Source organism: Pseudoalteromonas xiamenensis, from assembly GCF_030994125.1.
In the GTDB taxonomy this organism is placed as follows: domain Bacteria; phylum Pseudomonadota; class Gammaproteobacteria; order Enterobacterales; family Alteromonadaceae; genus Pseudoalteromonas; species Pseudoalteromonas xiamenensis_B.
In genome coordinates this window covers 749731-865073 of sequence record NZ_CP099918.1, presented here as the reverse complement: position 1 = coordinate 865073, position 115343 = coordinate 749731, and the positions used below count along the sequence as shown (strand labels likewise).

Genomic DNA, 115343 nt, shown 5'->3' with positions numbered 1-115343 from the left:
TTTTATTAAGCCATTTTCGACCGCTTCACATAGCGCAATTGCAATGGTTGCTGCCGACGTGTTGCCATATTTATCAATGTTCACCATGACTTTTTCATCTTCAATGTTCAATTTTTGTTGAATCGCTTGAATGATACGTAAGTTCGCTTGGTGAGGAACAAGGACATTTATATCCTCAAGACTTAATTGTGCTTGAGAAAGAACGTCATCACACGCTTGGCTCATGCCTTTCACTGCACGTTTGAATATTTCACGACCTTCAAACATTAAGTCAGATGGGCCTATTGGCTCATATTTATTTAAGTCGGTACCGCAGTTTGCAATATGTAGAATATTGCGGTCTTCCGTATCGCAGCCAATTTTACTGGCAAGTAAGCCCGATGGCTCATCAGACGCTTCTAATACAACTGCGCCTGCACCATCACCAAATAGCACAGCACTGTCGCGCTTTGCCCAGTTTACATACCATGTCATGCGTTCAGCTGCGATGACTACTGCACGCTTGATCATACCTGTACGAATTTGTGCCGTAGCAAGTTGCATTGCGTACAAGAAACCGGAACAGGCCGCATTTGTATCACAGGCAGCCGCACCTACAGCACCAATGTTTTTTTGCACTAAAGAAGCCGTATTCGCTACCATTGTTGAGGGTGTACAGGTTGCAAGTAATACGAGATCAACGTCTTTACCTTCAATACCAGCACAATCAAGTGCATTTTGAGCCGCAACCGTCGCAAGCTCTGCCGTTGAAACATGGCTTACGCGACGAGCACGGATCCCGGTGCGGGTTGAGATCCATTCGTCGTTTGTCTCAACGATTTGGCTAATTTCATCATTCGTAATGCTTGCTGGTGGAATGCATTTACCCCATCCAGTGATCTGTGCGTACTTCATTGTGTTCTCTTTATGTTGTCAGACCAGTTAAGGTATTCGCGACGTTATAACAAAGTTGCTCACGAATTTCCAGTTGAGTGTAAAACTATAGTCTTGCTTCATGAACTTCGATAGTCTAACTTATGGACAATAAAGCATAATTTTGGAAATTATCGGTGCACAGTAAAATCACTGCTCAGTTGTTAGCTCATTTGATTGACCAGGAAAGGCAATTGCTTGAGCCGGAAGTGCGCTCCGATCCGAACGCTCTAGGTGCATTGTTAGACGACGAGTTTTATGAAATATCGGCTAACGGATTAGTCTTCAACAAGCACCATGTTTTAACCCGATTACCAAAGGAAAAAGTGCCGCAATTTTACAATCAACAATTCACTGGAAGAATGTTACATGAACACATAGTCCAATTGAGTTATCGAGCGGCATATCGATCGACTGCGCGGTCTGAGTTTCACTTTTCGATGCGTATGTCACTTTGGCGTTTTAAAAACAACCGTTGGCAACTTTACTATCATCAAGGCACGCCTTGCCCCGCGTTTTCGCTAAAACTAGACGATTAATTGATGTAGGGCATCAGCAACTATCTTAGTTCGGATATAATAACCTTTTTGTAAAGCGGCCTACTTATGATTGCTTTTTCGCCTAATTCTACTATTGGCAAATTGTTACTGTTGCGGACACTTGCCATCGTTGCGCAGTTAATTGCGTTACTCGTCAGCGTGTTTTGGTTAAAGGCTGAAATCTCGCTGCTTCCTGCTTTAGTCGTCATTGCTATTGCGTCTGTGTTTCAACTCGCCAGTGTTTACGCTTACCGTAATCATACTGAAGCCAATCCCCCAGGTATGTGGATGCAACTTGCGGCAGATGTGGTCTTTCTTACGCTACTTTTGGCGTATACAGGCGGTGCAACAAATGCATTTGTGTCATTGTTGTTGTTACCCATCGTGATCGCGGCAATAACGCTTAGCTTCAAATCAGCATGTTTGATTGCATTGAGTGCGATGGCGAGTTATTCGTGGCTACTTTGGAAAATGCCAGCACAAGGGCATCAACATGACATGACAACCCACTTTCAGGCAATGTGGATTAACTTTGTATTCAGTGCAATAGTCATTGTTTGGGTTGTGTCCTCTATGGCGGATAAAATTAAAGAAAAAGAGCGTCGCTTGGCTCAGTCTCGAGAACAACAATTGTATCAAGAACAGCTTGTCGCGCTTGGTGCTAGTGCAGCTCAAGTTGCACACCAATTAGCTTCTCCCGTTGCAAACTTGCACTTGCTTCATGAGGAGTTAACGGAGGAGCATCCTGACGATTTGGTGCTTAAAGAAATGGAAAAACCGTTAGAGCAATGCCGCCAGTTACTAAACGACTTTAGGACGCAAAGTCAATATTTGCAGAAACACGACAAAGCCACGCCAATTCACACGCACCAGCTAGTACGACAGCTAAAAGAACTATTACAGCTAGAATACCCGAGTGTGCAAATTGAACATACGGACGATGGCATGCCTACTGAAGTATTAAACGATCCTATGCTTTTGCCAGCATTGCAAAATATTGCGAATAATGCGGCACGTGCATCTACGTTAAATCATATCGATAGAATAACACTTTGTTCTTTACGACAGGAACAGCACTGGCATCTTTCTATCGCTGACTTTGGTAGAGGTTTTAAACCTGAACAACTTTCGCAAATAGGGTTGAAACCTCAAACGAGTGCAGAGGGATTTGGCGTAGGCCTGCTGCTTACTCAAATCACAGTTAATCGTTTGGGTGGCCAATTTCTCGCTGAAAATTATGAACATGGTGCAAAAGTCACCGTTACTCTCCCTGTGAGGCATATATAGTGAATGTAGTGATAATTGAAGATGATGAAGCGTTGAGTATGACGCTCGCCAGACGTTTGCAAAAAAACCAATGTGAAGCGACGGTTTTTTCCGAAATTGCACATCATTTTGATGACATTGTCGCACTGAAACCTGATGCTATTTTGCTTGATATGAAACTTAAAGAACAAACGTCGATTGTTTCCATTCCTGCTCTTCGTGATAGCTTGCCTGATGCCCGTATCGTTGTTCTAACGGGGTATGGCAGTATTGCAACAGCGGTAGAGGCTATACGCAAAGGAGCGGATGATTACCTAACTAAGCCTGCGGAATTTCAATCTATTCTAGCGGCATTGCGAGGCGAAAGTGTTGATACTACGCCAATTGAAATTGAAGTGATGTCACCTGATAGACTTGAGTGGGAACATATTCAAAGAATATTGGCAGAAAACGAGGGCAACGTGTCACAAACAGCAAGACAGCTCAATATGCATAGACGAACGTTACAAAGAAAGTTACAAAAAAAGCCTGTTTTGAAATAAACCCTTTTGCAACCCGTTCTATTATTGTCTAAATTGAAATAAAAATGAATGGGCGAGATATGGGAATAGACTATTTAAATTGGTTTGCGGTATTTGTTGCTGCAGGGTCTTCGTTCCTCCTTGGTGGGATTTGGTATTCTCCATGGCTTTTCCAACGAGCGTGGATGGAAGAGTGCGGTCTGACAGAATTAGATTTAAAACAATCGGATGCAAAAAAGACTTTTGGCGGTTCGTTTTTATTAACCTTACTGGCAAGTGTCATGCTAGGTATCGTGCTTGGTCCGGAACCGCAATTAGGTAAATCGGTTTTAACAGGGCTCATTATAGGCGTTTGTTGGGTCGCATCTTCATTTGGTGTCAGTTATTTATTTGAACAGCGCTCGCGCAAGCTGTTTCTAATAAACGGTGGGTATCACGTATTCCAGTTTATTACGATGGGTTTGGTCATTGGTTTGTTTGGTTAGAAGGAGCTGCAAGGTAGAAGGAGCTGCGCTTGCTACTTGACGTTTCGATTGACGTTAACACACAGGCTAAATGAAGGACGTCATTTTCATTTTCCCTTTCACTCAGTACAATGTATGCCAACACGATTTTCTGAAGTAAAGTCAGAATTGCGCTTTATGGCCAAACAGTCTTGACTGGCTCACTATCAATATTTTATCCATGTCTAAACCAAATAAAACAGGACCGACGAGAACGGTCGACATCATCTGTTCTAAATGCAAGACCTTGTTGTTCGTATACCGTAAAGGAGGAAAGGGCGCGTTGATTAAATGCTTTATTGAACGAATCAATGCATCCTACGCAGTTGCTTATACCAAGTGTCCCAACTGTGATAATGAATTCGGTCGTATGGCGATGATTCGTGGTGTGCCAGCCGTTAAGATTATTGGCAACAAAGCTCGGATGGATTGAACTCGTTGCGTTCACTAATCTTAACGCTCAACTCTTGGGAGTTTTTTAAAGGCTTCGCAAATTAACTAAAGCGCAGATGCGGACATAAATCCTGTTACCCTCGAGTAACTTTGCTATGATCGGTCGGTTTGCTGTTTCAAAGACTGAAAATAACCCTCCCCAAGGATACGGGCCAGCGTGTTTGGGTTTAGCATAATCATTAGGACAAAAACATGATTGCGTTGTTGTTTGATATTGTAGGTATGACAGGTACTTTCCTTGTTGTTGGCGCGTTCTTCCTTCTTCAACTTGGAAAAGCAAGCCCTGAAGGCTTGTTGTATAACATGATGAACCTGAGTGGTGCCATTTTGTTGCTAATCAGCCTATGTTACAACTTCAACTTGGCAAGTTTTGTCATTGAGCTTTTCTGGATTGCGGCTTCGTTAATTGGTTTGTACAAGTACATAAAATCTAAGCGAACTTTAGCTGTAAATTAAGAGAATTCCTCGCAAAAAAATTTGCCAATGGCCAACCACGCGTTATTCTATTTAATAATAGTCGTGTTTGGCCTTTCAAGTAGGCCTCAATAAAACAAAAAGAGTAGCCTATGTCGTTTTCTCGCAAACTTTTCGGGTTCTTATCCATTGTCAGTGTCCCTTGTTTTGCGACGACTTCAACATCCCAAGAAGATCTATTTGAGCTGAGTTTTGAAGAACTGCTTGATGTCAATATCGAGCTTGCGACAAAAACGGATGAAACTCGCGCTTCGGTACCTTCCAGTATTACTGTCTTCAATAAACAACACATTAAACTGCTTGGTGTAAAAAGTGCGTATGAGCTCATGAATTTTGTACCCGGTTTTCAAAATACACGTGGAGATTGGGTTGGAGCAGTGCCAAAAGAACATACTCGGGGGATTTACCTTGATAGCGGTAATGTTCTTGTCATGATTAATGGGCAGCGACTCAACGAGTCTTCATTCGGTAAGGCCTCAGTTTATACCCCATTTATTCCCGTTGAAATTATCGAACGCGTAGAGTTTATTCGTGGGCCAGGTTCTGCTTTGTACGGCAGTAATGCGTTTCTTGGTGTGATGAACGTGGTTACGAAAAAGAAAGACAATGAGTTGACATTGAGTGTAGGCGAACATGGTTTTGCGCAAGTGGCTTTGAGTGCGATTACTGAATTGCAAAATGACATTAGTGCCTACTCCAATATCGCCCTCGTAAAACAACGTGGAGAAAACTACTTTAACGGAGAGGTCAAAGACCCACTTAGAAGCCAATTTATTGAATTAGGTCTTCGTAACAAACGGTTTGACCTAAACTTTCGCCAAAGTGTAAATGAATTAAATGAGTTTATTAATCTTGCGGGTGTAAGCCCTAATAACCGCCATAAAAGTGAAAATCGATCTGTTAGTATTGTTTATCACTGGATCACTGATGATGAATGGAATATCAGTTCACGATTATACAAAGTAACGCATGAGATCAACAGCGCAGGATTAATTGCGCCAGCCGAGGTGTTGCCTGCAGGCGATTTTTATGTCGGACCAGCATGGCAGTCGTCGGATCTTAACTTTGTTACCGATTTTGCATGGCGCTACAGTGATGCAACTAATGTAAATTTCGGCATCGAAATATCGCGCGCGAAGCAAACCGAAGCGGATATTTACACCAGTTACTTCGATTATGTACTCGGTGACACGTATATCGTGCCAGATGCCTATCTTGGCGAAATTAGAACGGTCACAAATTACGCCCGTTTTCAGCCATTGAAACAAGATTTTAATTCGAGTGCGGTGTATACGCAGATTAAACACAAATACAGTGACAATTTGACATTCTTTTTCGGCGCGCGATACGACTATGTCCAAGACATTGATAAGAAGCTGTCGCCTAGAGTGGCCGCAATTTATAACGTAAACGACGAACATACGCTGAAACTTCAATATGGGGAATCGTTTAGAACACCGGTAAGCAATGAACTGAATTCAAATGACGATGTGACAATTGGGAATTCAGAACTGAAATCGGAATCTATAAAAACCACTGAGTTAGTTTGGCACTGGCAAACTGACCAGAATCAAATCGACGTCGTTTTGTTCAACAATGACTTAAGTGATTTCATCAACTTGGTTCCGATTGATGTTGTTGGTTCGCGTTTTCGATTCGAAAACGAATTCAGCACCAGTATGCAAGGCGTTGAGCTTAACGGTAACGTGACATTGACCAATGAAAGCTGGTTTGAATTTGGTTATACGCAGCTGTTTGATGAACCTTTTAATCCAAGTTTTAAGCGTTTTGCGGTGGCAGCATGGAAACAACAAATTGGTGAATTACAGGTCAGTTTAAATGCAAACTGGCGTGATACCGTGGATGTACCAGGAATTGGTGTTCATTTTGTGCAAAAGGCTTATGTGATTTTTGGTTCAACTTTTGTGTGGCAACCATCCAGCGAGCACCAGTGGCGTTTAGAAGCGCAAAACCTGTTAGACAAGCATTACAATGTGTTTGACCCTAGAATGCCAACCGGAGAAGTGCCGGCTGCGGGTAGGCAAGTTCGTTTTAGCTACTCATGGAAGTTTTAGTTTTCACGTGCGTTGTGTAATGTCGAATTGAATTAGACATTCGTTAAAAATGCAGTGAACGAACACCTCTGTATAATGAACAAGACTGGAGAATAGCTCGTTCGACAGCTCTTACCAATTCCCCGAAGATTGATTTTGTCATACAAAGCTTCTAACCTCCGAGTTTGATTTGAAATGGAAATAAAAATAAGAGTATGGAATCAAAAAACAATTTCTATGTTCAACTACTGTGTTTGTTGCTCGGCCCTCTTAGTTTGGTTTTTACATTGGTAGCTGACGCGCCTGAAGGTATGGCTGACATAGCGTGGAGGACGACAGGTCTGGCATTGTGGATGGGCATTTGGTGGGTAAGCGAAGCAGTTCCCATTCCTGTCACTTCTCTTTTGCCGCTAGTGGTCGCGCCGATGACAGGCATTGCATCGATTTCTTCTGCATCAGCAAGTTACTCGCATCCACTGATATTCCTGTTCTTAGGCGGATTTTTGCTTTCTATTGCCATGGAAAAGTGGTTATTACATCAACGTATTGCTCTTCACACGATGGTTCGAAGTGGCAACAATCCTGCGTTTCAAATACTCGCGATGATGACCGTCAGTGCTGGGTTATCAATGTGGATTAACAACACTGCGACGACTTTAATGATGTTGCCTATTGCCTTGTCGGTCATCCATGTTCTAGAACAAAAAGGGGTCGATGTAGACAATTATGCAAAGTCTTTACTGTTGGGTATTGCTTATAGTGCCAGCATAGGTGGCGTAGCAACCATCATTGGGACGGCACCAAATGCGCTCATGGTCGCGTTTCTTGCCGATTCATATCACATAAAAATTGGCTTTGCAGAATGGATTACAATGGGACTCCCATTTGCGATTTTGCTTGTATTGATTGGTTGGTGGTGGTTGACCCGTTTAGCTTTTCCATTATCGGGCTACTCGAAAAGTTGTTTTGAAACCAACGTGTTTAAACGACAGTTAATCGATTTGGGCCCCATGCATTTTGCCGAAAAACAGGTACTGTTCGTGTTTCTATTCGCTGCAATTTCGTGGGTTCTACGGCCTTTGTTAGTCAAATGGACAGGGCTCGCGATAACGGATACGGGCATCGCTATGATGGCTTCATTGTTGTTGTTCATTCTACCATCGGACAAAACTTTTCAACAACGTGTGATGTATTGGCGCGACGCGCAATCTGTACCTTGGGGGATTTTATTGTTATTCGGCGGAGGTTTATCGCTCGCAGCACAAATTAAACAGTCAGGCCTTGCGAATTACGTAGCACAATCGTTGTCGCAACTCGATACGATGCCTGTTGTGGTCGGCATTATTCTAGTGACGACGTTGATCACTTTCTTGACCGAAATTACGAGCAATACGGCGACGGCGGCAGGCTTCTTACCGCTACTTGCGCCAGTGGCTATGGAGCTAAGTGGTAGCCCTCTCATCTGGGTAATACCTGCCGCAATGGCTGCGAGCTGTGCCTTTATGATGCCGGTCGCCACTCCACCTAATGCCATCGTGTTTGGCTCTGAAAAGCTGACCATACGAGATATGGTCAGAGCGGGTTTTGCGATGAATATTATTGCAATCACGGTCATTTCGATGCTCACTATTTTTGTTGCAAGCAACGTATTTGGCTTCGATGTATAACTTATTTAAGGAACCTGAATTTAGAAAAGCGACTACTAAATGGGTCATCGCACTTATTTGGTTGACGTTTTTGGCAATCGTCTACTGGGTGGGTATGAGCATTGATAAACAAAGGGAATTGTCGCTCGGTATTACGAATGGTGAAAAGCTGTCTAATTATTTTAATGATGAATTTCAACACTTTTCAGTGGTGCCAAAGTTAATTGCCGAAAACGAGCACGTACTGCAATTTATTGCGTCACCTAAAAAAGATACACGTGATTCCACCAACGTGTATTTGCAGGATATACAAAGAGCATCAAGCGCATCCGATGCCTATCTCTTGGATAGTAATGGCGTTGTTCTCGCCAGCAGTAATTTTAAATCGGATCACTCCTATGTTGGTAGCGAGTATAGTTTTCGACATTACTTTGTAAATAGCCGTACGCAGGGACATACATTGGAGTTTGCTGTTGGGCTTCGGTCTAATTTGCGAGGCTTTTATTTTGCCCAATCAATTACTCAAGCGGAACAATTCGCTGGAGTAGCTGTTATCAAAGTGAACGTCAATCAGTTTGAAACAGATGAAGCGCAGTTGGATACGGGAGAGAGCAGCCATTTTGCGATTGTGAGTGAAAAAAATGAAGTTTATGCTTCGGATGTTGAAAGTTGGCGACTGCAAAACAAGCCCGAGTTTCTCGAAATATGTTTGAATGAAAAAAATGCACCGCTTTGCTATTTAAACATTGAAGAACGTCGCTATCTTTCGTTTGCTTTTCCACTGCTTGGATTAAAGGCGAAACTCGTGTACATGCGGGATATAACTGATTTACCGAAAGCTCAGTGGTCAAGGCTTGGTATAGCAACGCTCATATTTATTGTCTTTGTTTGGCTCGTCCGTTCTGTCTATATACGTGTGACACAGTATCAACGTTTAATAGCAGGTCGTCGGGATTTAGAGTTAAAGGTGCAAGAACGTACGAAAAAACTCGAACAGACCCAAGCGGCATTGATAAGAGCAGCAAAGCTTGCAACGATCGGTCAGTTGAGTGCCAGTATTAATCACGAAATTAATCAGCCGTTGAGTGCGATATCAACATACTTAGCCAGTACCAAACGATTGATTATCAAAGCTCAGTACACAACAGCGTTAGAGAATGTGGAGTTGATAGAAGGGCTAATGGGTCGCGTAAGTCGTATTGTGACGCAACTAAGGCAATTCTCTCAGACGACAGAGAATAGAATGCAATATTTTGAGTTGCAGCCACTCATTCATAATGCGTTAGTCATCGCTGGCCCAGAGTTAAAACGCTGTGAAATTGATACTCAAATCAACGTAACACCAGCAATGGTGTGGGTTGACCCATTTAAATTTGAACAAGTGCTTGTAAATCTTTTTACCAACGCAGCCCAAGCAATGGAAAAAAGTACCGTTAAAACGTTGTGCATAGTCTCTGAGCAGTTTGATAGCAAAGTGAAGCTATCGATACAAGACTCTGGGCCTGGCATTGAACAACATCAACTTTCGACGATTTTCGAACCCTTTTACACAACCAAGTCCGGCATTGGATTGGGACTAGGTTTATCTATCTCGAAAGAGATTATACAGTCCTTCTCTGGCATTTTGACGGCACAAAGTAACTCAAAACAGGGGGCTGAATTTATAATAACCCTCAATGGAAAATCGGTTTCGTAAACCACAGCGCCAATCAAAAAATAACGTAGGCAAAAAGAATGAACAACATTGTGATCATTGATGATGAGCAAATTATCCGAGATTCGTTAAAGCAACTCTTTGAATTGGAAGGCTATCAGGTTGAATGTTTTGCTTCGGCGAGTGTGGCGCTTTCACGTATAAATAGACGTTTCGAAGGCGTGATTGTCTGTGATATCAATATGCCTCAAATGGACGGCCTACGTTTTTTAGCCTCAGTCAAACAGTTTGATTCCGAGTTACCCGTCGTTTTCCTAACAGGATTTGGCGACGTGGGGATCGCAGTTAAAGCGATGCAAATGGGTGCATATGATTTTTTTGAAAAACCCGTTTCTGAACCACTCCTAGATTGTTTACAGCGAGCACTAGAGAAGCGCAGATTGGTTATGGAAAATCGCGCACTGAAGAAGACTTTGGCGTCAAAGTCTGCCCCAGGGGTGAGAATTTTGGGTAATACGCATTTAATGAAGGCGATGATAGAACAGCTTGATGCGATCGTAGATACACCCGTTGATGTATTAATAGAAGGGGAAACTGGCACGGGTAAGGAATTGGTTGCTCGTTATCTTCATGACCACAGCCCGCGGAGCGAGGCACATTTCGTCGCAATTAATTGCGGTGCAGTTCCGCTTGAACTAATAGAAAGTGAGCTGTTTGGTATTAAACGCGGAGCATTTACCGATGCGAAAGAAAACCGCGTGGGCAAGTTTGAATATGCCCAGGACGGCACGCTTTTTCTGGATGAGATCGAAGCCATGCCACCGAGTATGCAAGTTAAATTGTTGCGAGTGCTGGAAGAAAGACGTGTTACACCGGTTGGAAGTAATGATGCAGTTGAGCTTGATGTTCGTATTGTTGCAGCAACGAAAGTGGATCTTCAAGGTTTAGTGAATTCAGGCGATTTCAGAGCCGATTTATACTACCGATTAAATCTCGTGAAGATCCCAATACCTGCGCTTCGCCATCGCAAGGATGACATTCCAATTTTGTTTAAACACTTCAGTTCGATTGCCGCTAATCGTTTTCATCGCACCTATGAGCCATTGAACACAGATTTAATGCATAAACTACGGGAATACAATTGGCCTGGAAACGTCAGGGAGTTACGTAATGTGGCTGAGCGTTCGGTGCTTTTAGGTCAGCAAAACGCGTTACAACAATCTTCAAACGCCAATGACGACTTTTCCATCGATCTTAGTCTGGCAGAGAAAGTAAATTTCTACGAGCAAAGCCTTATAGAAGAAGCCTTGTCGCGTACCCAAGGAAGCATAAAAGAGACCATGGACATTTTACAACTCCCTCGAAAAACACTGTATGACAAGATGACGAAGTATGGTTTATCGAGAGCTCGCTTTATCGATACACAAGAGGGTGAATAAAGTGACAAAGCCTGCAAAATGTGTGTGGAAATCCACACACTTCAACGTAATACTCGCCATATCAAAACTTTAACTGTCTGATATAACTCTGTTTTTATGGGTGGCAAAAAAGTTGCTCATGTTCTCTCAATATAATAACAATTGGGAGCAATAGGATGACAACAAATAAAATTGCCAAGGTTCACTGGATAATCGCCTCCACATTAATGGTGCCAATGGTAGGGCATGCACAAGAGTACCAATTTTATGGCAAAGCAGAAGTTCAGATAGTGCACACCGATAAAGGCTTACTTCGATATACCGAAAAGGGTACACAAATCGACGCGCCTTTTTCACGTATCGGTATTAAGGGCAAGCATCAGCTACAACCGCAATTGAATTTGGTCTATAAGTACGAAGTTCAAGTAAAAGGGTTTGAGCAAGACGACACAAATAATCCTTTCGCTGCTCGTAATACCTATTTAGGCGTACAAAGTTACTTGGGTACACTGCTGGTGGGACGCAATGATACTCGATTTAAATATAGCGAAGGGAAGTTCGATCTATTCAATGAAACACAAGGTGATATTGCGCAAGTCATTGCTGGCCAAGATCGTATAGGTGATACAATAACTTACGTTGCACCAAAGTGGTATAATACCGAAATTTCAATGACCTATGCTCCTAAAGACGATGCGGACAGCCAACAAAGTGGGTATGCTATTACGGCGATGTATGGTGATAGAAGTTTGCAAACATTACCCTACTCGGTTGCGGTATCTCATGTTGATGGATTGAATAATTTGGTTGCAACCCGAGCTATAGGTGTGATGCAAGTGCAAAAATGGCAGCTAGGGTTACTTTGGCAAAATGCTAAAAATGTTGCAGAAACTAAGTCTGGGCATGCATTTGGTATGAGTGTTTATTATCAAAATGATGCATGGCGTCCAAAGTTGCAGTGGCTACGCGATACCAGTGAATTGAGACACCAAGGCACCACGACTAATTACAGCGTGGGACTTGATTATGTGTTTGATAAGTCGACGAACGCCTACATTATGTTGAGCCGGTTATCACTCGAAAGCAATTCAGATGTTAGTACTGCTGTTGGCTTAAAGTATTTATTTTAAAGGAACAATAATGTTAAAAAACAAACCTTTAATGAGCAAAGAAAACATATTATTGTTTCTCGGTCCTCTCATCATGCTTCTTAGCTGCATCGTAGAGCCCAAATGGGGCATGAATGAAACTGCGTGGAAAACCGCAGCGCTTGCCTTTTGGTTGGCCTCTTGGTGGGTGAGTGAAGTAGTGCCCATTCCTGCGACTTCTTTATTGCCTTTGGTTATTTCACCTTTGGTGGGCATTGCGCCAGTAAACACCGTTGCATCGCCTTACGCACATCCCCTGATTTTCTTATTTCTAGGCGGATTTATTTTATCAATAGCGATGGAAAATTGGGGGTTACACAAAAGAATTGCACTAAATACAATGCTAAGGGCGGGAAAAAAGCCCAGCTTGCAAATTCTTGCCATGATGATAGTTACTGCTTTCTTATCAATGTGGATGTCGAATACCGCCACAGCGGTAATGATGTTACCTATCGCGCTCTCAGTGATAGGGTTGGTTAAAGCAAATAGCAGCAAAGGACAAGAATATTCTAAAGCGTTGCTGCTCGGTATTGCTTATGCGGCAAGTATTGGTGGAATCGCAACGCTAATAGGTACGCCACCGAATGCACTTATGGCAGCGTATCTTGCTGACAGTTATAAGATAGAAATTGGTTTTGCTACGTGGATGATTGTCGGCGTGCCTTTGTCGGTAGCGATGTTAGCTATTACGTGGGTTTGGCTTACGAAAATCGCGTACAAAGTAGATATAGATAGGACAGACTTTAACACCAAAGAGGTGTTCACTGATCAATTGGTAAAACTGGGAGGAATGACCAAAGCTGAAAAGGGTGTATTGGTGGTATTTGTATTTGCAGCGCTAAGTTGGGTATTTCGTCCTATTATTGCGTCATCTACTGGGCTTGCGATAACCGATACTGGCATCGCGATAGCGGCGGCTATTTTGCTTTTTGTTATGCCCAGCTTTGATAAAGACCAGCCAAGACTGTTAGATTGGGATCATGCGGCTAAAGTACCATGGGGTATCTTGCTACTGTTTGGTGGCGGTTTGACCCTTGCGGCACAAATTAAGTCATCAGGCCTTGCTGATTACATCGCACATATGTTGTCAGGTGCCGATCAAGTACCGCTGGTTTTGAGTGTGCTCATTGTTGCTGGGCTGATTACCTTTTTAACAGAAATAACAAGTAATACGGCTACCGCAGCAGGTTTCTTGCCTCTATTGGGGCCTGTAGCAGAATCCCTCACGGGTACTCCGCTTGTATGGGTTATCCCAGCGGCGATAGCAGCAAGTTGTGCATTCATGATGCCTGTCGCAACACCTCCGAATGCGATAGTTTTTGGTTCAGGCGAAATAAATATGAGAGATATGATAAACGCAGGCTTTGTACTAAATCTTATCGCTATCGTCTTAATTACACTGATTACAATGACGATTGCAGCGACACTTTGGGGTTTCTAATTATCAACCACTTAAATCGAATTGATGGTTATTCGGCGAGCTCGATTTAGGCACGGTTGCTTTAGCGATTACAGACAGCTATATTGACTTTTTATTCAATGGAGCTGTCCTGTGATCACTGAACCGCAATTAGAAATCGAACAAGAATTTTTGAGGTTACAATCACTATTTCAAAAAGACACTCATCCTTCTGTTGAACTACGTCTCGAAAAACTCTCACTGTTAAAGCAATCATTGATTAAGCATAAAGTCGCTTTAGTTGATGCCGCCTCTAAAGACTTTGGACAACGCAGCTCGTTTGACACCGAATTTGCAGATATTCTCCCAACCGTTACACAGTTAAATCATATTGTCAGTCGACTCTCAAAATGGATGAAACCGCAAAGACGCCCTGCTGGGCTTATGCTTTTCCCAACAAAAGTCTGTGTAGAATACAAACCGAAAGGCGTGGTGGGGGTCATTTCACCTTGGAATTATCCCATACAACTAGCGCTTTTACCTGTTGCGACCGCCATTGCGGCAGGGAATCGGGTAATGCTAAAGTTGAGCGAGTTCACGCCAGCGGTGAACCATGTGCTAAAGTGCATACTGGTTGATTTATCCGACTGGTGTGTCGCCATTGAAGGGGAAGCGGCGGTAGCGAGTCAATTTTCTGGGTTGCCGTTTGCGCATTTATTTTTTACCGGTTCAACGCCTGTTGGAAAAAAGTGATGCAAGCAGCTGCTGCCAATCTTACGCCTGTGACCCTTGAGTTGGGCGGTAAGTCGCCCGTTATTGTAACCCGACATGCATGCCTTGATACCGCCGCGACCTCGCTGGTCTTTGGTAAAACAACCAATGCTGGGCAAATCTGCGTTTCTCCAGATTACGTACTTGTCGAAAATGACGTTGCGCATGACTTACGCCAAAAGATCCTCGCGATATACAAACAACATTTCTCAAAGGGGTGCAAAGATTCCTCATTCACCAGCATTATTAATGTTCGTCAATACGAGCGCTTAACTGAACTATTAAGCGATGCAAAGAAAAGTGGTGCGGAAGTTGATTCAAGTTTTGAATCAGATTGGCAAGAAAGCGAACATAAATTGGGGTTACATTTACTTTCGGGCGTTACAGATGATATGAAAGTAATGCAAGAAGAGATATTTGGCCCCTTGCTACCAATTATAGAAGTGGAAAATATTGACCAAGCAATTTCGTATATTCGTAGTCGTCCAGATCCCTTAGCTTTGTATCTGTTTTCTGAAAATGAAAGTGAGATTACGCGTATTCGACGCGAGACGTTGAGCGGGGGGATGGGGATCAATGAATGTGTTTTACACGTTGCAGCTGAACATGCTCCATTTGGGGGCGTTGGGCACTCAGGAATGGGGCAATACCATGATTTTGACGGTTTTGAAACGTTTAGTCATAAACGCACTGTGATTGAGTCTCATAGGATGAACTGGCGCACGACGCTGTTGCTTTCTCGCAAAGTGTGGTTTCTAAAACCAATCAACTGGCTCTTTATGCGATAAAACTTACTTGGGTAAGTTTTATCGCATCGAAGTTAAATGAGTTCCATTTAATCCGCTTTATTTAATACGAGAGTCAGCAATATAGGTACCAGCTTGGATGCGCTCATAAATAGCGTCTGCCTTTTTAATGGCCTCATCTATTTCTGATGGTGACAGTTTTTGTTCATCTAACTGGCGACTCTTACGCGCATTTTCATTGCCATTGTACTCAGCAATGCGATTCCAAATATATGATTTTTCGACACTTTCTTCGACTCCCAAGCCTTGGAAATACATCAGAGCTAGATTAAATTGAGCCAAGGTATAATTATTAGCTGCCGCTTTCTCATACCAGTCCATTGCAACGGCGTAGTCTTTTACGACACCTTCGCCGTTCGTGTACATTACACCTAGGTTAAACTGTGCTGCAGGTAGGTCTTTGTGTGCGGCGCGCGTAAATAAAGAGACTGCGGTTTGTAGGTCTTTTTTAACACCTTCACCTTCTTTGTACATAACGGCAAGGTCGAACATCGCATCGGGAAGATTTAAATCTACGGCTTTTTGCAAAAGTTCAGCAGCTTTACGTTCATTTTTAGTCACGCCGTAGCCACCTTGATACATTTTTGCAAGCTCGTAAATGCCCGGCGCATATCCCATATTTGCAAGATAATTGAATTCTTTTAGCGCCTCTTCAAATCGACCTTCGTTCGCAGCTTTAATGCCTTCTTCTAATCCTGCATGGCTAAATGAGCTGCAAAGCAACGCACTTAAGAACACCACGACTTTTGCCTTTTTTTGCCACATAACGACTCTCCAAAACCGATTTCAGTACTGTCCATCCGTTATCGAATTAATAGCGGACTATTTTATCCAAAATCAGATATTTATCTAAAGCGAGGAATAGCTTGCTTACCGACAAACAGAGGTAAACCCAAGCTGCTCATAACGTCACTATCATTTTTCTGACCGCTTAAACTCGTATAAGTTTAATTCACACGAGAGTGAATACAAAATTAAAACAACGAAAAATTACTGGTTGGACATAGATATAGGGGTGAATTGAAAAACAAAAAGCCCTTTCGGGCTTTTTAACAGGATCACATCTACCGTCTAGATATGAGCAATGTAGCAAGTAAATTCAGTGCGTATCGAGAAAGGAAAGCAATACCTCTCAAGATGAGAATGATTATCAACAGTAATGGTGCGATTGTCAACCTAAATGATAATTAATGTCATTTAAATTGGTTTGGCATAGGGTAGCTGAGCAAGTCTTTGTGTATTGTGATATGAATCGAGTCCTGAAACGCACACTGTATTTGCGACCTCTAAATCTACATAACCGGTTGCTGCAACGATTTCTTCTGGCAGTTCAATGTGTAGAATTTCGCCAACGAGAAAAACCGTTTCATTTAATTTAAGCGTTTGGTGTTCACGATATTCCATTGCAATGCGGATTGAGGATTCTTGTACGAACGGAGCTATAAAGGTTCCGTGGAAAATTGGTGTTAAGTTGCATGCTTCAAATTCACTAATCGTTTTTGGGTAACGGGCAGATGTTTGGTGTGCTTTTTTAAAAATTTCGTTATTCACGTGATTTATGGTGTATACACCTGTTTCTAAGATATTTTCTAATGTGTGCCTTGGCACTGAGTGAGGTCTGAATACCATCCCTAAGAGCGGTGGGTTGCTGCCTAGGTGAATGACGGATGACACTATCGATAAATTCGTCAGACCATTATTGTCAATTGTCCCAACTAGATTCGCACTTTTAAAACCTGAAACGGAATTGACCAATTGTGCACGATATCGCGTTTCTAAATGGGCAAGTTGGTCTTTACTAATAATCATAAGTCACCATTGTATAGGGTTAAACCGCCAATCGATAAAGTCGATGTCAGTATGTTCTATTTCTGCGTCGCACAGAGCAGACAATCGCTGTGCGACAAAGTGAGGCGTAAACAGTTTTTCTTTCGGTATGTTCTTTTGAAACGGTTTAGAGAGCGCCGTGTCGGTAGTACCAGGATGGAATAGAATGACTTTTGCTCTCGACTTCGGACGATTGAGTTCCAGAGAAAAGGTTTTTGCAGCCATATTTAGTGCCGCTTTTGTCATTCGATAACTGTACCAACCACCACTTCGGTTATCTGAGATGCTTCCAATCCGTGCGCTTAGAATGATGATTTTGGCGATTGAGTTTCGACAAAGTAATCTGGGGAGTTCCGCAAACCAGCGTATGTGGGGATAGACGTTTGAGGCTGTTAAGTGATCATAGTACTCCTCGCTAAATTGAGTAACTTGTTTTTCGGGCATCATCTGGTTGTGGTGTAAGGTCCCGTTAAAAAATAGGACGTAGTCGAATACACTTTGTGATGCAATGAGCGAAGACGCAATTTCTCGAACGCTTGATATTGAGTAATCGCTCACGAAATGAACGTGCTGGGAACTCGATGTAACAATATTAGCTCTTGAAATTGAAACGAGTTTCACTTTCGGATTTTCTTGAAATATTGAGATCAAAGCCTGTGCGATCCCACTTGATGCGCCGATAAGTAGATACTGCTTCACTTTGACGACCTATCGCATTGCCTGTTGGTGCACGACGGTTTCAGGAAAATGGACGAAAGTTTCATTCGATGCTTTGCGAACATTAAATATGCTATATCGGCTATAAAGCGGACCACAGGCCAACGCAATATCCTAAGCCAAGAATGCTTACCAACAAGTGACCAAGCCATCACGCTGACATCTAAACCTAACAGCAAGCGACCTTGGTTGTCTACGCCGTGTAGTATGGACATTGCTTTTGCTTTGTCTATGCCAGGGAACGCACTCAGCGCATAGGCATCGTGCAAATCGATAAGGGTTAATGATTTATTCGAGTCATGTTCAAGTAAGGCGTTCATCTCTCTTACGCAAAGAGGGCAATTGCCGTCAAAAAAGATCACCATAGCGCACTCCCAGATTCATTAAACTGCAAAAGGTGACAGTTAGCTTTAATTGAAAAATTCTTTTAAGGTTTACTTAGGAGACACACCCAAAATAAATCAAGTGTGACTGGACAAGTCATAAACGTGCGAATAATTCGTGATACTAACTAGCACTATCATGTCTATCGCATTGCACATATCTAGTTTACGTAGGAGTTTCATGAATCGATCAACGGATGTTTAAAATCACTTTTTTGGGTAAATACAGTGTAAAAATGGCATAAAAAATAACAAATTAGTTACCAAAATGATGAAAATTCATTTGCCCCCACACTGTGCTATCGTCAGTATAGAGGACATCATCAAAGCGAAGGAGTAAATATGAGTGAACAATATGCAGCATTACGATCTAACGTAGGTATGCTTGGCCAGTTGCTTGGTAGAACAATTGAGGAAGCTCAAGGCACAGCACTCTTAGAAAAAGTAGAAGAGATCCGCCATCTATCCAAATCATCACGCAGCGGTAATGAAACGGACAGACAAGCGCTTATCGATATTCTTCATGGCTTGAAAGATGAGGAATTGTTGCCCGTAACAAGGGCATTCAATCACTTTTTAAACCTTGCCAACGTAGCAGAACAGTTTCATACCATTTCCAAAGAAAGCCAACGTGCAGTTTGCAACATCAGCCCTCTCACTCAAACTTTACGTCACCTTAAGCACAAAATTGATGAAAATGCTTTAGATATTAATCAGGTTGCGCAATCGATAGCTCAGCTTAAAATGGACATGGTACTTACGGCACACCCGACCGAAGTAACTCGTCGTACGATAATTAGCAAACACATTGAAATGAGTGATTGCCTTGGTCAACTCGAAAGAACAAGTCTGAGTGATGAAGAGCGCGCTCGCGTTCATGCTCGACTTGAACAACTAATTTGCCAAGCATGGCATACCAATGACATCCGAGACAGCCGTCCAACACCGCTCGATGAAGCGAAGTGGGGCTTTGCTGTAATTGAAAATAGCCTTTGGGAAGCGATTCCTCGTTTCGTCGATGAATTTGCAAAATCAGTAAAAGACACGTTAGCACTGACGCTGCCACAAGATTTTATGCCAGTACAATTCACCTCGTGGATGGGGGGAGATAGAGATGGAAATCCATTTGTAACGGCACTTGTGACAGAGAAAGTGCTAGACCACGGACGATGGATGGCGCTGGATCTTTATGCGAGAGACATCGATAAACTCAGTGCTGAGCTCTCCATGGTTGATGCTAGTGAGGAATTACTTGCTGAAACAGGAAAAGTAAGCGAACCGTATCGCGTTGTGTTAAAAAAACTCAAGTCGGACATTGCGCAAACCGTCGAATTTTTGGACGCCAAAATAAAAGGATTGCCAACAGGCGCTGTGGACAAAATCACGGATGTGAACCAACTTAAAGAGCCCCTGGAACTGTGCTATCGCTCGCTGATGAAATGTAACATGAAAGTAGTTGCTGACGGCCTACTGCTCGATACATTGCGTCGTATCGCGTGTTTTGGTTTGAGATTGGTTCGTCTTGATGTGAGACAGGACTCTGGTCGTCACGCACAAGTATTCTCTGAATTAACCCGATATTTGGGTATTGGAGATTATCAGCAGTGGGAAGAACAGGATAAGCAAGCATTCTTGTTAGCAGAGCTTAATTCTCGCCGTCCTTTGATGCCGAAGCACTGGAATCCATCTGCCGAAGTTCAAGAAGTACTAGATACCTTTGATGTTATTGCGAAACAAGACCCTAGTGCGTTCGGCATTTACATTATCTCAATGGCGAGAACCGTTTCAGACGTGCTCGCAGTACATTTATTGCTTAAGGAAAGCGGTTGTAGCTTTAACTTACCAGTAGCACCGTTGTTCGAAACGCTCGATGACCTAAATAACGGATATGACGTAATTAAAGATTTATTAGCGAGCACGTGGTATCGCGGTCACATAGCGAATAAGCAGTACGTTATGATTGGTTACTCAGACTCTGCAAAAGATGCGGGTATGATGGCTGCAGGTTGGGCGCAATATCGAACAATGGATGAGTTAGTCGACCTAGCAGAACAAGCGGGTATTGAACTTGTCCTGTTCCACGGTCGTGGAGGCACAATTGGGCGAGGAGGGGCGCCTGCAGCACAAGCGCTTCGGTCTCAACCACCGGGTTCTCTTAAGAGCGGTTTGCGCGTAACTGAACAAGGAGAAATGATCCGATTTAAGTTTGGTCTACCCGAAGTCGCGCTGCAAAGCTTACACATCTACGCAGGTGCTGTGCTTGAAAGCAATTTGCTGCCACCACCAAATCCGGAAGCAAAATGGAAAGACGTAATGGACGTCATCGCTGATGCTTCTTGCGCACGTTACAGAGAGATTGTGCGTGAAGATAAAGACTTTGTACCTTATTTCAGAATGGCAACACCAGAAGTTGAACTGGCTAAATTACCATTGGGTTCAAGGCCTGCGAAGCGTAATCCTCAAGGTGGAGTGGAAAGTCTAAGAGCGATACCATGGATTTTTGCTTGGAGTCAAAACCGTTTGATGCTACCTGCTTGGCTTGGTGCATGCAAAGGACTCGAAGTTGCGATAGAGAAGTTTGGTATTGATACGCTACAAGAAATGAACCAAACGTGGCCATTTTTTAGAACACGTTTAGAAATGTTAGAAATGGTCTTTTGTAAAGCCGACAGTTGGCTAAGTGAACATTACGAACAAGGCCTTGTCGAAACACAATATCGCCATTTAGGTGAAACGTTACGTAGTGAGTTAGCGGAAGCCATTAAGCTTGTCCGAGAAATTTGCAAGGAACACACCTTGCTTGCAGGTCAACCTTGGATCCGTGAATCGATCAATTTGAGAAACCCTTATACCGATCCGTTGAATCTTTTACAGGTGGAATTGTTAAAGCGCTCTCGTGAAAATCAGCAGGAGGTAAATTCTCATGTTGATAAAGCCTTAATGATCACGATGACGGGTATTGCGGCAGGTATGCGAAACACTGGCTAATAGGTCGCTAAAGACTAAATCGAGGGAGCGGAATGCTCCCTTTTTTTACACTCCTACTATCGAAACACAGCTGGATTTTGAACCAAAAAACAAGGTGCAATTAAATGTATGATTTATTGCGTATTTTGGTAAAATAGAGTTCTAAAATGGTATTTTAGTACGTTATTTGTACATAAAATCTGATTTTGATGTTTTGCTACTTTTGTTGGTAGTAGCTGAATGCCTAAAGTTCTCATTTTATTTACATTTGGATTTTGAAATTCACCACAAAAACTCATCCCTTTTTCTGTTTTATTGTCCATAAATTAGGTTTTTATTATTGCTTTATTGACTTTGGGTCCAAATCTCATAATATGCGCTGGTTATACCAGTTAATGAACAGCGAAAAGCAAAACCGAGCAAGGCAACTATGAACCAGTTTTCAACCAGTATTACTTATGATGAGACGACTAAGTTAGTCATGATGACGCTGCGAGGGAAAATTTCAGCACAGGATGTGATAAGCGTATACAAAATTGCGAATGAGTATGCAAAATCTCACGAATGCACTAAAGTGCTGATTGATGTCATTGAGCTTGAGCATCAGTTTGCTGCGATTGATATCGTGAATATCATGCCTAGTGTCGCACACTACCTAAATGGATTGGTTGTAGCAAGAGTCGTCGGATTTAAAGGCTTTATGCACGATCTATTCTTACAAAAAGCCAAGCGCTTCGATGTTGTTGCTGAAAATTTTGACTGTTTTAAACAAGCAAAACAATGGCTTGGTAGTATTTCGTCGCCAACACTTGCCAATTAAGTTTTTTGCAAATAGACTGGTCGGCCCTTTAAAACAACAAGAAACAGAAAAGAATGTTAAGTCAGGACATGCTCCAATCGCTTTATGAGCGTATTAAGGCATCTCGTGGAAAGCTACTAAATTCTGAAGTTAAACAATTATGCGAGTCACTGGGTGTGGATGTCGAAGCGTTGATGCTTGCATTACTTCCAGTTGCTGCAAAATTCGCAAAACCTCCAATTTCAAATTTCTACGTGGGTGCAATCGCACTAGACCGTAACCTTGAAGAATTCGGTGATCTCTATTTTGGTGCTAACCTCGAATTCGCTCATGAAGCGCTCAGTTTAGTTGTACACGCAGAACAATCCGCAATAAACAATGCTTGGTCCAATGGCGCTGAGAAAGTCGATTTAATCGCGATTACAGATGCGCCCTGTGGTTATTGTCGTCAATTTATGAATGAACTTCATAATGCTGATGAACTGAATGTAACGCTGCCACACAAAAAAACCACATTGAGACATCTACTGCCTGAAGACTTTGGTCCGAATGATCTTGGGAATTCGCAAAGTGTGTTTAATTCTGAGCCGGTTAGACTTCAAGCCACTGAACATGTATCCGAGTCGTTGCTCAGTGCCGCTTCTCGTTCATATGCACCTTACTCAGGTAACTACAGCGCTGTAGAGATAGAAACGGAAAACGGCAATTTTGTCGGAAGTTACATTGAAAATGCAGCGTATAGTCCTAGCTTGTCACCGTTGCAAAGTGCACTTAGCCAAATGGAACTTGCTGGTTTGTCGATAGATGATTGCCGGATCCGCAAGATTACTTTGTTAGAGATAGAAGGCAAGGAAAATCAATTGGATGTGGCTAAGGCTGTTTTAAATAGTCTGCCTTATGAGGTTGAGCTAAATCACGTTAAAGTGAGACGAGTTTAGTTGTATTCAGGTATAAAGCAAAAAAGCACCATTTGGTGCTTTTTTCATTTCCTGAATCGTAGGAAGAATACAACTATACCGACTTTTTGATTAGACTGCGTGCTGCTTCAATGACAACGCCAACGGCATTGTTCTCCACCATTCCATGATCCACATTTGGAATTTCCTGTTTAGTACGATTAACAAGTACTCCAGCTACACAGCCTGCTTTTAGGCCAATCGCGGCGCACATTGTAAATAGCGTTGCTGACTCCATTTCGTAGTTCATTACATTTAGCTTTTGCCATTCTTGACATGAACCTTGAAACGCTTTCGGTACGTAGCCCGAATGCGTGTCGTAGCGCTCTTGACCTGGATAGAATGTGTCACTAGATGCAGTAATGCCTACGTGAAAAGGCACACCAACGGATTGACAGGCGTTTACCATAGCTTGTGTACAGTAAAAGTCAGCAGCAGCAGGGTATGCAAGCGGTGCAAAATGCTGGCTTGCACCGTCAAGACGTACAGACGCAGTGCTAACTAGCACGTCACCTTCATTTATGTGTGGTTGAATTGCACCTGTAGTACCTACCCGCAAGAATGTTTCGACTCCTAGCTGCGCCAATTCTTCAACTGCAATCGATGTAGAAGGACCGCCGATGCCCGTTGAACATACCACAATCGAGTGACCTTCAAGCTCAGCAAGATAAATGTGAAATTCACGCGTTTTATTTAGACATTGAGCGGTAGAAATACGTTCAGCGATGCGTTTCGCTCGGTCTGGGCAACCCGGTACGATTGCGATTTTAGCGCCTTTTAAATCGGCCTTGGTCAGTCCAAGGTGAAATACCTTTTCCATAGTTAGCAACTCTATTTTAAGTCAAAGTGTAATGTTAAGAACCACAAGTATAAAGTACAGGACACTTGTCCTGATTGAGCTATATCACAGACTATTTGCATCTTTATTGAGTATAACCTAAACCTTTATTAATGAAGGTGTGACATCGTTTGCATTTTTGCGTTTTAAAACCAGGTTAAAAATACATCGAATGAGAGACGAATTTTTTTGGATCTATAAACTTAATGATAATGATGGAGTGTACTATGCCAACAACACGTTCGTTAGACAGGGTTGAATTTGCACGCTGTTTCGATAGTAACAAAATTTCTGCTTTTGCTCCTTTTCATTGGCTTGCTCTCGGGTTCAAAGACATGGCGCGAGCACCACTTTTGAGCCTCGTTTACGGCTTAGTATTTACACTTATACCGGTCGCTATCATGTGGTTTGTACTAAATTCGGGCTCACCACATGTTATCTTACCCGCAGCCGTTGCATTTGCACTTATCGGCCCGTCATTTTCAGCCGGGCTATATGATGTTGCATGGGAGCTTGAAAAAGGGCACCAACCTACTTTGGGCCACAGTCTAAAGTCGATGTTTAGAAACCCTGCAGGAGAATGGGGTTTTGCCGTTCTTTTGCTTGTATTGATGATTGTTTGGATGCGTTTAGCAGCGCTTATTTACGCCTTGTATCCTAATTCCCCTAACCCAAGCTTAGAAGAGCTAAGTGCGTTTTTGACTTTAGGTTCGATTGTTGGTGGCGTATTGCTAGTGGCTGTTTTCGCGATATCAGCCTTTACTCCGCAAATCATGCTTGAGCGTCGAGTTGATGTGATGACGGCGGTGGTTTCAAGCCTTCATGCTGTGCGGACTAATGTGCCTGCGATGGTAGTATGGTGCGCAACTATCAGCGTGTTAGTGTTGTTGGGATTTTTAACGGGCGCAGCTGGTTTTATTATCATCATGCCGCTCTTAAGTTACGCGAGCTGGCATGGATACATTGCAATCATCAAAACTAAAAAGCCTCGCCATTACGAATAGGTCGCTATTCAAAACTATTGAATATTCAAGCAGCTAGTGCAACTAAAACTGTGTTGTACTAGCTTGACTTATGCTCTGACCTTGTTATACCTGCGCTAATCACTATTTCTTTTGCTTGGTTCTTCTCAATAAAAATGCATGGGTCTTAATCTAACCTTATGAAATTTAAAGATTGATGTGGATTTCTTCAAACATCGAGAACGTGACAAGAAAGCCGACAAGTGTCTCGCTTTATTCGAGAACCTAGAAAGAAATGAACATTTTGTGCAATGCATGTCTATGCAACGAACATCGACAGGAGACTCGCCATGAGCAGCAATTGGCAATCATATAAAGAAAAACTGGCAAATTGTTTATGTCCACCAGGAGACGGCGTATTTACGGTAAATACAGCAAAAGAACGTAAATCGGCGCTGAGAGAAAAGCAATTTGGTCAAGCCGATGATATCCATCCTCTTTGGCTTGAGTCTCTCGAAAAGTTACCCAATGACGCTCGCAAAGCCGCCATTTTGGGGATTAGTTCAGACTGCGGTGGGGGCATTTTGCGTGGTGCAAACTGGGGACCTCTATTTTTGCGTTCAACGTTACTGGAAAACCATCCAGAATCGATGACGTTCGACCTTGGTGATGTGCGCGTTATTCCACACTTACTGCATGATAAATATCTCAATCCAGAAACGATCAGCCGCTGTCAAAACGCGCTCTATCAGCAACAAGATAGTCAATATCATGTTAGCCCGCTTTCTATCACAGAAGATGTATGTGATGGTTTTTACGCTAACTTTCCAGACAAAGGGATTTTTGGTATTGGAGGTGACCATTCAATTAGTTATCCATTAACTAAGTCTTACTTAAAGGCAAAGCGGGCTGAAGGGAAACGCACCGCCATTATTCATTTTGATGCACACACCGATTTGCTAGTGGAACGTTTAGGAATTGATCTGTGTTTTGGCTCTTGGTGTACACATATTCTCGAGTTTTTACCAGCACCGCATCATTTGATTCAGTTTGGAATTCGTTCTAGTGGTAAAAACAAAGAACACTGGGAATCAACCTTTGGTGTAAAACAACACTGGGCACACGAAATTAGAGAAAAAGGCGCTGATGCCGTAGCAGATGCGGTCATTGCGCAATTAAAACAAGATGCAGTCGACGAACTATACGTTAGTTTTGATATCGACGCATTGGATGCAGAATATGCCTCAGCGACAGGGACGCCGGAATCTGGTGGTCTTACTCCGGATGAAGCGATGGTCATTTTAACGAAATTGAATGAGCACTTCCCAATAACAGGGGCTGACATGATGGAAATTGCACCGTTTACAGATAGCTCACTCGAAGGAAAATCTAGCTCGGAAACAACCCTCAAAGAAGGGGCAAAATTATCCGCCTTTTTGCTAAATGCGATGAATAAATAAAATAAGCCCCGTAAGGGGCTTTTTTAATCTACGAAAATTCAACTATATTTTATACATCAATCTCTTTTTGTTGGACTTTCTTTGGGAATATTACGTTATCGCTTCAGTTTATTTCTGATACTCGTTTTGATTAGCCAAACGTCGTTCGCTAAGGTGCTTAACGTCGTAACAGAGGAATTTCCAGATTATCAGTATTTGAATGGTAAAGGGGAGCTAATTGGCAGCGCCGTTGATATCGTTCGGCAGGTGCTCAACTCATCACAAGTTCAATATGAGATCTCATTGGTCAATTGGGCAATTGCGTATAATGCGGTACTCAGGCGCCCTGATACTTGCCTCTTTTCGGTTGCGCGATTACCAACGCGGGAAGAACAATTTCTCTGGATGTTTCCAGTTGGAAAATTCACGACTTCATTTTATGGCCTGAAATCGGCAAAAATAAAAATAAAGAGTTTGGAAGAAGCGAAGAAATACAAGACGGCCGTAATCCGCAATAACTATAGTCATCTATATCTTTTAGAAAATGGGTTTTCTGAAGAGAAGCAACTTATCCTGATCTCTAGTTTCGACAATGTATTTAATCTCATTTCAACACGAAAGGAATCGCTAGATCTTGTGATTTTGAGTGACGCTCAATACCGATATCGTGAAGAGCATGGGGCGCTGAGCGAACCGTTGGAGAAGTTGTATACGTTACAGGATGGTTTGTCGGAACTCTATTTTGTTTGCAATAAGGAAACTGAACAGCTAACGGTTGATAAAATAGTGGGCAGTTATCGAAAGCAATTCACCAATATGGCGAAATAAACGTACCCGTTGTGCATCGAAGTAGATGTATTGCCATCGAGTAGAACATCGCTATTTTATGGCTGAATTGAAATGTTTAAATGGTCTACTATCGATAGAAGGCTTGCCTCTTTAATAACGTCGCTGCTTCGGTTTTTCGTTATACGTTGTATGCTTTGGGCTTATGTAATATGTTCAATAAACGCACGCGGTTCCTGCTTAGGAGGTGGTTTTGCGAAATTATCGTTGTTTTATGGTGGCGCTAATCTTTCTATTAACCTGCGACTGCGCAAATTCACAGGAAGTTCGTTCCGCGAGCGATATATTACGAGAAGCCGAAGACTATTTAAATGTACTTCCATCTCGCTCCTATGAATTACTCCATTCAGATGTCGACTTGTCTACTTTCAGAGCATCTCAGTTGTTTCGCTGGTATATCGCTAAATTGAGAGCGGCGGTGAGTACCAACAATCTCATTGATGTAGAACTCGATATCGAGTTGTTATTTAAGCTAAAACACGAAGACTACTTTAAAGAAAATGCGTGGGATGTGTTTCGTATTACAGGTATTGTTCTTCGGAAACTTGGATTTTGGAACGAATCAAAGCTTTCGTTTGAGTGTGCTCTCAGTCTAACTCAAACAGATAAAGAAAAATTAGGAATACTAATCAGCTTAGGCATTTTAGAGCGTCATCTAGATCAAGATGAAATGGCGAAAATTCACTATAAAAAAGCAGGGGAAATCGCGACTAAGTTAAAAAATGAGCGTGCACTTGCTTCTGTGTTCAACAATCTAGGGACGTTGGAGCTTGACCAAGGAAATATCGATAAAGCCGAGGAATATTACCGTTCGGCGTTAGTCGCATTTCAAGATATCAATAAACGATCTGGAAATATCACGGCAGGTACAAATCTGTTGCTCATCTTTGCAATTCAAAAAAACACCCTAAATTTTCAACGATTGTTCAACCCCATAAATACATTTGTAGAAAATTACCCTGATGAATCCAAAAAAGCGCTTATGTATTGGCTTTCATCCGCGGATAAACAAAATCAAGGTACCGCTATTGATGCTGAAACCAAACAACAATTGACTAAGTCATTTGAACAATTGGAAAGCATTAAGATGAAGATATTGATTAATAGGTATTTAGCACCTCGATTTGGATTGGTGTTCTTCGTTCCTCAACAGCCTGAGGTAGCGTCCAAAAAGTCGCTTGCTTGGCTAAGTGAACTGCCTGGTTGTTTCCAGTTAAAAGCAAAATAAAGCATGACTAGCTCACCGCGGTCGTTTTAAACAAAAGAGAGATTACCCCGTTTTACCCACAATATCAGTAGATAAGCCTCAGTTTTAACGCCTTGCTTACTTAACACTTATCTCATGCATTCTTCAGTAAAAGAATGCGGTAAACGTCAGTAATTGACAGATAAGGAGAGCTAAAATGACTGAGCAAGAAATGACAAAAGTATGTACTGCCGCCGCACGTGCAGTTCGCAAATTCATCACTGGTAGTAGTAATCTGAACAGTTATGGAGAAGGTATTCGGCAATTAGGGCAAAACCTTGGACTGAGATTGGATGACCTAGACAATCTGAAGAAAACCAGAGGGTCTTGGCTTGGCACAATGGTTGATTTTTTAGGTGAAGACAAAGTTACTGCAGTCTACCAACTCATCAATAACGGAGATAAGCAACCGTCGAGCTGGGGCTCGAAACCAACGAATGCCCAACAATCGGCCTTAAACATTCAAAAGCTTGCCCAAGTGTATGCCTCATTCAAAGATTTCAAAACTCTTTGGAATGCCGGAAATAAGCACCCAAAGTGGAATGAAGAAGCGCGTGTCTTAGCGAGGTCAAATAAAGAAAGTTTTGAAAATCTGGCGATACGAGCTGCGAGCAACGCAACCGCAAATTGTGGAGAAACATCACTATTAGCTTATATGTTACTCACAACATTGCCAAAAGATGGTAAATATAAAGACTTATATTCTGCAATTAGCAAGCTTACGATTGGTTGGTATCACGGTACAAACTTCGATCATGCTTATGTCATTGTCTCAAACAATGGCTATGCTGCTGACAAAAGTTCTGTTAACGACTATTGTGTTTGCGATCCATGGCTTGGTCAGTCATTTGCTGATCTACAAGGCAATCTGCACTTCGATGGGGTAAACGTTCAAAACGTTGCTCAGACCAGTTCTTGTATGCCTGAAATAAAGGTGGGCACCTACACATATGCGTCAACTTCTGACGCGTTGATCAAAATTCAGGGGGTTACACAAATTTTCCATTCCGCATTCTTAGAAGAATGGAATAAGCTTTAAGCAAACGTAGGTTTAATATTATCCATGAATTGCTAATATGAGCGAATGAAATTAAGTCAGTCAGAGCATGTAAACTACCTTGTTACATGCTCGATTTTAATTTGTTCGGACATTTACTCGTTTGGGTTTATCGATACGGTTGCCTTCGTTATCAATCTTGACCCAGATAAGATTGCCATTCTCCTCGTTCTCATGCCGACTGGCACATATAAATATCCAATCAAACTGTTTTATCAACGAGCCCTCACTGTATTCTTGCCCTTGATACCAACAAACTCGCTGCGGCATATCTACGAAGACTCTTGGTGTTTCTGCCGCATAAGTGTTTGTAGCGAATAAGAGCGTACTAAGTAACAATAAATTGATCTGTTTCATGGCGTTCTTCGTCATTGCGTCTAATCTTAATTAATACCATAGCGTACCTATAGAACAATCCAAAAAAATTTGGATAGACAGCAAGGTTCACCCCAGTGCTTCTAGTCAGCGTTTGGTATTAAGCATAGTGATAAATTAGTGAGTATCAATATAAAAATAAGAGTAGGTAAATTATGGCGTTAGACAAAAATATGTTAGATGAGTTGATTTTACTTTCTAAGTTCCCAGACTCAAGTATGTATCAAGGATTAAAACTACATAAAGACGCTGATCCTACTATGGTTGCAGCGGCTGACAGACTGTTTGAGAAAGGCATTACAGACAGTCGAGATGGTGGTTACCTAACCGATTTAGGGATAGATATTCGAGAACATCTCGACAAATTAAGCCTTGCACTAAAATAATAAAGGAGGGCTAACCCTCCTTACTACATTTACTGTGCATCAGATTGGTTTTCTGGACGTGCTGCATCAAACGCAGGAAGCTGGTTACATTGCGTATAAACTGCCAGTAGTTTAGGAAATTGTGACATATCTACTTCAAAGCGCAGTGCATTGAATATTTGAGGCACTAAGCAAATATCGGCAAGCGTGATTTTATCGCCAAAACAAAATGGGCCTTCTTGCGTCACTAGAGGTTCTAATTTTTTGAAACCTTCGATAATCCAATGACGATACCAGGTATTTTTCTGTTCATCCGTTGCACCAAATTCTGCGGCTAAATATTTCAATACACGCAAGTTGTCGATCGGGTGAATATCACATGCAATGGCATAACAAAAACTACGCACTTGAGCTTTATCCCACGCTTCAGTCGGCAACAAAGGTGTATCGCAAGAATAATCTTCTAGCCATTCAAGTATTGCCATGGATTGCGCTAATATACCGTGTTCGGTTTCCAGTGCAGGGAGCAAACCTTGCCCATTTTTTCTCAGGTATTCATCGCTGTGTTGTTCTGACTTCAAGAGATTAACAGGGATGATTTCATGTGCTAACCCTTTCAAGTTGAGGGCGATACGCACACGAAAGGCGGCTGAACTGCGGAAATAACTATATAATTTCATTGTTTGTCCTTAGTCACGACGAAAAGCACCCCGAAGAGTGCTTTGCAATTCTAAATTCAGCGCACGTGATTATGCACCTTTGTAGTATTTCTTAATTCCTTTCCAACAATCAAGGTAATTTGTTTGTCGCTCTTTGCCTTCTAACGCGTATTTCGTGGGTGAAATAACGTAGCGTGATTCAAACATGAACGCTAATGTATTCTCATAGCGTTGCGGTTGTAACTCAGCATTTGAGGCTTTTTCAAATACATCAGCTTCAGGGCCATGCGGAGACATGCAGTTGTGAAGGCTCATACCACCAGGCACAAATCCATGTTCTTTAGCATCGTATACTCCTTCAATTAATCCCATGAATTCACTCATGATATTACGATGGTAATACGGTGGACGGAACGTATTTTCTGCAACCATCCAGCGTGGAGGGAATATCACAAAATCGACGTTTGCCACTCCAGGAGTTCCCGAAGGTGATGTTAATACGGTAAAGATTGAGGGATCTGGGTGATCAAAACTTACGGTGTTCATCACGTTGAAACGAGCTAAATCGTACTTGTAAGGCGCGCTGTTACCTGTCCATGCAACAACATCGAGTGGTGAGTGGCCAATGCTACAGCGGAAGAGGTTACCGTTAAATTTAGCCACTAATTCAAAATCACCCTCGATGTCTTCAAACGCGGCAACGGGATATTGAAAATCGCGTTGGTTTGTATAACCATTAGCACCAACAGGACCACGTTCAGGCAGAACAAGAGGGTGACCGTAGTTTTCACAAATATAGCCGCGCGCCGCTTCATCGAGCAGCTCAACACTGAATTTGATACCACGAGGAATAACGGCTATTTCCCCTGGCTTTATGGCTAACTTACCACACTCCGTGTGAAGTACGATTTGGCCTTGTTGTGGGACAAACAACAATTCACCATCGGCATTGTAAAAATAACGACCTTCCATCGACGTATTGGCAACATAAACATGGATACCAATACCAGCTTGGCCATTCGCGCTACCGTTTGCTGCCATCGTTACAAGACCATCGACAAAATCTGTAGGGTTCGCGGGAATAGCAATTGGATTCCAGCGAAGCATGGTTGGTGGTGTTGGTACTTCGGTAATTGGCGCAGTACGAAGAAGTCCATTATCCATCTGTTCGTAGTCACCTTGCACAACCGATGGTCGAATACGATAAAACCAGTTGCGGCGGTTATCGGCGCGTGGGGCAGTAAAGGCTGTCGTATTATACTGTTCAGCATACAGGTCATATTTTACTTTTTGTGGCGAAAATTGACCTATCGGTAGGGCTCCTGGTAACGCTTCCGTTTCGAATTCGTTACCGAAGCCAGTTAAGTATTGGTATTCAGTTGTCATTATTCTTGCTCCACTTGGGTTTTAAATAACAATACTCTCACATGAGAGTATTTTCAAGCGTAAGCTATTTTCTAGCTGTAAAGACTTGTGTACAATAGATGTATAAATTTGCATATTTGAATCGAAGTTTTATGGAATTGAAATTAAACGAATTTTTACCCTATAGGTTGGTAAAGCTTGCTGCTAAGGTGAGTGATGAATTCGCTAAAGTATATGCAAAAGAGGCGGGGTTAAGTGTTGCTCAATGGCGAGTCTTAGCTCATTTAGCTGAACACCCTCAAAGTACGGCAAAACAATTGTGCGACTTGGCGGCTATGGATAAATCGACGGTATCTCGGGCGGTTAAACAGTTAGCAGAGCAGGGAATGTTAATAAGTGAAATTAGCGAAAAAGACAAACGCGCTACGTTACTTAAATTAACGGTGCAAGGTGAGTCACTTTACTCGCGTTTGGTGCCTTTGGCCATAGAATGGGAGAAATCGTTGTTAGAGAAACTAAGCACGAAAGATAAACACGTACTTTTTCGAATTATAGAAGAGCTAGGCTCATAATACCGTCTAGCTCTGATTTTAATATTGACTAAGAGCCAATGACATCATTGAGTGTTGCAATTACTTGAACGGAAAGTGAGGTCATACGCTCAACGTAATTTTTACGGTCTTCTGTTTCGCGGTCAACGAGCTCTTGCCATTCTTCAGGTCCGTAGTAACCGATCACCCAAGGTATATGACTGCGATACTCATTAAAATATTGAACACGATTTTCATAGCCATCAGGTGGAAGACCTGCACCTAAGTAAATGTTTTTGTGTACATCTGAAACTGTATCCATATACATCGTTTGTAACACCGACGCGTGTTTACGTGCGATATTTTTTAGATAATTCTTATCTACCGCATTTTTAAGATATAGCTCAGTTGTGATGGCCATATGCAATGTGACGGCGGCGGCATAGGTTTCGGTTAAGTAAAAACTTTCAGCATTTCTTGCTTTGTTGAAGATATAGCTATTTACAATTTTTTGGGAATCTAAGTATAACGAGTTTAAAAGAGGGAGACCGTTACTCCCCGACGATGAATTGTAATATGCAATAGAGTCATCTAGTGCATCTATCAACCCTAATACCTCGTTCACATTTTGCTGAACGAGTTCTTTTTTGATTATTTCTTCAATTCGGCGAAGCGCTTCTTCCGATAAGTCAGCAGCGTTCGCACCGCCAAAACCAAAAATTTGGTCGAGTAGAATTGATGCAATCTTTTTACGTGCACCACTTTTGATATTCTTAAGCACATCAGGCCAAAACGCACCAAGACTTTGCACCGCTTGCGTTTCTTGTATATCCGCGGATCGAATTGTGACGAAATTGTCTGAAGCTAAGGTTGGAAATGAAAAAGCAGCAGCGATTGCGCATGCTATTAATGGTTTACTCATAAATTTTCCTTTTAAGAGTGTATAAAAAAAGCGCGACATCATGTCGCGCTTTATCTTTTCAATACTTTTTAGAACGTGTAGCGAACGCCTACACGCATTTCCCACAGTGATGGGTCTTTTTGTACAGTCGGTGATGATGCGCTGAAGTTAGAGTAGATGTATTTTCCATCTTCGTATTTCACATCAACAACGCGGTTACCAACGAAGTCACCTTTCTTCATTACACCCCAATCATCATTTAACAAGTTCGTTAAATTATTGATAGTGAAGAATACTTGGCCCTTGTGACCTTCAGCAAACCCAGGGATTTCTTGAGTTACCTTTAAATCAAACTTAATGTACCAATCCGCATTTTGCGCATTACGGCCAGCGATTTGACCACGTTGTAGATTTTCGTCTTCAATGAACGCATTAAATGCAGCTAGTTCTTCGCCTGTCATGTCATAAACTACGTTTACATCGTTCTCAAGTGGTACGTACATTAACTGACGACCATCTGAGTTCCAGTTAGAATCACCAAACTGTGAATCAGATTTGTTGAACAGGAAGCTGTATGGTTGGCCTTCACTTGCTTGACCGAATAGGTTGAAGCGTGTTGCATAGCCGTCAACAAATTCTGTTTTGTAGCCCAATTGGAACGTGAAACGGTGTGGTACTTCGTAATCTGACGTTGCAAGACCAGGATTTACAGCGTTAGAAACTGCAAGGTTACCGTAGTTCGAACCAGCTGTTGAACTCGTCATTGGGTTGATGTCTTTAGAATCGGTATAAGCATACGTCAATGTAAAGTCAATACCGTTATCAAACTGCTTAGAGATTGCTGCTGAAATGACAGACGAACGTGCATCTTCACCTTTAACGTTCGTTAAGATGTACTCACCAGAGCGACCATTAATGCTTTCGATTAGTGCACGACCATCTACTGAACTTGTACCAGCTACAAACAGCGGTGCATCAATAGTTGTTGCTGAATCTTGCTTATCTGTATACAAGTAATCTAGCGTGATTACGTAGTCGTTTTCAGTCGTATACGTTGCACCTAGAGCATATTTCCACTCAGATGGAATTTCGAAGTTCGGATCGATAGCATTCGTCGAGCCGTCACCAGCACCTACAGGTAATGCGCCGATAGCATCATACATTGATTGCGGTACGTCGAAACCAGGTGTTCCGCCATCGAAGTTAGTCATAGGAACATCGAATAACGCAACATTTTTTGAAGACAGGCCAACTTGGGTTACACCGTCGTTTGAGTAGGCATTTGATACCCAAACGTTCGGGTTACCGCCAGAGTACAGACCTGCACCAGCACGCACTTCTAACGCGTCATCAACATACCATTGGAAACCAAGACGAGGTTGGATAAGATCAAGTCCATCCATGTTCTTCGTATTTGCGTAGCCGTAACGCTCTTCAAATTTAGCGTTATAGTGTGGGCGGTCATCACTTGTGTATTTGTCGTAGCGTAGGCCGAACGTTAATGTAGCATCGATGTCATCGAAGCTATATTCGTCTTGAGCGTAGAACGTATGTTGTTGATATGAAAATGAAGCTGCAACGTCATTTTGATTGTTAGTCCCAGCCGCATTATTGTAGTAGACACGAGAAGCTAGACCTGCTTCAAAATCGTCAATCGAATTGAAACGGAACTCACCTTGAGTGTGCTGCATAAATAGGTTAAATACGTTTAAGTCTTCGTATTCGTAACCTGCAGTGATGGTGTGTTTATCAAGATAATAAGTACCTGCAACTTTAACGCTGAACGTATCGTAATCTAGGTCGTTAGCTTGACGAGAATCATCAGGACCTAAATAAACTGTACCTCCAGCCGTATTGACCTGTACTTCACCAAAACCACTCGCAGCATCTAGAGAAATTTGGCGACCATCAACATCTTGCTTAGCGACACGCACTTCAGTCGAGAAATCTGAAGACCAATCTGAGTAAACAGACGCAACGATAGACTTAAGCTCTGTACCTTGCTCGTAAAAATGGCTGTCTAAAGAAACAACTTTTGAACCGCCGTCAGACTGAGAAAGTCTAAAGCCGTCATTATAGTTGTAAACTAAACTTGCACGGTGGTCTTCGTTAATGTTCCAGTCGATTTTAAGAAGAATTTTTTCATCATCTACTGGCATGCTACCAGGTGTACCACCTGCGTTATAGCCGTATTTTGCATTTGCAATGGCAATAATACGATCAACTTCAGCCTGGCTGATTTTACCAGTGTCAAAGCCTTCATAGCTAAACTGCTCTACACCTTCTAACTTTTCGTATGAGGCGAACATAAACAGGTTGTCTTTAATTAGCGGGAAACCAACATTGAAACCGTAACGTTTTTCAGTGAAATCACCAGTGTCGTAATCTTTACCGTCAGATTTGTCACCCTTCATCGAATCATTTGTGTAATCGTAGAAGACGCCACCGTGAATCTCATTAGTACCAGACTTAGTAACTGCGTTGATGTTACACGCAGTGAAGCCACCGTACTGAACGTCAAATGGTGCAAGTTCTACTGCTACTTGTTCGATTGAGTCGAATGAGAAAGGAGGGCGTACTGTAGGGTAGCCGTTTGAACCTAAGCCGAAGTTGTCGTTCATACGAACGCCATCAACCGTTAAACTGTTAAAACGTGGGTTACCACCACCACACTGAATAGCACCACGACTGTCATCTACGTAAACACGAGGATCAACACGTACGATGTCACGAAGGTCACGGTTGATTGCTGGAGCGTTTTCGAGAGTTTCTAGTGTAAATGTTGCAGCAGGACCTGTGCCACCAGACATAGTGCTGATAGGACGACCAGTAACAACGATTTGTTCAACGTCCGTTTTAGCTTGAAGTTGAACGTTTACTGGGTAATCGTTGCCAAGAGAAAGATACACGTTCTCTAACAGTTGGTCTTCAAATTTGTCAGAATCAACAATAATTTGGTATGGACCACCAACGCGCAAACCTTTAGCGCTAAAATAACCTGCTTCGTTTACTTCAACAACTTTTGTTGAACCAGAAGGAACGTGCATAATTGTAATTGTTGTGCCAGCAGCAGGGTTACCATTTGGACCAACGATTTGACCTTTAACAGCTGAAGATGTTTCGTTAGCGAATGCTGTACCACTTGCACCTACCAACGCAGCAACTGCTAGAGACAGAGCCGTTTTTCTCATTTGTAGTTTCATTTTTCTGTTGTTTCCCGTGTTTGAGAGTGAGTTTTTAAACGTGAACTCTTATCGGTTCATCATTTCGACCTATTATATTTCCATTTTATTAATAGGTCAGCCATAACTTTACCTAATTGAGTTAAAATTCTACAAAATATAGCGTAATTTTACAGGAAGTGTATTGCGGTTTTGTTTCAGTGGTAGGAAAAAGTGCAAAAAAGGCCACCGTTTGGTGGCCTTTACATTCTGGGAGGATTAAAACTTATAGTTTACGCCTACTTTAATTTGCCAAGACGATGCACCTGTCTCGATCTTAGAGTAGTTACGAACGTCAGAACCATTGAACTTACGCTCTAGAACATAACGACCTTGGTCGTCTACGTCACGTAGATCGTAAAGAACCTGATCTGAGTAAGTTAGTTTACGCTCAATACCCCAATCTTTGTTCAATAGGTTTGCAAAGTTGTCGATCATAAAGTAGATCTGGCCTTTGTGACCTGCTTTGAAACCTGGGATATCTTGCTTAATGCTTAGATCCATTGTAGTAACCCATGGTTGAGTTGCTGTGTTGCGCTCTAAGATTTTGCCACGTTCTTTAATGCCAGCGGCATTAAGTAACGTCTCTAACTCTTCCCAAGAGATTTTAGATTTTGTCCAGTTTACTGCTGGATCATCTGCACCTGTCGGGATGTACGCTAGGTAAGCATTGTGCGTGTATAGTTCTGAACCGAAGTCACCTAATAGCTCGTCTCTGTACAAGCCCATTGTGTAGCTCATTGGACGGCCAGAACGACGTTCGAAGAATAGGTTAAAGTGAGTATTGTAACCTTCAAAGAACTGGTGCTTATAACCTAAGTTGATTTTTAGGCTATGCTCAACTTCATAGAAACCACGACCCACTAAATCTACGTTGCGGCTCTTCGTTGAGCTGTGCTTGTAGTTAGAGTATGATTGTGAAGAGGAACCTGCTTGTACTTCTTCAACGTCTTGGTGTGCGTAGCTAATTGTAGCACTAACACCGTTATCCCATTCTTTAGCAAGTGCTGTTGAAAAGATAATTGAACGGCCATCATCTTCAGAGTTAGTTAACATGATGTCCCAGTTATCTTGACGGTCGCCTTCGTAAATACTTTCGTAAACGATACGCTCGCCGTCAGCAAGTGTGCCTACTGGACGAATTGACGTGTTATGCCATACAACTTCGTTTTCTTTCTTGTGGTAGCTAAGTTCAGCTTCCCATGTGTAGCCGTCACCAAAAATTTCTGAATCAAACTCATACTCGAAACCAATTTGAGCACGAATTGTTGAAGGTAATTCGAAATTCGGGTCAATATAAGCAACACTACCAGCACCTTGAACAAGTGAATCATTCAAGAATGTTGGCGCTTGACGGAAGTCTGCTTTGTTGTTTGCGAAGTATTCGTTAATTGCGCTACGTGGTGCATTTACGTACGTAATACCATCTTTTTGGAATGGATCATTGTACCAAACGTTTGGAATACCGCCTTGGAAACGACCGATACCACCTTTAACCGTTAACGCCTCAGTTGCATAGTACTTGAAGCCAACACGAGGAAGGATAATGTCAAGACCGTCAAGGTTCTCTTGGTTTGTGTAGCCGTAAGTTGACTGGAATGCTTCGTTCAATGATGGTTTGTCATCAGAAGAAAGACGCTCATAACGAACACCCGCTGTTACTTCAACATCATCAGTCACGTAGAACGTATCTTCTACGTAAAGCGCTAACGTGCTGCGGCGTGCATCATATGCTACATCATCCACATTGCCCGTGTAAGCGTTTGAGTAGTTGAAGTCGTAGTTTCCATTGAAAACAGAAAGATTACCGTTTGTAAAATCTTCAAAGTTATCGAAGATGTATGAGCCTTTAGAGTTTGGTGCGAAAATGTTGTAAAGACGCAGGTTTTCGTATTGTAGACCAAAACCAATTTCGTGTTCATCCAATAGGTATGTAGCGTCGAAATCTAATACGAAGTTTTGGTTTTCTGCGTAGTTCGCGTGACGGTTAGTATCCGTGCCGAATACGAAAGAAGAAGTACCGTAACCGTTTGTACGTACAGTAACTTGACCAAAATCAGATGAAGTTACGCTGTCACTTGAAACGTCTTTATAAGAAAGGCCAATTTCAGTTGAGAATACATCACTCCAATCAGAGTATAACTTAACGGCAAAGTTGTTAAACTTAGTTTGGAACGTGTAGCCATTTGAAGCGAACTTAACTGTGTTGCCACCAAGGCCGAATTCACGCGCGTCACGGTCATCTTGCCATTGATAAGTGACGTCTGCACGGTGCTGTGCGTTTACGTTCCAGCTTAATTTAACCAACACTTTTTCGTTTGTATCTTCGGGATCGCCGCCCAGGCCATCTTGAACGCCATAAGTGTTGTTCAGAATTGAAACAAACTCATCGTATTGCGCTTGAGTTACGTCAAATTCGTTTACTGCACCAGAGTTATCAAACCCGTAGTCTAGGTCTAATTTGCTTGACCAGTTGGTGTAATCAACGAAGAAGAAAAGTTCGTCTTTGATAAGAGGACCACCAACGTTGAAGCCATAGCGCTTTTCAGTTTGCGTTGGCTTTGCTTCAACGATCTTGTACGTACGGTGGTGATTTTCATCAACAACAGGCTTATTTTTGTCAATGATTTCATCGATACGTACTGAATCGCCAGACATACTTGGAGTTGAAATTTCAGCAAATGATGAGAATTTGAACTCATTTGAACCAGATTTGGTTACTGCGTTGATCGTACCGCCACCGAAGTTACCTTTCTTTGCCGAGAAAGGAGAAACGTCAACAGAGATCTGTTCAATAGAGTCAAGAGAAACCGGTGGTTGCTGTGTTGGGTAGCCACCAAAGTTTAGACCGAAGTCATCATTTTGACTGATACCGTCAACAGTAAGGCTGTTTGTACGTGGGTTGTTACCCGCGATAGTCATTTCGCCGTTACCGTTAATAGACGCTAGAGGGTTCAAACGAGCGATGTCTTTGATATCGCGGTTGAAGCTAGGTGTGTTATTAATAGAGTCTGCACCGAATACGCTGTTAGAGCCGCCCGCACGTTGTACGATACGGTAGCCAGCTACCTCGATTTTCTCCATTTTAAGCGCTTCTAACTGAGAGTTAAGACGCTTAGTTTCACCAAGTTCTAGGTAAATGTCTTTTAGCTCAGCATCGCTGAACGTGTCAGAGTCGATTACGATGTTGTAAGGACCGCCAACGCGAAGACCTTTAGCACTATAAAAACCTTCTGAAGTTGTTGTCACTTTACTCACAGTACCAGTAGGCACGTGAATAATTGTAATCTCAACGTTAGAAGCCGCTTCACCAGTTGGTGTTGTAATTTTACCGCGAATAGCAGATGACGTATCTGCAGCAAGCGCGCTTGTCGTTACCCCAAGTGCAAGCACCATTGCGCCTGCTACTTTCGATAAGCGTAAGTTTCTCATTGTGTTGTTTCCCGTGTGTGATGTATTTTATGATTTACGATTAATTTGCTGATTCCAAAGCAAGAGGCTTAGAAAGCGACTTAGCTTTAGCTTGCATCGATCCATCAAAAATTAGGTTCAGCAGACCCGCAAGGCGGATACCGCCTTGAACTAAACGTGTTTTGACAATGGGCATATGGTCAAAAACGTAGCGGTACTTCATTTCCGTCTGTTCCGCGTTGTAAATACTTTCTGCAATGTTGCTTGATTCAATCAGCCAGTCAGCCGGTGTGCTTGCAAGATACTCTGCAATCAGTTCTTTATTCTCTGTTTGGATAAAGCGAGTAAATTCGGTGAAAGATAAATTTTCGTTCTGGATTAATTCAGTATCCCAAACACTATGTAGGTTTGAATTCTTACCGAAGAATTCAACTTTAATTTTATTTCCGCCGTGATCGTCTGCACGTCCCGCATGGAAAGGTTGGTGGCTATCACCGACAAGGTGAACTAGGAAGCGCATTGCAAAACGCTTTTCATCAATACTTGTCTTTTCAGACTTTAGCGTGTTGATTGTGTAATAAATGCCATCAAGAATGTTTTTTACTTGTTCTTTACTATGAATATCGGTGTGGACATGTTGTTGCATGTTCTTTGGATCTGACACGTTAATATAGTGCCACTTTGTCGATTTCTTTTGCCAAAATTCATTTGGAGATGAACGCATTTCATCAGCCCAAGTCGAAACTTCAGCAAGCGAATCACCTTCTAATAAAGGAAGAATGGCTTGTTTTGTTGTTTCAGTTAAGTGAGCCTCTGCTAATTCACCAACGATGCGGTGTCCATTTTGACCCCATGCTTGAACCTGACTCGTTACAAGTCCAAGTAGCAATGTTGTAGCAAGCGTAATGCGACGCATATTGTCTCTCCAGTTACTGTCGAAAATTGGCAATAATCCCGTGTGTGTACGGTCAATTGTCCTGTTTTTTTGTTTTGCTAAACAGGCTTTGTTCATATTCATAATTTCCTGTTAATAAAGTATTTAAAACAACAAGATATATGTATTAGGTAAACTTACCTATTGCAATGAGTAAAGAAAGTTGTTCAAATGGTCTTTCTGTTCTTTCGTACAATGATACTTGCTTTGATTAATGCAATGAAAAATACGTGGTTAGGTTTTGCTCTGATTGTTGTTTGTACTGCATTAGCATGGATTTGTGGGCAAGCTTTTGTGAGTTACAAACCACTTGCGATACCTGTAGTTGAACAAAACTATATTGATTGTAAGACTGGCTTATCCCAAAACGATCAAGCACTGATTGGTTACGTCCCAGTGAAGGGCATGGCAAAGCGGTTTGCTAACCAGTTATGCCAAAATAATGTTGTTTCAAAGCAGTACGGTCGCGTTGTGGTTTATTTTGGTTCTAGCATGGCGGAACAAATTGAATTTATTGCCAAAGGCGTTGCAGATGTCATCTTGGCTAAAGACGTTGTGGTATCAGCCTTTAAAGTCAAAGAAACCTATAACTATAAGCCTTTGGTCAGTTTCAAACAGTATAGTGCATACCTTATATCTCTACGTGAAAAGCCAATTCTGTCTAAAAATTACCTTTTAGATAAGCGGATTGGGCTACTTGACTATCCAACAAGTCGCTCTGGCCATATCCTACCTATGCAACAGTTCAAAGCACTTGGGTTAGATGTTGATAATATGAATATTGTTTACGGGAATACCCATAGCGAACTCAGAGAAATGCTCATGGCTGGCAATGTCGACATTATATCGTCTTATTGGCAAGAGAAGGACAAAGCGCATTTTACTGAACAGTACATTACGCCCTTTGCACAAAATATTGATGGTACAAAATGGTATTTTAAGATGAGCGAAAACAATACTGCGTTGGCATGCGCCTTACAAAATGAAATTGTAAAGGACGCGCAAGAAAATCAGTCAGGGTATTTCAGCTCACCAAGTACCTATTGGCAATGTGATAGTGCGCCTTTTCATTTTCTAGGTGAGGATGTGCATCATGATTAAGCGATTTAAGCCACTGTTACTGCAAGTTTTGTCGATGTTGATCTGTGCAACGGTATTTTCAGTGTCATACAACATTGCACTTTCTGATGCAAAATTGCATGCGCTAGATAACATCAAGCTGCGAATCGCACTCGATTTCGATTCAATAGGCGTCGAACAACCGTTTTTTAAAAATGCAGGAAATGAATGGCAGTTAAAAAATTACATTGAAGCATTGAATGTAAAACTGAAAGAACAAAAGTCACCCGTGCTGGTAAAGCAAATTACGGCCATTTCAAAGGAAGCCGCGTTACATAGTGGTGGCTTACATGTACTTGAGAAACCTTTTGGTACAATTCAGATAGACCTTGCTAATAGAAATACCTTCCCCTGGCACGGACTACCAATCGCCATGCTTATTGGTCTCGGTGCAAGTTTAATTTGGCAACGCAAACAAGTAAAACATCGTCACCGAGTCGAAATTACAGCATTGCAATCAGCAGAGCAGCCAGAAAAGCCTTTGTTAATTATCGACCTTTATCAAAAAACAATGCAGTTATTCGATACGGGTAAAAAAGTAGCTCTGGCGAATAAACCGCTCTGTTTTTATCTCGCGCTACTGGAATACAGTACGATGAACCCAGATAAAATACTAAACGCGAATAAAGACTTGCCTCCGGAGTTTCAGGAGTTGGCAGATAAGTATTTTCATCGCTTAGTGGCGCTCGGTCACACTATCAGAAAAAGACCTAACTTTGGTAACAGCTTGGAAAAAACACTGAGTGAAATTCGTGCTGCATTGGATGAAGTGTTTGAGGAATTGCCAGATCTTAAAGCGTCATATTATCCGCCAAAAGCGCACGGTGAGGGCTCTCGTTCGAAACTGCACAGCTTTAACCTACAAACATTTGATGCGGATACGGTTCAAATTCACGGTAAGTAGTCAGCAATAGATGATAAAAGTGCCGTTCTAGAGAATATATGAAGCATCGTTTGACGAGAGAAACGATACTCGCGCTGATGTAGATAAAAGAAAAAAGCCATTGCCTGAATTGGGCAATGGCTTTTTCATTTTCTAGATAGATTAAAATCTAAAAGCAGAGGTCGCTACAGGACTATGATGTTGAAAGTATTCTTTCAATACTTCCGCGTCAGTACGTGATGTATCGACGTAAGTAGGATTGTTTGTGAGGCTAGGGTAACCGTCACCACCTGAAGCATTGTATGAATTGATACTCATACGGTATTTGCCGTCAGGCTTTATTTGCGCACCATTTACTTGAATGTTTTCAATAGTATCTTGGCCTACCGTAAACGTAATGTTGTGGTACTGCAAATATGCACCTGAATCTGGTGGGTAACGCGCGATAATGTTCAAGTAATCGGCGAGTTCTTTACCCGTCCATTCCACGTATGTGATGCGGTTTTTGAAAGGGTGTACTTTTAAAATGTCTTTGTAGCTCACTTCACCAGCTTCGATGCTTGCTCTGATTCCACCGCCACTAATAATACCGAAGTCGGCATGAGTTGCGGCCATTTGTGCAGCAATTATAAGGTCAGCAAGCGGACTTTGTTTAAAACGTACTGTGCTTCGTTCGCCATCGAAAAAATCAATGGCATGACCCACTGCGCCCTCTAATTGTTTTGCCCCTTTTTCTTGATAAGGTGTTAAAAAGGACAGCATTTCAGGGTCTGGTTTGATTTCAGGATTAACAAAGTTACCTGTTTTATCTTTCAAATTCACTGGGATCAATGCATAGCTTAGTAGCTCGACTTTACCATCTTGAATTTTAAATTCTGCTTTACCAACATACTTACCCCATTCATGGGCTTGCATGATCCACGTACCATTTTGGTTATCTGGTTTACATGCTTTTCCTGGCGCAAATGAAGTGTCTTCATCGCCTTTTTCGTCAACGCACACCGGTTCCTGTGAATGCCCACCTACAATTAAGTCTAATGTACCTTTTGGTAAGGTACGCGCAAGCGTAACATCACCCGGTGCGTTAATACCAAAGTTCGCGTTATGGTAATGACCCATGTGTGTCACGGCGATTGTGACATCTGGTTGGTATTGCGCTTTGATACTTGAAGCTAGTTTTTCGGTAATAGTCGCAGGCTCTTCAAATCTCAAACCTGCAATATAGTCAGGGTTTGCAATTTTCGCTGTATCGACAGTCGTTAAACCAATAACCGCAATCTTTAAATGGCCTTTATTAATGATTGTATAGGGCTGATAGGCGGGTTTAGCGGTTTTTTCATCAATAATATTGGCTGAAAGGACGGGAAACTCGGCCCACTCAATTTGACGTTTTAAAATGTCTTGGGTGTTGTCAAATTCGTGGTTACCGATGGCCATGGCGTCATAACCAAGCATTTTCATGCCCTTAAAATCCGGTTCTGCAAATTGTAAATCAGATTCTGGAATCCCGGTGTTTATGTCTCCGCCTGATAGCAGAATGACTTCTTGGCCTTTGCTTTTTGCTTCTGCTCGTAGATTGTCTATCAATGTTTTTCTTGCAGCCATGCCATATTCGCCGTGTTCGTTTTGCCAAAAGCGACCATGGTTATCATTGGTATGAAGTACAGTTAGGTATTGAGCTTCGCTCGATGTGTTCAGCTGAGCGCATGATGCCAGCGAAAGAGAAATAAGTAGTGTGCTAATTCGGCGCATACTGATCCCACTATTGCGTAAAAGTAACCACCAAGTTTAAAGTAAATGTCTCGCTTGAAAAGTAAAAAATTAGCTAATTTGTGGATTTGTATGGTTGCTCGCTTCAACCGCTTCTAAACGACGGTTTAGTTCTTGCGAAGCATAGTCAGCGAAAGGGTGAGAGGACGCTATCATCCAATTTAAAAAGCTACTAGGTAGGCTTGTATAGGGTTCACCTTTATAAAGGCCAAAGTCACAGATTTTTGAGCTATCCATAATTTGCTTCCGACTGTTCGAAATTAATTTCGAGCGACATCCTATCAAAGTAAGAAGCAAATTAAAGATTAATATGTTGTAAAAATGTTGTTCTTATTGTTTTTGGGAATATATGGCTGTCTATATGCCTACAAAAACGGTGAAGAGTAAACAAAGCCACTGTAAGAGGTTCATCAAGCAACTGATAAGAAAAAGGCGGTATCGGACAATAACCGTGTTTTTTCCAAGATGAATAATGGCATGCGCAAAACGAGTGATGACAAATACACAAGAGAAGGCAACAAACCAAACACTAACGGCGTTTAGTGACAGTGCAGTAAGACTGGCAACGTAAAAGAGCACCGGAATCTCAAATTGGTTTATGAAGCTTCGATCTGCAACCCTTACATGATCTGGTGCAGTTTCCAAACGCATTGTCGCAAAATCTTCTTTTTGTATTAATTTTTGCTTAGCTGCCGAGAAACGTCGACGACCCATAACGACGAGAATGCCATAAGTTAAAATAACTTGGGCAAAAATCGCCAGAATTAAGAACTTTTCTAGCATTTGCATGCTCCTACGATTTACTTAATGTTACAAACACACGACCTATAGTCGTTGCAAATGACAACATATTTCATAATGATAGTGTTAATCAAGAGGTACAAGTTAAGAGAGCATCTTAAACTTTGTAGCAAAGAATTTATAAAAATGGATTGATATGAAAAAACTATTTCCCCTTACGCTTCTCAGTATTGCAATTTTATCAGGCTGTAATTCAACACCATCTCAAGTTTATTCAAGCACCGATTCTGCGCTGGCATTAGCTCCACTCGTGGTCAGTCCTAACGATACGCGCCAATACAAAACATTAACGCTCACTAATGGCATCGACGTTATCTTAGTATCTGATCCTAGTGCGGAAAAATCCGCTGCAGCGTTAAGCGTTGGGGTTGGGCTTTTACATGACCCAATGTCGCAACAGGGTCTAGCGCATTATCTCGAGCACATGCTGTTTTTGGGGACTGAGAAATATCCTGATACCAAAGGCTATTCAGAATTCATGACTAAAAATGGCGGAGACCAAAATGCATATACGTGGTTGGACATTACTAATTACATGTTCAAAGTAAATAACGACGCGTATGGCGAAGCGCTCGACCGCTTCTCTGACTTTTTTAAAGCTCCTAAGCTATATCCCGAATATTCTGATAAAGAAAAGCACGCCGTAAACGCCGAATGGTCGATGCGCCGCGAAATGGACTTTTTTGGGCAGTATAAACTGGCTCGCAACATGATGGGCGACCATCCGGCAAATCGATTCTTGATCGGAAACTTAGAAACGCTAGGTGATAAAGACACGAGCAAACTGCACACCGAAATGGTTAACTTTTACGATAAATATTATTCGTCAAACATCATGAAAGTCGCAATGATTTCAAACAAATCCATTGCTGAAATGGAGAAGCTCGCTGAACAGTATTTCTCGGACATTAAGAATAAAAACATTGACCGACCTAAAGTAGAGCAGAAGCTAGATTTGTCTAAAGTGGCTGGGAAGAAGATTTTTTACAAGCCTAAAGAAGATGTAAAACAGATAAAACTTGATTTCACCATCGACAATAATATGGAACAGTTTGCTGCGAAACCGAACTATTTCGTAACGTACTTAATTGCCAATGAAATGGCTGGAAGCCCCGCCCAAATCCTCAAGCAACAAGGGTGGGTTAGTCAGTTATCTGCAGGTACAGAACCAGATCTTTATGGTAACTATGGGTCGCTGACGGTAAATATTGAATTAACTGATGAGGGTATGAAACACCGCGAGGAAATCGTAGCAACGGTGATGAACTACATCAACTTAGTTAAAGACAAAGGCATTGATAGTAAATATTTCCACGAAATTAAAACAGCGTTACAAAACCAATTCCGCTTTCTTGAAAAGGGAGACGAATTTAATTACGTCAGTAACCTCACTGACAGCATGCAGAAATATCCTTTGCAACATGTCATCGACGCTGGTTTCCATTATGCGGGATTCGATGCAAAGGCGGTTCGCAATGTATTAAATAGCTTAAATGATAAGTCTGTTCGAATCTGGTATGTGTCAAAACAGGAAGAAACTGATAGCAAGCTGCATTTTTACGATGGCGAATATCGAATCGAACCTATTTCACCTGACGAGGTGAAATCTTGGCATGAAAAGAGCCAGTTTGCTTTGCAATTGCCAAGTGTAAACAAATTATTACCCGAGAGCTTTGATATTAAAGAATCGCTCGCGAATAGCGGTCAGACTCCCGCTATTATGTTCGATAAACCAGGTTTAACAATTTGGCATTTGGGTAGTCAGAACTTCGCGCATCAGCCAAAAGGCTCTTTGGATATTTCAATCAATACGCCGCTTGCGACACAAAATGAAAAAAATGCGATTCTGTTTGCCGTTTGGGCAGATCTTTACAACTTACAACAAAGTAAGCTCATCACCGAAGCGTCGGTAGCGGGTGTCCCTTTCTCCTTGTCTGCGAGCAATGGTCTATCTTTAAACATATCAGGTTTTACGGATAAGCAATCGGTTCTACTCGAGGAAGCGTTAAAAGCACTCAAGATAAAAGTGGATGAGCAGAGTTTTAATCAGGCGCTAGAAAGACAACGTCAGGCTATTTTTAATCAGGGTCAGCAATTTCCGATATATCAGGCGTTTGGAAAGCTTTCTGAGCTGGTGGTGAACTCAAGCTTTGATGACAAGTCTGTGTTAGAAGCGCTTAACCACGTCACCCTCAAAGACTTTGAACAGCTTCAAAAGTCAACATTTGAACAACATCAAACACGCGTTTTCAGTTTTGGTAATTACGATCAAGCTGATATCGATCAAATGGCAAAACTATTAGACAAAACGCTTGCGCCGAAGCGCGTTACCGCGTTTCAAAAAGCCAAGTATTGGAAGCCTGAATCTGAGCAAGTACTCGTTTGGAATGAAGACTTAACGGTTGCTGATGTGGCTATTGTAGACATGTTCATGAACCCAACGCCAGGGTACAAAGCAAAAGCGGCTGCGGCTGTATTACAAGGTCATATTGGTACGGCGGTGTTTGAAAAGCTGAGAACAGAAGAGCAACTAGCCTATGCGGTTGGTGCTTCTGCACGCGCAATCAATGAATACTCAGGTCTTGCGTTTTACATTCAAACGCCGGTCAAAAATGTTGCAGACATGCAAAAGCGCTTTGACGAATACAAACACGAGTATGCGCAGGAGTTGGCGACGTTAGACTCAGAAACATTCTCGAAACTCAAGAATGCAGTGTTAGTTTCATTAAAAGAACCAGCCAAAAATTTAAGTGATGAAGTGTCTCCATTTATTCGTGACTGGTATAAAGAAAATTACAACTATGACTCAAAGGCGAAGTTAATTGCTGCAGTTGAACAGATAACGATTGATGACGTAAAACGTTACTACCAAGAGACCGTAATGAATGACAAAGCCGCTCGCTTAAACATACAACTTCGTGGTAAAAAGTTTGCCTCAGAACCCTTTGCACAACTTGAAGGTCAAAAACAAATTGAATCAGTTGATGCGATGAAAGAGCAAGTGAAGTTCCAATTGTAGGATAGAAACCGTGTTAAGTACCCCTAGAACCAAAATTCGAAAAGCGCAGATAGATGACGTTGATTTTATATTTAAATTGCTCAACGAAGAGGGCTTTTTGCGATTTATTGGTGATAGGGGTATTAAACAAAAAGAAGATGCGGAGAAGTATATTGAATCCGCCTTTTTTAACTCTTACGCGACGCATGGATTGTGTTCGCCCTTTATCGTTTCGGATATAGAAGGTCGAGCAGTGGGGATTGCGGGATTTTACCATCGCCCAAGCATGCAGTGTCCTGATTTAGGTTTTGCATTTTTAAAAGAAATTGAAGGACAAGGTTACGCTTTTGAAGCATGCCAGGAAATTCTTTCATTTGCAGCTAACTCGTTAAAACTAAAGACGGTTGCCGGTATTTTGATGCCCTCTAACCATCGCTCGAGGTCTTTATTGAATAGATTAGGATTCAAGGAACTGGGTAATATCGTTATTAACCCAAATTTGGAAAAAGTGTTGTTGATGCACGTCGATTTATTGACTTAAGTGTATGTTTAAGTAAAAGAATACAACCACAGTTGACAATTATCATCGAACGAAGATTATGACAAAGCCCGTTAAGCAAAGCATAGGTAGTATCGCCCTCGTTGTGAAAAACTACGACGATGCAATTGAATTCTATACACAGAAGCTACAATTTACCTTGGTTGAAGATACCGATTTAGGCGGCGGGAAACGTTGGGTATTGGTCTCACCCCCGAATTCAAATGGGACAAATCTCCTGCTTGCAAAAGCAACAACAAGAGAGCAAATAGCGACTATTGGTTATCAAACGGGAGGTCGAGTTTTCTTATTTTTACATACCAATGATTTCTGGCGAGATTACGAATCAATGCGTAATAAAGGGGTTACATTTAATGAAACCCCAAGGATAGAGCCCTATGGTACCGTTGCCGTGTTTCAAGATTTATACGGTAATAAATGGGACCTTTTACAGCTTGATGCTGAATCTGACCGTATTTAAGGTCTATTCATTAATTAATGACTTTCAGCGCTTTGCATTAAATTTAGTTTATCTTCAATCAACGCGACCAGTTTATCCAAATTCAACTGGTGGGATTTGACCAGTTCCGAGAAACCTTCTTGAGCTAAAGATTGCTCAAAGCCAAAAGAAAACTGACCTTTAAGTTCCTTTTCGCTGTTTTCTAATTGATATAAATAAAACATGCCTGAAAGCGATGCTTTATTTGATTTTGTTCCCGCGAGTTGGTCTATTCTAACGTCCACAATCCAACTTGAATTGAGTGATTTTGTTGATTTTCCACTCGGCGTGAATATAAACTGGGATTCTTCGCGATTTAGTGTCGCAAGTAAATATTGAGTGACCAATTTGCTAGGGCTTGAGGCCCATTGGTGATAGTTTGCGAGGTGCGTTACACCTGAATCTAATATCTGCACCAAAGAAGGGTTATCTGAGACACCGACAATATCGACATTTTTGACTAAAACGGAGTGTTTGTCTGTCGAATTAAACACAACGCCCTGATTTAAGAGCGGTGCATTAAATTGGTAGTAGTAGGTCTCGCTAACAGGGGTAGGTGCACACGCCGACAGAACCAGCAATGTACACGCTGAAGTGATAATCGAGAAGGCTCTCATTTATTTACCACCAGGCACAGGGTCTAGTTGCATTTGATTATTGAACAACAACATATTCGGTTGTTCTTTAAACCCCTTGGTAAGTGGCTTCAATGTCTGACTGAGTTCTTCAAGCTCAGAAAGTGTTGTTGTTAATTGATCAACCATATCTGAACCTTGTTGATAGTTCGTCAAAGTGCCTTCAAATTGTTTAAGGCTACTAGTCAGTTGATCTAAAGTTGCTTTTAAGCTGTCTAAATTCGTTGTCATTTTGGTTGCAGCGCCATTGTTGTTTAACTCTTCAATAGTCGCGTTTAGGTTTGAAGCTAAGGCCTTATATTCCCCAATTGCGCTATTTAGGCTTGAAACAGTTGTTTCAATTGGCAAGGCATTTAATTTTGTGAGCAAACTGTTAACTTGTTCACTTATCGCCGTAAAACCACTCGTAATACTTGGCAGCACGGGGTAATACGCATTTTTTCTCATCCTTGCAGGAGGTGCACTAGGATACATATCTAAGTCCACGTATGCACCACCTGTTAAAAAATTACCACTTTTTAACGAAGCGCGCAAACCAGAATTAATCCATTTTTCTATGTTAGTATGCCAAAAAGTACGGGCTTCTTTACTATTTTCGAATATTCGGCCGTATTCAACGCGGATTACAACCGGAATCGAGGTCTCATCCGTTCTAAAATGCAAAGGTTTGCCATTAACTAAAATGTTAGCGGGTGCTTGAGACACCGTTCCTACGCGCATTCCTCGATATTCGACTGGTGCACCGACGTTCAAGCCCCGAATGGACTGTTCAAATTCAATTACGTAATAATCAAAATCGTTGAAGCGCTGTTCTAGTGCTTGGTTGTAGGTGCTGAATAAAGGAAAGGTGCTTCCTTCCGAAACGGTGTTTCCTTTCGATTTACCTGGAGGGTAATCTAGCGAAACGCCACCTTTTAGCAGTTTAGACAAAGAGCCTGTATTAACACTGATGCCATCAACAGACAAATCGACGCTAAGCCCTGAACTCAACCAAAAAATGGTATTGTCGGCGATTAGACTGTCGTAAGGCGCATAAATGAAAAGACCATATTCCATTGACTGGGTTTCAACATCGAACTCCGCAGTTTCAATTTGGCCAATTTTATAGTTTCGGAAAAACAAACCTGTTGCGACATCCAGTACCTCGCCACCTTTGCTTTGTAGCTTGTAACGTCGACCATCAACATCATTGGAAATCAGTGCAGGGCCATCTGAGAGCTCGAATAGATTTGCGTTGTTGTCGGATTTTCCGGGAAGAAATTCAAGGTACATTCCTGACAAAAGTGTACTCATCCCAGAAATACCAGATTCATCTATTCTTGGTTTAACAACCCAAATCTTGCTGTCTTCTTTAAGTATGTCCGAATACTCGGTTTCTATGCGTGCTCGGGCGACGACGGTGTTGCGTTCGATTTCTAAGCGTAACGAGTCGATGAGTCCGATTTTTACATTTTTGACCTTTATTTCCGTTTTTCCAGCAACAATACCCTCAGCATCATTCATGGTAATGAAAATGGTCTGCCCTTGGCGCAAATGGTGTTGATACAACATCCATAAAGCGACGAGCAGTGCAACCAACGGTAACAGCCAGATATAAGAAAGTTTGGACTTTTCTTGTTTAATAATCGGATCAGCCATGAATTTCCTTTGGATTGTCCCAAATGAGTCTAGGATCGAAATAATGAACAGCCATGATTTGTGTAAACACCATTAAGGCGAAGAATACTACACCAATGTCAGCGGTAACTGACATAAAAACACCGAGTTGTACTAACGATACCAAGAATATAACCACAAAAACATCAATCATTGACCACTTTCCAATGAGCTCAATGTAACGGTAAATTTGCGTATATTGGTGGGAACGCGAGTGACTAAGCTGATTGACTTGGTAAAGCAACACGCCAATCGCAACGAGCTTTACTACAGGTATCATAATACTTGCGATGAAAATCACAATGGCAATAGGGTAAGAGCCACTGTCCCAAAGTTGCAGCACACCGGTAAAAATGGTCGAAGGGATAGATTCATGCAATTGTTGCGTATTCATTATAGGTAGTAAGTTCGCTGGGAAAAACAAAATGATACTTGTTGCCAGCCAAGCGGAGACTTTTGTGAGGCTTTCTGGTTTTCGAGAATAAAGTAGTGTATGGCATCTCGGGCAAAAAACGTCTCTAGATATTTGGCTACAGGTAGGACAGCATTTTATGCCTTGAGAGGACGCCGTTTGTGTTTTATCTACGCCATCGGGCGAGGTGTAAGGTGATATTCTTTCCCACAAATTGTCTAAATGTATCAAATTCAGCATTTGAATAAAGCACGCAACAAAACCGCCATATGCCCAAAAGCTTGGGCCGAACTCAATATCAGCTAACACCATTAGTTTGATAAGGCTTACTAAAATTGCGATGAGAAATATCTCAGACATGTTCCAAGGTTCGGCATAAGTCAGTAACTTTGTCAGCCTACGGGCGAAGGAAAGTTGTACATTGTTCCAGATTGGCGAGTACATCATAAGTACAGTGCCTAAAATAATGCTTGGGAACACGATAACAAATAATGAAAGGAATACGGCGAGCGTTTTAGCATCGTGTTCGCCTAATGTAGGTATTGCGGTAAGAAGCGTAACAGAGTGTTTAATACCACCCATAGAAAATGAAATAAATTCGTAGCTTAAACTTGATATTAATAACACAAGCGCAGAGAGCGCGAAGGCAAAGACAGATTGAGTTGAAGACGTCTTGGGTGCTTGGATGGGGGCTTTACAAAACCCACAATACGCCTTCTGTCCACAACGCAGTGGGGGAAGTTCCGAAAAATGGTCGCAGTGTCTACAAACAATGAGTTTTGGCATGTATCACTTATCCGCTGCAAATAGTTTTGCGTTTGACAATATAGTTTGTGATTATGGATTATAATAACACCAGTTGCCTAAACGGTTAAGGGATGAAAATGAAGCAGCTATTTGTGCTATGTATTCTGTTGCTTGGTTTTCAGGTAAACGCGAGTGGTTATAACAGTGACGTTAGTATCAAGTCGACGCAATTAGTTATTGCGGCCAGTGGATTCGTCCCGCCTTATGTCATTCAGCAAAGCGATAGTGGTTACCAATTGGAGCTAATTAAAGCCTCGTTGCGGACGCAAGGGATAGAAAATATAGAATTTGTTTATATGTCTAACAAGCGCGCCGAGCAGGCCTTAAAGTCAGGCATGGTAGACGTTGCTGTAAACCTACCGAATACTTTTGGTGGTAAAGTGTTCGCCAGTGATACTTTACTTAGCTATCAAAATGTCGCGATTAGTCTTAAAGAAAATGGCTATCGGATTGAAACAGCACAGGATCTCAAAGGATTTGGCGTCGTGGCATTTCAAAACGCAAGTGCATTTTTAGGTAATGAATATCGCCTAGCAACAAAACAACTTAGATCCTATGAGGAAATCGTCAACCAATTTGCACAGGTTGAATTACTTATGAAAGGTTGGGCCGATGTGATAGTGATGGAACGTCGGATCTTCGAATATTACTTGGCAAAATACGCAAAAAAACATCCGACTAAAGATGTCGTTTTTCACCCGTTGTTTAATCCCGCACCTAGACCTATCTACTTCCTAAGTGAATCCATGCGTGATGTATTTAATTTGGGCTTAAACGAAATAAAAATTACGGGTGAATACCAAGCCATCTTGGCAACGAATGGACGAATTTACGCAAAACGCTGAGGGACAAGTGAGGATCGCATAGGTTATGCGATCCTATTTTGGTGTTTGGCGGTGGACTACTCAAAAACCGCAACGGTTTGACGACTAATCGCCAATAACTTCCCGTCTTGACTCCAAATATTTGCATCCTCAAGTCCGTAACCATTGGCGCTGTGATGAGTAATCGCTTCAAATCCTAGCCAAGTATTTGCATCGAGACTTATTTCATCAATAAATTCAATATACCAAGACATACTGCTGGCTGGCGCTGGTTTTGAAAATTTTTGAAGAAGTGTAGGAGGCCAAGCGTCGGTAAGTGCCGCCACGTGCATTTCATTCATTGCCGTGTCAGGAGTGCTTTTGAACTTCATCCAACCACCAAGATGTGAGGACGTTGCATTGCTAAAAGGTAATGCTCCCTGTTGAGGGTTCAATGCGACATGCTGGAAAAAGGCTGGCATGATCCCTTCTTGATAGGGCAAAACACGTTCAGGCTGAACTGGTGATAATCCACATTCTTTTGTAATGCCAACTTCAATTCGTGAATCTCGTTTCATCGCATAGCAACCTTGCGCTACAACGCAAACTTGCCCGTTTTGTGTAATTTTAGCTAATAACTGAGTTGCGTTTTTACCTTCTCTTAATACATCAACATCAATATCAAATGAGACTCCAGGCTCAAGAGGCCCAACAAAATTAGTACTTAACGAAAGTAATCTACGTTGGTCCTTGATTTTTTTACTCATCGCACAAATTAACATGGCTGCAGAAATTCCGCCGAATGCCGTACGACCTTGGCACCAATCGGCTGGGAAAGAAAAGTTTTTATTTGAGTCGTTTACTGCGACTTGTTGGATAAGTTGATCAAATGTGGTCATAACGCCTCCTTGAAATAGTGGTTATCTATAGCACATTAAATCTGGTCATACCAGATTGGGGTGAAAAACAAGCGAGTTGGCTAAGAAAAGCTCACTAGTGCATAAAACGGTAAAAAAAATTTAAATTTTTTTACTTGTAACGCTTGAATTAGAAAACACTGACCACATTAATGAGTCATCTAACGTTTTAACGTATGTTTTTAAAGAATTTGAAGTCGGAGAAGATTCATGGGTAAGATTATTGGAATCGATTTAGGTACAACTAACTCTTGTGTTGCTGTACTAGATGGTGATAAGCCACGCGTAATTGAAAATGCTGAAGGCGATCGTACAACCCCGTCCGTTATTGCTTATACAGAAGATGGTGAGACACTTGTCGGTCAACCTGCAAAACGTCAAGCGGTAACAAACCCACGTAATACATTATTCGCAATCAAGCGTCTAATTGGTCGTCGTTTTGAAGACGAAGAAGTACAACGTGATATCAGCATCATGCCTTACACTATCAGCAAAGCTGACAACGGTGATGCATGGGTTGAAGTTCGTGGTAAAAAATTGGCAGCACCGCAGATTTCTGCTGAAGTGCTTAAGAAAATGAAAAAGACAGCTGAGGATTTCCTCGGTGAGCCGGTAACAGAAGCGGTCATCACAGTTCCTGCATACTTTAACGATTCACAACGTCAAGCGACAAAAGACGCTGGTCGTATCGCCGGTCTTGAAGTAAAGCGCATCATCAACGAACCAACGGCGGCTGCACTTGCTTACGGTCTTGACAAAAAGTCAGGTGATAACGTTATCGCTGTTTACGACTTAGGTGGTGGTACGTTCGATATTTCAATCATCGAAATTGACGAAGTTGACGGCGAGCACACGTTTGAAGTTTTAGCGACTAACGGCGATACGCACCTAGGTGGTGAGGACTTTGATACGCGTGTAATCAACTATTTAGCTGAACAGTTTAAGAAAGACCAAGGTATCGATCTTAAAAATGATCCGTTAGCGATGCAACGTGTTAAAGAAGCGGCTGAAAAAGCAAAAATTGAACTTTCATCTGCACAGCAAACTGAAGTGAATCTTCCGTACATCACGGCAGATGCTACAGGTCCTAAGCACATGAACGTTAAGTTAACTCGTGCGAAACTAGAATCATTAGTAGAAGACCTAGTTGCTAAATCAATTGAGCCAGTTAAACGTGCTCTTGCAGACGCTGATTTGTCGGTAAGTGACATCAACGACATCATTCTTGTTGGTGGCCAAACGCGTATGCCATTGGTACAAAAAACGGTATCAGAGTTCTTTGGCAAAGAGCCGCGTAAAGATGTTAACCCTGATGAGGCGGTTGCAGTAGGTGCTGCGGTTCAAGGTGGTGTACTAGCTGGTGACGTTAAAGATGTTCTGCTTCTTGACGTATGCCCACTTTCTCTTGGTATTGAGACCATGGGCCAAGTGATGACGGCACTAATTGAAAAGAACACAACGATCCCAACGAAGAAATCACAAGTGTTCTCTACGGCTGAAGACAATCAATCAGCTGTAACGATCCACGTGCTTCAAGGTGAACGTAAACGTGCGAGCGACAACAAATCACTAGGTCAATTTAACCTAGAAGGTATTCGTCCAGCTTCACGTGGTACGCCACAAATCGAGGTTACATTTGACGTAGATGCTGATGGTATTCTACACGTATCCGCGAAAGACAAGGATACAGGTAAAGAGCAGAAGATCACAATTCAAGCGTCTTCTGGTTTGAGTGAAGACGAAATCGCGAACATGGTACGTGATGCAGAAGCTCATGCAGAAGAAGATAAGAAGTTTGAAGAACTTGTTGGTGCTCGCAACCAAGCTGATGCATTAGTACACGCAACGCGTAAACAAGTCGAAGAAGCCGGTGATGCGTTACCTGCTGAAGATAAAACGGCAATCGAAGCGGCGCTTACTGATTTAGAAGGCGCGATTAAGTCTGGCACTAAAGAAGACATCGATAGCAAAACGCAAGCGCTTGCAGAGAAGTCTCAAAAGCTTATGGAAATTGCACAAGCTAAAGCCCAAGCACAACAAGCGGGTGGTGCTGAGCAAGCGAAATCAAGTAAGCAAGACGACGATGTAGTTGATGCTGAATTTGAAGAAGTGAAAGACGACAAGTAATCGTTGTTGAGTAGGGCGCGCAAGGATGTTTTTCTTTTCGCGCCCTTAGTCTATGTAGAATTTGCCCTTTGGGCGTTGTGCAGCCGTACTGTGCAACAGAATTAATAAGTTGTGTGATAGCAATGTCAAAACGTGATTATTACGAAGTATTGGGCGTAAGCAAAGACGCAAGTGAACGCGATATCAAAAAAGCGTATAAACGACTTGCGATGAAGTACCACCCAGACAGAACTGCGGGTGATACCGAGCTCGAAGCGAAATTCAAAGAAGTGAAAGAAGCTTACGAAGTCCTGACTGACGATAAAAAACGCCAGATGTATGATCAATACGGCCATGCTGCGTTTGAACAAGGTGGTGGTCAAGGTGGCTTTGGCGGTGGACACGCTGACTTTGGAGACATCTTTGGGGACGTATTCGGTGATATTTTTGGAGGCGGTCGCCGCCAATCGCGCCAGCAACGTGGTGCAGATCTCCGTTACAACCTGGATTTAAGTCTAGAAGAAGCCGTACGCGGTAAAGACGTAGAAATTAAAGTTCCAACTTGGGTGTCATGTAAACCTTGTGATGGCAGCGGTGCAAAACCTGGTACTAAGCCAAAAACGTGTACGACGTGTCATGGTGCTGGACAAGTACAAATGCGTCAGGGTTTCTTTGCTGTACAGCAAACGTGTCCTACGTGTTCGGGTACAGGTCAGATAATTTCTGATCCATGCGATAAATGCCATGGTCAAGGTCGCGTAGAGAAAACGAAAACGTTATCTGTAAAAATTCCAGCCGGTGTTGATACAGGCGATCGTATCCGTTTATCAGGTGAAGGTGAAGCGGGTGTCAGTGGCGCTCCAGCGGGTGACTTGTATGTGCAAGTTACAGTACGCGAACACCCTATATTTGTGCGTGACGGCAACAATCTGTATTGCGAAGTACCTATCAGTTTCTCTACAGCCGCTTTAGGTGGTGAAATTGAAGTCCCTACGCTAGATGGCAGAGCAAAGTTAAAAATACCAGCGGAAAGCCAAACGGGTAAAATGTTCCGTATGCGCGGAAAAGGCGTTAAATCGGTTCGTAGTGGCATGGTTGGTGACTTGATCTGTAAAGTTGTAATCGAAACACCTGTTAATTTGAATGAACGTCAGAAAGAATTGCTACGTGACTTTGAAGAAAGTATGGGTGGTGACAACAGCAAAAATAGCCCGAAAGCACAGGGTTTCTTTGATGGTGTTAAAAAGTTTTTTGATGATTTAACCAAATAAATCAACAAACGAAAACGGTCAACACACAAACGGCGCATTCTGCGCCGTTTTAATTTATCAATAATAAATAGTCGTGTTCACTATTGCATTTACAAGCAACCGTGAGATTTTCTTCGCTACGCATTAGCTTGCCGCCTTTGCAACCAAGCGCACCACATTTTGCGTCACAAGCTAAATTTTGATCCCACAAATTGTATTCATCCGTTAAAAATGCCAAAGTGGATAGTACTAAAAGCAGACAGCTTGCGATAAACACAATTCGAGACTTCATAACTGCAACCTCCCACCAGTGGAATCGATTTATCATCCTGAGGCGTGTTGAAATAGGCTTTCGGTAAGATGATTAAACTGGTGTTATTAGACTTTAGTCTAGTGGCTTTTAAATTCTAGGTAATCGATGTAGAAACAGGGAAAAGTATGACACCAGCAATAAATCTACTAAAAAAGTCTAAGTTTGATTTCACCGTCGTCGAGTTTGACCACGACAAAAACAACACAAATTTCGCTAAAGAAGCAGCTCAAAAATTAGGAATCGACGAAGCTATCGTGTTTAAAACCTTGTTAGTCAACGTCGATGGAAAACTACATGTCGCGGTGACACCGTGCACGAATCAAGTTGATCTTAAACGATTTGCGCAATGTGCTGGAGGAAAAAAAGCGACAATGGCCGATCCTAAAATTGCTGAGCGCACAACGGGATATTTAGTTGGTGGTATAAGCCCATTTGCACAAAAAAAGCGTTTACCGACGCTTCTGCATTACAGTGCCGAAACGGAAGAAAAAATATACGTTAGTGCAGGGAAGCGGGGAGTAGAAGTAGTGATTGAACCCGCAACATTATTGAAATTATGTGCAGCGAAGTATGCCGAGTTTTAACAGAAAATAAGCTTTGAGAAGTTGTTGTGATTGATTTATAGCCTAATATATTAATGCAAAGTTAGTAATTATCCTTTCAAGTGACGTCCAAATCACCATTCAGCGTACATCTGCAAACCAACTATTTATGCAACTAAAACAAATGGATAGCTTGTTTATTATGAAATAATCGTTAATTATTTTGATAGAGTAATTGATCTAATCGAAAATTTATGCCGTAATGTAGGTATATCAATCTGGTCGGATGAGTTGGATTATGAGCTTAAGAACACAATTACGAAAAGTATTACCTAGCATTTCAATTACAGAACAAGAAGCACTCGATGCGGGTGATGTTTGGTTAGAAGGCAGTATCTACCAAGGTACACCCGATTTTAGCGCACTACGCGATGTTCCTGCCGCTACACTTTCGGCTGAAGAGCAAGCATTCCTAGACGGACCGGTTAAAACGCTCATGGGCATGATCGATGACTCGGTCATACAAAACGGTCAGCATTTGCCTGAACATATTTTAGAGTTTTTAAAGAAAGAGCGTTTCTTTTCTCTAATTATTCCAAAGTCATTTGGTGGTCGTGAATTTAGCCCTTATGCAAACAGTACAATCGTAGGGACTATCGCGACTAAATCGTCAGCCGTTGCTGTAACAGTTATGGTGCCAAACTCGTTAGGCCCAGGTGAGTTACTGCTACATTATGGAACTAAAGAGCAACAAGACCATTACCTTCCTCGACTTGCTGTTGGAACAGACATCCCTTGTTTTGCTTTGACTTCGCCTGAAGCAGGTTCTGATGCGGGTGGTATTCCAGATCGCGGTATCGTGAAAAAAGGTTTGTATAACGGTGAGGAAGTTGTTGGTCTTGAAGTAACTTGGGACAAACGTTATATCACACTTGCACCAATTGCGACTGTGCTTGGCCTTGCTATCAAAGTATTCGATCCAGAACATTTACTCGGTGGAAAAGAGGACTTAGGCATTACGTGTGCGCTTATTCCACACGATTACCCAGGTGTTCAATTAGGCAATCGCCATGACCCAATGGGTATTCGCTTTTATAACGGCACGACTCGCGGCGAGAAAGTGTTTATCCCAATGGATTTCATCATCGGCGGTCAAAAGAACATTGGTCGCGGTTGGCAGATGCTTGTGAGCTGTTTGGGTGCTGGTCGTGGTATTTCACTTCCCGCTCTAGGTGTGTCAACTGCACAAGTTGCTCTCAAAGGTGCATCTGAATATGCCGCTGTGCGTGAACAATTTGGTCTTGCTATTGGCCAATTCGAAGGCATTCAAGAAAAACTAGCGGACATTGCGGGTAAAACGTATCTTCAAGAAGCAATGCGCGTATTGACGACTGAAGGCCTTGGTTTAGGTCTTAAGCCTTCCGTTGTTACAGCGATTGCCAAGTACCACATGACTGAGATCGGTCGTGAAGTGTTGAATCACGCGATGGACATTCAAGCGGGTAAAGCGATTCAGAACGGTCCTCAAAACACACTCGCGAGCGGATATGTCGCCCAACCAATTGCTATCACTGTAGAAGGCGCGAACATTCTTACTCGTAACCTTATGATATTTGGTCAAGGTGTGATGCGCTGTCACCCATATCTACAATCGATGGTCGAGGCGATTCACAGCGAAGACAAAGACGCAGACAAAACCTTTAACCGAATTCTACGCAAAACAGTTGGCTACAGCGTAGGCAACAGCCTTCGAGCGTTCCGTTTAGGTTTATTGCCATTTACAGCTGGAAGCAAGTCCTCGCTTGCAGAAGTGCGTCAATATGAAAAAGCCGTACATAAGCTAGCTGCTAAGCTTGCCGTATACGCTGATTTCTCTCTACTCGTATTAGGTGGAAAACTTAAACAAGCGGAAATGCTTTCGGCACGTCTCGGTGATGTAATGAGTTTCCTGTATGCAGCGATGGCGTCTATTCGTTATTACGAACAGAAAGTATCAGCAGAAGACAGAGCAAGTGCAGCGCCTTATTTCCACTATGCAACTCGATTTGCATTACAAAGTGCGGAAGAGGCATTGCATAAGTTTCTAGATAACTTCCCAGCATCATTCACTCGTAAGTTTATGCGCGTCATTACTCTGCACTTTAGTCATAAAATGCCAGCCATCAGCGATGATTTGATCCGCGAATTGGCTCAAGCAGCACAAATGGATACGGCATTTAAATCGCAACTAACCCATTTAGTGATGCCAATGCCTGGCGATGGTCATGATATTAACGAACAAGCTTATAAAGCGAAAATGGCATGTTTAGATTTACTTGGCAAAGTGAAAAAAGCGCTTCGTGCGAAAACAATTCGTTCAGGTGTACGTTTTGCTGAAACGCTAGATAATGCATTACAAGCTGATGTTATAAATGAAGCTGAATTCGCAAAACTACAAGATTACAACGTGAAGCGTGAGCGAGCGATCCGCGTTGATGAGTTCGATTATGATTTAAACTTGTTAGACGTTAATGGAAAGACGACAAGCGAGTTAAAAGCGGCAAGCTAATCACATAATCAATAATGCATAGGTGTTCTCACCGCAAAAGGCCCGTTTCGGGCCTTTTTTTATTTTTCGCTTTGGCGATGCATGATTTAAACCCACTGATGCTCAGGACAATTTGTCCCGTCGTGTCAGAAATTGGATTTTGAGTTAGCATTTATACTAGGAGTTGGGGGAGGACGAATAAATTGCTTTATTTGTTATCGAGCGCATTTTGTTGGGCTGCGTTTGACTATATTAGAAAGATGCTCACGAAAAGTTTTAGTGCAGCGGAGCTCACTGTATTTTTTACGTTGGTTGCACTGCCATTATATGTGTTCTATTGGATTGCTCAAGGTGCTCCAGAGCCTGTCTGGGCTGATTATCTTGTGCCAGCGTGCTTAAGTGGTGGGCTTGCAGCGCTTGGCAGTGTGCAATACCTAAATGCACTAAAACGAGGGGATATTTCTAAGGTTATTCCTGTTCTGTGTGTAACGCCGGTTATTTCCGGCATAGCAGGCTGGCTTGTGTTAAATGAGGCCCTTTCTTGGTTAGATTGGTGTATGGTCTTTCTTATTGCTGTAGGCTGTGCAATCATGGGGACAAAAAGCCTAAATATGCGGACGTCAGGCTTTATTCCCGCTTGTATAACAGCACTGAGCTGGGGGTTATGCATCGTATTTGATAAAGTTGCACTGCAATATGCGACGATCAGCTTTCATCTGGTTTTTTTATCTGTTTGTATAGTCGCTTTAAATTGGTTTTTCCTTCGGCCAAATCTAACCATCAAGCAAAGCGAAAAATTGAAGATGGTGTTTGTTGGCGCCGGCATTTTTGTTGGGGCGATCGTGTTTCAACTCAATGCGCTTCAGGAATTTCATCCTGGCATTGTGGAAGCAACCAAGCGCGGACTTGGTGTTGTTTCCGCGTTGGCGGTCGGGTATTGGGTATTGTCCGAACAAATTACGCGAAAACAGTTATTTTTGTGTTTTGCTTTAGTTACTTGCGTTTGTTTGTTGGTGATCGACAATTAGTTGAATGGAAAGATTATTTGATGTTGTGATTTGGGGGCAAAGCCCCCAATTTTAACTTAGTTACACTTACTGCCTTTCTTCCAAACGTTTGAGAAAATATCTGGTTGAGCGCCGCGTGACCACCAAATGGATTCGTATTCAAAATTGTTATATGAAACACGATCACCAATTTGATATGTTGTATTTGCGTCCCATGCGCTAGTTCCGATACAACCACCAGTATCGCCTCCGCCTTTCACGGTCACAACGATCGACTTTTTCGATGAGCCTTCACTTGATGAAGCAGTGAGTGTAACGGTATAGTTGCCAGACGTTGCGTAGGTATGTGACGGATTTGCTTGAGAACTTTGTTCTCCATCTCCAAATGCCCAATTGTAACTTGTTGCGTTAGCTGATTTGTTGTTAAAGCTGACGGAGAGACCTTGTACTGCATAAGTAAAATCAGAAACAACAGGGTCTTGAACGTCTCCACACTTATTTCGTGTCAAATAGTCAACGGCGGCTTTGGCCTGTACAATCCCATAACCATAAGAAGTATCACGACCCGCGGCGCCTTTATCTTTCGCCGAAGCATTGAGTGCATTTCGGATTTGTTGATTCGAACACTCAGGAAACTGGCTCCAAACAAGTGCTGCTACGCCCGATACATGTGGTGTTGCCATTGAAGTACCGCTGATGGACTTATAGCCACCGTTATTCCAAGTCGAATTGACACCCACCCCAGGACCCGCGATTTCAACTTGATTGTTGTATTGCGAGAAGGATGCTTTGTTTTCGTTGCTATCGACAGCAGCGACGGAAACAACAGCATCATAGGACGCAGGGTAACTTAAACTGCTATTACCACTGTTGCCTGCTGCGGCAATATGCAACATGCCTCGAGCATAGCTTTGTTCAAATGCTTGGCGCTCCGCTGTAGAGCTGCCACTTCCGCCTAAGCTCATGCTAGTAACATTTGCGCCAGCAGCTTCACATTGTTCAATCGCTTTGATGAGATCAGAACCATACGCCCAATTGCCTTGATCGTTAAATACTTTTACGATGTGAAGACCAAGTTGACCAGATGGGTTTACACCAATTACGCCTTTACTATTACCACCAATTGCAGCGATTGTCCCAGCTACGTGCGTACCGTGGCCATTACCGTCATGATACCAGTTACCCGTATCATTTGAGCCATAGCCATCATTTCCCGTAATTCCAGCATTTGGCAAATCTTCATGTCCAAGCGTGTAACCAGTATCCATAATACAGACTTTACGATTTCCAGTGAGTGAATCGCTGACTAAATTAGCTTGAGTCATTGCAATTCCATAGGGAGACGTCTCAGCCATCAAGAAGCGTTTCGGATCTTCTTCAATATTAACAGCTGCACCACTGGCAAGAAGAGCTTGTTGTTGTTCAAGGGATAAATCCAGCACAACCGCATTTACACTTGGCAAGGTGTTTAAGACATCCGCATTGATGGAATTTGCCAACGTAGTAACGTTGGTACGGAACATCTGCTCTGTGGAAGCGCGCGCATTTTGTGCTGTAACCGTTGGCATTGTAACGATAACTCTATGACTATCTGATGCCATTGCTTGAAATGCAGGAGCACAAGCGAGAACTGCTGCAATAGTGCCAGATAAAACCGATCGGTTAATCATTCGATGTTGTTCTTTCATAGTATTGACTCTCTTTACATGTTGTTAATGACATGTATTTAAGGTGTTAATGATAGCGCTGTCAATATGCAAAATAGAAAGGTGGTTTACCGATAAAATTAACAATGTTGCAATAGCAACATTAGGTGAGCTTTATGCTAAAAAGTGACTCTAAAATGGGTGAAGTGGCCAAATGTTAGACAAAAAAGGACTAAAAGTTTTTTTCGAATTCAGTTCGAATCGTGTCCATATTATATGGAAGGGTTGAGTCTGCTGCGTTGGTAAACACTCTAAAATTAATGTCGTCAATTCTTTTAAGGTAAATTGCATGAAGCAGTTTTTGGTAGTCTTCGTTAAATGGTACAAAAATGGGCAACTCTTTGTGAGGTGAAACAAGAGAACCTTGATCTTGTAGGTTTATTAGCTCAATGAGCGCGTAGGCTCCAAGCATAAAATGTCCACCGAAACTGATGTCTAACTGTTCTATCTGAGGATCCCAATTAATACCGCCTATCGCAACTTTTTCGCGAATTCCTAATTGTTTTAGCGCTCTGTCTGCGCCTGCAGCCATTGCATCGTTGGCAGCCCAAACAATGCTCAGATCTGGATAGCGTTGCGCAAGACCATAAATAAGTCTGTAGGCTTCGAGCTCAGACCAATTAGCGTATAGCCTCTCTCTCAGTTTTAGCCCATATTGACGGTTGATAACCGACAACATACCTCGTTCTCTTAATATAGAAGCTTGTGTCGAGGCGTCACCATAAAGTGCAAGTATTGTTCCTTTAGATTGCTTGGCTTTCTCAAGTAATGACGTGATAAGGGCTTTGCCAACATGCGTGTTATCCGCAATTACACTACCTACCACATTAAAACCTTTTCGTGTGAGACGTTCTAAATCAACACTAGTTGGTGTATTAAGCAAAAAATATATTTTCGTCTTAGATGGCGGACTTGATAAGAGCAACTTAGTGACAGCAGATTTTTCATCTACCAAAATTAAGAAGTCAGGAGACTCGTTTAGCGCATCCAACACGAGCTTTTTCATTTGAATATGATCGCGATTGGCGTAGTGAATTGTCAAATCGATATCGAGGTCTTTTGCGGCCGCCTCCATTACCGTTGAAACATTTTGCCAAAATGGACCGGTAGGGTTGTTGGCTACAAATCCGGGATTGATAAAAGTTACTGACGTCTGAGCGATACCAAGCGAACTAAACAAGCATAAAACAGAACTGATAAAAATCGCGTAAAATTTCATTGTACTTCGCATGTAAAGCCCCTTTACAGGTAGTGTAGCATTTTCCATAGTCATTGTTTCGGATATAATGAAATTGATTTTTTTGGGGGTACTATGTCAAATCGATTTTCTCAATTCTGCATTTTATTTTTATTACTCATCGGTTCTTCTTTTGTCTATGCGAATGGCCAAACGAGCGAGCTGAATGAAACCATGAAGAAAATTGGTTTCAGTTACAAACAAATCATGAAAGCCAAAACCGCCGATGAAGCGCTCGACGCAATTTCTGAAATGGAATTACTCATTGAAAAAAGTAAAGCGCTTGGCTTTAAACCTGAATTAAAAGATAAATCATTTGAAGGCTTAAATAAGGTAGAAAAACAGTTAGATGAATTAGTACCTTTGCTACAGGCTGGTGAACTTGATAAAGCAAAAGAGCACGCTTCGAAAATTGATGCGTTAAGAAAGGAATATCATAAATTGCACGAACCACCTAGTTTTTGGGAACTCTTATTCGGGAAGTAATGGGTAACACTGTCCTATCTTAAAGCCAACATTCCTGAGCCTTGATTGCCATAGCACTCAAGGCTTTTTTATATGTCATCATTTTATAGAGGTAAGTTAGTAGCATTTTAGTGTAGTCGGGATAAAACTTAGGATTTAGTTAAACAGCACTCCTTCGTCCAAGAAAGCAGCAAAAATTCACATTTCGATTACGTAATGACCAAACGGACATTTTGGCTCTAGCTATTCCTAAAATTCTTGGTATAAGTAGGTTATGTCGTGCGAATTGGACGAGGATAACATGGGAAGTTCTAACGAAAATATAGACAACGAAGTATTGGCGCAACTAAAACAAAACAATCAAATACCGCTAATCGAGACGCTTGATAATTTAGGTTGTACACACAGTGACATCGTAATGTTACTAGTCGAATATCAGGTCATGAGTGAGCAAGATGACGACGAAGTTTTCGACCAATGGTACGATGCTTTATGTGACGATAAGTTAAAAGTGCTCAAAGCATTTGAAATACTGAGAGCACAATTCGAGCGAACCGTTAACGAATAGATAGATCGTATTTTTGTAAAATTGCGTCAACATAGTGATAGCGAAGTGACTCATGCTTTTCGTGAGCGGCGTTATGACTGAGGCCTCGATTTAACAGTTTCAGCGCTTTAATTAATAACGCCCGTTCCTCTAGCTGAAGTGATGTTTTGCTTCGTTCTTCCGTAATTTCGTCTACCAGAACACGACCTAGGTCAATATACACGACTTCCTCAACTAAACCGTTTTGGCTAATCACACCATATTTACTGCATAAAAACTGTTGCCAAGATTGCTGCATGTGCTCATCGAGCTCTTCATTAAATGCTTCGCTTAAACATTGCACACCTTGCTGAACAATTTTTGCCAATACATTTGAGTATTGCTGTGCGAAGATTTCATAAGCATGAGACGCTTGTGTTACTTTGTGTTTTTGTATCAACTGACCCCATTGGTATGCGCCCTTAGGGTAATAGTCTCTAAATTCCTCGCATTCGTAGAAACCAAGATAGGAACTACATTTGATCTGGTTTTGAATACAATAACTTGGCTTAGGAAAGAGCTTATTTGCTTGCCAGCTTGCAAGTTCAGATTGTTCAAGACGCAATAAATCACATAATTCTTTTTCAGTGTAGAAATGGTTAGATAGATAGTTCGTTAGGCTCATGTTGGATACTGGATAAATATACAGTGTTTGTAGTTTGTATCGAAGCGTTACTTTTATCAAGCATTTTTTGAAGGCAATTTGATTTGGCACTCGGAAATAACCCTAGATTGTGATACAAATACCACAACGGAAATAGAGAACACCAACGCATGCAAAGTATTCAAACTATCAAAAAAGCAAGCCTAATCACGGCCATCAAAACCCCCTATACCATGAAAGGCGAAATAGACATCAAAACATTTGATAAGCTCGTTGAAGAGCAAATTAAAGGTGGTGTTGATGGTATTGTTGTCGGTGGCACTACGGGTGAAGGGCAGTTAATGCATTGGGAGGAACACCTAATGCTTATTGCCCACAGTGTATCTAAATTTGGCAGTAAGTTATTGATTGTTGGAAACACAGGAAGCAACAATACCAGAGAAGCGATTAAAGCAACGGAATATGGTTTTGCAAGTGGTATGGACGCGGCACTGCAGATTAATCCTTATTATGGTCGTACGTCAAAAGAGGGCTTAAAAGCGCATTTTGAGCGTGTACTTGAAATTGGACCTGCTTTCATTTACAACGTACCAGGTCGCACAGGCCAAGATCTTACGCCGGATATTATCGAGCCGCTCGCGGCACATAAGAACTTTATTGGTGTTAAAGAATGTGCGGGAAATGAAAGAATAGGTTACTACGAGTCAAGAGGCATTGCATGTTGGTCAGGTAATGATGACGAAGCTCATGATGGGAAACACCAATATCAGTCTCATGGCGTTATCTCAGTTACATCAAACATTGTTCCAGGTCTAATGCGTCAGTTAATGGATAGTCGTTCAGAAGCACTTAACGCACAGCTACAGCCGCTTATGAAATGGCTTTTCTGCGAACCCAATCCAATCGCTATTAACTCGGCATTAATAATGACAGGCGCTGTCGCACCAGTGTTTCGTTTACCCTATGTACCGCTTAATGTGAACCAACAAGAAGAAGGCTTGGCGTTACTAAATGCATTAAACGAAAAAGACGTTGTCGGTGGTAAAGCATCTTTGATAGACACAACGCTATTGAAGTTAGTGTAAGAAGGCATTAGGCAATTACACTAATTTGTCCTATAATCTGCGGCCAATTTGCACGGCCGCAGGTTTTACCTATGAATTTCAAATCGTTTAGTTTCTCTCCTTTAATTTTAGACGCGCTAGAAGAATTAAACTTTCAAACACTTACGCCTATTCAACAAGCGGCTATTCCTGCGATCCGTCGAAATAAAGACATCCTTGCAACAGCACAAACTGGAACAGGTAAAACAGCAGCATTTGCCTTACCTATCATTCAGCGCCTACTTGAAGGCGACGCAAAAGGTGAAACACAGGTACTTGTGGTTGCACCGACACGCGAATTAGTCGAACAGATTGCAAATAATTTCAAAGCGTTTGCAAAACATACCGATTTAAATACAGTTGCGCTATTTGGTGGTGTGAACCATGCAGGTCAACGCGACGCCCTTAAACTAGGTGCTGATATCATTGTCGCGACTCCGGGCCGTTTACATGACCATATTGCTCGTGGCAATGTCTCACTTGCTAATGTTCAATATCTTGTTTTAGATGAAGCGGACCGTATGCTAGATATGGGCTTTATTGATGACATGCAAAAAGTCATTGCACTAGTGAAAGAGTCACGCCAACTAATGCTATTTTCTGCAACCTTCCCGCCAGCAATGAAGCAATTTGCGATGAGTGTTTTAAAACATCCTGAAATTGTTCAAGTAGCACCAGAAAATACAACGGCAGAAACGGTACGCCACATTGTTTATCCTGTTGACCAAACAAGAAAATTAGAGCTGCTTTCAGAATTAATCGGCAAGAAAAACTGGCAACAGGTACTTGTTTTCGTCAATATGAAAGACGTTGCAGATTCTGTGGTTGAAGAACTTCAGCAATATGGTATCACTGCGACGGTGTGTCACGGTGATAAAAAACAAGGTGCAAGACGTCGAGCTCTTCGCGACTTTCTTGAAGGCAAAGCCCGCGTATTAGTCGCAACAGAAGTAGCTGCTCGTGGTATTGATATTGTTGGTTTACCTCGAGTGATCAACTTTGATTTACCTTTCTTAGCTGAAGACTATGTTCACCGTATCGGACGTACAGGACGCGCAGGTTTAAGTGGTCATGCGATTTCATTCGTTAGCCGTGAAGAAGAACGAGTGCTAATGAGTATTGAAGAATTAATTGGCCAGAAAATCAAACGCTACTATTTACCTGGTTATGAAGTCGCTAGCCGAGAGAAATTAGTTGATACGCTCAATAAAAAACCGGCTAGTTATAAGAAAGGCAGAACGAATCGTCCGAGTAACCAGGCTTCGGCTGAAGCTCGATTAAAAATGCGCTCTAAAATTTCCAAAGTGCGTAGCGCGATGAAAGGCAAATAACCGCCAGAAGTTCGTCTATAAAAAAGCGCTGATAATATCAGCGCTTTTTTTATGTGTTAAATTTTAAACTTGCTTGTGGCATCGAGCAGTGAGTCAGAAAGGTAATGAAGGTTCTTCGCTACATCGCGAACTTGTTCTAACGCTTTCATTGTATCTTGGAATGACTGGTGCATGTTCGACACATTATCAACAACCATAGCGGCGACGGAAGTCTGCTCTTCGGTTGCTGCCGCAATTTGCGAGTTCATTCCGTTGATAGCGAGGATCTGGTCTGAAATTTGTTGAATTGAGCGTCCAGTTGCATCAGCTGCTGCAGCGTTGCTCGACGCCATATCTCTGGCTCCATTCATGGCAGTAACAGCATTACTTGCTGCAACGGTCAATACGTTAAGCAATTCGCGAATTTCGTTAGTCGATTTAGCAGTTCTTGAGGCAAGTTCACGGACTTCGTCCGCAACCACCGCAAAGCCTCTACCTTGCTCACCAGCACGAGCCGCTTCAATAGCCGCATTTAACGCCAGTAAGTTAGTTTGCTCTGCAATAGAGGTAATAACATTCAATATCTGTGTAACGTTTTGAGTATCTTCAGCTAACTTGTTAATCGTTAATGCCGCTTTGTCTATTTCATTACTCAGTGTTTGAGATTGCTTAACAGAAACGCCAATTTGAGCTAAGCCTTCATCTACACCTTTTTCCGCTAATTGCGCGGCTTGAGATGCGCTGGCCGCTGATTGTGAGATGTCACCGACGCTTTGTTTCATTTCCTCCATTGAATGGCGTACTACTTCCGCATCACTACTTTGCTGCTGAGTTGCGTTTTCAGCACTTTCCATACCTTGTACTAAGCGCGTGCTATTTTCCATTAGTGGTTCAACAACGTTAATAACGTCGAGTACGGTGCCTTTTAAAAGACCAACGAACTCGTTGAAGTTTTGTGAAACCTGACCTATCTCATCGTGGGAATGGACATTGAGCTGAGAACTAAGAGACCCTTTACCGTCGGCAAGGAGTTTAAGGTTATTTGCTGCCTCACTCGCTGACTTACCAATTGCTCGTGCGATAGCGATGGCCAAACTAACCAGAATCACAAGCGATACAACGGCAACAACGAACATCATCGTTAGTGCTTTATCTGAACTCGTTTTAGTCTCGTCGATTAATTCGAAGAAGCGATCATCGGCACGTTTTTGATCCGCTTTTAACGTCTCTAGAATACTGTCGTACAATTCGCCTTTCTGTTTGGCCTTTTGCTGAATGACCGCAAAGTCGGCTGTGCCGTCAATCATCGACAACGCGATATCATGGGCTAACTTCGAGTAGCGCCCAAGGGTGTCTAGTGTATTATTCGTTGGAAAAGCCACATTCAAAGATGGAAGTTGTTTGAGATTTTCTTCGAGAGTGCTTTTAGTTTGATTTGCTTTATTTAATAAATCGCTATCCCCAAATGTAACCGCTTGAGTGTAGGTCTCATCCAAGTTTTGGAATGCAGTGACGTTGCTCAACGTTAATATCAACAGTTTATAGGTTTGACTTTCAAGCTCACCTAACGATTTCTGGTTTGATTGCATAGAGCTGTAATTGATAAGCACAAGTCCGATAAACGCTGTTACCGCGACAACGGTAATAGCGTGTATCTTTTTAGTGATGCTCAAGTTACGAAACGACCAAGATGTTTGCGACATAAGATACCTTTTTTACAACAGAGATCGCGATTTGTATGCGAGCTCGTAGGATGTAACGTTACTTCAATGTTAATTACCATACGAAATAATTGCATACGTTCGCTATAAAATTTAGTAAGAATTTGGCTTTTTTCAATAAAAACTTTCTTTTTCTTAAAGTTAACTATACTTACCAGTGCAAAACGTGAACAAAAGATTGGGAGCCAATCAATGAAATTAAAATATTCTCTTCTTGTAGTTGCGCTCACGTCACTCTCAGCGCATGCAGACGTGAACATTTCAGGGTTTGCCAGTGTAAATGCAGGCAAAGTATTAAACGGAACAGGGGTGCCTCAATACGGCGTTGAACCGACCTTTCTTGCTGATTATCCAATAGTTTCTGCTTATACGGAAGATTTTTCGTTTAAACCAGAGTCACTTATTGGTCTTCAAGTAAGTGCTGAGCTCGGGGAAGGCTTAAGCGTTACAGGGCAAGTAGTCGCTCGTGGGGCTGATGACTATAATGCAGAATTTGAATGGGCCTACATATCGTATGAACTAAACGACAGTTGGACCGTCCAGGCTGGTAAGAAGCGGTTACCTCTATTTTATTACTCGGACTTTTATGATGTCGGGTATGCTTACGTCTGGATGCGGCCTCCAGCGGACAACTACACGTGGCAAATATTTAACTATGAAGGAATCAACTTCCTCTATAACGGGTCCATAGGTGATTGGTCCATGACAGCCAATATTTACGCTGGTAAAGAAGATGACCCGAACAATAAATTACTTTCTGATTTTTTCTTTCAAAAGCCTACACGTGAAATTTGGGAGGATATTTTTGGTGGCGTAGCAACGTTTAGCAAAGATTGGTTAGAAATTCGTGTTACCCACATGCAATATACAAATCGTCGTTTTATTGATGGCGAACCATCGATGTGGGATGGTAAAGATTCTCGCGATGGTAAATTCTATGGTTTAGCTGCCAATGCGGATTTTGGAAACTTCTTTATTTTGTCCGAATTTAACCGTCTTGACCTCGGTGGTAATCTTGACACATATATGTTGAGTGCGGGTTATCGGTTTGGCAATGTGACTCCATACGTTATGTTCTCGGACTTTAGCCAAGATGGCGATGGAGATACCGAAAAACACAATACAAAAGCTGTGGGCGTTCGTTGGGATTTTCATCCTTCTGCAGCATTTAAGATGCAATACGACAAAGTTGAAGATGAATCATTCGACTTAGCGGTGGCTGGTGACAGTGAAGCAATCACGTTTGGCGTTGACGTCGTATTTTAGAGGGGCATTAGGATGATCAAGTATTCATTAATCAGTTTGGCGCTTCTAAGTGCAAGCGCGTCAGCAGGCGTAGCGGTAGTCGTCCATCCAAGCAATACCAGCGCATTGGATGCCGCAGCGATAAATCGTATATTTACGGGTAAAGAAAAGGCATTTTCTAACGGAAATAAAGTGATTCCGATAGGGCAGGATAGCGGCACAGCTGCAACAGGTGAGTTCAATGAGAAAGTGTTGAATAAGACAGCCGCTCAATTGAAAGCGTATTGGTCAAAACTCGTCTTTACTGGAAAAGGCACGCCTCCGAAAGAAGTGTCGAATGATCAAGAAGTGATTAAGTTAATCAGTTCTAATCCCGACACAATCGGGTATGTGTCAACAGACGCAGTTGACGCTTCAGTAAAAGTGGTGATGGAATTTTAAGCCTGATAGGTTAAAGTGGTATTCAAAACAGAGATGTAAACAAACTCATGTAAAAGGCCAAAAGAGCTGACTTCTGGCCTTTTTATGTTATCCCTTTAAACAGCAGGGGATATTTAACAATCTTTCTACTGATGTAGTCGTCACTCAAAACTCGATGGGTGATCCGCTCAATGTCATCGTCGATGCACAATATCCACTCAAGACGTTCTATAGCTGTGAGCAATCCTTTGTTGAACGAGTACTCGTTTTTAAATTGTTGGCAGTTACTTTCGAGTAGAGACAGTTTGCTAGGCTCTAATTTTAGTTGCTCAAGCGCCGCTTCGACATAAGCCGAGTTTTTGCTATTTGTCGGTTTACATCTGACTTTGTTCATTAAGGGCAATATCTTTAATTCGGTTTATCGCGTCCATGAAAACCGTTTTTTGATCTTCTTTTTCATAGTCGAGATGATATGTATTGTGAAAGCCAAATCGCAATTGTGCGCCATTTGTCTTTAAATACACTGTGTAGCCATCGAAATCTGAGAAGGCGGTCACTCCATTGAGCATTTTGCCTTCATCCACTAATTCACCATGGAGCTGTATATGCTCGTAGACAAGCAGCAAGGTCTTGCTATCAATTTCATTTTTCATAAGAACTCCAGTTAGGAAGTTTGAAGCATTTTTTAACTATTCAAACGCTTTTTACTCTCGGGAAAGAATAAAAATACGCCTAATTGCCACATCCGCTACCACTTCTATAGTCAGTGTTTTATAGGTCCGTTGAAGTGAAATAGATCACAAATTGGGATGCCTTATGTTGTAATAGAGGTAGTCATCGCATTATTCAAGTCATTTATCCGTGAATATACATTTTTTAGGCACATCGTCAGGTAGTCCTAGCCTAAGCCGGAATATGTCGGCAACTGGGCTTAGTTTTGAACGTTCTAAATCGTGGGTGCTGGTTGATTGTGCCGAGGGTACTCAGCATCAATTGCTTAAAAGTACCTTATCGCCTTACCATCTAAGCATTATCGCCATCACTCACCTTCATGGAGATCATTGCTATGGTTTACCTGGCCTTATCGCTGCGATTATGGTTTCTGGACGTACTACTCCCGTTGAGCTAATCGCACCAACTAAGGTCATTCAATTTGTCCGCACTACACTTTCGTTAACTCAACTTGATTTGCCTTTTGATTTACGATGCCATGCAATTGAAGACATAGAAAATAAGCTTACGTTTGATTGCTGTGACATCGAAATAATTGAATTGAAGCATCGAGTACCAAGCTATGGATTTCGAATTACGGAACGCCAAATTCCAAGAAAGCTGCGAATTGAACAGCTTCAAAATGATGGTGTTCTTTCTGGCCCTCATTACAACACCCTACAAAAGGGAAATGACGTTTATTTCAATAAACGGCTTTTGAGAGCTAAAGACTACACATTCTATTCTTGGCGGCCTAGAACAGTAATTGTGTGCGGGGACAATGAAAAGCCAGCATTGCTAGCAGATGCCGTTAAAGGGGCTGATTTACTTATTCACGAGGCAACGTTTACTAATAGAGATCTCTTGAAAATACGCACGAACACAGGGCACAGTGATGCAATGCGAATTGCCCAGTTTGCAGAGAAACATCAACTACCCACCCTTGCTCTTTTTCATTTTTCAGTACGCTATCATGGGCGGGATATGCTGACTCCATTACAGCATGAAGCCAGCAGAAACTATTCGGGAGAGCTAATTTTCGCCTACGACGGGCTCATTTATACCGTGAGAAAGCATCTCAACTAGAAGCGCATGATCGTGGGATACTTGATCAGCATATTTTGTTGCCATGTCGACAAGTTTGTTTATGTATCTAGGCAACACGTCAATGATCTGTTGTTGGAACGCAAGTGAGCGACGATCACCTCTCATATGCGCGAGCGCTAATGCTTCTCCGCAGGTCTGCGCATATTGGGTAAAACCGTCTTTAATTGCTGCACGTTTGCCAAGCGTGATATGTTCAGGATCAATGCCTACTCGGGCGTGATGACGTGACCGGATCAGATAGTGTTGCCCTTGCCAAAGCGCATCATCCAAAATTAAGTCTGGACGTCTTTGCATTCTGCGTTGGCAATGCACGGTTAAATGCGCTGGATTTAATCGGTTGGTTATACAGAGTTGAGGGAAAAAGTGAAGCGGTGCAGCTTCGCGCTGTTGTTTGACTTCAACGATGTAACAAAGGGAAAGTGTTTCAGGTGTAATGTCTTTTGGACCAACTAGCAAGTAATAGCGTAACATGTTATTCGAACCTGTACCTGCGTCAACACGTTCAACGATGTCTAAAATGTCATCAGATACATAAGGCGCGAACACGTTTCTAATTTCTTCATCCTTTAGCTGATCTAAACGTCGAAACTTACTATCGTCTTCTCTAAACTTAAGAGGAAAGGAGAAGCAATCAATTTCTTTAGCTAATGTACTTTTTGTTAGAAATGCAGCGCCATCACTTAAACGTTGTAAGCCTTTTTGCCAACGTTTGAATAAAATGTGCTTCTCGCTAAACGCAAGCAGAGCAGACTGACTCGTTATATGACCTGCTAACGATGATTGACAATATTCCATGTAAGATTGAATGAATGCATGCATTGCATCCTGAACTTGAGATGCTTTTACATGATCTTTTTCTCTATCGGGCGATTGGTTGTTGATAAATTCTTGTTTTAACCGAACGCCTTCTTGTTGTGCGAGAGGTAGGCTGACAAGATATCTTAATATATCCCAAACTGCATGACCGAGACAGGCATCGTCAAAGTCATTGGGAGCAAAGATAAGGGTTTCGCCATGTGCGCCTTCTTCACTGATGAAACCGAAATTACTGACATGGCAATCACCCATAATGGTCGTTAAAGGTATACTCAATAATTCATTTGGTAATGACAAATGGTTGGAGTGAATATCAGCGTAGAATACGCTGGCACTGCCTCTAAAAAAGTAAAAAGGGCTGGTGGCCATTTTTAGGTGTTTTGCAATAGATTTATCCGGTGCTTTGCCATCAACAAACTGCAGTCTAGTCTTTAACCATGTAGAGCGGTCCATAATTACTCCTTAACGCTGAGTCCGAGTTGCTGTTTCGCGAGCTTCACGACTTCGTGGTCGATTTCAGGGGGCGCAACAACGATATCTTCACTCAGTGCGTTTACTATCGTTTCAAGAATTTTCACACGTGCATACCATTTATGTTCAGCCAAAATGATATGCCATGGAGCTGTTTCTGTATCTGTCTTACAAAACATATCGTTATAAGCATGAATGTAGTCGTCCCGCTTTTGACGATTTCGAACGTCTTCTGCTGTGAGTTTCCATCGCTTAAATGGATTATTAAGACGTTCTTCAAAACGTTTTAGCTGTTCATCTTCATTGATGTGGAGAAATAGCTTGATTACTTTTACGTCATCATCAATCAGTAAACGTTCAAATTCGTTTATTTCTTGATAAGCTCGTTGCCACTGTGCGTGTGTTGCAAAGCCTTCAACACGCTCGACTAACACTCTGCCATAATAAGAACGATCAAAAATCGCTAAGCACCCTTTACTAGGCAACTTATTAAAAAATCGGTAGAGGTAATGCTTGCCTTGTTCCTCTTCATGTGGAGCTGAAATCGGATATACAGCATAACCTCGAGGATCCAACTTTTCTGTAATGCGACGAATTGCACCACCTTTACCTGCTGCATCCCATCCTTCAAAAACTATCAACGCTCTTTTTTGTTGGTGATAATATGCTTGCTGCACGTGGAGCAGTTCATTTTGCCAATACTTAAGTGCTTGTCGGTAGACCTTTTTATCATCAAGCGCAGGGTGAGCTTCAGCCAACTCTTCGATGCAAATACTGTTGTTCCGTAAAATAATGGGACTAACCATTGTTACCTCCTACCTTGGTGAATTGCTGTTCTGGATTAAAGCCGCAATCTGAGCCTGATTCTTAAGCTTCCTTAGCCATTGTTCTCATTCTAGCTCTAGCGTAGGTGAATGTTTCTTAGATACATTTTCGACTTTAAGAACGGCACTTATCTTGACCAAGACGAGTCGTTAAAACAACACTTGTATCCAACTTAGATCAAAAATAAGTCAGTAATGTGACGGTTAATTGAACAGTGATAATAGCGTAAAGTTGTCTTGGATTAAAATAGTGATTTGTTTTCAGATGAGCAAAGAAAAAATGAAAAAAAGCGGCCTAAGCCGCTTTGGGATCACCTAAGGTGATAGCTAAACAAGAGTATCTTTCATTAACGAAAGGACTAACGAGCGTTAGTACTTTCGAAAATTTTATCCGCTGAAGCTGCAACAAAACCTGTATAAAGTTCACCGTCTGCTTTAGGGTAGCGAAGGGCGAATTCATAAAAGCAACTTGGGATTGCGAATTCGCCATCGCTGAATTTCACTGAGAACTCATCAGCAAGCGTTGAAGATTGCTCTAGCAGAACTTCTGGTGAGCCTTTGATTTCACCGCCCGAAGTATTCAATGCAAAACCACCATCTTTTAATGCTTGATTCACAGACTCGATGGTTTCAAACTTGTTCAAATAGTTAATGCTAACGGTAAAGTGATTAGCTCTGAAGCCCCACGCAGCCATCCACGCAGCATATTCGCTCTCAGTTAACAAGGTTTTGTATTCTTCATGGCTTACTTGCCAATGTGTTCCCGAGTACAAAAAGTTATCGTTTTCAACAACGGAAGGATCAATTTGGTCGATCATTCGATTGATAATACTTTGTAATTGTTCAGAACACTTTTCTAAAAGTAATTCTGAAATAAATACTTTTGGTTTAGTTGGATCTGAATGTTCGAAGTGTTTAGCGTACAATTTCTTTGCTTCGAAATGATACTCACCACACTCTTTGTAACCGACTGCTAAAAAGTGTGCAGCAAGCTTTTCTAAACCGATTTTCGAGTGGTTGAATGTACGCAAAGCGATGTGGTCATTTATTACGTCGTCTTGTTGTGTTGACCCCAAAAGCTCATGAACTTTAACCGCTGATGGTGTAACTGATAAGTAGTTATCCCAGAGGTTTGCAAAAAGTGTATCTACGTTGTTGTGCATAATGTTCTTCCTAATAGTTTGCAGTGTTTGCTGCAAGTTTGACTCGCGTTTAATTTCTGAGCACGACGCGAGACACTTATAATTCGAAAAACCTCACAGAGTCGCCATTTTTAAGCTCAAGCGCTTCAGCCACTTGTGGTGTTACAACCAGTTCTTGTTTCCTTTCGTCGAAGATAGCCTGTTTAGTGTAAGTCGCTCTAAAATCAGCGAGCTTTTGATTGCTTATGGCAAGAGTGACTTCACCACTGGCTTCACCAATACAGATTGGATATTCCTTCGATTCTTTGATGCTGCGAATGTTTTGCATGCGACACTCGACTGTTGGACCTGCGTCGAACAAATCAACATAACCACGGTGCTCAAAACCTTCTTTTTCAAGTAACTTAAGTGCCGGCATGGTCTTTTCGTGAACATGTCCAATGACCGACTGAGCCTCTTCACTGAGCAGATTCACATAAATAGGGTGTTTTGGCATAAGTTCAGCAATGAACACTTTATTGCCAAGCCCTACAAGGTGATCGGCAACAGGAAAATCTATGCTAAAGAAATGATCTTGCAACCATTCCCAGAATGGTGAATGACCATTCTCATCATTCACACCGCGCATCTCTGCAATGACGGTATCGGAGAATCGACTCTGATGATCCGCCATGAACAAAAAGCGAGAGCGAGATAAGAAACGACCTGCTAACCCTTTTCTAAAATCTGGACGTAAAAACAGGGTACAAATTTCCGTTGCACCAGTGTAGTCATTACACATGGTTAAAACTTCAACCGTGTTGTATACGTTGAGCGTTTTCGAGTGGTGAACCGATTTACTTTTGTAGTAATGATAGAGCGGCGTATCCATGCCAACAGCTGCTTCAATGGCCGTTGTTCCAAGTATGGTTTTTGTTTCGAAATCTTCCAAAACAAAGAGATAACCTTCGTCAGTAGGACAATCAACAGGCTTTTTGAAGCTGTCTTCAGAACGCGCAATTTTACTTTGTAGCTTTTCATCGTCGACAGGCAACGAGGTAAATCCTGGTCCGGATTCTTCCGCTATCGTGCGTAGAGCTGCGAAGTCAGTCGCTTTAATGGGTCTTAATACTTTCATAGTAGGCTCCAAACGGGGGTATATTACCCCTCGTTTAGGTCTTGTCGAAATTAGCCGTTAACCACGTCAGCAACCGCTTTTTCAAACGCCGCCAAACCAGCTTCAATGTCTTCATTTGGGATTACTAATGAAGGAGTGAAGCGCACTACATTTGCGCCTGCAACAAGCGTAAGCAATTTATGGTTCGCGCTTGCTACTAGGAAATCCCGCGCTCGGCCATCATAATCGTTGTTTAGTACAGCGCCGATTAGAAGACCTTCACCACGAATTTCAGAGAATACGTTGTATTTAGCATTGATTGCTTCTAAGCCTGCACGGAATAGCGCAGATTTAGCTTTCACACCTTCGAGTACTTCAGGCGTATTTACTGTATCAAACGCTGCTTCAGCTACTGCGCAAGCTAGCGGGTTACCACCATAAGTTGAACCGTGAGTGCCAACTTTTAAATAGCTAGCAATATCAGTCGTGGTGATCATCGCACCAATAGGGAAACCACCACCTAGCGCTTTTGCTGTTGAAAGAATATCAGGTGTAACACCTAGACCTTGATAAGCATAAAGATTACCAGTGCGACCTACGCCTGTTTGTACTTCATCAAAAATTAATAATGCATTGTGTTTATCACATAACTCACGCACTGTTTGAGCGAATTCAGCATTAGCTGGAATGATACCACCTTCACCTTGGATAGGTTCCATCATAACCGCACACGTGTTGTCGCTGATCAACGCTTTGAATGCTTCAATGTCATTGAAATCGCAATGAACGATATCTTGAGGTTTTGGACCGAAGCCATCTGAGTATGCAGCTTGTCCACCAACAGTGACGGTAAAGAAAGTACGGCCATGGAAACTTTTTGCAAAAGAGATAATTTGAGTTTTGTTTGCACCGAACTTTTCGATCGCGTAACGACGAGCAAGTTTAAGTGCTGCTTCGTTTGCTTCTGCGCCAGAGTTAGCGAAATAAACTTTTTCTGCAAATGTGGCATCTGTTAGTTTTTTAGCAAGACGTAAAGCAGGCTCGTTTGTCATCACGTTCGATAAATGCCAAATCTTTTCGCCTTGTTCTTTTAACGCGTTTACAAGTGCTGGGTGGCAGTGGCCTAAACAGTTAACGGCAATGCCACCGGCGAAGTCGATATACTCGTCGCCATTTTGGTCCCATATTCTTGAACCTTCACCCTTAACTGGAATTACCGCAGACGGGTTATAGTTTGGGGCCATTACTAGATCAAATAGCTCACGATTTACTTGCATGACGACTTCCTCATAATTTTGAACGGGCTGAGTGGCGATGTTTTTATAAGCTCAGCGTTAGTTTTTTCATTATTGAACCATTTTAATCAAAATTGCAGTGTTAAAATGATAAAAATGAGATAATATTTTTACAAAATGCATGACTTTGGTGACGATATGATAAGTGAGCAAGATGAGAAGCTGTTAAATTTGCTTCGTGCTGACGCAAGAATGAGCATAACGGACTTAGCAAAACTATTGTCCGTATCTAGGGCAACAGTTCAAAATCGAATCGCTAAGCTTGAGCAAAGTGGCGTAATAAAAGGTTATCGAGTTGAATTTGGTGGTGACTATGCGAACGCATTGGTTTCAGCCCATGTTTCCATAAAGGTAAAACAAAAGCTGACCACAAAGACGAATTTGGCACTTAAGCAAATGAGTAATATCTCTGCGCTCTATGCGATTAGTGGAGAGTACGATTTAATAGCGATTGTTTCTGCACAAAATTTAGAAAAACTAAGCCATTTACTCGATGAAATTGGCAATTTAGATGGGGTTGAACGAACCACTTCGTCTGTGATTTTAGAAACTAAATTTGAACGATAATTGGCAACGTCTTGCGCCTAAAGACAAGTTAGGTGCTATTCAGGTAACCAGACGCTCGTGCCTGTCAGCGCGACATTGTTAACGTTAGCCTTGAGCACTTTGTTGTTTACTCGGGTCGATGATTGAGGTTGACTCACAAGGTAGCCCTGCACGCAGCTTATGCCGAGTTGCTTGACCAGCTCGAATTGTTCAGTACGTTCAACACCTTCTGCAACAAGCTTTAGACCTAGGTCTTTTCCAAGCTCGCTGATTGATTGCAGTATTTTGAAATATTTGATGCTGTCATGGGCCGAAGATATGAACTGCTTGTCTATTTTTATGACATCAATGGGCAAATCAGCAAGGGTACTTAATGAACTAAAACCAGTACCAAAATCGTCAATGGCGATAATAATGCCAGCCGCACGGCATTGTTCCAACTCTTCAATGATGTGTGAACTCGCTTTTATCAGAGTGGTTTCAGTGATTTCAAGCATCAGTGAAGAGGCTGGCAACTTTGTTTTAGTTAAAATATCAGTAACCCAACTATATAGCTTTCTGTGGCGTAATTGGACACCTGAAACGTTTACCGACATTTTTACTTTTTTCATTCCAGCGTAGTACCAAGCGCTCATTTGGGCACATGCTTCGTACATGATCCAATCGCCTAGCTCCAAAATGATATTTGTTTCTTCAGCAATTGGAATAAACTCACTGGGCGTAATGTAACCCTCAACAGGATGATGCCATCTAACTAATGCTTCAAAATAGTCAATGGTGCAATCACCAACATGAACAATAGGTTGAAAGGTAAGAAAAAAGTTGTGAGACGCAAGTGCAAGGCGTAACTCTTCTACTAAATAATGATATCGGCGAAGCTTACTGCTCATCTCTGGCGAATAGATTTTGAAGATACCACGGCCATCTGTTTTTGCTCTGTACATCGCAACATCCGCCATTTGCAGCAATGACTGTGGTGTCGCAGCAGAATCAGGGTACGTTGCGATACCAACACTTGCACTGATTTTGATGATTTTATTGCCTATATCAAAGTCAGTTTCGATAGCAGTTAATACGTCTTGTGCAATTTGAACGCATTTGTCTTGATTGTCGAATTCGTCTATGAAAATAGAGAATTCATCACCGCCCAAACGAGATAGGCAATAGTCGATTTCATTTTCGTTGATTGTAACTAAGTCGCTAATCTCATGATGTCGAGTTATTTCGTTTAGCCGCTTGGCGACACTAATTAGCACTTCATCACCATAACTGTGGCCAAAAGAATCATTAACTTGTTTAAAGCCATCTAAATCGATAAACAGCAGCGCACACTTAGATTTAGAGCGCTCCGCAAGCATAAGTTTTCTACTTAGGTGCTTAAGGAAGGCGTGTCTATCAATTAATAGGGTAAGTTTGTCCTGATGATGAAGATAGGTTGACTGAAACTGTAACTGCGAAAAACGTTCTGTAGATTTTAGAAGAAGCTGTTCGAGGTCATCGCAATATTTATTTTCTATAGGGCCAGAAAGTGCTTGGTTTTTCGTAATGCCTTGCGACAAAAAAAAGTGATTGAGGGTTTCTGTTATCTTGTCTTCATGCTCAATAGTTTGTTCTTCGTGATTGAACAAGCGGTGAAGGTAAATACTGCCGGCTGTAAAAAATAGCGTTAATAATAAAAAAACGGGATCGAGCAATGTGGATATAATTGCGATATTTGCAGGAACAATGACGAGTTCACTCTCGTCTTTACTAACTACGAAATAGAGTGTTTGCTGATCGTTGATGTAGTGGACATTAAAAAACGAACGAGCTTCACTGAAGTGATTTTGCTGGAGTGATTGCATCGGTATATGGATTTGATGAGGCGCTGTTACACTTTCATTGGAGTTAGCTAATGTTGCAATTAAAACAGAATTGAAAATCAGCAGGACTGAGAAAAAAAGACCTGTTATTAGAATACTTCGTTTTAATGCCAACTTACTCAATTTAAACCCTTTCTAAGCAAAAAAATGGTGTGCTACTTTACCAAGTTATGTGCGAATCAACTTGTCTAGCAATACAAACATCAGGCTTGTTGAAGTATATAACCTTAAGCCTAATAGACCTAATAACATATTATTACAGACTATTTCTTTAATCATATGTTTCATGTTTCGAAATGGTGTTTGTACTTAGTTTTAGTTTCTATTGTTTATGGAAATGCAATGAATGGCTCGCCGTGCTGTGAGCAATGTGCCCGAAGGTAGTCTAATTGGCACCACGAATCCATCGCTTTGCAAAGTTCAAACAGATTAACCCAAATCGACGAGAAAAATTTGATCCTAGAACAAATTTCAAGTTGTATTTTTCCAGCAAATGGCTTTTTAAAACTTGGGTAAATAAACGAATCGTTACAATAAACCCAAGTAAACCAAACGTAACTCCTCAAAAAATATCGACATGTATGCAGAAAAATTTAGTTATTTTCACTTTACAGTAAAAATATGCTCGACTAGTTTAAATAAGCAATCTCTCATGTTGGTCTAACAATTGCTCTTGTTCAAAGGAAATGTGAAAAATGAAGAAATCGAGCAACTTGCCGTAAATCATGCACCAAACAGGTGCGCATTTTTTCATTCTTGCACTGTCATAATGCGTAAACAATTGTTTGTTTTACTCATTTATTAGCTCACAGATAACCGTTTTTGGGCTGTATACGGCTCTGTGATTAAGAACTATTTGTTTATTCTGGAGCTGGTTATGTTGACTAAACGTTTTTTCAAAACTAAAGAAGAAGCAGAAGTGACTTTCGAACACGTTTGCCCGTCCGCTGAAAAGGTTGAACTGGTCGCTGAATTCACAGGGTGGGAACCTATCGAAATGAAGTATTCCAAGAAGGACAACTTGTTTCGTTTGAAGCAACGTCTTCCAATTGATAAAGCATACTTGTTTAAATATCTCATTGATGGCGAAGTGTGGGATAACGACCATGCTGCCGACGACTATATTCCGAATGATTTTGGTACAGACAACAGTTTAGTTAACACAGCTCGATGATAAGGTTCCACCATGGATGTATTGGAACAAGCCATGTATCTACATGGTGTAGGTAGTGAGTTTACTAAGTATACAGGTGAACACGTTTATTTTTCTCATGACACACGTAAGCAGGCTTTGCGATGTTGTGATATTGACGTGTCTGACATAAACGCCCTCAGCGCACATAATTTTGAACATGATATAGCGAAATGGTTAAAGCCAGTGACTGGCGTTTCGCTTGTAAAAGAAAAGGACTATAGATTATCTGTTCGAGTTCCAGAATCGGATTTAGATATGTTGATTGGGCTTGAAATCCCGAGTCTTCAAATCAATCTACAGCAAAAGCTAACACCAGATGTGCTTGGTGACTATCGCTACAAGGATATTCGCTATGTGGAAGTTGGATTTCATCTGCCATCCATACCAATCGGTTATCACAATGCAAAATTGACTTTTAAAGGAGAGCAATTTCCCACTGAGCTTTGGATAGTGCCATCGGAAGCGTTTGGAACTGATGCCCGCGATAAACGAGTAGGACTTTCCATTCAACTGTATAGTTTGAACGAGAAAGGTAATCTAGGTATCGGGGATTTTGGAGACCTTAAGCTACTTATTCAACAAAGCCGAGGACTGCTTGACTACATCTTACTGAACCCTCTACATGAGCTTTTTGAAGAACAACCCGAACGAGCAAGTCCATACAGTCCAAATCACCGTTGTTTTTTAAATCCGCTCTACATCAATCTGGCAGAAGCCATTGCGCTCGCTACGATGGATGTGGGGATGCAATTGTCGCGAATAGTTGAAGAAGCTTCACAGACAATAAAACGTGCACCTTTTATCGATTACAGTGAGGTCTCAAGAATAAAGTATGAGGTGTTAGGACTACTTTATCGAGATTATCAAAAGTGGAGTGGTGAAAGTAAAGAACAAGTCTATAGTGAATTCTTGTCTTATGCAGTGGTTCCTGCTGCGGCAATAAATGAACGTGAATTGACACAAAACCATTTTTATCAGTGGCTTGCACATAAACAACTTTATGATTGCCAATCGATGTGTGAAAGCATTGGCATGGAGATTGGTTTAATTAATGATCTAGCCGTTGGATGTGCGGACGATGGCGATGAATTTCAAGAATATCGGCACTTGTTTGCAAACGGGGCAAATGTGGGTGCACCACCTGACCCCTGGGCAGAAGATGGACAGGACTGGGGGCTACCCGCGCTCGATACTAAACATCTAAGCTTGGATAACTATGCTTATTTTCGTCGCCTCATCAAAAGTAACATGAAAGGCGTAGGTGGTTTGCGAATTGACCATGTAATGGCAATCCGTCGTCTGTGGTGGTGTTTCACTCAGGAAGATGGACACCGAACGGGTTGCTACATGTATTACCCATTTGAACATCTACTTTCTATATTGCTGATTGAGTCTCAGCTAAATAACGTCATGCTAATAGGCGAGGATTTGGGGATTGTTCCTGAAGAAGTTCGAACTGCTCTTAAAGAGTCAGGGATCTTCTCAAACATTCTTTTCTATTTTGAAAAAGATCACGTTGGTCAATTTGTAAGCCCAACAACTTATCGAAAAGAAAGTTTGCTCATGATTGCAAATCATGACGTCCCTCCGTTTTATGGCTGGTGGCAGTCGAAAGACATTGAACTTCGCTTTGAATATGCACTTATAAACGACCAAAAGAAAGACGAGTTGTTACAAGAAAGGCAATTAGAAATTGTTAAGTTGTGCACATGGATCCATCAACACAGTGGTAATAAAGTCACGGGATTATGCTCACCTGAGTTAGTGTATGAAGTCCTTCTTAAAATTCTCGCTAAATCCGATTCACGCTTATTGACGGTCCAGTTGGATGATCTTGATGAAGCCACTGTTCCTGTAAATATGCCAGGCACGAATTTGGAGTTTCCGAATTGGCGAAGAAAATTAAACCACTCGGTCGAAGATATTTTTAATAAGAAGCTCGAGCTTCTAAAAGAAGTAAAAGAATTAAGGACATTGAATGGGTAACATCCGACTAAACAAAGAGGAAAGTGGTGAGTGGCAAGCTGAATTGAGCGCGCTTAATCATGCCAGTTTTCGAGACCCATTTTCGTTTTTGGGATTACACAAGCTCGATGCTAAAACTAATATAATCAGGGCATACTTACCAACCGCTATTGATGTTACGGTGTGTGTTGGTACTCAAAAATTTGTTACGCAGCGCGTGGCAAAGTCATCGCTTTTCTTTGTGATGGTAGACGCTTCCATTGACGCTAGGACGTATACTTTACAGGTAGACTATGAGGACGGAAAAGTAAGCCTTGAAGACCCTTACCGCTTTGGGACATCGCTTAACCATCACGATTTATACCTCTTCAATGAAGGTAACCTCGAAACGAGTTATAAGTTACTTGGCTCGCATCTTGTCGAGTTGGACTCGATATCGGGAGTTCGCTTTAGCGTCTGGGCGCCCAATGCCAAAGCCGTGTCGGTTATTGGTCATTTTAATGGCTGGAATGCCTGCGCTCATCCAATGCGATTTCACCCTGCTGCTGGGATTTGGGAGCTTTTTGTACCAAATATTAGTGCTAACGAGGCCTATAAATACAGTATTTTGGCAAGTGATCTAAATCGATTTGAACGAGCCGACCCATACGCATTCAAAATGGAGCAATCGCCAGGCACCGCCTCCATCGTCCAGCCGCTTGTCTCTATCTCCGACAAATCGGCGCAGTGGATAGAAAACCGGAAAAAGCAAAACGCAGTTGACGCACCCGTTTCAATTTATGAAGTGCACTTAGGCAGTTGGAAGAGAAGAATAGAAGAAGGAAATCGATATCTCACCTATCGTGAACTTGCTGATGATTTAGTCGGCTATGTTAACGAGCTTGGTTTTACACATATTCAGTTAATGCCGGTTAGTGAATACCCCTTTGATGGTTCATGGGGGTACCAGCCAGTCGGTTTATTTGCGCCAACGAGCCGTTTTGGAAGTGTTGAGGATTTTGCCTATTTTGTAGAGCGTTGTCACGAAGCTGAATTGGGTCTAATCGTGGATTGGGTTCCTGGACATTTCCCGTCAGATGAAAATGGTCTGCATCTATTTGATGGCACTCATTTGTACGAGCATGCGGACGCGAGACAAGGTTTTCACCCAGATTGGAACACCTATATCTATAACTACGACAGGCCTGAGGTTCAGTCTTATTTACTTGGCAATGCGCAATATTGGCTAAGAGAGTTCAAGATAGATGGACTGCGTGTTGATGCCGTTGCGTCGATGTTATATCTCGATTATTCGCGTAAAGAGGGTGAGTGGATCCCAAATTGTTTTGGAGGGCGCGAAAACCTCGGTGCAATCGCATGCTTAAAAAAGTCAATGCGAGAAGCTATGCTAACTGTCCGCAAGTCATGATGGTAGCGGAGGAATCTACGGCGTGGCCTGGCGTGACGGCTCCGACCGATTACAATGGTCTCGGGTTTGGTTATAAGTGGAATATGGGTTGGATGAATGACTCGTTGTCTTACATTAAACGTGACCCAATTCATAGAAAATATCATCATCACGAAATCACCTTTTCAATGGCCTATGCCTACAGCGAAAATTACATTTTGCCCTTAAGCCACGATGAAGTAGTACATGGAAAGGGGTCGTTGTTGTCAAAAATGCCCGGCGATGATTGGCAACAATTCGCAAATCTTAGAGCTTACCTAGCGTTTATGTTTGCGCATCCAGGCAAAAAGCTTTTGTTTATGGGGGCAGAACTTGCTCAACGAGAAGAATGGAACCACAACGGACAACTTAATTGGCCACTGTTAGATTCTGAACCCCATAGAGCTGTGTTCGAACTCGTTAAAAAACTGAATCAGCACTATCGTACGATCCCTGCTTTACATGAAAACGATACAAAGCCAGTCGGATTTAAATGGATTGATTGCCATAATGCAGAGCAAAGTATGCTCAGTTTTATCCGATTCGGAAAGCAGGCAAACGAAGTTGTGGTGGTTATCGCCAATTTTACACCAACAGTTCATCACACTTATAGAATTGGTGTTCCTTCATCTGGGGTGTATCAAACAATACTGAATACGGATGACAAACAGCTCTATGGTTCAGGGGTTCTTGCAGTGTCACATGCTCAGCAGCTGGTCGAATCAAAGCCTGTTGCCAGTCATGGGTTTGAACATAGTATTGAGCTGAGTATTGGACCTCTTACTACACTCTATTTGAGAAAGGTGGCAGGGTAGCATCATGATCAAGTCCGTAAGGGGAGTACCTAAGCCACTCGGACCTTCACCTTGGCAAGATGGGGTGAATTTTGCGGTGTATGCGCCACGCGCATCCAGTGTATTGCTGTGCTTGTTTGACCAAAGTGGACATAGCGAAGTTGCTCGCATTGCGTGTGTTAAGCATGAAGGAGGCTTCTGGAGTATTCGCGTCAGTCCCCTTAACGAAGGAGCATTATACGGCTTCCGTGTTGACGGACCGTATGAACCCGAACAAGGCTTATTTTTTAATGTAAACAAACTGCTTTTGGACCCCTATGCGACGGACTTTCATGGTGAATTTACGTGGAGTGAACGTCATTTTTGCCATATGCCTCTTGGAACACTTAACACCTCTGACAACGCCATTGATATGCCTAAAAGTAAGGTACGTTGGCTAAGTAAATACGAGGGTGAACGACCTAATCACCCTTGGGCCAAAACACTGATTTATGAAACCCATGTTAAAGGTGCAACGAATCGAAATCTTGCAATTCCAGAAGGTACAAGAGGAAAGTATCTCGCTCTGTGTGACGAAGCCTTCATGGATCACATCAAGCAATTGGGTGTAACGGCTATTGAATTGCTTCCTTGCCATGCGTTTATTAGCGAACAATTTTTGACTATGAAAGGGCTCCAAAACTATTGGGGCTACAACACACTCTCTTTTTTCATTCCACACAAAGCGTATTTAGTAGGTCAAGATATTGCTGAGTTTCAGCAAATGGTTCGAAAACTACATCAAAATAACATTGAGGTCATTGTGGATGTTGTTTTTAACCATACTGCGGAAGCTGGCATTGATGGACCTATGCTGTCTTTTAAAGGATTTGATAATGCCGTTTATTACCGCACTGTTGAAGGAAAGCCAGACGCCTACATAAATGATACTGGATGTGGAAATACCATCAACATAGACCATCCAGCTACGCTACGTTTAGTCATGGACAGTCTGCGATATTGGGTTGAAGTAATGGGGGTAGATGGCTTTCGCTTTGACTTAGCAACCATTCTTGGTCGTAATTTAGGCGGATTCAATCCACATCACGCGTTTTTGCAAGCAATTGCACAAGACCCGATTTTACAAAAATCGAAACTCATTGCTGAGCCATGGGATGTAGGACCAGGAGGTTATCAACTAGGCGGGTTCACCGCGCCATGGCGCGAATGGAACGATAAATTTAGAGATACCGTCCGTCGTTTTTGGCGAGGTGATAACGGTATTTTGCCTGAACTTGCGAAACGTATTCATGGTTCAAACGACGTGTTTGAACACAATCTTCGTGGTCCGTTAAATAGTATTAATTTCATCACAAGCCATGACGGTTTTACGCTCGCGGATTGGGTGAGTTATGAACAAAAGCACAACGAAGCCAATGGAGAGCAGAACCGGGATGGGCACAGTGAAAACTTCTCCTTCAATTGCGGCGTCGAAGGTTTTTCAAGTGATCCTAGCATCAATGCGCTTCGTCTAAAAATGCAAAAAAATGCGTTGTTGACACTCTTAATTTCAAAAGGCGTACCCATGATAAGCGCTGGGAGCGAATTTGGGCATTCGCAAGGCGGTAACAATAACGCCTATTGTCAGGACAATATTTCTAGTTGGCTAGCTTGGAAAACGGCTCAAAAGGGCCATGCACTGAGCTTCTTCATTCACGATGTGCTCAAGATCCGCAGGCAGTTTTCACTCTTTTCTAATCCATTTTTTGTTCATCCAAACCATCCCCGTTTTGGCGTTAATTGGTATACAGAAAGTGGAGAACTGATGAATCAAGAAAACTGGCATGAATCCAATCGTAAGTGGTTGATATGTGCGCTTCTAGATAAAAAACTTAATCAAGCGGTGTTGATTGTTTTGAACGCAGGGGACAGTTTGCTGAATCTTACGCTTCCTTCCTGTCCTGTCGATGCAACATGGCAATTTGCCATCTCAACCAGCAATTCAAATATCACAGTACCAACACAAGCGAATTTACAAATCGAAGCGAAGAGTAGTTGGCTCTTCACGGCAAAGAATGAGGAACTGAAATGAGCAAAAAGTCGAATGCCCCAACAACCCCTCAAGTTAATCAAGACGTTTGTATCGTAAAACATTGGCTCGATGCACCTAAAATAGACGAAAACACCTTAGTTGATGATTTAACACGCCATTTCTATTACACATTAGGTCGAGATAAAGTTGGTGAATCGCACCTGTATTTATACAACGCGTTAGCATTAACGATTCGAGATAGGCTTGTTGCTCGATGCCGCGCGACTAGGCAGCATTTAAGGAGTAAAAAAACGCGAAAAGCGGCGTATCTTTCGCTTGAGTTCTTGATGGGACGAGCTCTAGGAAATGCACTCCTTAATCTTGATCTAACGGATTCCTCTCGAAATGCGTTGCAACAATACTGCACTTCGCTTGAGCAAGTGCAAGAAGCCGAACATGATGCTGGCTTGGGCAACGGAGGCTTAGGGCGTCTAGCTGCGTGTTTTTTAGATAGTTGTGCGACACTTGGCTTGCCGGTACTTGGCTATGGTATTCGCTATGAATACGGTATGTTCAATCAAATCATTGACCACGGAAATCAAGTTGAGCAACCAGATAATTGGTTGCGAGAGGGCCATCCGTGGGAGCTCAGTGCACCGGAACAAGCTGTGCGGGTAAAGTTTTTCGGATACGTTGAAACGCATAAAGATAAAGATGGACGCGAACATCGAGTTTGGACAAACACTCAAGATGTCCTAGCTGTACCATATGATGTGCCGATCCCAGGGTACCGTAACGAGGTCGTCAATACGTTACGACTTTGGAAATCAGAAGCGACCGATGAGTTTGACCTTTCAGAGTTTAACGCAGGGAGTTATTCCGAAGCCGTTGCCAAGAAAAATCTTGCAGAGCAAATTACAATGGTTCTATATCCGAATGATAGTAGCGAAAACGGTAAAGAACTGAGACTGCGCCAACAATACTTTCTATCAAGCGCCAGTCTGCAAGATATATTATTAACGTGGGTAAACCAAAACGGGCATAATTTTAAAGACTTCGCTGAACATCACGTTTTCCAATTAAATGACACGCATCCGAGCATTGCCGTCGCAGAATTAATGCGACTTCTGATTGACGAATATGAACTCGAATGGGACGAAGCTTGGGCCATCACAACAAAGACGATGGCCTATACAAATCATACATTGTTACCGGAAGCGCTAGAACGGTGGTCAGTACCACTGTTTGAAAAACTTTTGCCACGACTACTCGAAATAATATACGAAATTAACGCACGGTTTTTAAGTTTGGTGGCGCGACAATGGCCTGGTGACGTCGATATGCAGCGTACGCTTTCAATTATCGAAGAAGGGCCAGTGCAACACATTCGTATGGCTTATCTAGCCATTGTAGGTTCGTTTTCTGTGAATGGTGTTGCGGCGCTCCACACCGACTTGCTCGAACGTGGTTTGTTTAAAGACTTCTACGCGCTATGGCCTGAAAAGTTTAATAACAAAACGAACGGCGTTACACCTAGACGTTGGCTTGCGCAGTGTAATCCTGCTCTGAGTGAATTGATCTCTGAGTATATTGGTCCTAATTGGGTCAGACATTTTGATCAAATTAGTCAACTACGCCGTTATTTTGATGATGAGGTATTTCAAGAAAAATGGCGCAGCGTTAAGCAAGATAACAAAGCGAGACTAGCTGGTTTTGTGCGAGCGAAAACGGGGGTGGAGTTTGATGAAACCATGATGTTTGACGTGCAGGTTAAACGCATCCACGAGTATAAACGTCAACTATTGAATATTCTACACGTTATCCACTTATACGACAGAATTGTGCGTGGAGACATCAAAGATTTCGTTCCTCGTTGTGTGTTATTGGGTGGCAAAGCCGCACCTGGCTATTACATGGCGAAGAAAATAATAAAACTAATCAATAGTGTCGCAGATGTTGTGAATAGCGACGAACGAACAAACGGACTGCTTCGTGTCGCGTTTCTTCCGAATTACAACGTGTCCGCAATGGAACTCATATGTCCTGCCACGGATCTTTCTGAACAAATTTCAACAGCAGGAAAAGAAGCGTCTGGCACGGGCAACATGAAGTTTATGATGAATGGTGCAATTACGATTGGAACGCTAGATGGCGCGAATATCGAAATTCGAGATGCCGTTGGTTCTGAAAACTTCTTTTTGTTTGGAGCTCAATCAGAGCAAGTTACAGCAATTCGAGCCGCCTACAACCCAAATCAACTAATTGCACAAGATGGCAACCTTAGTCGAGTCATGGCATTGCTTGAAAGCGGCCACTTCAACTTGTTCGAACAGGGTCTTTTTGACGACATTATTAATGCAATACGAAGCCCGAACGATCCTTGGATAGTTGCGTATGATTTTGCCTCTTATGTTGAACAACAACAGCAAGCGGCACTTACTTATTTAGATAAAAACGTTTGGACTCGAATGAGCATTTTAAATACGGCTGCGAGTGGCGAGTTTTCAAGTGATAGAACAATACAACAATACAGTGATGAGATTTGGCGGTTGTCACCCATGTAGTGAAAGCGCAAAGCAGGATAATGGAGAAAATATATGCCTAATTATGCAAACCGATATATCAGTAATTTAACGAGGGAAACTTATGCGCTTATTTTGGCTGGAGGCCGAGGTTCTAGACTCCATGAGTTAACGGATTGGCGTGCGAAACCAGCTGTCTATTTCGGTGGTAAACATCGTATTATCGATTTTCCACTGTCTAATTGTATTAATTCTGGGATCCGTCGTGTCGGTATTGCGACACAGTACAAATCCCATAGTTTAATCCGTCACGTCAATAGAGCGTGGGGCCATTTTAAGAAGGAACTTGGCGAATCTGTCGAGATTTTGCCAGCATCACAACGCTATGGTGACGAGTGGTACTGTGGTACGGCTGATGCGGTATTCCAAAATATGGATATCATTCGTCACGAATTACCTAAATTTGTCATGATTTTGTCTGGCGATCACGTCTATCGAATGGATTACGGTGCGTTATTAGCAAAACACGTAGAGACTGGTGCCGATATGACCGTGTGTTGTATTGAAGTACCGTGCGAAGAAGCTGCTGGCACATTTGGCGTAATGACTGTTGACGAAGATAAACGCGTGCGTCGATTTGATGAGAAACCAAAAGAGCCAACCGCTATCCCGGGTAAACCAGGTGTTTGTTTAGCGTCAATGGGGAATTATGTGTTTAACACGGAGTTTTTGTTTGAGCAGCTTCGTAAAGACGCCCAAAAAGAAGGTTCAGGTCGTGATTTCGGACACGATATTATTCCTGCTATCATAGAAGAACATCACGTTTACGCTTTCCCTTTCCGAGATCCTCGACATGAGGGGCAACCTTATTGGCGTGACGTAGGAACATTAGATTCATTTTGGGAAGCCAACATGGAGCTCGTGATGCCTGAACCGCAACTCGATTTGTACGATCCAACGTGGCCTATTTGGACATACCAAGAACAGCTTCCTCCAGCTAAGTTTATCTTCGACGACGATGATAGACGTGGGATGGCAGTGGACTCAACGGTATCAGGTGGTTGTATTATTTCTGGTTCGGTGGTGCGTAAATCGTTACTGTTTTCAAATGTTCATGTCCACTCTTACTGTGAAATCGAAAAATCAGTCGTTTTACCAGGTGTGGTGATCGGTCGCCATTGTAAAATTAGAAATGCCATTATCGATAGAAGTTGCCACATTCCCGAAGGCATGCGAATTGGCTATGATGAGCAAGAAGATTTGCACAATGGTTTCAGAGTGAGTAAAAAGGGTATTGTACTAGTCACTCGAGATATGATGACAGCCCTTAAACAAAAATCGAAAGATAACAAGGCATTAAAAAGTGCGTAGTAAGGCAAAATATGCATATAGTTATGGTGGCAGCGGAAAATGATGCGTTGCCAAATTGCAAAGTCGGAGGCGTTGCGGATGTTGTAAGAGACATCCCTAAAGCGCTTGCTGGTTTTGAACATCAGATCAGCGTCATCGTCCCAGACTATGGACAAACGTCGTTAACTCGTCAGTTTGTCGCTGATATTGCAGTCCCTTTTCGTCAGCATTTGGAAACAGCAACACTTTGGAAAGTGTCGTTGGTAGGTTGTAATGTCTCGCAGTACGTTGTGGGTCATTCATTATTTAGCCAGCACGGCGGCGATATTTATTGTAACGATGAAGGATTTCGCCCGTTTGCAACGGATGCGACCAAATTTGCCTTTTTCAGTGCTGCCGTTTGTGAGGTACTAGAGCACAAATTAATCCCAGATGCAGATGTGGTGCATTTACACGATTGGCATGCTGCGACAGTCGCAACATTGGCACGCTTTAGTCGTCGATTTGACCATTTGGCGAGTAAACGGCTTGTTTATACTGTACATAACTTGGCACTTCAGGGAATACGACCGTTCAAAGGTGATGACTCAAGTTTAGAAGCGTGGTTTCCAACGTTAAGTTACGATGGTCGAGCTATCTGCGACCACAGTGCGCCACATTGTTATAACCCTATGCGTGCGGGCATTCAATTGTGTGACAAAGTACACGTCGTTTCGCCAACCTACGCAAAAGAAGTTATGAACCCAAGTGTACCTGAGCACGGATTTTTCGGCGGTGAGCGACTCGAAGTTGATATGCAAGAAGCAAGTCACGTCGGCAAATTAGCGGGAATAATTAACGGATGTGACTATTCTACTGGTAGTCTAGGTACAGAGACTTTAGCTGATTTTCTCGGGCAATCCGAGGAACAGTTATTCCGTTGGATGGCGAAATTTGGTGAATTAAAGTCAACCTATTATATTGCTCATCAACGTATTTCGCAGTGGCTTAAAGAGGACTTCTCTGGTCCGTTAATTACCAGTGTTGGGCGATTAACTGACCAAAAAGCGTTTTTATTAAGGCAGCCATTTAACTCAGGTATCACGTTAGATGCGCTCGCAGAAGTCGTCAGCCAATGTGATGGTAGAATGGTTATTTTAGGATCCGGCGATGGACATTTAGAGTACTTGTTTACTCAAGTTATGGCACGACATAAGAACGTCTTGTTTTTAAATGGCTATGGGCAGAGTATAGGGGACATGCTGTACCATTTGGGTGATATTTTCCTAATGCCTTCATCATTTGAACCTTGTGGAATAAGCCAAATGTTAGCGATGCGAGCAGGACAGCCTTGTGTAGTGCATCAAGTCGGTGGACTGGCAGACACCGTAAAGCACGGTGCAACAGGTTACACTTTCTCTGGCTATAATATTGAGGAGCAAGTGCATAACCTAATTGAGGTTTTCAAGGAAGCAGTAAGTGATGCCGCGCAGAACAATGAGCGTTATCAACATATTAAAGGCTCAGCTCAATCACAGCGATTCGAGTGGCATTACATCGCTGAACAATACCTTCATTTACTCTATCACTAAATGTATGGATGGAGGTGGTGTTAACGCCTTCATCTAGTTTTTCTTTTTTTGTTTCGTATTTGGAAATATAGCAATTTATAGATAATACTTCTTTCTGATTTATGCATGAAATTCGTGTTAATTTAATGAGTTAGTTTCAAAATTACGATTTTAGGTTTAAAATGCAAAAAAAATAATAAACAAAAGTATTGCACATTTGCATCTCTGCACAGGTTGACCGCTCTTGAGCTATTCTAGTTGTGTATGGATGTTTTGCTTCAACGAAGGAGCCTAACTTGAAGGTATTTGTCGCGCGTCAGCCGATTTTTAATAAAAAGCAGCAAGTGGTTGCCTACGAGTTATTATTTAGAGATGGAACAAGCAATAGTTTTCCGAATATTTCTGATGATAGAGCCACAGCGCGCCTTATCATGGATAATCAGCTCAACCTTGGAACGCGTTATCTCACATCGGGCAAAAAGGCTCTTATCAACATAGGCCCCGATTCTCTTAAACAAGAGTTAAGCTATTTTCTCCCTTCTAAAGATGTCATTCTCGAATTACTCGAAACGATCCATCCAACACCTGAAAACTACGAGCTTGTGCGGTCGCTGTTTCACAGTGATTATCGTTTGGCGCTTGATGATTTTGTTTATTCCAAAGATTGGGAACCGTTTCTTAAACTTATTCGTTTAATTAAGTTTGATATTATGGCGACGCCGCTATCGGACATAAAAGATGAAGTCGAGGACCTAAAACAAAGAAAAAATCTCAAGCTTCTAGCCGAAAAAGTGGAGACATTGGAAGAGTTTGAACAAGCAAAATCGATGGGATTCAACTTTTTCCAAGGTTATTTCTTCGCCCAGCCCAGAGTCATTGAACAGAACGATATCGATGTCAATTACGCTATCGCGTTGTTGATTTATGCTGAAGTGTTAAGACCTAACATCAATATCAATAAAATTGCGGAGTTGTTTGCACAGGACACAGCGCTTGCGTACAAGTTGTTAAGGCTCATCAATTCAGGTGTCTTTCCGATTAAGAGTCGAATTGAATCGTTAAAGCAGGCTTTGGTATATCTAGGTGACGACAGAGTGAGAAAGTTTGTTGGTCTAATAATGACCGCCCATGTCGCCCACATGAAACCGTCAGAATTGACTCGATTAAGTATCGTCCGCTCAAGGTTCTGTGAATTGATTGCAAAGAAACTGATGCCGACGAATTCGAACTCGGCATTTCTTGTCGGTTTGTTCTCATTACTCGATGCTATTTTAGATAAGCCTATGGAAGTGGTTATAAATAAACTGCCGTTTCCAGAAGCAATACAAGAAGCGCTTTTGGGAAAACCAAATTTCCTTTATTATATTTTAAATGTGGTGCGTGCTTACGAAAAAGGAAGCTGGTGGGCACTACAAGAAGCTTGTATGTTATTAAACCTAAGTGATGATTGTTTGCCTGATTTTCACCAAGCTTCAATTCGATGGGCGGACATGTACAAAGACCGAATATAAAGGAACTTATGACTCGATATTCTCAACTTGACGCATTGCGAGGTTTCGCGGTGTTGGGTTTATTTTTGATGAACCTCCCTTATTTTGGGTTGTTTGAATGGGGATATGTGTCTAAATGGGAAGCTCATCCTCTTGATGCATGGATATCAAGTTTTATCAATGTGTTCATAGACGGCCGATTTCGCACTCTTTTCTGTCTTCTCTTTGGCTGTGCAATAGCGCTTCAATTCGAGAAATATGGTTCGACTGCTCGTATTCAAAATCGTCATCGCGCGCTAATCGTTCTTGGTTTTTTGCACGGACTTTTTATATGGGCAGGTGACATACTCTTTGCATATGGCTGTGCTGGCTTGTTACTTGTTAGGTATGTAGAAGAATCGGGAGAGAAGAACCTTAGAGAGGGCTTTATACTTCTCGTTGTCATGTCTGTGGTTTTGTTTGTTGCAACAGCGACAGAACCAGAGGTCCCTTTTAAAAGGGATGGAGCCAAATTCATAGGAGCCTTCGAAAGTTTATATTCAAACGAAGGTAGTTTCGTTTTAGAGAACGCAAAAAACTTCTTTATTATGTTAGTGATTCTCCCATTTCTTACACTTTGGTATACCTTAGCGCTAATGCGAATTGGCCTAGGGGCATGGCAAAAAGGCTGGTTCAAAAATGGGTTTCCGAGCGATGTAACGGGGCTTTCTGGTATTTTAGCGATTATGTTTTCTGCACTTGTTGTCATGTTTAGTCTATCAGGGAACGCACGCCTTCAAGCAAGTGCCGAAGCCTTAAATTGGCTTTCCGCGTTGTTTACTTCCATCGTTTATATCGCGGCGATTTTTTGGTTGATGAAACGCAAATCAGTCATTGCAAAGGTACTCGAATCTTGCGGGAAATTAGCTTTAACCATATACATCACTCAAAGTGTGATAGGGGTTGCTCTATTTCGTTACATCTTCCCTGAATGGGTGATGACGTTTGACCTAATCAACTACGTTGTATTGGCGACTTTGGTCGTCAGTTTACAAGTGATTGCAGCGTATGTTTATTTGAAATTCTTTGAGCAAGGTCCACTCGAATGGTGCCTTAGTCGCTGGTTAAAAAGAAAGCTCTTATAGAGAATCTATTTTATTACACCAAAGGTTATTGTATTTCTGGCAACATCGTGCGTAAGCAAACGTCAATAGAAGATTAAGTTTTAAACTTTGCGGACAAACGACACTATTGATCTCCCATAGCAATACATGGACGAAAAATCGTGAAATTTTACATCTAAATATCCCGGTAAGGTTTTCTGCGTTGTGTTTGTTAATTTATCCGATGATTATCAGCCTGCTATTGTAGACGCAATTTATAATGAGGTTTCTGTGCAAAAATTTATGGTTTTCTTATGTTTGCTCTTTGTGCCTAATCTCTATGCTGACTCAATAGATGGTTGTTATTTGGCAAGCGATAACATAACCAGCTTTTCATCACAAGAGTCTGAGAATCGCACTACGTATGTAAAAATCTCAAGAACTTCAGGAGTCTATTCCGTAGAGGGGCTAATTTGGGGCGCTAATTTTCACGTTTGCCATATTGCTTCGCCAATTGAAGGCTCTAATGGTCCACTGAGTATGGACTATGTTGAAAATAAGCTCGTTTATACTCAAAGAGAGGCTGAAAACGACATCAATTGTAAACTTGAATTCTCCTTTCAGGACAATCTATTAACGATTGAGGACGCAAATAACCATTGCTCACGGTACATCTTTTATTGTGGCGCTAACGTTGGGTTAGATAACGTTGAATTACCAAAGGTTGAACGCGGCTGTCCTTAAACAATAAGTACCAAGGAATTCAACTGGCACTTAGCACGTTTGGGCTTGTAATTTTAATGAACCGAGTGAGTTTTGGCTGCTAAGTTTGTTTCGTTTTGTGTTACGCCTGTCAGATTAGCAAGCGAGAGTCCTCAGGGCGCTTTTTGCACTGTTGTAGTAAATTTTTGTTGGTATATGTCTCACTTTATTCTGCACCAAGAAAACTTGAGTTTATCTAGATTCCCTTTCTGGTTTACAATATCTACTTTGTGGTTAAAAGAGAATCCAAATGACGGAATTGAAACGTCTCAACAAGTTTATCAGTGAGACGGGCTACTGTTCACGCCGTGAGGCTGATGCAATTATTGATAGTGGACGCGTTACAGTAAATGGCAACATTGCAGAAATGGGCACAAAAGTCAGTAATGAAGACGAAGTGCTGGTTGATGGGCGTTCCCTAAAAGCGAAACCTAAACGTGTCATTATTGCCTATAACAAGCCGGTTGGCGTGACGTGTACCACAGAAAGCAAAATTAAAAGTAATATCGTAAAAGCGGTAAACTATCACGAACGTATATTTCCTATCGGTCGATTGGACCGACCTTCTGAAGGCTTAATTTTTCTAACTAACGAAGGCGATATCGTCAATAAAATTCTGCGCGCTGGAAACAACCACGAAAAAGAATATGTTGTAGAAGTCGATAAACCAATTGATAAGCATTTCATCGATAAGATGTCTGGTGGAATCCCTATACTAGGAACAATCACAAAGCGCTGTAAAGTGAAAAAAATGGGTGAGTACCGTTTTTCTATTATCCTGACTCAAGGATTAAATAGACAAATTCGTCGCATGTGTGAGTACCTCAATTTCGAGGTTACTTCGCTCAAGCGCGTTCGTATCATGAACATCAATTTAAATGGTTTGCGTGCTGGAGAATGGCGCTTATTGACGGAAAGTGAACTCCGAACCATTGATTCGGCGGTCGAAAATTCGGCGAAGACGGCGGAAGGTAGTATAGACCCTCGCAAGCGTGAAGACTGGCAGAATCCGCAAAGCAAGAAAGTAAAGCAGGCGAAAATTTTAAGCAAGGTTGACGAACAAGAGCAACAAGCTGAAGATAAGCCTTCTCGTTTTGAACGTCGCCGTGAAGACACTCGACAAGACAAACCTCAAAATACGGATAAAAAGCAAGAACGTAGCGCCCCAAAGGAACGTAAGTTTAAAAAGACGAATGGTGGTGATAAACCAGCTGGTCCGCGCAAGCAAGGTACGCTCAGTTTGAAAAAGTAGCCAAATCTACATTCGTAGTTCATTTGGAAAAGAAAAAGGCCCATATGGGCCTTTTCTATTTTAGTGATTCGGTTTTATTTTAAAGACCAGCGCGTAAAGAACTGGCACTATCACTAGCGTCAGTACGGTAGCAAACCCTAGCCCGAACATGATGGTCACGGCCATTGATTGGAAGAACACATCAAACAACAGTGGGATCATACCGAGAATTGTTGTAATTGCGGCCATTGAAACTGGGCGTACGCGGCTAACTCCAGAGTCAAAAACAGCTTGGTAAGGGTCTTTGCCACTGGCAAGTTCTAAATTGATCTGATCCATCAAAACAATACCGTTCTTGATTAACATGCCTGATAAACTCAGTAAACCCAATAGCGCCATAAAACTAAATGGTGCATTCATTGCAAGCAAACCTGTTGAAACACCAATAATCGCCAGCGGTACGGTCGCCCAAATCACAAGAGGCTGTTTAACCGAGTTAAATAATAAAACGGTGATCATAAACATCGCTAAGTAACCTACAGGCAGTGAACCGAAGATGGCTTTTTTAGCTTTAGACGAAGATTCAAACTCACCACCCCATTGCATCTCGTAGCCATGTGGTAACTTAATTGCTTCAATATCCGTTTTAACACGAGCAAATAGTTTTGCCGGGGTTTCGTCACCGATAACATCATGGTCAGCCATGACCGTGATCGTGCGCTTACGGTCACGTCGCATAATGATAGGGTCTTCCCACACAACGTCGAATCCATCAACGACTTGGGTTACGGGGACAAATACACCATAAACTGGACTAAAAATTTGTAAATCAGGGAGATTTTCTACGTTCAGTCGCTCTTCTTCAGGTGAGCGGGCAATAATAGGTAACAGCTGAGTCCCATCTCTGTACAATCCAACAGATTTACCTGACATACTGGTTAATAACAATTGGTCGAGATCCGCTTTGGATATACCTAATCGACGCGCCTTTTGTTCGTTGAACTGTGGGCGGATAACTTTAGTACGCTGACGCCAGTTATCACGGATGTTATAAGCTTTAGCATCGCTATGAAGAATAGTTTTTGCTTCACTTGCGAGCTGACGAAGCACAACAGGGTCTGGTCCTGAAAAACGCGCTTCAATTTTAGCATCGGTTGATGGACCAATTTCCATGCGTTTTACTTTTAGTTTTGCACTGAGTACATGAGTACGTTCATATTCACGGACTTTAGCTATCATCGTTGCGACCGCTTCGCGGTCTTTTACGCGAACAATCAACTGCCCAAATGCCGGATACTGTTTTTCTGGCGAGTAGGTCAGCATAAATCGAGGAGCACCTTGACCTATCGTTGAGGTGACTTCGTCGACAAGCTTATCTTCCAATAAAAAGGCTTCAAGTTCAGCTACGTTTTTCGCGGTATCACGAATGTCAGCACCTTGGTAGTTCCAATAGTCTACATAGAACATTGGCGTGTTCGATGCAGGGAAGAACGACTGCTTAACGGACTTAAAGCCAATGACAGACACGACAAGTAATACAACCATCGCGATGATAGTCAACCAACCGTGTTTCATCGTGAATTTGAGTAAGGCTTTATAACCGTTAAATAAAGCACCTTGGTATGGGTCGATGTCTGCGCCTTCTTCGACGTTTGTTTCTTTAAACAATAAACTTGCAAAGAACGGCGTGAGTGTAATCGCGGTAACCCAACTAAGAAGTAGGCTGATGAGCAATACCCAGAAAAGGCTTCCAGCGAATTCACCACTGGCGTCAGAACTTAAACCAATTGGCGCAAATGCTGTGATTGCTATCACCGTTGCACCTAATAATGGCCACTTTGTTTGGGCAACGATGTTTACCGCTGCTTCTAATCTGCTCATACCACGCTTTAGATTTATCAAAATGCCTTCTGTAACAACAATGGCATTATCGACGAGCATACCGAGAGCAATAATGAGTGCGCCAAGACTAATACGTTGTAAGTCGATGTGGAAAAGCTTCATGAAAATAAACGTACCCAGTACGGTTAAAAGCAAAATACCACCAATCAATAATCCGCTTTTAAAGCCCATAAAAATAAGCAATACGATTATCACGATTGCAACAGCTTCAATTAAGCTGACAATAAAGCCGTCCACGGATTTTTGTACTTCGTCGGGTTGGTTGTAAACAGTACTGATTTCCATACCATGAGGGCGTTGGTATTCTAATTCGTCTAGGTGTTGTTTTATGCGAGCGCCGACATCTACCACATTAACACCAGAGCTAAACGATACACCCACTAATAAGGCTTGTTTTTGATCATAGCGTGTAATGTGACTTGGGACTTCCGCGTATTCACGACTCACCGTTGCAACATCACCCAAATAAATGAGCTCTTTTGCACCAGGTTTTGAAATCAGGAGATTTTTCATTTCCTCGACGTTTTGAAATTCACCGGTTGGATGAAGACGAATATATTCGTTGTCAACTTGCACACTTCCCGCATTAGACACGGTATTTTGTTGCTGTAAAATTTGGAAAATCGTGTTTGGCGAAATGCCCAATTGCGCCATTTTTTGCGTGGATATTTCAACGATAACCTGAGCTTGTTGTTCACCCGCAACCGTCACTTTACTCACGCCGTTAACGAGGACCAATTCACGTTTAAGAAAATCAACGTAGTCTTTTAGCTCGTCATACGAATAACCGTCGCCTGTTACCGCGTAAAGCACTCCGTATACGTCTGCAAAGTCGTCGATAATTTTGCTTGGTTTAACACCTGGAGGTAGGCGAGGGGTCAAGTCGTTTACTTTGCGGCGCAGCTCATCCCAAATTTGTTGTAAGTCCTTTTTACGGTACGTGCTTTTCATTTCAACCGAAATCTGTGACTTACCCGGGGTCGAAATAGACGTCACATAGTCAACATATGGCAATTCTTGGATAGCATTTTCAATAGGAAACGTCACTTCTTCTTCAACTTGTTGAGGCGAAGCGCCGGGATACGCCGTAATAATCATGGCTTTTTTGAGCGTAAATTCAGGGTCTTCAAGTTGCCCTAAACCGAAATACGACACGGTACCGCCAATCAGTAGGAGTAATGAAAACATCCAACTGATGACTTTGTTTTCAATAGACCATTTAGCAAGACTCATGGTTATAAGCCTCGCTCTTTCTGCCATGGTCTTACTTTTAAGCCTTCTTCAAGATGATGAACGCCCGCTGCGACGATGATTTGGCCTGTCTCAAGACCATCAGTGACTTCAATACCATGTTGGTGAAGCTTGCCCACCATGACGGCTTGCTTCTGAACGGTTTGAGTTTCATTGTTATACACCCAAACGTAGGCATTGTCTTTTAGGCTTTGATTTGGCTCTGAGAAAACTGATTCGACAGGAACAATGTGCGCAGCCTGCTGACCCGCGGTAATTTTGTTGAGATCGATATATACATGTCCAGTCATACCCGCGAGCAGATTAAAATCTTTTGGTACAGGTAGAGAAAAAACTACTTTATACGTCAAGGTAATAGGATCTGCTTGCGTATCCCATTCTTTGACCGTGAGTTCGTAAGATTTATCAGGGAAGCCATCAAACGTAACGGATGGTTGATAATTCGTGTCTTTATCGACACGCGCGACTAACTTTTCTGGCACTTGAATTACCACGTCCATTAAATCACGAGTTTCTAATCGTAAGATATTTTGTTTAGCTTGGATATTTTCAAAGTTTTTAACGAATACTTTGGCAACGGTACCACTGAACGGCGCTCTTAATTCTGAATTCTCTAGATTTGTTTTAGCGATTTTTAGCGCAGATTCAGCCACTTCTTTATTGGCTTTAGCTTGATCTAATTCAGCCTGGCTTGCCACACCTTGTTTGTTTAGTGCTTCAACGCGCGACAGCTGAGAAACGGCCAGCTCATATCGAGCCTTACGCTCTTCAAACTGGAGCTGAAAATCTTTTGGATCAAGTTTGGCGAGTAACTGGCCTTTTTCAACATGTTGTCCAGCGAGAACAGGGAATTGCAACAGTTCTCCACTGACGCGAAATGCAAGGTAAGAGCCTTGATTTGCAACGACTTCAGCAGGAAAATGTCTTAAGTTTTCTGATGACAGACCATCAACCGTAAAAAGTTTTACAGGCCTGACGATATCAACTCGTTCGTTTTCTACAGCTTTGTCTTGGCAGGCGCTTAAAAGCACCATTAAAGGCAAAATTGCCCACATTTTTGCTGCCATTTTTTTGTTACTCCATGTCGAAATGTATTGCATGAGGATACGAAAATTCGATATAAATTAAAAATTATTAGAACTTAGAAACAACATAAATAATAGTTATGAAGTTAGCGCAGTTAGAAATGCTCGATGTCATTGCCAAATCAGCTAGTTTAAGTGAAGCGGCCGTGAAGCTACATAAAACACAGCCGGCATTAACTCAAAGTATCCGTAAACTGGAAGAGGAAATCGGTTTCCAACTACTTGATAGGACACAGTATAGACTGACGATGACAGAAAAGGGGCGGCATTTTCATAAAGAAGTGGAAATGCTACTTTCAAATCATACCCATCTGAAATCGTTAGCAAAAGAATTAGCGCTCGGGAATGAACCGAAAGTCCAAATTTGTTATCAACCAATATTCAACTCACCAGACTATCAAACGGTTATTTCGGAAGTTTTTCACCAATTCCCCAATACAGAGTTTGTGATCAGTAACGGCAAACGATTTGCTGCACTTGAACAAGTGAATACCGGAGTTGCAGACATTGGAATTGGACCTTGGTTTGATCTTTTCCATGCAACCGGCGATTTTGACTCAATGCCGATAGGTGATATTTCTTTTGGCATCGTGTGTAAAGCGGGTCTGATGCCTGAAGCACTCGATTATGAGAGGCTTGCTCAATATCCATGCCTTGCAATGGTTGAAAGTGACTTCAGTTTTGACAGTGAACGGCTTGCTTATGCCAAAGGCGCCAGTTTAATGAAGGTTGATGACCTAGATACGTTAAAGTCTTTTGTATTGAGTGGGTGTGGATGGGCACTGATGAGTCTCACTCACTGCCAAACCGAATTGGAAGCAGGGTTGTTACAGCAAATTAAGGTGTACAACAAACAGCACGAGTTTTTTGCAAAGATACATGTTTTCCGAAAGCCGAATAAACATCATGGGCCGGTTTCAAGAGCACTTTGGTCTGAATTTGAAAAATTGAGTATTGAGTATGAACGACGAGTTTAAATTAGCTGTTTATAGTGCGATTGGTTCGGTACCTGAAGGATTTACCGCGTCCTATGGCTATATAGCACGACTAGCAGGGCAACCTAAACATGCGCGGGCGGTGGGTTATCTGTTAAAACACTTACCTAAGGACTCGTCGTTACCTTGGTTTCGAATTGTAAATAGTAAACGAGAAATATCGTTTCCATTTGGAACGTCGAGCTATCAACGCCAGTTAGAAGCACTTCAAGCGGAAGGGATAAGTTTGGACAATGGAAAAATTAAAAAAGAGTTTTTTGTTGGCTGATCGTAAGACTAGTCGATAACGTAAGTATTGGCATGATTAACTTAAGCTCATAGGCACAATGATTAGAGCGTTATTTCCACTACCCATTTTTCTGTTACCGGGTGGCGTAACACGATTGAGAATATTTGAACCACGCTATTTGTCCATGGTGAAGCACGCATTAAAGAATAATTGTGGATTTGTGTTGTGTGTGTATCAAAAAGACACCATCCATAATGTTCCAAAACGTGGTGCCTATGTCAATATTGTCGATTTTAACCAAGACGAGAGCGGCCAGTTACTTATTGATGTTGTGGCTGAGTGTTTAGTTGATATCGAAGAAGTTTGGATTGATGCAGATAACTTGAGACAAGGGCGGGTTGCTCGAATAGAAAGTCCACTTTGGAATATCAACGAAGGCAACGATGAGGGCATTGATGAACAGTTGCGCGAAGCGCTCAGACGCGTTCATGACGCAAACCCAGAACTCAGTGCGCTTTATCCCTCCAAGCGATATAGCGATCCTATTTGGGTTGCATGTCGCTGGCTTGAAATATTGCCAGTGTCAATAAAGCAAAAGGAAAATACGCTGCATCTTCAATACTTTGAACAAATTAGAGATTTCCTTCATACTTTAATCAATCCAAACTGATCTGAAAAAGTGCTTTGTCCGTACATCTCGGTATGTTGAGAATAGGGCTAACACAGATGGAAATTAGGACCAGTTTTTCTGTAGATACGTTTGAATCTAGGAAATCAACTTTGGTATCAGAAACCCCTACGCAAGCGCTGATTGAGGCGCTTGTCGCTGTGTCTGAATCGCGTGACAAAAAAGCGTTCGCCAAGCTCTTCGATTATTTTGCGCCGAAGATAAAACGTTTCGGGATTAAGCAATTGGGATCCGAAGCTTTGGCAATGGAATTAGTTCAGGACACGATGACGTCAGTGTGGAAAAAGGCGCATCTTTATCACCCTTCAAAAGGCGCTGCGACAACGTGGGTGTACACGGTAATGCGAAACGCCTCGTTTGATACACTGCGAAAAATGAAGAGTACGAAAGAAGACCATCTTAGCGAAGAACTTTGGCCGTTATTTCAAGAACCGAAAAATTCTGCTCTAGAAGAGTTAGATCACCTTGAAGATAAAAGAATCAAGCGTTTCATTGATACGTTGCCTCAAGCTCAGAAAGAAATTCTCTGGGGAGTCTATTTTCAAGATTTGTCGCAAGAGCAGTTGGCTGAACAATTGAATATTCCGCTCGGTACCGTTAAATCCCGACTTAGACTCGCTTTACAAAAGCTACGCATTGAGCTTGGAGGGAGCCATGATTAAACATCATCCGACTGACGCTTTATTACTTGCCTTCGCGGAAGGTTCTTTGTCTGTGACATTATCCATGGCGGTTTCAGCTCACATCGAGTTGTGTGAGTGTTGTCAGCAAACGTTGTCTCAGCTAGAACAATCGCTCGGCGAAGAAAGTTTAGGTGGTGAAGAAGAAGTTCTAGTCGATTCCGCGTTTGCTGCGATGTTCGACGACATTACTGCAGATGATGCGTTTGCGCAAATGGTCGATACGGTTGCTGAAACCATTATGTATCAGCGTAAGGAAATTATGCTTCCTCGTGCGCTTTCGTGTGTTGAACGTACCGAATTCCTGAATTTGGGAAAGATTGGTCGGTCGCGTTACACGGTTGAAGACGGAACGCTGAGGGCGAGCTTATTGCATATCGGCGCTGGTGGTGAAATCCCAAACCACACTCATACAGGGTTTGAGGTTACGTTGTTGTTAGATGGCGATTTTGGTGATGAAGATGGTGATTATGTACCTGGTGATTTTATTATGCTTGACGGTCGCCATACTCACACGCCGAAAACGAAGGAAGGATGCTTATGTTTTACTGTTGTAAGCGCGCAGCTACACTTCAATAAAGGGTTGAGTAAATTACTTAATCCAATCGGTAATTTAATTTACTAACGAGGTGTGCGTGATAAAAATTGGAATTAGCGCTTGTTTGACTGGCCAAAAAGTACGCTTTGACAGCCAACATAAACGGTCAGACTTTTGTATGAACGAACTTGGCCAGCACGTTGAATATGTCCCGTTTTGTCCTGAAGTTGCAATTGGAATGTCGATTCCGCGGCCGGTGATCCGTCAGGTAAAGGTTGGGGAGACGATTAAAGTATGTCATGTTGATGGCAGTAATGACGTAGCCTCTAAGCTTTACGACTATGGCCAAACAGTTGCTGCAAGTCATCTGGATGAACTGAGTGGCTACGTATTTTGTGCCAAAAGCCCAAGCTGTGGAATGGAGCGAGTGAAGGTTTACAACGAAACTGCGACATGGGCTACCTACGATGGGGTTGGCGTATTTGCAAAATCCATCATGGACAGTGACCCACTTTTACCGTGCGAAGAAAATGGGCGATTGAATGACGTCCATTTACGAGAAAACTTCGTTATGCGTGTCTTTGTATACCATGCATGGAAAGCGCTTGTTAAAGAGGGACTAACACTTCATAACGTGACCACTTTTCATGCAAAACACAAATATTTGCTCATGAGCCATAAGTACCAAGCTTATAAGGAATTGGGACGTTTACTCGGTGACTGTAACAAAGAGGCGCTAGAGCGCGTATCGAAAGAGTACATTGCGGGTTTGATGAATGCGCTAGCGAAACCTGCTACACGCAAAGCGCAAACTAACACGCTGATGCATTTACAAGGGTATTTCAAGAAGTTGCTCAGCAAACTTGAAAAGCAAGAGTTGTGTGAAGCGATTGAACAGTACCGCATTGGCAATGTGCCTCTTTATGTGCCGTTGACCCTCCTGAGTCACCACACTCGTATTCATGACCTTGAGTATTTAAAAGATCAGGTCTATTTCTCTCCTTATCCAAATGAATTGAAATTAAGGTTTGGAATTTAATGAAAGCATTGTTTTGGTTTCGTAGAGATTTGAGACTCTACGGGAACGAGGCGCTTATCGAAGCGGTTCAATCTGGCGCGCGTGACGCGCTTTTTTTTGTAAGTAGGAAACAGTGGGAAACCCATGACGCAGCGCCAATTCAAATAGACTTGGCTCTGCGCCGTGTTGCCGAACTTGGAAAAATGCTCGCGAAATATGGTATTGCGTTGCATGTTGTCGAAGCGCCGCTGTTTTCAGATCAAATCGCCTCACTTTGTTGTTTGGTCGACCAATATGGATTCAAACAGGTTTATGCCAACGCTGAATATGAAATCAATGAACGTGCAAGGGATAAATCTGTGGCGCAGGCTTTGGACAGCAGAGGTGTCGGATTTCGGCTGTTCGATGGTGATGTGGTTGCAAAACCAGGGTCAATTCGTACAGGTTCTGGCGATATGTTCAAAGTATTCACGCCGTTCAAAAACGCATGGCTTAAGGCACATTTTGACTATCATGCAATCTACAGTGTCTGGCCGCTTTCTGAAAACCCTATAAACTGGGCTATTCCTGATATCTTAATGTCGGATGGAACATCGGAAAAATGGCCTATAGATGACCAGACCTTGCAAATGGTTACGGAATCCTTTGTTGACGAAAAATTGGCAACCTATAAAGAAAAGCGAGACTTTCCTGCGATAAAAGGGACATCTGGCTTAAGTCCTTACCTTGCGCTTGGGATCATTTCTGTAAAACAGTTACTCGGTGCAATCCAATCAAGAATTCCTGATATTTTGCAGCAAACGGGTCGACCAGAATTTTGTTGGATAAACGAATTGGTTTGGCGTGAATTTTACCGACATTTGATTGTTGAGTGGCCACACCTTTGTAAGCATTGTAATTTCAACAGTAAGTACGACTACGTTAGTTGGCGAGAAGATCAAACTTCATTTAGGTTATGGTGCGAAGGCAAAACTGGCTATCCCCTCGTCGATGCCGCGATGAGACAGTTGAACCAAACTGGTTGGATGCACAACAGACTACGCATGGTTGTTGCCAGTTTTCTCACAAAACACTTACTCATCGATTGGCGATGGGGTGAGCACTATTTTATGCGCCATTTGATTGATGGTGACCTGGCAAGCAATAACGGTGGTTGGCAGTGGGCTGCAAGTACAGGTTGTGATGCTCAGCCCTATTTCCGAATATTTAACCCGATAACACAAAGCGAAAAGTTTGATCCTAAAGGCGAATTCATTCGTAAATATCTACCTGAACTACAAGCAGTTCCGGATAAATACATACACTTTCCTCATGATTACTTAGCCTTGATGAAAGACATTGATTATCCAAAGCCAATTGTCGAACACAAAGCAGCGAGAGAGCGAGCTTTATCAGCATTTAAGGTTGAGTAATGGATAACCGCGTGGCGAAATTTGTCGAAAACTACAATAAGCTATCAAAGCATGAACTCGATAGACTGAATGACATGTACCACTGGAATGTGCGCTTTCAAGACCCTATACATGACATAGAAGGATTGGATGCACTACGAGGGTATTTTTCGTCGTTATATCAGAACTTGGTTCACATCAACTTTGTCGTCGAACATTACTTCGAATTAGAAGAATTTGTTTTTCTTTATTGGAATATGAGCTTTCGACATCAGAAACTGAATGGCTGCAAAGATATTTTAGTCAGCGGGCACAGTCACTTGGTGTTCAAAGGCGAAAAGGTGTCCTACCATCGAGACTATCTGGATCTCGGGGAGATGTTGTATGAGCACATTCCTGCTCTAGGCTGGGCAGTTAAAGCCATTAAGAAGAAAGCCTCACAGTGAATATTTTAATCACCGGTGCGTCCTCAGGGATTGGACTCGCATTAACAAATAGACTTGCGAAATCACACAATGTTATCGCTTGCGGGCGAAATCAAAACAAGCTCGATACGATTAATCACGACAAAAATGTAACCACGCTTGCGTTTGATGTCAGTGTTAAAAAAGATGTTGAGAACGCCTCTAAAAACATTGAACAATTGGATTGGCTGATTCTAAACGCGGGTACGTGCGAATACATCGATAATCCTGCAAGATTTGATTCGGCACTTTTTGAGCGTGTAATCAACGCAAACCTCATCTCTGTTGCATATTGCTTAGAGTTTTTCATGCCTAAACTGAAAGACGGCGGAAAATTGATAATCATGAGTTCTAGTTCAATGCTTTTGCCATTACCTCGTGCGGAAGCTTATGGCGCTTCAAAGGCGGCATTGACGTACTTAGCTAAAACACTCGAGACTACACTTGAACACCTCGACGTTACAGTGGTCCATCCCGGCTTCGTCGCAACGCCATTAACTCAAAAAAACGACTTCCCAATGCCATTTATTATTGATGTTGACGATGCCGCGACACGCATTATCAAGGGAGTCGTTGCAGGTCAACGTACGATCGAATTCCCAAAGCGATTAATATGGATAATGAAGTGTTTATCTTATCTACCGCAACCCATATGGCGCAGTTTGGCACGTAGGATGAAAAAATGAAGAAAATAGCGATCATCGGTTCAGGTATTTCAGGAATGACGGCTGCACACTGTCTACGAGAAAAATATGATGTGACCTTGTTTGAAAAAAACGAATACATAGGCGGTCACACTGCGACTATTGATGTTGAATGGAAAGGTGAATCGGTTGCTGTGGATACGGGGTTTATCGTTTATAACGACAGAACGTATCCACTTTTTAGAAAATTAATGAAGCGAATTGGTATTGAAGGCCAAGAAACCCAGATGAGCTTCAGTGTTCGAAACATGGAATCGGGACTTGAATACAACGGGCATACTTTTGCAACGCTGTTTGCTCAAAAACGTAATCTCTTAAGCCCCAAGTTTTGGAAATTGCTTAAAGACATTATTCGCTTTAATACGTTGTGCAAAGAAATGTATTCAACGGACGAATTTGGGGGCATGAGTACACTTGGTGAATTGCTAGACAAACACCGTTTTAATGATTTTTTTCAGCGCCATTATATTCTCCCTATGGGGGCGGCAATTTGGTCGACAAGTCTAAATGCAATGGCCAAATTTGAGTTGGCCTTTTTCATTCGCTTTTTCTATAACCACGGCTTACTCGATATAACAAATCGCCCTCAGTGGTATGTTATTCCTGGTGGCTCTAAGCAATACATTGAGCCGTTGTTGGGTGAACTTAAAAATAAGGTTGAACTCAATTCGACTATCGAAGCGGTCACGCGAACCAATGAGGGCGTAAAGTTAACCTTTGTAAATGGGGTGGTGCGCAGCTTTGATCATGTTGTGTTTGCTTGTCATTCTGATGAAGCATTGAACTTGCTGGGTGATCCCACACAGGAAGAAAAGTCAATTTTACAGGGGATTCCCTACACAAAAAATTCGGTGGTTCTACACACTGATATTGGCATGCTTCCTAAAAGAAAGAAAGCGTGGGCGAGCTGGAACTATCAATTATCACCTGACTTAGATGCCCCTGCGTCCGTTACCTATCAAATGAATATTCTGCAGGGCCTTAAGACGAAAGAACAGTTCTGCGTAACCTTAAACGGCGAAAGTGCGATTGATAAAAGCAAGATAATAAGGACGTTTAGTTATAGCCATCCTGTTTTCAATAAGCAATCACTGTTGGCGCAGTCTCGGCGTAGCGAGATTAATGGTCAGCAAAACACCTTTTATTGTGGAGCATATTGGTACAACGGGTTCCATGAAGATGGCGTTAGAAGTGCAGTTGATGTTGCTTTGTTATTGGGAGTTGACTTTGAATAGTGCGGTATGTATTGGTTCTGTGCACCACTCCCGTACAGAGCATGCGCAACATAGATTCAACTACCCAATTTATATGTTATGGCTTGAACTCGACGACATACCGGCCATCAATCAGGTTCATTGGGCAATTGGAACAAAGTTCTACAACCCAATACGTTTTAAACAGTCGGATTACCTCGTTGGTTACGATGGGCATATTTCAGAGCGGGCAATTGCTGCACTCAGGGAATTGGGAATCAATGATGCGGTTGAGAAGACGTATGTTCTTTGTCAGGCTCGGTGCTTCGGTTTTTATTTTAGTCCCGTTAATTTCTTTTTTTACCAGATAGATGGTGAATATGGCTACATGGTTGCTGAAGTATCCAATACACCATGGGATCAAAGACATTGCTATTTAGTGCCGCTAAAGCAAGAAAATGTGAACTTTAAAAAGAACTTTCACGTATCACCTTTCATGGATTTAGAGATGAATTACCACTGGCAGGTTAAAGTTGATGAAAACAAGGTTTTTGTTCACATCAAAAATCAACGTGGTAGCCAAAAAGTGTTCGACGCATCGTTAACACTGAGAAAGGAAAGGCTAAATCCTGTTGTTATTCGAAAGGTATTAAAGATGTTCCCAGTTATGACCTTCAGCATTGTAAAAGGCATTTATTGGCACGCCCTTCGATTGTTTTTAAAACGAGTTCCTTTTATCGCTCATCCAGGAAAGTAACATGGAAAAAATAACGGCATTACAAACTGCTTCGACAAATGTGTCTGGACTCTTAAAACTATATCGCCACCTCGTTCATAAGGCGTTTTCCAATCTTATATATGGAAAATTGGTGATTAATGAAGCGGGTACTCGTTATGAGTTTGGACAAAGTAATGAAGTAGATGTTGTAATCGATGTTATCGATCCTCGCATGTATAAAAGTTTTGCTCTTGGGGGAAGCATCGGAGCAGCAGAAGCGTACATCGCGGGGTATTGGAATACGAATAGACTAACAGACTTAATAGAACTGTTCGTAAAAAATCAATGTGTGTTGGACGAGTTCGAGAAGCAATTTAATTGGTTAACTGCGATTTCAAATAAAGTAAAACATCGCTTGAATCGCAATACGAAAGCGCAATCGAAGAAAAACATTGCTGCGCATTATGATCTGGGAAACGACCTATACACGGCGTTCTTAAGTAAAGAAATGCTTTATTCGAGCGCAATCTTTTCGCATCCAACCGAGTCACTTGAAGAGGCTCAGCAAAATAAACTGCGCGCGATTTGTGAACGACTTGATTTAAAAGAAGGCGAAACACTTGTCGAAATCGGTACTGGTTGGGGGGCTTTAGCACTCTATGCCGCTGAAAATTATGGTGTGTACGTTACTACTACGACCATATCTGAAGAACAATTTAGCTATGTTAAGGGAAAAATCGCAGAAAAAAATCTTGAGCATAAAATAACCCTACTCAAAAAGGACTATCGCGAACTAGAGGGAAAGTTCGACAAGCTGGTTTCTATTGAGATGATTGAAGCGGTAGGGCACGAATATCTTTCTGGATTCTTTACGAAATGTAATGCTCTACTGAAAGATGATGGTTTAATGTTAATCCAAGCGATTACGATTGCTGATCAGCGTTATGACCATTACCTGAAAAACTCTGACTTTATTCAACAATATATTTTTCCGGGGGCTGTTTGCCTTCAATCGAACAAATGACTAAGCACATTCGTGAAAGAACCAACTTGGTCATACATGGCCTTCATGATATAGGTCTGCATTATGCGCATACCTTAAAACACTGGCACGAACGATTTGTAAACGCGTGGCCAAACTTGGATAGAACGAAATTCGACGAATCTTTCTATCGCCTCTGGACGTTCTATTTTTGTTATTGTGAAGGTGCATTTAAGCAACGCGCAACCAGTGCAATACATTTAGTCGCCCGAAAACCGAGAGCCAGAACAACCGACTGTCTCAATGCGCTTAGCTATTAATGGCATTTTGTTTCAAATTGCGTGGTGGGCAACTGCACTATTGAGAGACAATGCTGTTCAGTATTTAGTTGTCATCGCGATATTGCTGTATTTATCGAATCGAGACAAACGGCAGGCGATTGTGGATCTGCTGATTCTATTGCCTTCTTTGTTACTTGTAGAGCAAACACTCTCATTTTTAGGTCTATTTCGCTATATTGACGCGATGCTACCTGATTATATCGTATTGCTTTGGGGTTGTTTTATATTCACAGTCCGAGAAAGTCTTTCGTTTGTTTTCAAATTGAATACATGCTATCAATTATTGTTGCTGAGCCTTGGTTGCTCTATTAGCTACCTCGCAGCAGAAAATTTGAACTTGCTCACACTTCAAAGAGAACGGATTGAGTTTGTTCTGTTGTTTGGAATGAGTTGGTCAGTTTGTTTCATGCTATTGGCTCGAACGTCCCTTAAAATGAGCCTTAGGGATTAGTATTGTTAACAACAAACGTAGAGCTGTGTTCAAAATTACCGAAAATAAAAACGGAGAACGATAATTTCATCGATAAAGTTAAAAATGATGCATTTAGTAGTTGCCAACGCAGTAAAAATGCAT

General features: G+C 42.0%; 98 protein-coding genes and 3 pseudogenes (1 of these 101 running past the window's edge). 66 read left to right on the top strand and 35 right to left on the bottom strand.

The features are described 5' to 3' along the window. Nucleotides 1-894: the 5' portion of a ketoacyl-ACP synthase III gene (locus NI389_RS20835; protein WP_308363456.1), read on the bottom strand. Its footprint begins 177 nt before the window's first position; only the first 894 of its 1071 coding nucleotides appear in the window; it begins with the start codon at nucleotides 892-894; its stop codon lies off the left edge, out of view. Nucleotides 895-1049: 155 nt separating this feature from the next. Here NI389_RS20835 and NI389_RS20830 point away from each other — a divergent pair, with 155 nt between their 5' ends. From NI389_RS20830 to NI389_RS21165, 13 genes and pseudogenes are all read left to right on the top strand, one after another. Next, nucleotides 1050-1451, top strand: a complete 402-nt coding sequence (locus NI389_RS20830) for a nuclear transport factor 2 family protein (protein ID WP_308363453.1) — start codon at nucleotides 1050-1052, stop codon at nucleotides 1449-1451. A 66-nt stretch (nucleotides 1452-1517) separates the two neighbouring features. Then, nucleotides 1518-2738: an ATP-binding protein gene (locus NI389_RS20825; protein WP_308363451.1), complete on the top strand. Its 1221-nt coding sequence runs from the start codon at nucleotides 1518-1520 to the stop codon at nucleotides 2736-2738. Further along, nucleotides 2738-3259 carry a response regulator transcription factor gene (locus NI389_RS20820; protein ID WP_308363450.1) on the top strand — a complete coding sequence of 174 codons (522 nt, stop codon included), beginning with the start codon at nucleotides 2738-2740 and terminating at the stop codon, nucleotides 3257-3259. The genes NI389_RS20825 and NI389_RS20820 overlap by 1 nt, the downstream gene beginning before the upstream one ends. A gap of 59 nt (nucleotides 3260-3318) precedes the next feature. After that, the gene (locus NI389_RS20815; protein WP_308363448.1) at nucleotides 3319-3723 is read left to right on the top strand and encodes a DUF1761 domain-containing protein; all 405 of its coding nucleotides are present in this window, start codon (nucleotides 3319-3321) and stop codon (nucleotides 3721-3723) included. 199 nt (nucleotides 3724-3922) lie between these two features. Further along, nucleotides 3923-4174 (top strand): hypothetical protein, encoded by a 252-nt coding sequence (locus tag NI389_RS20810; RefSeq protein ID WP_308363447.1) that lies wholly within the window; start codon nucleotides 3923-3925, stop codon nucleotides 4172-4174. A gap of 212 nt (nucleotides 4175-4386) precedes the next feature. Then, nucleotides 4387-4650, top strand: coding sequence for a CBU_0592 family membrane protein (locus NI389_RS20805; RefSeq protein WP_308363445.1), 264 nt, complete (start codon nucleotides 4387-4389; stop codon nucleotides 4648-4650). A gap of 110 nt (nucleotides 4651-4760) precedes the next feature. Further along, entirely contained in the window at nucleotides 4761-6743 is a 1983-nt protein-coding gene (locus NI389_RS20800) for a TonB-dependent receptor plug domain-containing protein (RefSeq protein WP_308363444.1), read from the top strand. A 194-nt stretch (nucleotides 6744-6937) separates the two neighbouring features. After that, nucleotides 6938-8389: an SLC13 family permease gene (locus tag NI389_RS20795; protein ID WP_308363443.1), complete on the top strand. Its 1452-nt coding sequence runs from the start codon at nucleotides 6938-6940 to the stop codon at nucleotides 8387-8389. Then, nucleotides 8382-10064: an ATP-binding protein gene (locus NI389_RS20790; protein ID WP_308363442.1), complete on the top strand. Its 1683-nt coding sequence runs from the start codon at nucleotides 8382-8384 to the stop codon at nucleotides 10062-10064. Before NI389_RS20795 ends, NI389_RS20790 begins: the two co-directional genes overlap by 8 nt. 38 nt (nucleotides 10065-10102) lie before the next feature. Then, nucleotides 10103-11461: a sigma-54-dependent transcriptional regulator gene (locus NI389_RS20785; protein WP_308363441.1), complete on the top strand. Its 1359-nt coding sequence runs from the start codon at nucleotides 10103-10105 to the stop codon at nucleotides 11459-11461. Between the two features lie 155 nt (nucleotides 11462-11616). Continuing rightward, nucleotides 11617-12570: a porin gene (locus NI389_RS20780; RefSeq protein ID WP_308363440.1), complete on the top strand. Its 954-nt coding sequence runs from the start codon at nucleotides 11617-11619 to the stop codon at nucleotides 12568-12570. A gap of 10 nt (nucleotides 12571-12580) precedes the next feature. After that, a complete protein-coding gene (locus NI389_RS20775; RefSeq protein ID WP_308363439.1) occupies nucleotides 12581-14029 on the top strand; it encodes an SLC13 family permease in 1449 nt (482 codons plus the stop codon). Nucleotides 14030-14140: 111 nt separating this feature from the next. Next, nucleotides 14141-15546, top strand: a pseudogene (locus tag NI389_RS21165) (coniferyl aldehyde dehydrogenase). A 57-nt stretch (nucleotides 15547-15603) separates the two neighbouring features. On the opposite strand, the gene NI389_RS20760 reads toward NI389_RS21165, so the two are convergent. From NI389_RS20760 to NI389_RS20745, 4 genes are all read right to left on the bottom strand, one after another. Then, nucleotides 15604-16329, bottom strand: coding sequence for a tetratricopeptide repeat protein (locus tag NI389_RS20760; protein ID WP_308363435.1), 726 nt, complete (start codon nucleotides 16327-16329; stop codon nucleotides 15604-15606). 432 nt (nucleotides 16330-16761) lie between these two features. Beyond that, on the bottom strand, nucleotides 16762-17373 hold the full coding sequence (locus NI389_RS20755) for a flavin reductase family protein (protein ID WP_308363434.1): 612 nt from the start codon (nucleotides 17371-17373) through the stop codon (nucleotides 16762-16764). Between the two features lie 3 nt (nucleotides 17374-17376). Next, nucleotides 17377-18090, bottom strand: coding sequence for an SDR family NAD(P)-dependent oxidoreductase (locus NI389_RS20750; RefSeq protein ID WP_308363431.1), 714 nt, complete (start codon nucleotides 18088-18090; stop codon nucleotides 17377-17379). Further along, nucleotides 18087-18473 (bottom strand): thiol-disulfide oxidoreductase DCC family protein, encoded by a 387-nt coding sequence (locus NI389_RS20745; RefSeq protein ID WP_372588645.1) that lies wholly within the window; start codon nucleotides 18471-18473, stop codon nucleotides 18087-18089. The genes NI389_RS20750 and NI389_RS20745 overlap by 4 nt, the downstream gene beginning before the upstream one ends. Nucleotides 18474-18833: 360 nt before the next feature. Between NI389_RS20745 and ppc the strand changes: the two genes are divergently transcribed. The 3 genes from ppc (at nucleotide 18834) to cdd (ending at nucleotide 23195) form a co-directional block, all read left to right on the top strand. Next, the gene (gene ppc, locus NI389_RS20740; RefSeq protein ID WP_308363428.1) at nucleotides 18834-21479 is read left to right on the top strand and encodes a phosphoenolpyruvate carboxylase; all 2646 of its coding nucleotides are present in this window, start codon (nucleotides 18834-18836) and stop codon (nucleotides 21477-21479) included. A gap of 409 nt (nucleotides 21480-21888) precedes the next feature. Next, nucleotides 21889-22278 (top strand): hypothetical protein, encoded by a 390-nt coding sequence (locus tag NI389_RS20735; RefSeq protein ID WP_308363425.1) that lies wholly within the window; start codon nucleotides 21889-21891, stop codon nucleotides 22276-22278. Nucleotides 22279-22331: 53 nt separating this feature from the next. Next, the gene (cdd, locus tag NI389_RS20730; RefSeq protein WP_308363423.1) at nucleotides 22332-23195 is read left to right on the top strand and encodes a cytidine deaminase; all 864 of its coding nucleotides are present in this window, start codon (nucleotides 22332-22334) and stop codon (nucleotides 23193-23195) included. A gap of 73 nt (nucleotides 23196-23268) precedes the next feature. Here cdd and udp read toward each other — a convergent pair whose 3' ends face one another. Beyond that, a complete protein-coding gene (gene udp / locus NI389_RS20725) occupies nucleotides 23269-24033 on the bottom strand; it encodes a uridine phosphorylase (protein ID WP_308363422.1) in 765 nt (254 codons plus the stop codon). 245 nt (nucleotides 24034-24278) lie between these two features. Between udp and NI389_RS20720 the strand changes: the two genes are divergently transcribed. From NI389_RS20720 to NI389_RS20700, 5 genes are all read left to right on the top strand, one after another. Continuing rightward, complete coding sequence (locus NI389_RS20720) at nucleotides 24279-25055, top strand: DUF2189 domain-containing protein (protein ID WP_208844680.1); 777 nt, start codon at nucleotides 24279-24281, stop codon at nucleotides 25053-25055. A gap of 308 nt (nucleotides 25056-25363) precedes the next feature. After that, nucleotides 25364-26473, top strand: coding sequence for an arginase family protein (locus tag NI389_RS20715; protein WP_308363420.1), 1110 nt, complete (start codon nucleotides 25364-25366; stop codon nucleotides 26471-26473). Between the two features lie 81 nt (nucleotides 26474-26554). Beyond that, nucleotides 26555-27280, top strand: a complete 726-nt coding sequence (locus NI389_RS20710) for a substrate-binding periplasmic protein (protein WP_308363419.1) — start codon at nucleotides 26555-26557, stop codon at nucleotides 27278-27280. A 211-nt stretch (nucleotides 27281-27491) separates the two neighbouring features. Continuing rightward, entirely contained in the window at nucleotides 27492-28526 is a 1035-nt protein-coding gene (locus NI389_RS20705; protein WP_308363417.1) for a tetratricopeptide repeat protein, read from the top strand. A 175-nt stretch (nucleotides 28527-28701) separates the two neighbouring features. After that, nucleotides 28702-29583: a hypothetical protein gene (locus NI389_RS20700; RefSeq protein WP_308363416.1), complete on the top strand. Its 882-nt coding sequence runs from the start codon at nucleotides 28702-28704 to the stop codon at nucleotides 29581-29583. Nucleotides 29584-29679: 96 nt separating this feature from the next. Here NI389_RS20700 and NI389_RS20695 read toward each other — a convergent pair whose 3' ends face one another. Continuing rightward, entirely contained in the window at nucleotides 29680-29958 is a 279-nt protein-coding gene (locus NI389_RS20695) for a DUF1496 domain-containing protein (protein WP_308363415.1), read from the bottom strand. Between the two features lie 173 nt (nucleotides 29959-30131). Between NI389_RS20695 and NI389_RS20690 the strand changes: the two genes are divergently transcribed. After that, the gene (locus tag NI389_RS20690) at nucleotides 30132-30362 is read left to right on the top strand and encodes a TIGR02647 family protein (RefSeq protein ID WP_208844686.1); all 231 of its coding nucleotides are present in this window, start codon (nucleotides 30132-30134) and stop codon (nucleotides 30360-30362) included. A 29-nt stretch (nucleotides 30363-30391) separates the two neighbouring features. On the opposite strand, the gene maiA is transcribed toward NI389_RS20690, so the two are convergent. Both maiA and hmgA read right to left on the bottom strand, forming a co-directional pair. Continuing rightward, entirely contained in the window at nucleotides 30392-31021 is a 630-nt protein-coding gene (gene maiA / locus NI389_RS20685; protein ID WP_308363414.1) for a maleylacetoacetate isomerase, read from the bottom strand. A 69-nt stretch (nucleotides 31022-31090) separates the two neighbouring features. Further along, a complete protein-coding gene (gene hmgA / locus NI389_RS20680; protein ID WP_308363412.1) occupies nucleotides 31091-32386 on the bottom strand; it encodes a homogentisate 1,2-dioxygenase in 1296 nt (431 codons plus the stop codon). Between the two features lie 131 nt (nucleotides 32387-32517). On the opposite strand from hmgA, the gene NI389_RS20675 reads away from it, so the two are divergent. After that, nucleotides 32518-32937 carry a MarR family winged helix-turn-helix transcriptional regulator gene (locus tag NI389_RS20675; protein ID WP_308363410.1) on the top strand — a complete coding sequence of 140 codons (420 nt, stop codon included), beginning with the start codon at nucleotides 32518-32520 and terminating at the stop codon, nucleotides 32935-32937. A 28-nt stretch (nucleotides 32938-32965) separates the two neighbouring features. On the opposite strand, the gene NI389_RS20670 is transcribed toward NI389_RS20675, so the two are convergent. The 4 genes from NI389_RS20670 to NI389_RS20655 all read right to left on the bottom strand — a co-directional run bounded on the left by NI389_RS20670 (nucleotide 32966) and on the right by NI389_RS20655 (nucleotide 41344). Next, complete coding sequence (locus NI389_RS20670) at nucleotides 32966-33817, bottom strand: hypothetical protein (RefSeq protein WP_308363409.1); 852 nt, start codon at nucleotides 33815-33817, stop codon at nucleotides 32966-32968. A gap of 68 nt (nucleotides 33818-33885) precedes the next feature. Next, nucleotides 33886-36999, bottom strand: a complete 3114-nt coding sequence (locus NI389_RS20665; RefSeq protein ID WP_308363408.1) for a TonB-dependent receptor — start codon at nucleotides 36997-36999, stop codon at nucleotides 33886-33888. Between the two features lie 237 nt (nucleotides 37000-37236). Further along, a complete protein-coding gene (locus NI389_RS20660; protein ID WP_308363407.1) occupies nucleotides 37237-40449 on the bottom strand; it encodes a TonB-dependent receptor in 3213 nt (1070 codons plus the stop codon). A gap of 40 nt (nucleotides 40450-40489) precedes the next feature. Next, on the bottom strand, nucleotides 40490-41344 hold the full coding sequence (locus tag NI389_RS20655) for a S1/P1 nuclease (protein WP_208845398.1): 855 nt from the start codon (nucleotides 41342-41344) through the stop codon (nucleotides 40490-40492). 237 nt (nucleotides 41345-41581) lie between these two features. Here NI389_RS20655 and NI389_RS20650 point away from each other — a divergent pair, with 237 nt between their 5' ends. Next, entirely contained in the window at nucleotides 41582-42463 is an 882-nt protein-coding gene (locus NI389_RS20650) for a PhnD/SsuA/transferrin family substrate-binding protein (RefSeq protein WP_308363406.1), read from the top strand. Next, complete coding sequence (locus NI389_RS20645) at nucleotides 42456-43385, top strand: hypothetical protein (protein ID WP_308363405.1); 930 nt, start codon at nucleotides 42456-42458, stop codon at nucleotides 43383-43385. Before NI389_RS20650 ends, NI389_RS20645 begins: the two co-directional genes overlap by 8 nt. A 141-nt stretch (nucleotides 43386-43526) precedes the next feature. Here the strand turns inward: NI389_RS20645 and ushA are convergent, their stop codons facing one another. The 3 genes from ushA to NI389_RS20630 form a co-directional block, all read right to left on the bottom strand. Beyond that, nucleotides 43527-45116 carry a bifunctional UDP-sugar hydrolase/5'-nucleotidase UshA gene (ushA, locus tag NI389_RS20640; RefSeq protein WP_308363404.1) on the bottom strand — a complete coding sequence of 530 codons (1590 nt, stop codon included), beginning with the start codon at nucleotides 45114-45116 and terminating at the stop codon, nucleotides 43527-43529. 69 nt (nucleotides 45117-45185) lie between these two features. Continuing rightward, complete coding sequence (locus NI389_RS20635; RefSeq protein ID WP_308363403.1) at nucleotides 45186-45371, bottom strand: hypothetical protein; 186 nt, start codon at nucleotides 45369-45371, stop codon at nucleotides 45186-45188. Between the two features lie 120 nt (nucleotides 45372-45491). Next, a complete protein-coding gene (locus NI389_RS20630) occupies nucleotides 45492-45917 on the bottom strand; it encodes an MAPEG family protein (protein WP_308363402.1) in 426 nt (141 codons plus the stop codon). Between the two features lie 154 nt (nucleotides 45918-46071). On the opposite strand from NI389_RS20630, the gene NI389_RS20625 reads away from it, so the two are divergent. From NI389_RS20625 to NI389_RS20615, 3 genes are read left to right on the top strand one after another with little or no spacing between them, the layout of a single operon-like run. Next, on the top strand, nucleotides 46072-48954 hold the full coding sequence (locus NI389_RS20625; protein WP_308363401.1) for an insulinase family protein: 2883 nt from the start codon (nucleotides 46072-46074) through the stop codon (nucleotides 48952-48954). A 10-nt stretch (nucleotides 48955-48964) separates the two neighbouring features. After that, nucleotides 48965-49474 carry a GNAT family N-acetyltransferase gene (locus NI389_RS20620; RefSeq protein WP_308363400.1) on the top strand — a complete coding sequence of 170 codons (510 nt, stop codon included), beginning with the start codon at nucleotides 48965-48967 and terminating at the stop codon, nucleotides 49472-49474. Between the two features lie 58 nt (nucleotides 49475-49532). After that, entirely contained in the window at nucleotides 49533-49952 is a 420-nt protein-coding gene (locus NI389_RS20615) for a VOC family protein (protein WP_308363399.1), read from the top strand. Nucleotides 49953-49966: 14 nt separating this feature from the next. Here NI389_RS20615 and NI389_RS20610 read toward each other — a convergent pair whose 3' ends face one another. From NI389_RS20610 to NI389_RS20600, 3 genes are read right to left on the bottom strand one after another with little or no spacing between them, the layout of a single operon-like run. After that, the gene (locus NI389_RS20610; RefSeq protein WP_308363397.1) at nucleotides 49967-50587 is read right to left on the bottom strand and encodes a PqiC family protein; all 621 of its coding nucleotides are present in this window, start codon (nucleotides 50585-50587) and stop codon (nucleotides 49967-49969) included. Continuing rightward, complete coding sequence (pqiB, locus tag NI389_RS20605) at nucleotides 50588-52243, bottom strand: intermembrane transport protein PqiB (protein WP_308363396.1); 1656 nt, start codon at nucleotides 52241-52243, stop codon at nucleotides 50588-50590. After that, a complete protein-coding gene (locus NI389_RS20600; RefSeq protein WP_308363395.1) occupies nucleotides 52236-53459 on the bottom strand; it encodes a PqiA/YebS family transporter subunit in 1224 nt (407 codons plus the stop codon). Before NI389_RS20600 ends, pqiB begins: the two co-directional genes overlap by 8 nt. Nucleotides 53460-53557: 98 nt before the next feature. Between NI389_RS20600 and NI389_RS20595 the strand changes: the two genes are divergently transcribed. After that, a complete protein-coding gene (locus tag NI389_RS20595; RefSeq protein WP_308363394.1) occupies nucleotides 53558-54325 on the top strand; it encodes a substrate-binding periplasmic protein in 768 nt (255 codons plus the stop codon). A 56-nt stretch (nucleotides 54326-54381) separates the two neighbouring features. On the opposite strand, the gene NI389_RS20590 is transcribed toward NI389_RS20595, so the two are convergent. Further along, entirely contained in the window at nucleotides 54382-55182 is an 801-nt protein-coding gene (locus NI389_RS20590) for an acyl-CoA thioesterase (protein WP_308363392.1), read from the bottom strand. A 228-nt stretch (nucleotides 55183-55410) separates the two neighbouring features. Here NI389_RS20590 and dnaK point away from each other — a divergent pair, with 228 nt between their 5' ends. Together dnaK and dnaJ are read left to right on the top strand one after the other, a co-directional pair. Beyond that, on the top strand, nucleotides 55411-57327 hold the full coding sequence (dnaK, locus tag NI389_RS20585; protein ID WP_308363391.1) for a molecular chaperone DnaK: 1917 nt from the start codon (nucleotides 55411-55413) through the stop codon (nucleotides 57325-57327). Between the two features lie 122 nt (nucleotides 57328-57449). Further along, nucleotides 57450-58577 carry a molecular chaperone DnaJ gene (gene dnaJ, locus NI389_RS20580; RefSeq protein ID WP_308363390.1) on the top strand — a complete coding sequence of 376 codons (1128 nt, stop codon included), beginning with the start codon at nucleotides 57450-57452 and terminating at the stop codon, nucleotides 58575-58577. 49 nt (nucleotides 58578-58626) lie between these two features. On the opposite strand, the gene NI389_RS20575 is transcribed toward dnaJ, so the two are convergent. After that, the gene (locus NI389_RS20575) at nucleotides 58627-58848 is read right to left on the bottom strand and encodes a hypothetical protein (RefSeq protein ID WP_308363389.1); all 222 of its coding nucleotides are present in this window, start codon (nucleotides 58846-58848) and stop codon (nucleotides 58627-58629) included. Between the two features lie 146 nt (nucleotides 58849-58994). On the opposite strand from NI389_RS20575, the gene ybaK reads away from it, so the two are divergent. From ybaK to NI389_RS20560, 3 genes are all read left to right on the top strand, one after another. Then, nucleotides 58995-59453: a Cys-tRNA(Pro) deacylase gene (gene ybaK / locus NI389_RS20570; RefSeq protein ID WP_308363388.1), complete on the top strand. Its 459-nt coding sequence runs from the start codon at nucleotides 58995-58997 to the stop codon at nucleotides 59451-59453. 244 nt (nucleotides 59454-59697) lie between these two features. Beyond that, on the top strand, nucleotides 59698-61959 hold the full coding sequence (locus NI389_RS20565) for an acyl-CoA dehydrogenase (protein ID WP_308363387.1): 2262 nt from the start codon (nucleotides 59698-59700) through the stop codon (nucleotides 61957-61959). Nucleotides 61960-62141: 182 nt separating this feature from the next. Then, nucleotides 62142-62966 (top strand): DMT family transporter, encoded by an 825-nt coding sequence (locus NI389_RS20560; RefSeq protein ID WP_308363385.1) that lies wholly within the window; start codon nucleotides 62142-62144, stop codon nucleotides 62964-62966. A gap of 56 nt (nucleotides 62967-63022) precedes the next feature. On the opposite strand, the gene NI389_RS20555 is transcribed toward NI389_RS20560, so the two are convergent. Beyond that, nucleotides 63023-64633, bottom strand: coding sequence for a S8 family serine peptidase (locus tag NI389_RS20555; protein WP_308363383.1), 1611 nt, complete (start codon nucleotides 64631-64633; stop codon nucleotides 63023-63025). 190 nt (nucleotides 64634-64823) lie between these two features. Next, the gene (locus NI389_RS20550; RefSeq protein ID WP_308363382.1) at nucleotides 64824-65882 is read right to left on the bottom strand and encodes an ABC transporter substrate-binding protein; all 1059 of its coding nucleotides are present in this window, start codon (nucleotides 65880-65882) and stop codon (nucleotides 64824-64826) included. Between the two features lie 81 nt (nucleotides 65883-65963). On the opposite strand from NI389_RS20550, the gene NI389_RS20545 reads away from it, so the two are divergent. Together NI389_RS20545 and NI389_RS20540 are read left to right on the top strand one after the other, a co-directional pair. Then, the gene (locus NI389_RS20545) at nucleotides 65964-66374 is read left to right on the top strand and encodes a cytochrome b562 (RefSeq protein ID WP_308363381.1); all 411 of its coding nucleotides are present in this window, start codon (nucleotides 65964-65966) and stop codon (nucleotides 66372-66374) included. A 280-nt stretch (nucleotides 66375-66654) separates the two neighbouring features. Next, the gene (locus NI389_RS20540) at nucleotides 66655-66921 is read left to right on the top strand and encodes a hypothetical protein (protein WP_308363380.1); all 267 of its coding nucleotides are present in this window, start codon (nucleotides 66655-66657) and stop codon (nucleotides 66919-66921) included. Here NI389_RS20540 and NI389_RS20535 read toward each other — a convergent pair. Beyond that, on the bottom strand, nucleotides 66911-67564 hold the full coding sequence (locus tag NI389_RS20535) for a DUF6058 family natural product biosynthesis protein (RefSeq protein WP_308363379.1): 654 nt from the start codon (nucleotides 67562-67564) through the stop codon (nucleotides 66911-66913). The two genes, NI389_RS20540 and NI389_RS20535, sit on opposite strands and share 11 nt — an antisense overlap. Nucleotides 67565-67713: 149 nt before the next feature. Between NI389_RS20535 and dapA the strand changes: the two genes are divergently transcribed. Both dapA and NI389_RS20525 read left to right on the top strand, forming a co-directional pair. Continuing rightward, on the top strand, nucleotides 67714-68628 hold the full coding sequence (gene dapA / locus NI389_RS20530) for a 4-hydroxy-tetrahydrodipicolinate synthase (RefSeq protein ID WP_308363378.1): 915 nt from the start codon (nucleotides 67714-67716) through the stop codon (nucleotides 68626-68628). Nucleotides 68629-68699: 71 nt separating this feature from the next. Continuing rightward, nucleotides 68700-69977 (top strand): DEAD/DEAH box helicase, encoded by a 1278-nt coding sequence (locus tag NI389_RS20525; protein ID WP_308363377.1) that lies wholly within the window; start codon nucleotides 68700-68702, stop codon nucleotides 69975-69977. A 56-nt stretch (nucleotides 69978-70033) separates the two neighbouring features. Here the strand turns inward: NI389_RS20525 and NI389_RS20520 are convergent, their stop codons facing one another. Then, complete coding sequence (locus tag NI389_RS20520) at nucleotides 70034-71659, bottom strand: methyl-accepting chemotaxis protein (RefSeq protein ID WP_308363376.1); 1626 nt, start codon at nucleotides 71657-71659, stop codon at nucleotides 70034-70036. A 210-nt stretch (nucleotides 71660-71869) separates the two neighbouring features. Here NI389_RS20520 and NI389_RS20515 point away from each other — a divergent pair, with 210 nt between their 5' ends. Further along, complete coding sequence (locus NI389_RS20515; RefSeq protein ID WP_308363375.1) at nucleotides 71870-72943, top strand: porin; 1074 nt, start codon at nucleotides 71870-71872, stop codon at nucleotides 72941-72943. A 12-nt stretch (nucleotides 72944-72955) separates the two neighbouring features. Next, entirely contained in the window at nucleotides 72956-73363 is a 408-nt protein-coding gene (locus NI389_RS20510) for a phosphate ABC transporter substrate-binding protein (RefSeq protein ID WP_208844718.1), read from the top strand. 82 nt (nucleotides 73364-73445) lie between these two features. Here the strand turns inward: NI389_RS20510 and NI389_RS20505 are convergent, their stop codons facing one another. Further along, entirely contained in the window at nucleotides 73446-73736 is a 291-nt protein-coding gene (locus tag NI389_RS20505; protein WP_308363374.1) for a hypothetical protein, read from the bottom strand. Continuing rightward, nucleotides 73717-73995 (bottom strand): DUF3081 family protein, encoded by a 279-nt coding sequence (locus NI389_RS20500; protein WP_308363373.1) that lies wholly within the window; start codon nucleotides 73993-73995, stop codon nucleotides 73717-73719. Before NI389_RS20500 ends, NI389_RS20505 begins: the two co-directional genes overlap by 20 nt. Before the next feature lie 208 nt (nucleotides 73996-74203). On the opposite strand from NI389_RS20500, the gene NI389_RS20495 reads away from it, so the two are divergent. Next, on the top strand, nucleotides 74204-75139 hold the full coding sequence (locus NI389_RS20495; RefSeq protein WP_308363372.1) for a ribonuclease Z: 936 nt from the start codon (nucleotides 74204-74206) through the stop codon (nucleotides 75137-75139). Here the strand turns inward: NI389_RS20495 and NI389_RS20490 are convergent. From NI389_RS20490 to NI389_RS20470, 5 genes are all read right to left on the bottom strand, one after another. Beyond that, the gene (locus NI389_RS20490) at nucleotides 75086-76429 is read right to left on the bottom strand and encodes a DUF2252 family protein (RefSeq protein WP_308363371.1); all 1344 of its coding nucleotides are present in this window, start codon (nucleotides 76427-76429) and stop codon (nucleotides 75086-75088) included. The two genes, NI389_RS20495 and NI389_RS20490, sit on opposite strands and share 54 nt — an antisense overlap. Nucleotides 76430-76431: 2 nt before the next feature. Then, nucleotides 76432-77253, bottom strand: a complete 822-nt coding sequence (locus NI389_RS20485; RefSeq protein WP_308363370.1) for a polyphosphate kinase 2 family protein — start codon at nucleotides 77251-77253, stop codon at nucleotides 76432-76434. A 377-nt stretch (nucleotides 77254-77630) separates the two neighbouring features. Further along, complete coding sequence (locus NI389_RS20480; protein WP_308363369.1) at nucleotides 77631-78434, bottom strand: DUF1338 domain-containing protein; 804 nt, start codon at nucleotides 78432-78434, stop codon at nucleotides 77631-77633. Between the two features lie 76 nt (nucleotides 78435-78510). Beyond that, complete coding sequence (gene astA, locus NI389_RS20475; RefSeq protein WP_308363368.1) at nucleotides 78511-79530, bottom strand: arginine N-succinyltransferase; 1020 nt, start codon at nucleotides 79528-79530, stop codon at nucleotides 78511-78513. 50 nt (nucleotides 79531-79580) lie between these two features. After that, on the bottom strand, nucleotides 79581-80786 hold the full coding sequence (locus NI389_RS20470; protein WP_308363367.1) for an aspartate aminotransferase family protein: 1206 nt from the start codon (nucleotides 80784-80786) through the stop codon (nucleotides 79581-79583). A gap of 156 nt (nucleotides 80787-80942) precedes the next feature. On the opposite strand from NI389_RS20470, the gene NI389_RS20465 reads away from it, so the two are divergent. After that, entirely contained in the window at nucleotides 80943-81371 is a 429-nt protein-coding gene (locus NI389_RS20465; protein WP_208844726.1) for an Lrp/AsnC family transcriptional regulator, read from the top strand. A gap of 35 nt (nucleotides 81372-81406) precedes the next feature. Here NI389_RS20465 and NI389_RS20460 read toward each other — a convergent pair whose 3' ends face one another. After that, nucleotides 81407-83194, bottom strand: a complete 1788-nt coding sequence (locus tag NI389_RS20460) for a putative bifunctional diguanylate cyclase/phosphodiesterase (RefSeq protein WP_372588649.1) — start codon at nucleotides 83192-83194, stop codon at nucleotides 81407-81409. Nucleotides 83195-84089: 895 nt separating this feature from the next. Here NI389_RS20460 and NI389_RS20455 point away from each other — a divergent pair. From NI389_RS20455 to rluF, 11 genes and pseudogenes are all read left to right on the top strand, one after another. Further along, nucleotides 84090-84386, top strand: coding sequence for an isoamylase early set domain-containing protein (locus tag NI389_RS20455; protein ID WP_308363365.1), 297 nt, complete (start codon nucleotides 84090-84092; stop codon nucleotides 84384-84386). A gap of 12 nt (nucleotides 84387-84398) precedes the next feature. Further along, the gene (gene malQ / locus NI389_RS20450; protein ID WP_308363364.1) at nucleotides 84399-86393 is read left to right on the top strand and encodes a 4-alpha-glucanotransferase; all 1995 of its coding nucleotides are present in this window, start codon (nucleotides 84399-84401) and stop codon (nucleotides 86391-86393) included. Beyond that, nucleotides 86386-88613, top strand: a pseudogene (gene glgB / locus NI389_RS20445) (1,4-alpha-glucan branching protein GlgB). The gene malQ and the pseudogene glgB overlap by 8 nt, the downstream one beginning before the upstream one ends. Nucleotides 88614-88617: 4 nt before the next feature. Beyond that, nucleotides 88618-90663: a glycogen debranching protein GlgX gene (gene glgX / locus NI389_RS20440; protein ID WP_308363362.1), complete on the top strand. Its 2046-nt coding sequence runs from the start codon at nucleotides 88618-88620 to the stop codon at nucleotides 90661-90663. Further along, nucleotides 90660-93167 carry a glycogen/starch/alpha-glucan phosphorylase gene (locus tag NI389_RS20435; protein ID WP_308363361.1) on the top strand — a complete coding sequence of 836 codons (2508 nt, stop codon included), beginning with the start codon at nucleotides 90660-90662 and terminating at the stop codon, nucleotides 93165-93167. The genes glgX and NI389_RS20435 overlap by 4 nt, the downstream gene beginning before the upstream one ends. A 33-nt stretch (nucleotides 93168-93200) precedes the next feature. Further along, complete coding sequence (glgC, locus tag NI389_RS20430) at nucleotides 93201-94496, top strand: glucose-1-phosphate adenylyltransferase (protein ID WP_208844731.1); 1296 nt, start codon at nucleotides 93201-93203, stop codon at nucleotides 94494-94496. Nucleotides 94497-94507: 11 nt separating this feature from the next. Continuing rightward, nucleotides 94508-96046, top strand: coding sequence for a glycogen synthase (locus NI389_RS20425; RefSeq protein WP_308363360.1), 1539 nt, complete (start codon nucleotides 94508-94510; stop codon nucleotides 96044-96046). Between the two features lie 275 nt (nucleotides 96047-96321). Beyond that, nucleotides 96322-97536 (top strand): EAL and HDOD domain-containing protein, encoded by a 1215-nt coding sequence (locus tag NI389_RS20420; RefSeq protein ID WP_308363359.1) that lies wholly within the window; start codon nucleotides 96322-96324, stop codon nucleotides 97534-97536. An 8-nt stretch (nucleotides 97537-97544) separates the two neighbouring features. Then, on the top strand, nucleotides 97545-98639 hold the full coding sequence (locus NI389_RS20415; RefSeq protein WP_308363358.1) for a DUF418 domain-containing protein: 1095 nt from the start codon (nucleotides 97545-97547) through the stop codon (nucleotides 98637-98639). A 249-nt stretch (nucleotides 98640-98888) separates the two neighbouring features. Continuing rightward, nucleotides 98889-99341, top strand: coding sequence for a hypothetical protein (locus tag NI389_RS20410; protein ID WP_308363357.1), 453 nt, complete (start codon nucleotides 98889-98891; stop codon nucleotides 99339-99341). A gap of 268 nt (nucleotides 99342-99609) precedes the next feature. Further along, nucleotides 99610-100611 carry a 23S rRNA pseudouridine(2604) synthase RluF gene (gene rluF / locus NI389_RS20405; protein ID WP_308363356.1) on the top strand — a complete coding sequence of 334 codons (1002 nt, stop codon included), beginning with the start codon at nucleotides 99610-99612 and terminating at the stop codon, nucleotides 100609-100611. 60 nt (nucleotides 100612-100671) lie between these two features. Here rluF and NI389_RS20400 read toward each other — a convergent pair whose 3' ends face one another. Then, entirely contained in the window at nucleotides 100672-103725 is a 3054-nt protein-coding gene (locus NI389_RS20400) for an efflux RND transporter permease subunit (RefSeq protein ID WP_308363355.1), read from the bottom strand. Between the two features lie 2 nt (nucleotides 103726-103727). Then, nucleotides 103728-104810, bottom strand: a complete 1083-nt coding sequence (locus NI389_RS20395) for an efflux RND transporter periplasmic adaptor subunit (RefSeq protein ID WP_372588644.1) — start codon at nucleotides 104808-104810, stop codon at nucleotides 103728-103730. 98 nt (nucleotides 104811-104908) lie between these two features. On the opposite strand from NI389_RS20395, the gene NI389_RS20390 reads away from it, so the two are divergent. The 13 genes and pseudogenes from NI389_RS20390 to NI389_RS20330 all read left to right on the top strand — a co-directional run bounded on the left by NI389_RS20390 (nucleotide 104909) and on the right by NI389_RS20330 (nucleotide 115220). Then, nucleotides 104909-105805, top strand: a complete 897-nt coding sequence (locus tag NI389_RS20390) for a LysR family transcriptional regulator (protein WP_308363354.1) — start codon at nucleotides 104909-104911, stop codon at nucleotides 105803-105805. After that, nucleotides 105789-106091: an MGMT family protein gene (locus NI389_RS20385; RefSeq protein WP_308363352.1), complete on the top strand. Its 303-nt coding sequence runs from the start codon at nucleotides 105789-105791 to the stop codon at nucleotides 106089-106091. Before NI389_RS20390 ends, NI389_RS20385 begins: the two co-directional genes overlap by 17 nt. Nucleotides 106092-106149: 58 nt before the next feature. Further along, nucleotides 106150-106722 (top strand): LON peptidase substrate-binding domain-containing protein, encoded by a 573-nt coding sequence (locus NI389_RS20380; RefSeq protein ID WP_308363351.1) that lies wholly within the window; start codon nucleotides 106150-106152, stop codon nucleotides 106720-106722. Between the two features lie 56 nt (nucleotides 106723-106778). Further along, complete coding sequence (locus NI389_RS20375; protein ID WP_308363350.1) at nucleotides 106779-107402, top strand: sigma-70 family RNA polymerase sigma factor; 624 nt, start codon at nucleotides 106779-106781, stop codon at nucleotides 107400-107402. Next, on the top strand, nucleotides 107395-108045 hold the full coding sequence (locus tag NI389_RS20370) for a ChrR family anti-sigma-E factor (RefSeq protein ID WP_308363349.1): 651 nt from the start codon (nucleotides 107395-107397) through the stop codon (nucleotides 108043-108045). Before NI389_RS20375 ends, NI389_RS20370 begins: the two co-directional genes overlap by 8 nt. Nucleotides 108046-108055: 10 nt before the next feature. Further along, nucleotides 108056-108997 carry a YbgA family protein gene (locus NI389_RS20365; protein ID WP_308363348.1) on the top strand — a complete coding sequence of 314 codons (942 nt, stop codon included), beginning with the start codon at nucleotides 108056-108058 and terminating at the stop codon, nucleotides 108995-108997. Next, nucleotides 108997-110388, top strand: coding sequence for a deoxyribodipyrimidine photo-lyase (phrB, locus tag NI389_RS20360; protein ID WP_308363347.1), 1392 nt, complete (start codon nucleotides 108997-108999; stop codon nucleotides 110386-110388). Before NI389_RS20365 ends, phrB begins: the two co-directional genes overlap by 1 nt. After that, nucleotides 110388-110813, top strand: coding sequence for a nuclear transport factor 2 family protein (locus NI389_RS20355; protein WP_308363346.1), 426 nt, complete (start codon nucleotides 110388-110390; stop codon nucleotides 110811-110813). The genes phrB and NI389_RS20355 overlap by 1 nt, the downstream gene beginning before the upstream one ends. Continuing rightward, on the top strand, nucleotides 110810-111517 hold the full coding sequence (locus tag NI389_RS20350; protein ID WP_308363345.1) for an SDR family NAD(P)-dependent oxidoreductase: 708 nt from the start codon (nucleotides 110810-110812) through the stop codon (nucleotides 111515-111517). Before NI389_RS20355 ends, NI389_RS20350 begins: the two co-directional genes overlap by 4 nt. Then, on the top strand, nucleotides 111514-112770 hold the full coding sequence (locus NI389_RS20345; protein ID WP_308363344.1) for an NAD(P)/FAD-dependent oxidoreductase: 1257 nt from the start codon (nucleotides 111514-111516) through the stop codon (nucleotides 112768-112770). Before NI389_RS20350 ends, NI389_RS20345 begins: the two co-directional genes overlap by 4 nt. Then, entirely contained in the window at nucleotides 112763-113485 is a 723-nt protein-coding gene (locus tag NI389_RS20340; RefSeq protein ID WP_308363343.1) for a DUF1365 domain-containing protein, read from the top strand. The genes NI389_RS20345 and NI389_RS20340 overlap by 8 nt, the downstream gene beginning before the upstream one ends. A gap of 1 nt (nucleotide 113486) precedes the next feature. Further along, nucleotides 113487-114748: pseudogene (locus tag NI389_RS20335) on the top strand (class I SAM-dependent methyltransferase). Then, nucleotides 114732-115220: a DUF2878 family protein gene (locus NI389_RS20330; protein ID WP_308363341.1), complete on the top strand. Its 489-nt coding sequence runs from the start codon at nucleotides 114732-114734 to the stop codon at nucleotides 115218-115220. Before NI389_RS20335 ends, NI389_RS20330 begins: the two are co-directional and overlap by 17 nt. Nucleotides 115221-115343: the final 123 nt, after the last annotated feature.

What these genes read in the sequence shown, in the direction of transcription:
- NI389_RS20825 (WP_308363451.1), top strand. Translation starts at nt 1,518, where the DNA reads ATGATTGCTTTTTCGCCTAATTCTACTATTGGCAAATTGTTACTGTTG.
- NI389_RS20815 (WP_308363448.1), top strand. Translation starts at nt 3,319, where the DNA reads ATGGGAATAGACTATTTAAATTGGTTTGCGGTATTTGTTGCTGCAGGG.
- NI389_RS20810 (WP_308363447.1), top strand. Translation starts at nt 3,923, where the DNA reads ATGTCTAAACCAAATAAAACAGGACCGACGAGAACGGTCGACATCATC.
- NI389_RS20805 (WP_308363445.1), top strand. Translation starts at nt 4,387, where the DNA reads ATGATTGCGTTGTTGTTTGATATTGTAGGTATGACAGGTACTTTCCTT.
- NI389_RS20800 (WP_308363444.1), top strand. Translation starts at nt 4,761, where the DNA reads ATGTCGTTTTCTCGCAAACTTTTCGGGTTCTTATCCATTGTCAGTGTC.
- NI389_RS20795 (WP_308363443.1), top strand. Translation starts at nt 6,938, where the DNA reads ATGGAATCAAAAAACAATTTCTATGTTCAACTACTGTGTTTGTTGCTC.
- NI389_RS20790 (WP_308363442.1), top strand. Translation starts at nt 8,382, where the DNA reads ATGTATAACTTATTTAAGGAACCTGAATTTAGAAAAGCGACTACTAAA.
- NI389_RS20785 (WP_308363441.1), top strand. Translation starts at nt 10,103, where the DNA reads ATGAACAACATTGTGATCATTGATGATGAGCAAATTATCCGAGATTCG.
- NI389_RS20780 (WP_308363440.1), top strand. Translation starts at nt 11,617, where the DNA reads ATGACAACAAATAAAATTGCCAAGGTTCACTGGATAATCGCCTCCACA.
- NI389_RS20775 (WP_308363439.1), top strand. Translation starts at nt 12,581, where the DNA reads ATGTTAAAAAACAAACCTTTAATGAGCAAAGAAAACATATTATTGTTT.
- NI389_RS20760 (WP_308363435.1), bottom strand. Translation starts at nt 16,329, where the DNA reads ATGTGGCAAAAAAAGGCAAAAGTCGTGGTGTTCTTAAGTGCGTTGCTT.
- NI389_RS20755 (WP_308363434.1), bottom strand. Translation starts at nt 17,373, where the DNA reads ATGATTATTAGTAAAGACCAACTTGCCCATTTAGAAACGCGATATCGT.
- NI389_RS20745 (WP_372588645.1), bottom strand. Translation starts at nt 18,473, where the DNA reads ATGGTGATCTTTTTTGACGGCAATTGCCCTCTTTGCGTAAGAGAGATG.
- ppc (WP_308363428.1), top strand. Translation starts at nt 18,834, where the DNA reads ATGAGTGAACAATATGCAGCATTACGATCTAACGTAGGTATGCTTGGC.
- NI389_RS20735 (WP_308363425.1), top strand. Translation starts at nt 21,889, where the DNA reads ATGAACCAGTTTTCAACCAGTATTACTTATGATGAGACGACTAAGTTA.
- cdd (WP_308363423.1), top strand. Translation starts at nt 22,332, where the DNA reads ATGTTAAGTCAGGACATGCTCCAATCGCTTTATGAGCGTATTAAGGCA.
- udp (WP_308363422.1), bottom strand. Translation starts at nt 24,033, where the DNA reads ATGGAAAAGGTATTTCACCTTGGACTGACCAAGGCCGATTTAAAAGGC.
- NI389_RS20720 (WP_208844680.1), top strand. Translation starts at nt 24,279, where the DNA reads ATGCCAACAACACGTTCGTTAGACAGGGTTGAATTTGCACGCTGTTTC.
- NI389_RS20715 (WP_308363420.1), top strand. Translation starts at nt 25,364, where the DNA reads ATGAGCAGCAATTGGCAATCATATAAAGAAAAACTGGCAAATTGTTTA.
- NI389_RS20700 (WP_308363416.1), top strand. Translation starts at nt 28,702, where the DNA reads ATGACTGAGCAAGAAATGACAAAAGTATGTACTGCCGCCGCACGTGCA.
- NI389_RS20695 (WP_308363415.1), bottom strand. Translation starts at nt 29,958, where the DNA reads ATGAAACAGATCAATTTATTGTTACTTAGTACGCTCTTATTCGCTACA.
- NI389_RS20690 (WP_208844686.1), top strand. Translation starts at nt 30,132, where the DNA reads ATGGCGTTAGACAAAAATATGTTAGATGAGTTGATTTTACTTTCTAAG.
- maiA (WP_308363414.1), bottom strand. Translation starts at nt 31,021, where the DNA reads ATGAAATTATATAGTTATTTCCGCAGTTCAGCCGCCTTTCGTGTGCGT.
- hmgA (WP_308363412.1), bottom strand. Translation starts at nt 32,386, where the DNA reads ATGACAACTGAATACCAATACTTAACTGGCTTCGGTAACGAATTCGAA.
- NI389_RS20675 (WP_308363410.1), top strand. Translation starts at nt 32,518, where the DNA reads ATGGAATTGAAATTAAACGAATTTTTACCCTATAGGTTGGTAAAGCTT.
- NI389_RS20670 (WP_308363409.1), bottom strand. Translation starts at nt 33,817, where the DNA reads ATGAGTAAACCATTAATAGCATGCGCAATCGCTGCTGCTTTTTCATTT.
- NI389_RS20665 (WP_308363408.1), bottom strand. Translation starts at nt 36,999, where the DNA reads ATGAAACTACAAATGAGAAAAACGGCTCTGTCTCTAGCAGTTGCTGCG.
- NI389_RS20660 (WP_308363407.1), bottom strand. Translation starts at nt 40,449, where the DNA reads ATGAGAAACTTACGCTTATCGAAAGTAGCAGGCGCAATGGTGCTTGCA.
- NI389_RS20655 (WP_208845398.1), bottom strand. Translation starts at nt 41,344, where the DNA reads ATGCGTCGCATTACGCTTGCTACAACATTGCTACTTGGACTTGTAACG.
- NI389_RS20650 (WP_308363406.1), top strand. Translation starts at nt 41,582, where the DNA reads ATGAAAAATACGTGGTTAGGTTTTGCTCTGATTGTTGTTTGTACTGCA.
- NI389_RS20645 (WP_308363405.1), top strand. Translation starts at nt 42,456, where the DNA reads ATGATTAAGCGATTTAAGCCACTGTTACTGCAAGTTTTGTCGATGTTG.
- ushA (WP_308363404.1), bottom strand. Translation starts at nt 45,116, where the DNA reads ATGCGCCGAATTAGCACACTACTTATTTCTCTTTCGCTGGCATCATGC.
- NI389_RS20635 (WP_308363403.1), bottom strand. Translation starts at nt 45,371, where the DNA reads ATGGATAGCTCAAAAATCTGTGACTTTGGCCTTTATAAAGGTGAACCC.
- NI389_RS20630 (WP_308363402.1), bottom strand. Translation starts at nt 45,917, where the DNA reads ATGCTAGAAAAGTTCTTAATTCTGGCGATTTTTGCCCAAGTTATTTTA.
- NI389_RS20625 (WP_308363401.1), top strand. Translation starts at nt 46,072, where the DNA reads ATGAAAAAACTATTTCCCCTTACGCTTCTCAGTATTGCAATTTTATCA.
- NI389_RS20615 (WP_308363399.1), top strand. Translation starts at nt 49,533, where the DNA reads ATGACAAAGCCCGTTAAGCAAAGCATAGGTAGTATCGCCCTCGTTGTG.
- NI389_RS20610 (WP_308363397.1), bottom strand. Translation starts at nt 50,587, where the DNA reads ATGAGAGCCTTCTCGATTATCACTTCAGCGTGTACATTGCTGGTTCTG.
- pqiB (WP_308363396.1), bottom strand. Translation starts at nt 52,243, where the DNA reads ATGGCTGATCCGATTATTAAACAAGAAAAGTCCAAACTTTCTTATATC.
- NI389_RS20600 (WP_308363395.1), bottom strand. Translation starts at nt 53,459, where the DNA reads ATGCCAAAACTCATTGTTTGTAGACACTGCGACCATTTTTCGGAACTT.
- NI389_RS20595 (WP_308363394.1), top strand. Translation starts at nt 53,558, where the DNA reads ATGAAGCAGCTATTTGTGCTATGTATTCTGTTGCTTGGTTTTCAGGTA.
- NI389_RS20590 (WP_308363392.1), bottom strand. Translation starts at nt 55,182, where the DNA reads ATGACCACATTTGATCAACTTATCCAACAAGTCGCAGTAAACGACTCA.
- dnaK (WP_308363391.1), top strand. Translation starts at nt 55,411, where the DNA reads ATGGGTAAGATTATTGGAATCGATTTAGGTACAACTAACTCTTGTGTT.
- dnaJ (WP_308363390.1), top strand. Translation starts at nt 57,450, where the DNA reads ATGTCAAAACGTGATTATTACGAAGTATTGGGCGTAAGCAAAGACGCA.
- NI389_RS20575 (WP_308363389.1), bottom strand. Translation starts at nt 58,848, where the DNA reads ATGAAGTCTCGAATTGTGTTTATCGCAAGCTGTCTGCTTTTAGTACTA.
- ybaK (WP_308363388.1), top strand. Translation starts at nt 58,995, where the DNA reads ATGACACCAGCAATAAATCTACTAAAAAAGTCTAAGTTTGATTTCACC.
- NI389_RS20565 (WP_308363387.1), top strand. Translation starts at nt 59,698, where the DNA reads ATGAGTTGGATTATGAGCTTAAGAACACAATTACGAAAAGTATTACCT.
- NI389_RS20555 (WP_308363383.1), bottom strand. Translation starts at nt 64,633, where the DNA reads ATGAAAGAACAACATCGAATGATTAACCGATCGGTTTTATCTGGCACT.
- NI389_RS20550 (WP_308363382.1), bottom strand. Translation starts at nt 65,882, where the DNA reads ATGCGAAGTACAATGAAATTTTACGCGATTTTTATCAGTTCTGTTTTA.
- NI389_RS20545 (WP_308363381.1), top strand. Translation starts at nt 65,964, where the DNA reads ATGTCAAATCGATTTTCTCAATTCTGCATTTTATTTTTATTACTCATC.
- NI389_RS20540 (WP_308363380.1), top strand. Translation starts at nt 66,655, where the DNA reads ATGGGAAGTTCTAACGAAAATATAGACAACGAAGTATTGGCGCAACTA.
- NI389_RS20535 (WP_308363379.1), bottom strand. Translation starts at nt 67,564, where the DNA reads ATGAGCCTAACGAACTATCTATCTAACCATTTCTACACTGAAAAAGAA.
- dapA (WP_308363378.1), top strand. Translation starts at nt 67,714, where the DNA reads ATGCAAAGTATTCAAACTATCAAAAAAGCAAGCCTAATCACGGCCATC.
- NI389_RS20525 (WP_308363377.1), top strand. Translation starts at nt 68,700, where the DNA reads ATGAATTTCAAATCGTTTAGTTTCTCTCCTTTAATTTTAGACGCGCTA.
- NI389_RS20520 (WP_308363376.1), bottom strand. Translation starts at nt 71,659, where the DNA reads ATGTCGCAAACATCTTGGTCGTTTCGTAACTTGAGCATCACTAAAAAG.
- NI389_RS20515 (WP_308363375.1), top strand. Translation starts at nt 71,870, where the DNA reads ATGAAATTAAAATATTCTCTTCTTGTAGTTGCGCTCACGTCACTCTCA.
- NI389_RS20510 (WP_208844718.1), top strand. Translation starts at nt 72,956, where the DNA reads ATGATCAAGTATTCATTAATCAGTTTGGCGCTTCTAAGTGCAAGCGCG.
- NI389_RS20505 (WP_308363374.1), bottom strand. Translation starts at nt 73,736, where the DNA reads ATGAACAAAGTCAGATGTAAACCGACAAATAGCAAAAACTCGGCTTAT.
- NI389_RS20500 (WP_308363373.1), bottom strand. Translation starts at nt 73,995, where the DNA reads ATGAAAAATGAAATTGATAGCAAGACCTTGCTGCTTGTCTACGAGCAT.
- NI389_RS20490 (WP_308363371.1), bottom strand. Translation starts at nt 76,429, where the DNA reads ATGGACCGCTCTACATGGTTAAAGACTAGACTGCAGTTTGTTGATGGC.
- NI389_RS20485 (WP_308363370.1), bottom strand. Translation starts at nt 77,253, where the DNA reads ATGGTTAGTCCCATTATTTTACGGAACAACAGTATTTGCATCGAAGAG.
- NI389_RS20480 (WP_308363369.1), bottom strand. Translation starts at nt 78,434, where the DNA reads ATGCACAACAACGTAGATACACTTTTTGCAAACCTCTGGGATAACTAC.
- astA (WP_308363368.1), bottom strand. Translation starts at nt 79,530, where the DNA reads ATGAAAGTATTAAGACCCATTAAAGCGACTGACTTCGCAGCTCTACGC.
- NI389_RS20470 (WP_308363367.1), bottom strand. Translation starts at nt 80,786, where the DNA reads ATGCAAGTAAATCGTGAGCTATTTGATCTAGTAATGGCCCCAAACTAT.
- NI389_RS20465 (WP_208844726.1), top strand. Translation starts at nt 80,943, where the DNA reads ATGATAAGTGAGCAAGATGAGAAGCTGTTAAATTTGCTTCGTGCTGAC.
- NI389_RS20460 (WP_372588649.1), bottom strand. Translation starts at nt 83,194, where the DNA reads ATGCAATCACTCCAGCAAAATCACTTCAGTGAAGCTCGTTCGTTTTTT.
- NI389_RS20455 (WP_308363365.1), top strand. Translation starts at nt 84,090, where the DNA reads ATGTTGACTAAACGTTTTTTCAAAACTAAAGAAGAAGCAGAAGTGACT.
- malQ (WP_308363364.1), top strand. Translation starts at nt 84,399, where the DNA reads ATGGATGTATTGGAACAAGCCATGTATCTACATGGTGTAGGTAGTGAG.
- glgX (WP_308363362.1), top strand. Translation starts at nt 88,618, where the DNA reads ATGATCAAGTCCGTAAGGGGAGTACCTAAGCCACTCGGACCTTCACCT.
- NI389_RS20435 (WP_308363361.1), top strand. Translation starts at nt 90,660, where the DNA reads ATGAGCAAAAAGTCGAATGCCCCAACAACCCCTCAAGTTAATCAAGAC.
- glgC (WP_208844731.1), top strand. Translation starts at nt 93,201, where the DNA reads ATGCCTAATTATGCAAACCGATATATCAGTAATTTAACGAGGGAAACT.
- NI389_RS20425 (WP_308363360.1), top strand. Translation starts at nt 94,508, where the DNA reads ATGCATATAGTTATGGTGGCAGCGGAAAATGATGCGTTGCCAAATTGC.
- NI389_RS20415 (WP_308363358.1), top strand. Translation starts at nt 97,545, where the DNA reads ATGACTCGATATTCTCAACTTGACGCATTGCGAGGTTTCGCGGTGTTG.
- rluF (WP_308363356.1), top strand. Translation starts at nt 99,610, where the DNA reads ATGACGGAATTGAAACGTCTCAACAAGTTTATCAGTGAGACGGGCTAC.
- NI389_RS20400 (WP_308363355.1), bottom strand. Translation starts at nt 103,725, where the DNA reads ATGAGTCTTGCTAAATGGTCTATTGAAAACAAAGTCATCAGTTGGATG.
- NI389_RS20395 (WP_372588644.1), bottom strand. Translation starts at nt 104,810, where the DNA reads ATGGCAGCAAAAATGTGGGCAATTTTGCCTTTAATGGTGCTTTTAAGC.
- NI389_RS20390 (WP_308363354.1), top strand. Translation starts at nt 104,909, where the DNA reads ATGAAGTTAGCGCAGTTAGAAATGCTCGATGTCATTGCCAAATCAGCT.
- NI389_RS20385 (WP_308363352.1), top strand. Translation starts at nt 105,789, where the DNA reads ATGAACGACGAGTTTAAATTAGCTGTTTATAGTGCGATTGGTTCGGTA.
- NI389_RS20380 (WP_308363351.1), top strand. Translation starts at nt 106,150, where the DNA reads ATGATTAGAGCGTTATTTCCACTACCCATTTTTCTGTTACCGGGTGGC.
- NI389_RS20375 (WP_308363350.1), top strand. Translation starts at nt 106,779, where the DNA reads ATGGAAATTAGGACCAGTTTTTCTGTAGATACGTTTGAATCTAGGAAA.
- NI389_RS20370 (WP_308363349.1), top strand. Translation starts at nt 107,395, where the DNA reads ATGATTAAACATCATCCGACTGACGCTTTATTACTTGCCTTCGCGGAA.
- phrB (WP_308363347.1), top strand. Translation starts at nt 108,997, where the DNA reads ATGAAAGCATTGTTTTGGTTTCGTAGAGATTTGAGACTCTACGGGAAC.
- NI389_RS20355 (WP_308363346.1), top strand. Translation starts at nt 110,388, where the DNA reads ATGGATAACCGCGTGGCGAAATTTGTCGAAAACTACAATAAGCTATCA.
- NI389_RS20345 (WP_308363344.1), top strand. Translation starts at nt 111,514, where the DNA reads ATGAAGAAAATAGCGATCATCGGTTCAGGTATTTCAGGAATGACGGCT.
- NI389_RS20330 (WP_308363341.1), top strand. Translation starts at nt 114,732, where the DNA reads ATGCGCTTAGCTATTAATGGCATTTTGTTTCAAATTGCGTGGTGGGCA.